Source organism: Oceanithermus desulfurans, from assembly GCF_014201675.1.
Classification (GTDB): Bacteria; Deinococcota; Deinococci; order Deinococcales; family Marinithermaceae; genus Oceanithermus; species Oceanithermus desulfurans.
This window is the reverse complement of record NZ_JACHEZ010000004.1, coordinates 222899-305053: the sequence shown is the minus strand read 5'-3', so window position 1 is coordinate 305053 and position 82155 is coordinate 222899. Positions and strand designations below refer to the sequence as shown.

The 82155-nt window shown below is 68.9% G+C and carries 78 protein-coding genes, 4 tRNA genes and 1 pseudogene (1 of these 83 running past the window's edge); 20 read left to right on the top strand and 63 right to left on the bottom strand.

Translation table 11 applies throughout. From position 1 onward, the window contains the following. Window positions 1–151: 151 nt before the first annotated feature. The 10 genes and pseudogenes from HNQ05_RS07155 to HNQ05_RS12410 form a co-directional block, all read right to left on the bottom strand. Window positions 152–227: transfer RNA gene (locus HNQ05_RS07155), tRNA-Thr, on the bottom strand. Window positions 228–232: 5 nt separating this feature from the next. Then, window positions 233–308 (bottom strand) — tRNA-Gly (locus tag HNQ05_RS07150). Between the two features lie 3 nt (window positions 309–311). Continuing rightward, window positions 312–397: transfer RNA gene (locus HNQ05_RS07145), tRNA-Tyr, on the bottom strand. A 13-nt stretch (window positions 398–410) separates the two neighbouring features. Beyond that, window positions 411–486: transfer RNA gene (locus HNQ05_RS07140), tRNA-Thr, on the bottom strand. 404 nt (window positions 487–890) lie between these two features. Next, window positions 891–3740 (bottom strand): N-acetylmuramoyl-L-alanine amidase, encoded by a 2850-nt coding sequence (locus tag HNQ05_RS07135; RefSeq protein ID WP_183677699.1) that lies wholly within the window; start codon window positions 3738–3740, stop codon window positions 891–893. Further along, window positions 3737–4507 carry a hypothetical protein gene (locus HNQ05_RS07130; protein WP_183677697.1) on the bottom strand — a complete coding sequence of 257 codons (771 nt, stop codon included), beginning with the start codon at window positions 4505–4507 and terminating at the stop codon, window positions 3737–3739. Before HNQ05_RS07130 ends, HNQ05_RS07135 begins: the two co-directional genes overlap by 4 nt. Before the next feature lie 394 nt (window positions 4508–4901). Continuing rightward, window positions 4902–5222: a hypothetical protein gene (locus tag HNQ05_RS07125; protein WP_147148720.1), complete on the bottom strand. Its 321-nt coding sequence runs from the start codon at window positions 5220–5222 to the stop codon at window positions 4902–4904. Further along, window positions 5219–5830: a hypothetical protein gene (locus HNQ05_RS07120; RefSeq protein WP_147148719.1), complete on the bottom strand. Its 612-nt coding sequence runs from the start codon at window positions 5828–5830 to the stop codon at window positions 5219–5221. Before HNQ05_RS07120 ends, HNQ05_RS07125 begins: the two co-directional genes overlap by 4 nt. Window positions 5831–5945: 115 nt before the next feature. Beyond that, window positions 5946–6587, bottom strand: coding sequence for a DUF4388 domain-containing protein (locus tag HNQ05_RS07115; protein ID WP_183677695.1), 642 nt, complete (start codon window positions 6585–6587; stop codon window positions 5946–5948). A 226-nt stretch (window positions 6588–6813) separates the two neighbouring features. Beyond that, window positions 6814–7044 (bottom strand): annotated as a pseudogene (locus HNQ05_RS12410) (hypothetical protein); the annotation flags it as partial. A 525-nt stretch (window positions 7045–7569) separates the two neighbouring features. On the opposite strand from HNQ05_RS12410, the gene HNQ05_RS07105 reads away from it, so the two are divergent. Beyond that, window positions 7570–10992 (top strand): P-loop NTPase fold protein, encoded by a 3423-nt coding sequence (locus HNQ05_RS07105; RefSeq protein WP_183677693.1) that lies wholly within the window; start codon window positions 7570–7572, stop codon window positions 10990–10992. 801 nt (window positions 10993–11793) lie between these two features. Here the strand turns inward: HNQ05_RS07105 and lon are convergent. Beyond that, a complete protein-coding gene (gene lon / locus HNQ05_RS07100) occupies window positions 11794–14220 on the bottom strand; it encodes an endopeptidase La (protein WP_147148712.1) in 2427 nt (808 codons plus the stop codon). Window positions 14221–14367: 147 nt separating this feature from the next. Next, window positions 14368–16995: a sensor domain-containing protein gene (locus HNQ05_RS07095; RefSeq protein ID WP_183677691.1), complete on the bottom strand. Its 2628-nt coding sequence runs from the start codon at window positions 16993–16995 to the stop codon at window positions 14368–14370. Window positions 16996–17206: 211 nt separating this feature from the next. Here HNQ05_RS07095 and HNQ05_RS07090 point away from each other — a divergent pair, with 211 nt between their 5' ends. The 3 genes from HNQ05_RS07090 to HNQ05_RS07080 are packed head-to-tail and all read left to right on the top strand — an operon-like array spanning window position 17207 to window position 19457. Further along, window positions 17207–18148 (top strand): ribose-phosphate diphosphokinase, encoded by a 942-nt coding sequence (locus HNQ05_RS07090; protein ID WP_147148708.1) that lies wholly within the window; start codon window positions 17207–17209, stop codon window positions 18146–18148. 2 nt (window positions 18149–18150) lie between these two features. Next, a complete protein-coding gene (locus HNQ05_RS07085) occupies window positions 18151–18885 on the top strand; it encodes an alpha/beta hydrolase (protein ID WP_147148706.1) in 735 nt (244 codons plus the stop codon). Beyond that, a complete protein-coding gene (locus tag HNQ05_RS07080) occupies window positions 18885–19457 on the top strand; it encodes a DUF72 domain-containing protein (RefSeq protein ID WP_147148704.1) in 573 nt (190 codons plus the stop codon). The genes HNQ05_RS07085 and HNQ05_RS07080 overlap by 1 nt, the downstream gene beginning before the upstream one ends. Here HNQ05_RS07080 and HNQ05_RS07075 read toward each other — a convergent pair. Together HNQ05_RS07075 and HNQ05_RS07070 are read right to left on the bottom strand one after the other, a co-directional pair. Beyond that, window positions 19404–19919, bottom strand: coding sequence for an inosine/xanthosine triphosphatase (locus HNQ05_RS07075; protein WP_147148702.1), 516 nt, complete (start codon window positions 19917–19919; stop codon window positions 19404–19406). The two genes, HNQ05_RS07080 and HNQ05_RS07075, sit on opposite strands and share 54 nt — an antisense overlap. A gap of 1115 nt (window positions 19920–21034) precedes the next feature. Continuing rightward, on the bottom strand, window positions 21035–21967 hold the full coding sequence (locus tag HNQ05_RS07070; protein ID WP_147148701.1) for a tRNA dihydrouridine synthase: 933 nt from the start codon (window positions 21965–21967) through the stop codon (window positions 21035–21037). Window positions 21968–22048: 81 nt separating this feature from the next. On the opposite strand from HNQ05_RS07070, the gene HNQ05_RS07065 reads away from it, so the two are divergent. Beyond that, entirely contained in the window at window positions 22049–23062 is a 1014-nt protein-coding gene (locus HNQ05_RS07065) for a YeiH family protein (RefSeq protein WP_147148699.1), read from the top strand. 63 nt (window positions 23063–23125) lie between these two features. On the opposite strand, the gene HNQ05_RS07060 is transcribed toward HNQ05_RS07065, so the two are convergent. From HNQ05_RS07060 to HNQ05_RS07035, 6 genes are all read right to left on the bottom strand, one after another. Continuing rightward, complete coding sequence (locus tag HNQ05_RS07060) at window positions 23126–25258, bottom strand: alpha-amylase family glycosyl hydrolase (protein ID WP_147148698.1); 2133 nt, start codon at window positions 25256–25258, stop codon at window positions 23126–23128. Next, the gene (locus HNQ05_RS07055; protein ID WP_147148696.1) at window positions 25251–26993 is read right to left on the bottom strand and encodes a glycoside hydrolase family 13 protein; all 1743 of its coding nucleotides are present in this window, start codon (window positions 26991–26993) and stop codon (window positions 25251–25253) included. Before HNQ05_RS07055 ends, HNQ05_RS07060 begins: the two co-directional genes overlap by 8 nt. Next, on the bottom strand, window positions 26990–28294 hold the full coding sequence (locus HNQ05_RS07050; RefSeq protein WP_183677705.1) for a sugar ABC transporter permease: 1305 nt from the start codon (window positions 28292–28294) through the stop codon (window positions 26990–26992). The genes HNQ05_RS07055 and HNQ05_RS07050 overlap by 4 nt, the downstream gene beginning before the upstream one ends. A gap of 206 nt (window positions 28295–28500) precedes the next feature. After that, window positions 28501–29799: a carbohydrate ABC transporter permease gene (locus tag HNQ05_RS07045; RefSeq protein ID WP_147148692.1), complete on the bottom strand. Its 1299-nt coding sequence runs from the start codon at window positions 29797–29799 to the stop codon at window positions 28501–28503. A gap of 109 nt (window positions 29800–29908) precedes the next feature. Further along, on the bottom strand, window positions 29909–31105 hold the full coding sequence (locus HNQ05_RS07040) for a sugar ABC transporter substrate-binding protein (RefSeq protein ID WP_147148690.1): 1197 nt from the start codon (window positions 31103–31105) through the stop codon (window positions 29909–29911). 129 nt (window positions 31106–31234) lie between these two features. Then, window positions 31235–32842, bottom strand: coding sequence for an acyl-CoA dehydrogenase family protein (locus tag HNQ05_RS07035; protein ID WP_147148688.1), 1608 nt, complete (start codon window positions 32840–32842; stop codon window positions 31235–31237). 60 nt (window positions 32843–32902) lie between these two features. Here HNQ05_RS07035 and HNQ05_RS07030 point away from each other — a divergent pair, with 60 nt between their 5' ends. Beyond that, the gene (locus HNQ05_RS07030; RefSeq protein ID WP_147148686.1) at window positions 32903–33217 is read left to right on the top strand and encodes an FUN14 domain-containing protein; all 315 of its coding nucleotides are present in this window, start codon (window positions 32903–32905) and stop codon (window positions 33215–33217) included. Here the strand turns inward: HNQ05_RS07030 and cysK are convergent. After that, window positions 33214–34125, bottom strand: coding sequence for a cysteine synthase A (gene cysK / locus HNQ05_RS07025; protein WP_147148684.1), 912 nt, complete (start codon window positions 34123–34125; stop codon window positions 33214–33216). The genes HNQ05_RS07030 and cysK overlap by 4 nt on opposite strands. A gap of 108 nt (window positions 34126–34233) precedes the next feature. Between cysK and HNQ05_RS07020 the strand changes: the two genes are divergently transcribed. Next, window positions 34234–34704 (top strand): FKBP-type peptidyl-prolyl cis-trans isomerase, encoded by a 471-nt coding sequence (locus tag HNQ05_RS07020; protein ID WP_147148682.1) that lies wholly within the window; start codon window positions 34234–34236, stop codon window positions 34702–34704. Window positions 34705–34770: 66 nt separating this feature from the next. On the opposite strand, the gene HNQ05_RS07015 is transcribed toward HNQ05_RS07020, so the two are convergent. Then, the gene (locus HNQ05_RS07015) at window positions 34771–35235 is read right to left on the bottom strand and encodes a cytochrome P460 family protein (RefSeq protein WP_147148680.1); all 465 of its coding nucleotides are present in this window, start codon (window positions 35233–35235) and stop codon (window positions 34771–34773) included. A gap of 65 nt (window positions 35236–35300) precedes the next feature. After that, window positions 35301–35762: a cytochrome P460 family protein gene (locus HNQ05_RS07010; RefSeq protein WP_147148679.1), complete on the bottom strand. Its 462-nt coding sequence runs from the start codon at window positions 35760–35762 to the stop codon at window positions 35301–35303. A 73-nt stretch (window positions 35763–35835) separates the two neighbouring features. Here HNQ05_RS07010 and HNQ05_RS07005 point away from each other — a divergent pair, with 73 nt between their 5' ends. Together HNQ05_RS07005 and HNQ05_RS07000 are read left to right on the top strand one after the other, a co-directional pair. Beyond that, entirely contained in the window at window positions 35836–36705 is an 870-nt protein-coding gene (locus HNQ05_RS07005; RefSeq protein ID WP_147148677.1) for a DUF1028 domain-containing protein, read from the top strand. Continuing rightward, window positions 36692–37081 (top strand): NUDIX hydrolase, encoded by a 390-nt coding sequence (locus HNQ05_RS07000; RefSeq protein WP_147148675.1) that lies wholly within the window; start codon window positions 36692–36694, stop codon window positions 37079–37081. Before HNQ05_RS07005 ends, HNQ05_RS07000 begins: the two co-directional genes overlap by 14 nt. On the opposite strand, the gene HNQ05_RS06995 is transcribed toward HNQ05_RS07000, so the two are convergent. From HNQ05_RS06995 to HNQ05_RS06975, 5 genes are read right to left on the bottom strand one after another with little or no spacing between them, the layout of a single operon-like run. Further along, entirely contained in the window at window positions 37078–37416 is a 339-nt protein-coding gene (locus HNQ05_RS06995) for a NifB/NifX family molybdenum-iron cluster-binding protein (protein WP_147148673.1), read from the bottom strand. The genes HNQ05_RS07000 and HNQ05_RS06995 overlap by 4 nt on opposite strands. A 45-nt stretch (window positions 37417–37461) precedes the next feature. Further along, entirely contained in the window at window positions 37462–38931 is a 1470-nt protein-coding gene (locus tag HNQ05_RS06990) for a sulfite oxidase (protein ID WP_147148671.1), read from the bottom strand. A gap of 34 nt (window positions 38932–38965) precedes the next feature. Then, window positions 38966–40066 carry a DUF58 domain-containing protein gene (locus tag HNQ05_RS06985; RefSeq protein ID WP_147148669.1) on the bottom strand — a complete coding sequence of 367 codons (1101 nt, stop codon included), beginning with the start codon at window positions 40064–40066 and terminating at the stop codon, window positions 38966–38968. Continuing rightward, on the bottom strand, window positions 40063–40998 hold the full coding sequence (locus HNQ05_RS06980; protein ID WP_147148667.1) for an AAA family ATPase: 936 nt from the start codon (window positions 40996–40998) through the stop codon (window positions 40063–40065). Before HNQ05_RS06980 ends, HNQ05_RS06985 begins: the two co-directional genes overlap by 4 nt. After that, a complete protein-coding gene (locus HNQ05_RS06975) occupies window positions 40995–42377 on the bottom strand; it encodes a DUF4129 domain-containing protein (RefSeq protein WP_183677687.1) in 1383 nt (460 codons plus the stop codon). Before HNQ05_RS06975 ends, HNQ05_RS06980 begins: the two co-directional genes overlap by 4 nt. Before the next feature lie 49 nt (window positions 42378–42426). On the opposite strand from HNQ05_RS06975, the gene HNQ05_RS06970 reads away from it, so the two are divergent. Next, complete coding sequence (locus tag HNQ05_RS06970) at window positions 42427–43002, top strand: carbonic anhydrase (protein WP_147148177.1); 576 nt, start codon at window positions 42427–42429, stop codon at window positions 43000–43002. Between the two features lie 4 nt (window positions 43003–43006). Here the strand turns inward: HNQ05_RS06970 and HNQ05_RS06965 are convergent, their stop codons facing one another. The 7 genes from HNQ05_RS06965 to napA all read right to left on the bottom strand — a co-directional run bounded on the left by HNQ05_RS06965 (window position 43007) and on the right by napA (window position 49744). Continuing rightward, on the bottom strand, window positions 43007–43375 hold the full coding sequence (locus tag HNQ05_RS06965) for a chaperone NapD (protein ID WP_147148175.1): 369 nt from the start codon (window positions 43373–43375) through the stop codon (window positions 43007–43009). Next, the gene (locus HNQ05_RS06960; protein WP_147148173.1) at window positions 43372–44298 is read right to left on the bottom strand and encodes a WD40 repeat domain-containing protein; all 927 of its coding nucleotides are present in this window, start codon (window positions 44296–44298) and stop codon (window positions 43372–43374) included. Before HNQ05_RS06960 ends, HNQ05_RS06965 begins: the two co-directional genes overlap by 4 nt. Beyond that, a complete protein-coding gene (locus HNQ05_RS12340; protein ID WP_246104126.1) occupies window positions 44286–44603 on the bottom strand; it encodes a 4Fe-4S binding protein in 318 nt (105 codons plus the stop codon). Before HNQ05_RS12340 ends, HNQ05_RS06960 begins: the two co-directional genes overlap by 13 nt. A gap of 145 nt (window positions 44604–44748) precedes the next feature. Next, window positions 44749–45396, bottom strand: a complete 648-nt coding sequence (locus tag HNQ05_RS06950; RefSeq protein ID WP_147148169.1) for a nitrate reductase cytochrome c-type subunit — start codon at window positions 45394–45396, stop codon at window positions 44749–44751. Then, window positions 45393–46211, bottom strand: coding sequence for a quinol dehydrogenase ferredoxin subunit NapH (gene napH / locus HNQ05_RS06945; RefSeq protein ID WP_147148167.1), 819 nt, complete (start codon window positions 46209–46211; stop codon window positions 45393–45395). Before napH ends, HNQ05_RS06950 begins: the two co-directional genes overlap by 4 nt. Continuing rightward, window positions 46201–46917 carry a ferredoxin-type protein NapG gene (gene napG / locus HNQ05_RS06940; RefSeq protein WP_147148165.1) on the bottom strand — a complete coding sequence of 239 codons (717 nt, stop codon included), beginning with the start codon at window positions 46915–46917 and terminating at the stop codon, window positions 46201–46203. The genes napH and napG overlap by 11 nt, the downstream gene beginning before the upstream one ends. A 10-nt stretch (window positions 46918–46927) precedes the next feature. Beyond that, a complete protein-coding gene (gene napA / locus HNQ05_RS06935; RefSeq protein WP_147148163.1) occupies window positions 46928–49744 on the bottom strand; it encodes a nitrate reductase catalytic subunit NapA in 2817 nt (938 codons plus the stop codon). 236 nt (window positions 49745–49980) lie between these two features. Between napA and HNQ05_RS06930 the strand changes: the two genes are divergently transcribed. Next, complete coding sequence (locus tag HNQ05_RS06930; protein ID WP_147148161.1) at window positions 49981–50907, top strand: carbohydrate kinase family protein; 927 nt, start codon at window positions 49981–49983, stop codon at window positions 50905–50907. On the opposite strand, the gene hisH is transcribed toward HNQ05_RS06930, so the two are convergent. From hisH to HNQ05_RS06910, 4 genes are read right to left on the bottom strand one after another with little or no spacing between them, the layout of a single operon-like run. Continuing rightward, window positions 50859–51488, bottom strand: a complete 630-nt coding sequence (gene hisH / locus HNQ05_RS06925) for an imidazole glycerol phosphate synthase subunit HisH (RefSeq protein ID WP_147148160.1) — start codon at window positions 51486–51488, stop codon at window positions 50859–50861. The two genes, HNQ05_RS06930 and hisH, sit on opposite strands and share 49 nt — an antisense overlap. 11 nt (window positions 51489–51499) lie before the next feature. Next, entirely contained in the window at window positions 51500–52084 is a 585-nt protein-coding gene (gene hisB / locus HNQ05_RS06920) for an imidazoleglycerol-phosphate dehydratase HisB (protein ID WP_147148158.1), read from the bottom strand. Continuing rightward, window positions 52065–53153 carry a pyridoxal phosphate-dependent aminotransferase gene (locus HNQ05_RS06915; RefSeq protein ID WP_147148156.1) on the bottom strand — a complete coding sequence of 363 codons (1089 nt, stop codon included), beginning with the start codon at window positions 53151–53153 and terminating at the stop codon, window positions 52065–52067. The genes hisB and HNQ05_RS06915 overlap by 20 nt, the downstream gene beginning before the upstream one ends. Before the next feature lie 55 nt (window positions 53154–53208). Further along, on the bottom strand, window positions 53209–54417 hold the full coding sequence (locus HNQ05_RS06910) for an MgtC/SapB family protein (RefSeq protein ID WP_147148154.1): 1209 nt from the start codon (window positions 54415–54417) through the stop codon (window positions 53209–53211). 78 nt (window positions 54418–54495) lie between these two features. On the opposite strand from HNQ05_RS06910, the gene bshA reads away from it, so the two are divergent. After that, window positions 54496–55578 (top strand): N-acetyl-alpha-D-glucosaminyl L-malate synthase BshA, encoded by a 1083-nt coding sequence (bshA, locus tag HNQ05_RS06905; RefSeq protein WP_147148152.1) that lies wholly within the window; start codon window positions 54496–54498, stop codon window positions 55576–55578. On the opposite strand, the gene HNQ05_RS06900 is transcribed toward bshA, so the two are convergent. Beyond that, on the bottom strand, window positions 55575–56522 hold the full coding sequence (locus HNQ05_RS06900; protein ID WP_147148151.1) for a diacylglycerol/lipid kinase family protein: 948 nt from the start codon (window positions 56520–56522) through the stop codon (window positions 55575–55577). The genes bshA and HNQ05_RS06900 overlap by 4 nt on opposite strands. 34 nt (window positions 56523–56556) lie before the next feature. Here HNQ05_RS06900 and HNQ05_RS06895 point away from each other — a divergent pair, with 34 nt between their 5' ends. Then, complete coding sequence (locus HNQ05_RS06895) at window positions 56557–57183, top strand: histidine phosphatase family protein (protein ID WP_147148149.1); 627 nt, start codon at window positions 56557–56559, stop codon at window positions 57181–57183. A 25-nt stretch (window positions 57184–57208) separates the two neighbouring features. Then, on the top strand, window positions 57209–58054 hold the full coding sequence (locus HNQ05_RS06890) for a GNAT family N-acetyltransferase (RefSeq protein WP_147148147.1): 846 nt from the start codon (window positions 57209–57211) through the stop codon (window positions 58052–58054). On the opposite strand, the gene HNQ05_RS06885 is transcribed toward HNQ05_RS06890, so the two are convergent. Continuing rightward, window positions 58008–58652, bottom strand: coding sequence for a DUF3153 domain-containing protein (locus tag HNQ05_RS06885; protein WP_147148145.1), 645 nt, complete (start codon window positions 58650–58652; stop codon window positions 58008–58010). The two genes, HNQ05_RS06890 and HNQ05_RS06885, sit on opposite strands and share 47 nt — an antisense overlap. Before the next feature lie 261 nt (window positions 58653–58913). Here HNQ05_RS06885 and HNQ05_RS12210 point away from each other — a divergent pair, with 261 nt between their 5' ends. From HNQ05_RS12210 to HNQ05_RS06860, 6 genes are all read left to right on the top strand, one after another. Then, entirely contained in the window at window positions 58914–59042 is a 129-nt protein-coding gene (locus tag HNQ05_RS12210; protein ID WP_260147625.1) for a hypothetical protein, read from the top strand. Between the two features lie 74 nt (window positions 59043–59116). Continuing rightward, window positions 59117–59869 (top strand): hypothetical protein, encoded by a 753-nt coding sequence (locus HNQ05_RS06880; protein ID WP_147148143.1) that lies wholly within the window; start codon window positions 59117–59119, stop codon window positions 59867–59869. A gap of 29 nt (window positions 59870–59898) precedes the next feature. Next, window positions 59899–60786 carry an SIS domain-containing protein gene (locus HNQ05_RS06875; RefSeq protein WP_147148141.1) on the top strand — a complete coding sequence of 296 codons (888 nt, stop codon included), beginning with the start codon at window positions 59899–59901 and terminating at the stop codon, window positions 60784–60786. Continuing rightward, window positions 60783–61514 carry an endonuclease V gene (locus HNQ05_RS06870; protein ID WP_147148139.1) on the top strand — a complete coding sequence of 244 codons (732 nt, stop codon included), beginning with the start codon at window positions 60783–60785 and terminating at the stop codon, window positions 61512–61514. The genes HNQ05_RS06875 and HNQ05_RS06870 overlap by 4 nt, the downstream gene beginning before the upstream one ends. 8 nt (window positions 61515–61522) lie before the next feature. Beyond that, window positions 61523–62221 (top strand): lysophospholipid acyltransferase family protein, encoded by a 699-nt coding sequence (locus HNQ05_RS06865; RefSeq protein ID WP_147148137.1) that lies wholly within the window; start codon window positions 61523–61525, stop codon window positions 62219–62221. A 60-nt stretch (window positions 62222–62281) separates the two neighbouring features. Next, window positions 62282–62578, top strand: a complete 297-nt coding sequence (locus HNQ05_RS06860) for an HU family DNA-binding protein (protein ID WP_013457196.1) — start codon at window positions 62282–62284, stop codon at window positions 62576–62578. Window positions 62579–62635: 57 nt separating this feature from the next. On the opposite strand, the gene HNQ05_RS06855 is transcribed toward HNQ05_RS06860, so the two are convergent. The 22 genes from HNQ05_RS06855 to HNQ05_RS06750 all read right to left on the bottom strand — a co-directional run. Then, window positions 62636–65374: a heavy metal translocating P-type ATPase gene (locus HNQ05_RS06855; protein WP_147148135.1), complete on the bottom strand. Its 2739-nt coding sequence runs from the start codon at window positions 65372–65374 to the stop codon at window positions 62636–62638. An 82-nt stretch (window positions 65375–65456) separates the two neighbouring features. Then, entirely contained in the window at window positions 65457–66161 is a 705-nt protein-coding gene (locus HNQ05_RS06850) for a peptidase M4 (RefSeq protein WP_147148133.1), read from the bottom strand. 60 nt (window positions 66162–66221) lie between these two features. Beyond that, window positions 66222–66992 carry a hypothetical protein gene (locus tag HNQ05_RS06845; protein ID WP_147148131.1) on the bottom strand — a complete coding sequence of 257 codons (771 nt, stop codon included), beginning with the start codon at window positions 66990–66992 and terminating at the stop codon, window positions 66222–66224. Next, window positions 66985–68241, bottom strand: a complete 1257-nt coding sequence (locus HNQ05_RS06840; protein ID WP_147148129.1) for a sensor histidine kinase — start codon at window positions 68239–68241, stop codon at window positions 66985–66987. Before HNQ05_RS06840 ends, HNQ05_RS06845 begins: the two co-directional genes overlap by 8 nt. Further along, window positions 68238–68900, bottom strand: coding sequence for a response regulator transcription factor (locus HNQ05_RS06835; RefSeq protein WP_147148127.1), 663 nt, complete (start codon window positions 68898–68900; stop codon window positions 68238–68240). Before HNQ05_RS06835 ends, HNQ05_RS06840 begins: the two co-directional genes overlap by 4 nt. Next, a complete protein-coding gene (locus HNQ05_RS06830) occupies window positions 68897–69328 on the bottom strand; it encodes a hypothetical protein (RefSeq protein ID WP_147148124.1) in 432 nt (143 codons plus the stop codon). Before HNQ05_RS06830 ends, HNQ05_RS06835 begins: the two co-directional genes overlap by 4 nt. A 2-nt stretch (window positions 69329–69330) precedes the next feature. Beyond that, entirely contained in the window at window positions 69331–70155 is an 825-nt protein-coding gene (locus HNQ05_RS06825; RefSeq protein ID WP_147148122.1) for a cytochrome c3 family protein, read from the bottom strand. Further along, the gene (locus HNQ05_RS06820; RefSeq protein ID WP_147148120.1) at window positions 70152–70691 is read right to left on the bottom strand and encodes a YceI family protein; all 540 of its coding nucleotides are present in this window, start codon (window positions 70689–70691) and stop codon (window positions 70152–70154) included. The genes HNQ05_RS06825 and HNQ05_RS06820 overlap by 4 nt, the downstream gene beginning before the upstream one ends. A 135-nt stretch (window positions 70692–70826) precedes the next feature. Further along, a complete protein-coding gene (locus tag HNQ05_RS06815) occupies window positions 70827–72296 on the bottom strand; it encodes a DUF5666 domain-containing protein (protein WP_147148118.1) in 1470 nt (489 codons plus the stop codon). Window positions 72297–72399: 103 nt separating this feature from the next. Next, complete coding sequence (locus tag HNQ05_RS12335; protein ID WP_147148117.1) at window positions 72400–72843, bottom strand: rhodanese-like domain-containing protein; 444 nt, start codon at window positions 72841–72843, stop codon at window positions 72400–72402. Continuing rightward, window positions 72840–73505 carry a PspA/IM30 family protein gene (locus HNQ05_RS06805; protein WP_147148115.1) on the bottom strand — a complete coding sequence of 222 codons (666 nt, stop codon included), beginning with the start codon at window positions 73503–73505 and terminating at the stop codon, window positions 72840–72842. Before HNQ05_RS06805 ends, HNQ05_RS12335 begins: the two co-directional genes overlap by 4 nt. Continuing rightward, a complete protein-coding gene (locus HNQ05_RS06800; protein WP_147148113.1) occupies window positions 73502–74101 on the bottom strand; it encodes a DOMON domain-containing protein in 600 nt (199 codons plus the stop codon). Before HNQ05_RS06800 ends, HNQ05_RS06805 begins: the two co-directional genes overlap by 4 nt. Further along, complete coding sequence (locus HNQ05_RS06795; RefSeq protein WP_147148111.1) at window positions 74098–74679, bottom strand: hypothetical protein; 582 nt, start codon at window positions 74677–74679, stop codon at window positions 74098–74100. The genes HNQ05_RS06800 and HNQ05_RS06795 overlap by 4 nt, the downstream gene beginning before the upstream one ends. Window positions 74680–74681: 2 nt before the next feature. Next, the gene (locus HNQ05_RS06790) at window positions 74682–74873 is read right to left on the bottom strand and encodes an SHOCT domain-containing protein (RefSeq protein WP_147148109.1); all 192 of its coding nucleotides are present in this window, start codon (window positions 74871–74873) and stop codon (window positions 74682–74684) included. Next, on the bottom strand, window positions 74870–75274 hold the full coding sequence (locus HNQ05_RS06785) for a DUF302 domain-containing protein (RefSeq protein WP_183677685.1): 405 nt from the start codon (window positions 75272–75274) through the stop codon (window positions 74870–74872). Before HNQ05_RS06785 ends, HNQ05_RS06790 begins: the two co-directional genes overlap by 4 nt. Before the next feature lie 74 nt (window positions 75275–75348). Continuing rightward, complete coding sequence (locus HNQ05_RS06780) at window positions 75349–77508, bottom strand: copper-translocating P-type ATPase (RefSeq protein ID WP_147148107.1); 2160 nt, start codon at window positions 77506–77508, stop codon at window positions 75349–75351. 83 nt (window positions 77509–77591) lie between these two features. Beyond that, a complete protein-coding gene (locus HNQ05_RS06775) occupies window positions 77592–78215 on the bottom strand; it encodes a thioredoxin-like domain-containing protein (RefSeq protein WP_147148106.1) in 624 nt (207 codons plus the stop codon). Then, on the bottom strand, window positions 78215–79657 hold the full coding sequence (locus HNQ05_RS06770; RefSeq protein WP_147148105.1) for a multicopper oxidase family protein: 1443 nt from the start codon (window positions 79655–79657) through the stop codon (window positions 78215–78217). Before HNQ05_RS06770 ends, HNQ05_RS06775 begins: the two co-directional genes overlap by 1 nt. Further along, window positions 79644–80207 (bottom strand): CueP family metal-binding protein, encoded by a 564-nt coding sequence (locus HNQ05_RS06765; RefSeq protein ID WP_147148104.1) that lies wholly within the window; start codon window positions 80205–80207, stop codon window positions 79644–79646. The genes HNQ05_RS06770 and HNQ05_RS06765 overlap by 14 nt, the downstream gene beginning before the upstream one ends. 24 nt (window positions 80208–80231) lie before the next feature. Next, entirely contained in the window at window positions 80232–81341 is a 1110-nt protein-coding gene (locus HNQ05_RS06760) for a sensor histidine kinase (RefSeq protein ID WP_147148103.1), read from the bottom strand. Beyond that, entirely contained in the window at window positions 81338–82006 is a 669-nt protein-coding gene (locus tag HNQ05_RS06755; protein WP_147148102.1) for a response regulator transcription factor, read from the bottom strand. The genes HNQ05_RS06760 and HNQ05_RS06755 overlap by 4 nt, the downstream gene beginning before the upstream one ends. Window positions 82007–82009: 3 nt before the next feature. Next, window positions 82010–82155: the 3' portion of an SHOCT domain-containing protein gene (locus tag HNQ05_RS06750; RefSeq protein WP_147148101.1), read on the bottom strand. It continues 97 nt past the right edge of the window; 146 of the gene's 243 nt are visible here — the last part of the coding sequence; the start codon falls outside the window, past its right edge — the gene reads right to left on this strand; the stop codon is at window positions 82010–82012.

Sequence of the window (82155 nt, the reverse complement as noted above, 5' to 3'; positions counted from 1 at the left end):
GGTGGTCTTGCCGTGGTCGACGTGACCGATGGTGCCCACGTTGACGTGGGGCTTGGTTCGTTCGAATACACCTTTGGCCATGGTTTCCTCCTTGCAGTCGGAACCGGCCCGTTTGCGCCGAGGCCCAAACGGGCGCGGTCCGAACCTCCTTTGGAGCTCGCGGCCGGACTTGAACCGGCGACCTCACCCTTACCAAGGGTGTGCTCTACCTGCTGAGCTACGCGAGCGCGCCTGGAGCGGGAGACGGGACTCGAACCCGCGACCCTCGGCTTGGGAAGCCGATGCTCTACCAACTGAGCTACTCCCGCAGGTGGTGGGCAGGGCTGGATTCGAACCAGCGAAGGCATACGCCAACGGTTTTACAGACCGTCCCCTTTGGCCACTTGGGTACCTGCCCACGGACGTTTTGCTGGAGCCACCCAGGGGAGTCGAACCCCCAACCGCCCGATTACAAGTCGGGTGCTCTGCCAGTTGAGCTAGGGTGGCACCCTGGGCGCTCTGGGCGGGGAATGGAACCCCGTCCGAGGGACTAGGCTATCACACCCCCAAAGGGGTGTCAAGCCGCGTGGGAGCGGGAAAAACGCTCAGCAACAACGCATCCTGGTACACGCTGCTTGTGGTCAGGCGAACACCTGAAAAGCTAGTAGCTCCAATCTACGGGCCCTTCTTCCACAGGAGTCTCCCCCCGATACCAAGGAGGTTCGTAATAGGCGTAGTCTGAAAGCATGAGAGAAGGGTAGCACGATCTACGTACGATATGGAAAGGCCCCCCCGCGGTTGGGATTTCATGATACCAATACAGCTCTTTGTCATCGGTAACGTCGGGGTAAAAGCGGCAACCCCATAAATCCGCCCAGGACAGAATCTGCCTCGTACCAGGAGTGTAGAAGCTAGCAACTTCTCGTCCTTTGTCGTCGTAATACTTTATCTTCTCCCCGTGGATGCCGAAGGAGAACCGTGCCCAAATTGGCCCCCGTTGGTGGTAGAGAGTAACTCTGCCTCGGATGGTTGCCTATCGAGAACGTCCCAACCGCCGTGTAGGAAGTGATGTTTATTATCTTTCCCGGAAAGGGTACAGGCGTGTAGAACACCGACGGAGATTTCAAACCGGCAACGAACGGGGGCAATAATTGTTGGTTCGAATCGTTTCGGCGAGGGTGCAGCAGGTAAAATTCCTCGACCACATGCTCCGGATCGCCAAGAGCAGCATAGCCGCAAGAATTCATCCATGAAGTAAAGGGGATATGCGGGTATTGCGGCCATGACCATTCGCTATCCTCGCCTTGGTCTCCGTGAAGAATAGGCCAGCGCTTGAGTCGATACTTCGGTGTATTCTGTGGATAGTAAATAAACAGCGGTTCCCGATACTGAACATCCAGGATTGAACCCTCGGCGTCACTGGTTACATCCGTGTACAGCTCTATCAAGTGGGGGGTGTTCTGTACCTCGATAGACCCCGATAACGGAGGGCATTCCCAGCCGTCGTAAGTTTCCGGTGAAAATGTTACCTCCAATTCGGGGCAAAGCAATCTGACCGGTACTTGCACAACTGGATTTACCGGATCGCTTGAGCGAATGACGACTTCACCTTCCTGCTCCCCAGCTTCACCGCAATACACCTTGGATGTGTATCTGGCGGCATAGGACGAATAGCTTTCTCCAGGCTCTAACCGACCTTGTTCAGGCTTTAGCTCTAACCACGAAGGGGTCTCTAGCTGGAAGTCTAATGGAGCCACTCCGCCCACCTCAGAAAAATCAAAGGTGTCCGGCAGGACCCAGCTGTCCCGATTAGGCATCCCGATGTAATTTATTGCCGTAATGTACGGAACTGGTAATACGGGAACCGAGATTTCGGGAGCGATGCACTTTACCAACATCGGGATGGTAACCTCTCGCTCGTCAGGGTCGTTGCTGCGTATTTCGATTGAACCGGTGTGGTCCCCCACCTCGGTGCACTGGAAGCCCACCTCGACCCGGGCCCGTTCGCCGGGTGGCACCCTAACGCTCTGGCTGCCGCCCAAGGGGACGGCGGTGCTCGCCGGATAGACGTCAGGTGGTCCTATGTTGGCGACGGGGGAATCGGTGCTGATCGTGGCGAGCAGGTCGGCCGCACCGACGTTGCTAAAGCTCACTTCTACGGGCGGGTTCGCTGCCCCGTCGGTCATCCACATGTCAACCTCGATGCTGGCCGGACGAACATCGTCAATATCCGGGACGTCCGCACCGCCGCCACCGCCGCTTGTGCACCAATCGGGTATATGGTCTTTCCAGTCGCTGTTCCTAAGGTTATCGCAGGCCTTCTGCTTAAACCCGGGAACGTACGACTCGTAGTACTCCACCAACCCGTGGGCGATGTCCTCGGCGGCGACGTCGATGGGGTCGGTGGGGTCGAGGGGCGGGCACGCGGTGCCCGGAGGGGGGTTGTTGTAGCATTTCTGCACACTCGCGCGGTCGAGGCTTCTGCGCAAGGCACGAGCGTTCTCGCAATCGACGTAGCTCCCGACTTCGATGAGCGTCGTGTTGGGAATGGTGATCGCGGTACTGTCTGTCGCGATACTCTTTATCTGATCGTTTTCATCATAGCTTGGATTGAGTCCCGAGGCCACCGTTACAGGACCGGCATACTTGGGCGGTTTCTGGTACTTTCCCTTCATGTGTTCATTTCCGATAAAAACCGCCCCCGGGCGTCCGTGAAGGTCGAATTCCTGCGCATGGGCCCCATTGCGGACGATGCCCGCATCCCAGTAGTAAAGATCGTGCTTGTTCACGGCTTCGGACAAGGCCTGGCTGTCTTTGAGCGAGCGGAGCATGTACTCCAGGGTCGAGGTAACCAAATTCCGGCTTACCGCGGCCGCGGGATTCGAACCTTTACTAATCGCTTGGTTCGAGGCCAGGATCGAGCTGCCGCCACCACCTATCCCGCGAATCACGCTCGCAAATATCGCCCCGGCATCGGTGGCATCATTGAAGTGGAGCGAAATCAGGGCCACCCGTGGCGAGCCGACCAGGTTGGCACCGTCGGGGTTGAAGGGCACGTTGATCAGCCCCGCGTCCCTGAACTTGCGCACGATCTGGCCGTAACGGGAGATGCTTTGAGGTTTATTCCTCTTATGGTCAAAATAGGTCGCACGCTCGACGCAGGCCCGGGCTTCGGCCGCAGTGGGGAAGTGCTTATTGCATAGCTTTTCGATGGTAGGTACGTAGAACTTGGCGTTCCGCCCGCGCCGATTTAGCTCGACCCCAGGGCCTTCGCAAACATCCTTATCATGCACGCCGAGCAGCGCTTCGGTGACGCAGCCGTTGGCGTTTATATTATTTCCGTGTTTGTCATCGAAGGGTCCGTAGTCGCCATAGCGAGAAAGGTCTACGAGGAACCCGGCCCGGTCGAGGAGGCTTTGCATGCGGAGGGCCAGTGAGAGGTTGACCCAGTCTTCGTCAATCTCTACCTTCTTGTTACCACTACAAACCATAAACGTGCCGCGCCCACTGTAATGCCCGCCGTGCCCGGGGTCGAGGATCACGAGCACCTGCGAAGGGTCGTCGGGCAGGGCGCTCGGGTCGGACCACTCCAGCGGCGCCGCGGCGAGGGAGGAGCTGTTGCAGTAATACGACTTGGCTTGCGCGGCCCGCTCAAAGCTTACGTCACCCTCCCCCCACCGCGGCGGCTGGGTCGGCGGGGGCTTTCCAGGGCTGCAGGCGGCCGCTAAAAGGAGAATTAAAAGCAGCAGGGCCCGCCTCACGGCACCACCTCCAGCACCACAAGGCGGTGGGTGGCCTTGTTCCAGGCGTCGTCGCGGTCGGTGGTGATCAGCACCAGGCGATCGCGGTGGCCCAGGAGAGGGTGGAGCCAGCTCGCGGTGGTCACCGGGCGGGCGTGCGCCGAACGCCAGAGCGCGGGAAAGGTCTCGAGGGGGTTGGTGGAAAGCCAGTTATTGATTACATCAAACCAGACATCTTCATCGTTGGACACCCGGAGTATGGCCACGTCGGCGGCCACGCCGGTGCTGTCGGGGTCCTCGGGAAACGAGCGCACGCGGTAGAGCACGTATCGGCCGGAGGCGGCCACGTGGTGCTCGATGGGCGTGGCGGCAATGCCCCAGCCGTTCCACCCAATCTGCTTCTCTGCGTAGATCTTTGCGTCCAGGCGACACTCCGGCTCCTCGACCGAAGCCTTTAGGTAGCGGCCGGCGACCGAGACCAAAAAGGGGCACTCGGCGTCAACGCATACGTAGGGGCCTTCCCCCAGCCCCTCGCGGTGCCCGGCCTCGACGGTCACCGGGCGCCAGCGCTTCTTCTCCACGTCGTAGACCACGAAGCGGCGGTAGTTGCCGTACTCCCCATCCCGGGCGACGAGCAGTAGGTAACGGCCGCCGGGGAACCAGAAGACGTTCTCGGCGTAGGGTGCGGGGACGTCCAGGAGCACCTTCACTTCCTCGGCCAGGGCGGGGGCTAGGAGGGAGAGGAAGAGGGAAAGGGTGAGGGTGAGTTTGAGCAGGTTACGTTTCATGCAAGTCACCTTTCGTGGTGAGATGGTTCAGACGAAGGAAAGGTGGAAGCTAAAGTAGATTAGATATATTATAGTAGTTCGTTTTGCTTAATACAACTGTTGCGGGATTGGTTATATTCTCGTGCTCCGCACGGGGAAAGGCACGGCTCGGATATCTCATGTGATCTCCCGTTGATTGTCGCTTGCGACGCGCGGGCCGGGTGTCGGGTCGCGATGCGAATATCAGCCGCAAGTGTTATGCAAAAACCATCTAAGCTTAGCTACCGAGTCTTACGAAAGCCTCAGCGCTTTTCTTGGGGGTAGGCGCTCAGGTCGCAACAAAGGGGCGGGAGCTGGTGGCGACCTGTGTTTGAAAGAGACCGCGTTAGAGAGTGCTCAGGTTTGACTGCTCTTACTATGGCGCTTCTTCGTTGTTGTAGCAATAGTACGCGACTACCTTTTGCGCCTGGGAGAAGTCGATGGGGCCGGAGCGCCAGGGGGTGGGGCGTTGCACCACCGCGGTCGTCGTGGGGTGGGCGGACGGCTGGCGCACCACCTCGACGACCAACAAACGCCACGTTGAGCTGTCGTCGGGTTCGCGGCGGGCGGCGGTGACGAGGGCCAGCCAGTCGGGAAGGCCCGCCTGGTCGTAGGCCCAACCGCCGCCGAGAATGGCGCGGTCGTCGGGCAGGCTCCACACCGCGGGGAAACCGGATTCGCCGCGAATTGCGTTCATCCGTCGGAAACGTCGTTACCGGTGCGCACGATCTGTACGTCAAAGTAGTCGTAGCCACGGTGCCCGTCGGGGTCCGGCGGATAGCCCTGCCCGGTAACGAGCACGTATTCGCCCGAGTGGGACACTTTCAAGGCCGGGGGCCACACGTTTTCGAAAAACAGTATCTCTTTCACTTTGTGTCCTCTGCTCCTCGCCCAAGCAGGGGAGCACTCCTGGTCGTCCCGTCCGACCTTCACGAAACGTCCCGAAACCGTTACGAGCACAGTGCAGTCGTCCGAGCCAAGGCAGGTCCAGGGTCGGTCGCCGAACTCGTCTTTCGAATCCACCTGGACCACGGGCCGCCAGCTGCCGGTTTCGAGGTCCACCACGGCGAAACGAAGATCGTTGCCAAAGGTGTCGACCGCTCCCGGCGGGTCTCGTTGGGCGTCGAACCAGTCGGCCACGACCAGGTAACGCCCCCCGGGGAACCAGCGCACCTCCTCGGCGCCGGGGGTGGGCAGGTCCATAAGCACCTTGACCTCCTCCGCCAGGGCGGGTATGGGGAGGAGGGCAAGGGCGGCGGGGAGGAGGGCAAGGGAAAGGGTGAGTTTAAGCAAGATTCGTTTCATGCAAGTCACCTTTCGTGGCGAGATGGTTTGGACGAAGGTAGGGCGGGGCGGAGGCGAGGGGCGGGAACCTTGAGAGCGCCGGGCAAGCGGAGGCGCTGGTTGCGCATCTGCACGCTCAGCCCCCACGGCCAAAACGCCTGCGCAACGCCCCGAGCAGGCGCTGGGCCAAGCCCTTGCGCACCGGGGGAAGGGCTTCGGTGCGGGCGCGCACCGGCAAGACCATCCCGAGCTGACGCAGCTTGTGGAGGCAGAGCCGCACGTCGTCCAGCGCTATCCCGACGCGCTCGGCGATCTCGCGCGCCGAGGCGCCGGTAACGAGCAGCATACGGGCGCGGTCAAGGAACTGGGCGATGCGCCGGTCCTCCACCGGCTCCATGCGAACCAGGCGAAAGAGGGTGTCGGGGTGGGCCAGAACGTGACGGGCCTCGCTGAGCTCGTCGTGGAAGGCTGCGGCCGCCACCAGCAGGCTCTGGATGGGTACCCCGACGACGAGGGAGGAACCCCGGGGGCGGACTCCCGGATGGAACTCGAACGCCCCCTTGCGCGCCTGCATCAGCTTGGCTACGGCACTGCGCAACTGCAAGGCGTCCACCGGCCGGCCGGCCACGTGCATGCAGCAGAGGGTGCCCTTGCGGACATACAAGGTGGCGTTGGGCTGCCCGGGAACGTTGAAGATTTCCAGCGCACCCTCCTGCGTCGCCAACAGCGGCAGCAGGTCGGCGAGCGCGATGTGTTCGAGGTTGCCAAAGACGGCCAAGCGCTTACCTCCGGGGCAGCTGCATTTTACAAGATTTCCGTTCGTGTGTATGGCTATAGTTGCTTTGTTTGGGATCATGCGGTCCATACCCCGGCAGCGAAGGGCTTCTTTCCTAGACTCACAGGACAAGTAAGTCCAGAAGAGTTGGGCCCAAGCTGGAGGTGAGCAGGGATCGTCGTTCCAACCCGGCGTCGAACGCCCTTCCAGCTCCGTTACTTCGGCACCGCTAGCGCCCGGGTGCGAGTTTCCACTCCACCAGCCGAAGGGTGCGCAGGCCGAGCCCCAGGGGACGGTGGCTGATCCAGATCGCGGTCTTGCCCTCGAGGTGGGGGCCGAACGTGGCGAGCACCTCGCGCTCGGTCTCGGCGTCGAGTCCCTCGGTGGGCTCGTCGAGGATCCAGACGTCCCCGCCCTTGAGGAGGGCGCGGGCCAGGTTCAGCCGGCGTACCTCCCCACCCGAGAGATGGCGCGCGCCGGGTCCGAGTCAGTTCGCAAGCAGCTTGCCTTCGAGCAGGTGACCAAAATGGGATGCTTTTAGAGCGCGCTCCAGCGCCCCGTCGCTGTTGTAATCGAATCACGGAAGGTCCTACACGAGCACATGAATGTAGAGAGGCTTCCTCCGACCATCAGACGGGTGACGCCAATAAGGAGAAGGTGCCCATCGTCCAGGAAGGCCGCTTCAGCGAGCACAGCGTCCACACCAGCAGCCTTGATGAGTCAGAACCCACGAGTAAGACTACTGTCCGAGTTTCGAATGAACAGATAACTGCATGTCGAGACTCAGGTCGTAGCCCATATCGCGGATCGCCGGGGAAAGGTGCACTTCCTTGTCTGGATTACAGTCTCAGGAGGTCTTTATGAGATATTTGGCTGGTTCCCAAGCTACTCCTAGCTATATATATTCTAATAATATATAAAGAATAATATTAAACAATATGTTAAGGGATGTATACTTGAAAAACGTGGTACCTGGGTAATGAAAATGGAAAAGAACAAGAAAGTAACTACGAAGCAAGAACGCTGCCCCACCCAGCTTCTGGAGGACAACCCGAGCCAGGAAGACACTCTAGGCGGCGGTCATGCGCGAACCGCGCAGGCGCTAGCAGACCTAGTGCTTAGCACGACCGGAGGGAAGGCCGTGGCCCTCTTCGGGAACTGGGGCAGCGGCAAGTCTACTGTAGTTAGGCTGTTCCAAAAAGAGGTAGAAGAGAACCCAGATACCAAAGTATTCGTCTTTGACGCATGGGCCCACGAGGGTGACCCTCTCCGCCGATCGTTCTTGGAGCGACTCAAGTCCTTTCTTGAGACGAGTGGTTGGATCAAGGGCAAGGCTCTGGAAGAAATCAATAACCAGATCGACGAACTGACCGGCCGCAAGGAGGAGTCCCAATCTCGTACGGATACCGTTGTGACCTATGAGGGCAAATGGATCGGTGCCTCTCTCGCCTTAGGAGTCCCTCTAGGTGCGGCGTTACTCAGCAGCCAGCCTGTGTTCCTGGCTCCAACATGGTTTGCCGCCCTGAGCCTTGTGGCCATCTTTTCTCCGGTCCTTGTTGCTACCTACTTTGGGTTTAGGAGTCGCCCACGTAAGCGTACGTGGGAATTCCCGAGCCTAGTCAGCCAAAACATCCACACAACTCGGACTTCTACTGTGCGCAGCCCCGAGCCCACCTCTGTGGAGTTCGAGGCAAGGTTCAAAGACATGCTAGACCGGGCTTTAACTGGGGACCGGCGGCTTGTCATCGTCGTCGACAACTTGGATCGCCTTCCCAATGAGCAGGCTCGATCCGTCTGGGCGACAATGCGCACCTTCTTTGAGGTTCGGGACAAACCCTGGAGCCATAGACTATGGGTCATAGTTCCCGCCGACCCTTCGGCCGTGCCCCACCTTTGGCTGGGCGGCGGGGACGATGCCATCCAAGAAGCGAGCGAGGGAAATCCCGGTCGAGATGTGGCTGAGGTTTTTGTCTCCAAGTTTTTTCAGGCGAGGTTTTACGTTCCTCCGCCCGTGCTTTCGGACTGGAAGCCCTTTTTCTTCGACATGCTTGGCAAGGCTTTCCCTTCGCACGACGAAGAAGATTTTTACCCTATCTATCGGGTTTATAGGGACCTTGTTCTAAAGCAGGATCGCCCGCCTACCCCTCGGAGCCTCAAGCAGTTCGTAAACCTGATTGGAAGCCAACACCGGACCTGGCAGGATGAAATCCCCCTACCCCTACAAGCCCTCTACGTGGCCCTAAGGGAAGAACTCGCCAAGAATCCACGTCAGGCGCTGACCGACAAAGAGCCAGAGGTCAGGAAAATTTTCCCCGAAGCGGAGAACTGGAAGGCTCATGTGCTGTCGCAGCATTTCAACGTAGCACCAGAGAAGGCCCTCCAGGTCCTCTTCCTTGAAGATATCCGGAAGGGCTTGGACTCTGCAACTGATGTTGGCCTCAAGGAAGTTGCAGAGCTTCTTGAACCGAAGGCCCTGGCCACCCTGCTCGGCGAGGCATTGGCGGAAGCCGGGGAGTGGGTGAACAAGACCCCTGAGCGTCTTGCCAGATCGGCGCTAGCTATACACGAAATACGGGGCGCTTTGCCTGACGCAGAGCGCGAGCACCTCTTGAGCCAGCTCCGCGCAAGGGCGGCTCAGGCGAGCGAGTGGGCGGTCTGGGACAACGAGGTTGCACAGGGACTCCTGGTTCTAATCGCCTCAGCTTCAACCGACGACGAAAAACAGGACCTTGTGCGAGCCATCCTGAACGGGGTGGAAGTCCATTCCGGCAACGATGAGGACGGCGGAGCCAAAAAGATCGCGAACACAGCAACCTACCTCGCGGACTTCCTGAACCAGCTCAAGGACAGGCTCAACCTTGACGTGCCTGACGGCTTCCATTTTCCAGTCCAGGAACCTGCCGATTGGATTCCCGCCCTTAGTGCTATAGACCCCTGGGGATTTGACGAGGAGATTAAGAAGCCCTTCTTCCCAACGCCCTCTGATTTGCCGAAAGTGCTCAACGAGCTCGCTACGCGCGCTGGGCAGGGAACGTTCGGAATGATCGAGGCGCGGGCGGTTCGGGCCCTGTCCGATGGCGAACCCAGCAGCGAACTGAGCTGGCAGGGGTTGATAAACAACCTCGACATTAGGCTAGCTACCAGCGAACAATATCCCGATGGCCGGCTGCGAGCGATGATGTACGCCCTTCTCCAGTTGGAACCTATCGCACCGAGAGCCAAAGGAGTCCTCGACAAGTTGGTTTCCAACTGGTTTCTTTTCCACCACCTATCGGTAGTCGAGGACAAGCGGACTTTGGCCACTTTGCTTTTACCCCTCATCGCCCTCAATCCTGCTGGCCAATTCCGGTCACAGGGGGGGCAAGCGAATCAGGGGCTGCAAAAGTTCCGCTCACTATTGCAAAGTCCTGAACAAGTCGATCTCAAGGAGTTGGCAAGGATTCTTATTGAGCTCGCTAAACGGGGGAGCGAAACTTTCTCGATCGAAAACGTAGTTCAGGCTGCAGCGAGCAGCTCTGACGCCAAGAAGCTTGTGGTCGACCTTCTTGATATAGTCGAACAAGAATACCCCGGAGAGGATTTTTACCCGGATCTCCTGTTAGAGCATGGTGACTCCCTCAGTGAACTCCTAGAGAAAGATGCTCTTGGGGAAAAGTACCGCAAGTACCAGCGTCAAGTAATTGAGCGGATGCTGAATGAAGGCTTCGACCTCGACCGTTTGCCCCTTTACGAAAGGCTACTTCAAGTAGCCGAAGAGCCTCAGTTGGCAAGGTTTGGAGACTTGCTTCGTTCAGGCTTTGAAGGACAGACTAAGGACGTCTGGTTGGATTTTATAAGGCAGGGTGACACATCTGTTACAATGCACATCCTCCGCGCGCTAGATCAACGCGGTTTTCCGCCGCATCTAGATCATAAACTTGCGGACGCCATTGAAGACGCGGCGGCAAGCTTGCTTCACAACGAAGAAGGCGAATACGATCCGAGCATCGTTAAAGAATACTGGAAGTTTCTCGATGATGTCGCTCGGCGTATCCTAGCGGTACGATTGGCTGGTCGGATTTCTGAGCTTTTGATAGAGAACCGGGAAAAGTCGGCAGAGGAGTTTCTTGAAGCTGCAGGAGACGAGATCCTTTACGCTGTGGAAAAGGTAAAACCTGAGGACCTCAATAACCTGCTGCTGGCTTGGCTTCCGAAAGCGCTCCAGCGGCTTTCCAAAGATGAGCTAGAGTGGCTTGTTAAGCTGTTTTTGAAGCTTCGCGATCGCGTCCCCTCTTTGAATCAAGATGTGCTAAAGGAGGCTCTCGAACGAATTGAGGCAGCACACAAAGAGTTGGAGGACAAGGGGTCGGCGGACGAGGGGCTTCGAGAACTCCTAACTGAGCTGCGGAACCGATTCGGACAGCGATAGATGATTGAAAAAACCGATGAAATCGCCTCGGTTTTTGGTATTAATTGAGTAGTTAAAATTATCATTTTATTTTATATTATTTAATAATAAAATAAAATGTTTAAGTTTTAGTTTTTTTATTGTACGCTTTCCCATTGTTTGCAGCTGGTCTACATTTATAGGGCTTGAACACCCAGCCCTCACCTGCGATGAACATCACCACTGCGGCCAGGGTAGGCGGGCTCTGATCGTTAGCAAAAAACTTCCCTACCCTGGTCCTAATTTGACTTCTTAGACCTAGCAGTGCAGCGCGATTGTGCTCTTGATCTGCCTCTGGTATCTACCGGGAAGGTCATGGCCGGTCACGGCTACTTCTCGGCTTCGAGCGAACAGTTCCGGTGCCCGCACGAGGCGGCCACAGTGGCGCTGCTCAGAAAAGGTCTGAGCCAAGGCTCCATAGCCACACTGAGAAGACCTCCTTTAAGTCCTCAGATAGGGTCTACCTCACTGACTGCAACACGGAGCCAGAACCTCGTGCAGCGGACTGCTGCCATCGGCTCCGATAAGTTTGTCCATCACTGCCCAGTGAATGGACACGTGATTTTCCGTGATTTTCAAAGGGTAGCAGTCCTACACCGTAAAGTCTGGCTCAAATATCCTCTTTTACAGCCCAAGAGAAGCTAGCCTATTTACCCGGTGAATGTGGCATTTGCGCTTTTGGGCAATGTGCACCTCTGACCACGCCCCGCTTCTCGAGGCATTCCTAAACCCACCACAAAAAACAACCCCCTAAACGCAGGGGGTTGCTGGCACAAAAAGGGTTTACGCCTGGGCGGCGGGCTGGGCCTTCTTCCGGCGCGCGCGGGCGCGCTTGGCCCGCTTGGCACGGGCTTCCAGCTCGGCGAGCCCGCCCACCAGGGCCAGATCGAGCGCCTGGTCGAGGTTCTCGACGAAGTGGAAGGTCATGTCGCGCTGCAGGTTGCGCGGGATGTCGCGCAGGTCGGGCTCGTTGCGGCGCGGCAGGATGACCTCGCGGATCCCGGCGCGGCGCGCACCCAGCACCTTCTCCCGCACCCCACCGATGGGCAGCACCCGACCGGTGAGGGTGATCTCTCCGGTCATGGCCACGTCGTGGCGCACCGGCACCTCGGTGAGGGCGCTCACCAATGCGCTGCTGATGGCGATGCCGGCTGAGGGCCCTTCCTTGGGAATGGCGCCGGCAGGTACGTGGATGTGGATGTCGGACTTCTCGAACTTCTCGAGCTCGATCCCGAAGCGCTCGGCGTTCTTCTTGGCATAGCTGAGCGCCGCCCGGGCCGACTCCTTCATCACGTCCCCCAGCTGGCCGGTGAGGATGAGCTGGCCCTTGCCGGGCATGATGCTCACCTCGACGAACATGATGTCGCCGCCAACGGGGGTGTAGTACATGCCGGTAGCCACGCCCACCTGGGGCTCGCGGGCTTCGGTCTCGGGGGTGTAGCGCGGCGGACCCAGGTACTTCTCGAGGTCGCGCTCGGTGATGCGGACCCGCTTCTTGCCCTCCTCGAGGATGCGGCGGGCCGCCTTGCGCAGCAGGCTGCCGATCTCGCGCTCGAGGTTGCGCACGCCCGCCTCACGGGTGTAGTGGGTGATGAGCCGCATCAGCGCCGCCTCGGTGACGTGGACCTGGCCCTTGCTCAGGCCGTTCTCTTCGAGCTGCCGCGGCAGCAGGTAGCGCTTGGCAATCTCCAGCTTCTCCTGCTCGATGTAGGAGGTGAACTCGATCAGCTCCATGCGGTCCATCAGCGGCGCGGGGATGAGCTGCGGGAAGTTGGCGGTACCAATGAAGAGCACCTCGGAGAGGTCGAAGGGCACGCCCAGGTAGTGGTCGGTGAACTCCTTGTTCTGGGCGGGGTCGAGCACTTCGAGGAGCGCTGCGGCCGGGTCGCCCTGGAAGCTCTGCCCCATCTTGTCCACCTCGTCGAGGAGGAAGACGGGGTTCTTGCTCCCGGCCTGCCGCAGCCCCTGGATGATGCGGCCGGGCATGGCGCCAATGTAGGTGCGCCGGTGGCCGCGGATGTCGGACTCGTCGCGCACGCCGCCAAGGCTGACGCGCACGTACTTGCGCCCCAGCGCCCGGGCGATGGACTTGGCGATCGAGGTCTTGCCCACGCCCGGCGGACCGACGAAGAGCAGGATGGGCCCCTTGTTGACCTCCTCGGCGGGAATCTCGCCGCGCTTGGCGCGTTCGTAGCGGAGCTTGCGCACGGCCAGGTACTCGAGCACCCGGTCCTTGACCTTCTCCAGGCCGTAGTGGTCTTCCTCGAGAATCTGCTTGGCCCGCTCGATGTCGAGGTTGTCTTCGGTGCGGGTGTTCCAGGGCAGGTGAACGATCCAGTCGAGGTAGGTGCGGATCACCGCGGCCTCGGCCGAGTCGGGGTGCATCCGCGCCAGGCGGCCGAGCTCGCGGTCCACCTCCTTTTGTACGTTCTCAGGAAGGTTCAGCTCTTCAATGCGTTGGCGCAGCTCCTCGACCTCTTCTTCGCCTTCCTCGCCATGGAGCTCCTTCTGGATGACCTTCATCTGCTCGCGCAGGAAGTATTCGCGCTGGTTGCGGTCGATCTCTTCCTTGACCTGCTGCTGGATGCGGCGCTGGGTCTCGATGAGCTCGAGCTCGGCGTCGAGGAGCACCAGCACCCGCCGCAGGCGTTCGGACACACCCGCCATCTCGAGGATCTTCTGCTTGTCCTCGAGCTTGAAGTCCATATGGAAGGCGATGTAGTCCGCGAGCTGGCTCGGGTCCTCCAGCTTCTGGATGTACTGGGCCACGTCGGGGCTCAGGTACTTGCCCTCCTTGAGGATGGCGGCGAAGCGCTCCTGCACCTCGCGGAAAAGGGCGCGCACCTCGACCTCGTCACCGGGCACGTCCTGGATGGGCTCGACCTCGGCGGTCAGGTAGCCCTCGGCGCTCTCGTAGCGCCGCACGCGGGCGCGGGCAAAGGCCTGCACCAGCATCTGCACCGAGCCGTCGGGGTTCTTGCGCATGCGCAGGATGTTGGCGAGCGTGCCCACGGTGAAGAGGTCGTCGGCCTCGGGCGACTCCACCTCCTTGTCGCGCTGGCTGACGATCAACACGACCCGCTCGCCGTTCAAAGCGGCATCGATGGCGCGCACCGAGACGGGGCGGCCCGCATCGATGGGCATGACCATCGTCGGAAAGATGACGGAGCCGCGAACGGGGACGACGGGAACGCGTTCGGGTATCTGCATCTCGGACCTCCTTTCGTCCGTGGTTTCGCTGGTTTCTAGGTCCGATCCTTGCGGGTCGGCCTGTGGGGTTGAAGGCTGTTCGTGTTCAAAATCGCTCATAAGTTTAGTCTACCCTTGTCAAATTTTACCGCAATTTTATTCTCAGGTCTAGTGATTTCCGGCGCGGTTGCGGGCCAGGAAGTCGTCCAGCCAGCGGGTGAAGGCCTGCGCCTGCATGGGACGGGCGATTCCGAAACCCTGCACCCAGTCGCACTCCGTTTGGCGCAACCACTCCAGCTGGCGTACGTCCTCGACGCCTTCGATGGTGATCTGCAGACCCAGGTTGCCACCCAGGGCGAAGATGGAACGCAGCACCGCCTCGGTGCGCGGGTTCTTACCGATGTCGCGGGTGAAAGCACGGTCGACTTTGAGGATGTCGACGGCGAGGTAGGCCAGGTAGGCGAGCGAGGAGTACCCCGTCCCGAAGTCGTCGACCGCGATCCGCACGCCCAGCTCGCGCAGGTGGGTGAGGGGGCCGCGGGTGTGTTCGACGTCGGCAATGATGCGCTCGGTGATCTCCAGGGTCAGGCGCTCCGCAGGGTAGCCGGTCGCCTGCAGCAGCTCCTCGAGGCTGGCCGTGAAGGCGGGGTCGAGGATGCTCTCGGGCGAGACGTTGACCGAGAGCCGGGGAGCGGCCTCCCCCCAGCGCTCGAGCCAGCGCAACCCCTCGCCGAGGGCCATGCGCAGCACCCGGGCGTCGAGCTTTACGGCTAGGCCGTACTGCTCCGCCAGCGGTACGAACTCGGCGGGCGAAATCTGCTCGCCGCTGCGGGGGTCGCGCCAACGCAGCAACGCCTCGGCGGCGACCACGTAGCGCCCCTCGGGGTTGACGACGGGCTGGAAGTGCAGGTACAGTTCGCCGCCCTCCCCGTCCTCCATGGCCCGGCGCAGCGCCTCGACACGCGCGCGCCGCTCCGCGGCCTTTTCCTGCAGGCCGGCCTCGTACTCGTAGACCTCGCGCTTGCTTTCCTTGGCGACGGCCAGCGCCATGTCGGCCCGGCGCAGCAGCGTTTCGGCGTCGGAGCCGAAGGTGCGGAACCGCACCATGCCGGCGCGCGCCGAGAGCCGGATCCGGTGTTCCCCCAGCGGCGCGGAAGCGCTCAGGTGCTCGAGCGCCTGCTCCAGCAAGGCCCGTGGGTCGTCGCCCACCAGCACGACCACGAACTCGTCGCCGCCCCAGCGCGCGGCCCAGACCCCGATGGGCGCGAGCGCCTGGAGGCGCGAGGCCACGTAGCGCAGCAGGCGGTCGCCGGTCTCGTGCCCCCAGGTGTCGTTGACCTCGCCGAAGTCCACCAGGTCGAGGAAGGCCACGGCCCCCGAGACCTCGGCGCTCGAGAGCAGGTACGAAAGGTGCCGGTAGAGGGCCCGGCGGTTAGGCAGGCCGGTGAGGTCGTCGTGGTAGGCCTTGAACTCGAGGTCGTCCATCACCTTGCGGTAGCGCAGCACCTGCCCCATCAGCTGGGCGACCTGCTGTACGAAGCGGACGGTGTTCTCGTCCATCCGCCGGGGGTCCCGGAAGCCGATGCCGAGCACCCCGTACGGCGACCGGAGCCCCGGAATCGGCACGCTCAGGGTGCTGCGGATGCCCCATTCGAGCAGGCGTTCGGGCACCGGGAAGCGGCGCTCGCTGCGAAGGTCGTGCGCGACCACCACCTCGTTGAGCTTCTGCGTGAAACCCGCCTGGGAGCGGTCGACCTCGAAGGTGGTCCCCACGGGGACCCGCTTCCCGGCGCGCACCACCATCCTGCGGTTCTCCGAGTCGTGCTCCATGATGGAGACGTAGTCGGGCTCGAGGATGCGGTCGAGCACCTCGACGACCTTCTCGAAGAAGCGCTCGGGCTGGGTCGTCTCCCAGGCCTGGCGGCCTAGGTCGTAGAGCGCCCGCTGCCGCTCGGCGTTCATGCGCGTCCACTGCTCGTGCCGCGCCTTCTCCTCCACGTCCATCAGGTAGCCCAGGTAGACCTCGGGCTCGCCCGCCGCCCTGCGCCCGTGCAGCGCGATCCAGTGGTACTCGCCCGACTCCAGGCGGAAGCGCACGCGCGTCTGGTCGCCGCCCGCCTGGCGCAGCAGCGCGAAGTGGCGGCGGAAGAGGCCACGGTCCTCCGGGTGCACCCGCTCGACGAGGTGCTCGGGGGTCTGCCCCAGGACTTCTTCCGTTTCCAGGCCCAGGACGTTGCGGGCGTTGGGCGAAAGGTAGCCGATGCGCTGTGCGGGTCCTTCGAGGCGGTAGAGCACCCAGGGACCGGAGCGCAGCAGCTCGTCGAGGAAGACGGACGACTCCATCGTGGCCTGCTCGAGCTCCTTTTCGTGGGTAACGTCGGTCATCACCCCCAGGTAGTAGCGCCGCCCGGGCGCCGCCTCGAACAGGGTCACGGTGTCGCGGATCCAGCGCCAGTCCCCGGCCTTGTGCCGCATGCGGTAGCTGATCTCGACCGAAGCGCCGGGGGTCAGCCGCGCCAGCGCCTGCATGACCTTGGCGCGGTCGTCGGGGTGGAGGCTGGCGTACCAGGCGTCGGGGCGGCCCACCCACTCGGCCGCGGTGTAGCCCAGCATGGACTCGATCGCGCCGGCGGCGAAGAGGGTGGTCCCCTGCTCGTCGGCCAGCGCCTGATAGACGACGACCGGGAGCCTGCGGGAAAGGATCGCCCACTCGCCCGGGGTCAGGTGAAAGGGGGGCAGCAACCGTCTGCGGAAGCGCCACCAGAGGTTACGAAAGAACTCCCAGCTCCTGCCCACCACACCTCCCATCCGATCATGGCCGCACGGTGGATTTACGCCTATTGTAGTCCATAATTACGACCACATCGTGCATGTTCCAAACAATGTGACCCAAGGAACACGGCAGGGAACCCTTACGCTAACCCAAATCTACCCCTGCTTCACGTCAGCGAAGGGTCATATTCCGCCGCCGGACGCCGCACCCGGGTGTGATATGCTACCTGCCGGCATGAACCGTCCCCTGAAAGTCTTTACCGGGAAGTCGAACCCTGCGCTCGCGCGCGAGATCGCCCACCACCTGGAACTGCCGCTGGGCCGCAGCAGCACCGAAAAGTTCGCCAACGACAACCTCTTCGTCCGCTTCGAGGAGTCGCTGCGCGAGGCCGACGTCTTCATCGTGCAGTCGCTCACGCCGCCGGTGCAGGACCATCTCTTCGAGCTGCTGATGATGATCGACGCCGCCAAAGGGGCGAGCGCGCACCGGGTGACCGCGGTGATCCCCTACTTCTCCTACGCCCGCAGCGACAAGAAAGACGAGCCCCGCATCTCGGTGGCCGCGCGGCTGGTGGCCGACCTGCTGCAGACCGCCGGAGCCGACCGGGTGCTCACCATGACGCTGCACTCGCCGCAGGTGCACGGCTTTTTCAAGGTGCCCATGGACCACCTCTCGGCCGAGATGGTGATCGCCAACCACTTCGTGACCCGGATCGAGGACCTGGAGCACGCCGTGGTGGTGGCCCCCGACGCCGGCGACATCAAGCGCGCCAGCGCGCTGGCGCGGCGGCTGGGCACGCCGCTCGCCTTCATCGACAAACAGCGCCTCTCCGACACCGAGGTGGAGGCGCGGGGCCTGGTGGGCGACGTGAAGGGGAAGATCGCCCTGGTGATCGACGACGAGGTCTCGACCGCGGGCTCGCTCGTCAAGGCCGCCGAAACCGTGCTCGAAGCGGGGGCGCGCGAGGTCTACGCCGCGGTGACCCACGGGGTCTACGTGGGTCCGGCGCTCGAGCGCATCGCCAAGAGCCCCATCCGCACCGTGGCCGCCACCGACACCTGCGCCCCGCCCCGTCCCCTCCCCGAAAAGCTGCGGGTGATGAACGTGGCCCCCCTCTTCGCCGAGGCCATCGACCGCATCCACCGGGGCGAGTCCATCTCGGCGCTGTTCAACTGACCATGACGACGAAGGAACGGCTCTACCTCGAGGGCGTGCCGCTCGTCCTGGCCCGGCCCGAGCGGCCGCGGGGCTGGGTGCTCTTCCTGCACGGCGCGGGCGGCTCCAAGGAGCGCACCGCCCGCCTGGCCGCCCCCTTCCACGAACGCGGCCTGGCCACCGTCCACCCCGACGCCCCCCTGCACGGCGAGCGGGCCGAGGCGCGCTGGCGCTTCGACCCGCGTGACCGCGCGAACTACCTCGAGGGCGTGGTGCGCGCCATCGCCGCCCAGGTGGCCGAGCTGCCAGCGCTCGCTGAGGCGCTGGCCGCTCGCGACGAACTCGCGGGCCTGCCCCTGCTGGCCGCGGGCGCGAGCATGGGCGGCTACGTCTGGCACGAGCTGATCTCGCGCGGGCTGCTGCGGCCGCAGGCGGCGGCGATCCTGATTTCCAGCGGCTTTCCGCTCGACGCTCCGCCGAGCTTCGTCGAGGCCCACCCCGAGTGGGCCGAGGCCTACCAAAACCCGCCGGTCACCCGCGCCGCCGCCTACCCGCCCACGCCGATTCTGCACCTGCACGGCGCCCGCGACCCGGTGGTGCCGCTCGCGCGCATGCAGGAGACCGTGAAGGCCCTGCGGAGCGCCTACAAGGAACGGGACGGACGCCTGGCCCACGCCGTCTTCGAGGGCGTGGGGCACGAGCTGCCCGAGGTGATGCTGGAGCAGGCCGCGGGCTGGCTCGCGCACTGGAGCCGCTGATGCTCTACCTGGGCACCTCGGGCTGGCCGAGCGGAGGCGAGTGGTCGGGGCTCTCGCCCCGGCAGCGCCGCCGCCGCTACTTCGGGCTCTTCAACTCGATCGAGCTGGTCCAGACCCACCGCCGCGTGCCCGACTGGGACGTGGTCGGCCGCTGGCGCGCCTACGCGCCCGCGGGCTTCGTCTACTCCTGGGTCGCGCCCCGCTACCTGACCTACCGCCCCGGCGGCGAGGAGCGCCGCGGCCTGCGCCGCTTTCTGCGCCGCCACAAGCGGCTGGGCCGCGCCCGCGGCGGGGTGCGCTTCGTGGTGCCGGACCGCGCCGACCCGGTCGCCTTCGCCGAGTGGCTGGCTATGCTCGCGGAGCTCGAGCTCCCCGGCGATTACGCTTTCGAGGTGAAAGAAGAGCTCAGCGGGCTGCTGGAGCCCTACGGATGGGTGGCCGTGAACCGCCCCGCCGCCTGGCAGTACGTCCTCGACCGCCCCCCGCTGCCAGACCTTCCCGGCTACGCCTACTACGGCTCACTCAGCGCCGCCCTCCGCCACCAGCACGAAGTAGCGTCCGAGCGCGGCTAGCGCCGCCTGGGCGCTGGCCTCCTGGCGGGTGAGCGCTCCGCCGGTGAAGACGCCCATCGCCCCCAGCGCCCGCGCCTCGGGGCCGTAACGGGCCTCGATGAGCTCGCCCAGCGTCTCCCCCGCCCGCAGCGCCGCCAGCCAGCCGGCCGGCAGCTGCACCCCGGGGCTGCGCCCCAACGCGTAGCGTTCGCCGTCGTCCACCGCCGCCACGTTGACGACCCAGCCGCCCTCCAGGTCCACCCCGCCCTCGATGCCCACGCCCAGCGCGGCACCGGCGCGCTCGCGCGCCGCCCGCGCCCGCGCCAGCGCCCCGGCCGCGGTCTCGGCCTCGCTCAAGGGCTGCGCGGCCACGCCGCTGGGCACCTCCAGCGGGCGCGGCTCGACGTCGAGCCCCAGGCGCTCGAGCGCCCACCTGAGCGCCAGCAGCTTGACCGCGTTCGTGCTCCCCAGGGCGATTTCCACGCCCTCCAGTCTACCGGGGGGACGCAGGAGCGGAGGCAAGATCCGCGGTAGCGGGCGGAACCGGGCCGGCGCCCGGTCTGCCTCTACTTCCGGAACGTCGCCCCGGCGTTTCGGCGGAATCGGCTTGCTCCGAAGTCGAAGGCACAAGGCGGCCCCGCGCCTCTTGGCCACCCTCGCCCCGCCCCTCCTTCCGTCATCCCCGACGAGGTGCGAAGCGCCGAGGTCGGGGATCTTGTCGTGGTCGTTTAGCGAACCGACCGGGCGGTCGATCCTCTTATTCGCGCCCAGCAAAGATTCCGGCTCTCACGGGCCGGGTGGCCCGCTCGTCCGGAATGACGAGAGGCAGTACGCAGCGGGTGGCAGGCGGTAAATGGTGGGTGGTACACAGTGCGCAGTGCGCGGTACATGGCACATGGCGCGAGACTGGGGGATCGTTAGAGGGGGAGGGCGTAGCGGGTAGCGGCCGTGAGCCTGCCCGCCTTTTCTTTGCAAGCCCAAAACCGTGCAGACTCGGCGCCTCGACGTCCACACGATTGCTGCGACACTGCCATCCCAGCCCCTTCCACTCCCCGCTCTTCTTACGTCATCCTCGACGAGGCGCGGAGCGCCGGGATCGGGGATCTTGTCGTTTCTGCCTCATCCCAGCCTACGTCTACGTTGCCCAGGCCAAGGGAGCGCAACAACCTCTAACCGGGGCATACTGCTGCCGAGCATAGCGAGTTCATCGACGCGCCGTCGTCGCCGTTAGTGCTTCGATCGCCGACTCCTGATCGGCGTTAAGATTCCGGCTCTCGCGGGCCACATGGCCCGCTCGTCCGGAATGACGAGAACGGTGGTACGTGGTAGGTGGTGGACGGTGGTACGTAGAAAACGGGAAGAGCCCCGCGTGCGCATCGTCTGCCTAACACGCACGCCTGTGGGCGGACGTTGATCCTTCAGTGGGTTACCCACATCCCACTCCTTACGCTCCACGCCCCCTTCCGTCATCCCCGACGAGGCGCAAAAGCGCCTAAACAGGGATCTTATCGCTGCTGGCAGCCCGCCCATACTATGGGCCTCAAGCCGCAGGTTCCTACGTTGGCCGCCTGCCTGCACCACGCACCACGCACCGCGCACTACACACCCGTCCACGCCCCCAACACCTCGGCCACCTCGTCCGCCCGCTCCAGCGCCAGCGCCCGGGCGCGTACCGGTGCCGGAGCCGCGCCCAGGTAGGCCTTCAGGTGCCCGCGGAAGGCGCGCAGCGCCCAGGCCTCGCCGCGCCGGGCGTACCAGTCCAGGTGGAGCCGCAGGTGCTGCTGCGCCGCCTCCCGCCGGAGGCGCGCCGGCACCGGCTCCCCCCGCACCTCGGCGAAGAACCACGGCCGCCCCGCCGCCCCCCGCGCCACGGCCACGCCCAGCCCCATGGCGCGGCGCGCGCGGTAATCCTCCACGGTGCGCACGTCCCCCGTGCCCACTACCGGGATCCGCACCGCCCGGGCCACCTCGCGGATCCGGTCCCAGTCGGCCCGGCCGCCGTAACGCTGAGCCGCCGTGCGCCCGTGCACGCGTAAGAGCGCCGCCCCGGCCTGCTCGAGCCTCCGGGCCATCTCCACTGCGTTCACCTGCGCGAACCCCAGCCGCAGCTTCACGCTCACCGGCAGGCCGGTCGCCTCGCGCACCCCGGCCACCATGCGCGCCGCCCGCTCGGGGTCGTCCAGGAGCGCCGCCCCCGCGCCCCGCACCGTCACCTTGGGCATGGGGCAGCCCATGTTCAGGTCGATCGCGCGCGGGCGGACCCGCCCGTACGCCAGCGCAGCCGCCCGGGCGACCTCGTCCGGGTCCGCCCCCGCGAGCTGCACCACCCGCGAACGCTCCTCGGGGTGCGGCTGCAAAAGCGCCCGCGCCTCCGCCGAGCCCCGCAGCAGCGAGCCCGCCATCACCATCTCCCCCACCGTCCACAGCGCCCCGAAGCGCTCGGCCACGACGCGGAAGGCTGCGTCGGTAAAGCCGGCCATGGGCGCCAGCACCGCCCCTTCGCCGTCCAAGGACCCCAACCCACCGTGCACCCGTCGATTCTACGGGCTGGGTTGAACCTTCGTTGATGCGTAAGGCGTTATGCTTTGCGGGTATGCAGGAGGATCCGTACCATGCCCTTTAGCCGACCAAACGCGCCCCACACCATCCACGGCCTTCTCTTCGTCGCCCTCTTTTCGCTCGCCGCCTTCCAGATCAGCGCCTGGCCCCCGGTCGCCGCGCTGCGGCTCAGTCCGCTGATCGTCGGCATCGTCCTGGGGATGTTCTACGCCAACACCCTGCGCGGCCATCTTCCCGCTACCTGGGTGCCCGGCATTCAGTTCTCCGCCAAGACGCTGCTGCGCCTCGCCGTGGTGCTCTACGGCTTTCGCATCACCTTCCAGCAGATCGCCCAGGTAGGCGCGCCGGGCCTGATCGCCTCGACTTTCATGCTCGCCACCACCTTCCTGATCGGAGCCTTCGTGGGGGTGCGCCTGCTGCGCATGGACCGCGACACCAGCCTGCTCACCGCTTCGGGCTCCTCGGTCTGCGGCGCGGCGGCGGTGCTGGCCACCGAGGCCACCCTCGACGCCAAGCCCTACAAGAGCGCGGTGGCCGTGGGCACCGTGGTGCTCTTCGGCACCCTGTCGATGTTCCTCTACCCGGTGCTCTTCCGCTCCGGTCTGCTGCACCTGGACCCCGCCGCCTACGGGCTCTACGTGGGCGCCACCGTCCACGAGGTGGCCCAGGTGGTGGGCGCCGGCAGCGCGGTCGGCCAGGCTGCGACCGACAGTGCGGTGATCGTCAAGATGACCCGGGTGATGCTGCTGGTGCCGCTGCTCTTGCTGTTGGGTTTGGCGGTCAGGAGCCGCGGCAAGGTAAGCGTCCCCTGGTTCGCGGTCTACTTCGTCGGGGTGGCGGCGTTCAACTCGCTGCACTGGCTGCCGGGCGCCTGGGTGCACGAGATCAACGTTCTCGACACCTTCCTGCTCACCATGGCCATGACCGCGCTGGGGATGGAGACGGGGATCGAGAAGTTCCGCCAGGCGGGGGTGAAGCCTCTCCTGCTGGCGGGCGCGATGTACGTTTGGCTGCTGGGCGGAGGCTACCTGCTGGTGCGCTGGCTGGCGGGCCGTTTCGCGATCTAGCGCTCACAACGGAAAACCTCAGGGGCGGCCACAGGCCGCCCCCTCGTTTCGATCGGCTCCGCGTCAGGGCCGGTGGCGCAGGTAACGCCATCCCAACGCCTCGAGCGGCACCTCCCCCCGGTACGTCCGCCGGGTCTGCACGTCCTGCCAGGCCCCCGGAGGAAGCGGTGCGGTCTGGGGCTCTGTGGCGTTGTTGAAGAGCGCCAGCACCTCGCCGGGGCCCGGCTGGCCGCGGAAGAAACCGAGCAGCGGCCCCTCGCCCAGGTAGGCGCGCCAGATCGCGGTATCGAAGGCCGGAAGCGAGGTCTTGATCCGCGCCAGATCGCGGTAGAAGGTCTGCATCCCTGCGTCGCACCGCTCCCACTGCAAGGGGTAGCGCTGCTTGTCGTAGGGGTCCTTCTCGCCCAGGAAGGCGCACTCGTCGCCCTGGAAGTGCACCGGCACGCCCGGCAGGGCGTAGAGGATCGCGCTGGCCAGGCGCTGGCGCGCCAACCCCTCGGGCGTCGGCTCCTGACCGAACTTGCCCCCGCCCACGTCGGTGAGCAGGCGGCTGGTGTCGTGCGAGTCGATGAGGTTGAACCCCATGTCGGCGGCGGCCTCGGGCAGCACCGCGTAGACCTGGCTCATCTCGCGCAGGGCGCGCTTGCCGTTGGCGAACGCGGCCGGCTTCCCTTTGGCGTACTTGAGGATCGCGCCGCGGCCGAGGGCGTAGTTCATCAGGCTGTCGAACTCGTCGCCCGCCAGCCAGCTGGCGTCGGCCTGCCAGATCTCGGCGACCAGGTAGGCCTCGGGGTTGATCTTCTTGAGCTCGCGGCGCATCTCGGCGAAGAAGGCGTGGGCGTCGATGAGGTCACCGGGGACGTCAACGCGCACGCCGTCAAAGCCGAAGCGGATCCAGTACCCCGCCACCTCCAGCAGGTAGCGACGCACGCCGGGGTTGCCGGTGTTCAGCTTGGGCAGGCTGCCGATGTTCCACCAGGCCTCGTAGGCGTTCTCGTCGCCCGGTTCGAAGGGCCACTTCTTGATGAAGTACCAGTTCCAGTAGGGCGAGTTGGGGCCCCGCTTCACCACGTCGCGAAAGGCCCAGAAGCCCAGCCCGGTGTGGTTGGGCACGAAGTCGAAGAGCACCTTGATGCCGCGCTCGTGGGCCTCGTCCAGCAGCCGGCGCAGGGTCTCCTTGTCGCCGAACTTGGGCGAGACCTTCAGGTAGTCGTGGGTGTCGTAGCCGTGGGCCGAGCCCGAGTCGAAGACGGGGTTCAGGTAGACGAGCCCCACCCCCTGGCGCGCCAGGTAGTCGAGCTTGGCGATCACCCCGGCCAGGTCGCCGCCAAAGTACTGGTGGCAGCACAGCTGCGGCGTAACCGGGCCGTCCCAGGGCGAGAGGAAGGGCTTGTTGCCTTGGTCAAGCCGCCGCCACTTGGCGTTGAAGTTGTACTCGTCGCTGGCCAGCGCCAGCTCGTCGTTGCCGGGGTTGCCGTTCAGAAAGCGCTCGGGGAAGATCTGATAGCCCACGCGCTCGCCCACCCAGTCGAGGCCGCGGAAGGCGTTCCCGCTGTACTCGAAGGGGCCGAACGTGGCCTCGCGTCCGTCGGTCTGCACCACGTGGATGCGGTAGCGGGTGGGCCGGTCGGGCAGGCTCACGCGCCAGTAGGCCCGGCCGCGCGCCTCGAGCTGGGGGTACATCTTGTAGCGCGTGCCCTCGGCGAGCAGCTCGGCCTTGGCTACGCTGCCGGCCCCCGCCGAAAAGCGAACGGCCAGCCGACCGTCGGCCACCGAGAGGTAGCGCGCCTGGGCCGGGTCGTGCTCGAAGGCGAGCTCCACCGGGCCGCTGGCCTTCTGGACCGGGGCCTCGACGACGCGCACCGCGTTCTGGCCTCCGAAGCCGTCGTCGGTGCAGCCGTCGGCCTGGGGGTCCACCATCGGGTTGCCGAAGGTGGGGTCGTCGCACATGTCTTTGGGCCACTGGCCGTTAATGAAAAACTTGTAGCTGTACTCGCCCGGTTCGAGGTCGAGGGTGACCGTCCAGGAGCCGTCGGGCTGCTGGGTCATGGGGGTTTCGCCCCAGCCGTTGAAGCTGCCGCGCAGGCTGACCGAGTTCACCTCGAGCCCCGGCGGCGGTGTGTAGCGGAAGGTCACCTTGACGGCCAGGGCCAGACCCAAAACCAGCACCAGCAAGAACGTGATGAGTTTACGCATCCCCTCCTCCTTCCAGCGGCTCGAGCACCAGCGTGCCCTGCCACTCCAGCTCGCCTTCCACTTCCCGGTCCGCGACGAGTTCACGCGCCCGCGGCAGGCGCCAGCGCACCGGCTCGGGCGCAGCCAGCACCCACAGCTCGCGCCCGCGATAGCGCCGCCGGTAGGCGAGCGCCCCCGCCGGCCCCGCGAGCGGCAACAGCCCCCCGCGGCTCAGCTCGGCGCGCTCGCGCCGCAGCCGCACCAGCCGCCGCACCCAGCCGCGGACGTCCTGGTTCCAGCGCTCCGGCTCCCAGGGGAAGGTGCCGCGGTTCATCGGATCGCCGCGCCACTCGTCGTAGGGGTTGGCCTGATCGAGGCCGATCTCGTCGCCGTAGTAGAGGCCGGGCGCACCGGGGAACGTCAGCAGCACCCCGAAGAGCAGCTTCAGCTTCTCCACGTCGCCCCGAAGCCGCCACAGCGGCCGCGGTACGTCGTGGGAGCCGATCAGGGTGTACATCGCCTGCCGCACCCCCAGCGGCAGGGCGGCGTAGTGGTCCCACAGCGTCCGCCAGACCTCGGCCGCGCTGGTGCGCACCGGGTGGCCGTACCCGTCGCGGCCGCCCAGCCACTCGAGCAACGGGTTCGCGAACCCCGCGTAGTGCATCGCCCCGTCGAGGGTGCGGGCGCGCAGGTAGGGCACGGTGTCGAAGGCCAGCTCCCCGAAGACGTAAGCGGCGGGGTCCTCGGCGCGGGCCGCTTCCTTGATGGCCCGCAGCACCCGGGCGTTGCCCCGGTCCGTGCCTCCCTCGCCGATCTGCTGGGCCACGTCGAGCCGCCAGCCGTCGGCGCCGGCGCGGATCCAGCGCCGCACCACGGCCCCGGGCCCGGTGACGAAGTAGCGCCAGACCAGCTCGCTGGCGTAGTTCAGCTTGGGCAGCGTCGGCACCCCAAAGAAGGCGGCGTACTGCCCGCCGGGCAGGAAGGTGAAGGCCTCGCGCCAGGGCGAGTGGGGGTTTTCGAGCGCCTCCCGAAAACCGAAGAAACGGTCTCCGGTGTGGTTGAAGACGCCGTCGAGCACCAGCTTCATGCCGCGCCGGCGCAGCCCCCCCACCAGCGCGTCGAAGGCCTCGCGGCCGCCCAGGTGGGGGTCGATCCGGTGGTAGTCCTCGGTGTCGTAGCGGTGGCTCGAGGGGCTCTTGAAGATGGGCGTCAGGTAGAGGCCACCGGCGCCCAGGTCGTCCAGGTAGTCGAGCGCCTCCAGCACCCCCCAAAGGTCACCGCCGTAGAACTCGCGCGCCCCCTGCTGCGGGTCGGGCGGCGCGTCCCAGGACTTGGCCACGATGGGCCGGCCCTGGTAGCTCCACTCGCCGCTGCGCGGGCTCAGCTCGGGTCGGCCGTTCCTGAACCGGTCGGGGAAGATTTGATAGAAGACCCGCCCCACCGCCCAGTCGGGCACCCCCGGGGCGGTGAGCAGGTGAAAGAAGCGGTCGTAGCGCGGCAGCGAGCCCTCGCCGCCGCGGCTGCCGAAGAAGCGCCCCTCCAGGAAGAAGGCGTAGCGCAGCACCGGCTCCACCACCGGCACCCGCGCCTCCAGGCCGCCGGCGACCGCGGTCAGCTCGAGGCGCACCAGCTCGCCGTGGTGCAGGTAGACGAGCTGCCCCTCTCGCGCCGCGGTGCGCACCAAGAGGCGCACCTCGCCCCCCAGCTCGGGCACCAGGGGGTCGATGCAGTCGGGGTCGTAGTCGTGGTAGTTCATTCCTTGACCGCGCCGGCGGTGTAGCCGGAGACAAAGTACTGCTGGAAGCCGTAGAAGATGAGCAGGATGGGCAGCGAACCGAGCACGCTGGCGGCGGCGAAGAGACCCCACTTGGTGGAGAACTGGCCGGTGGTGAAGCTGTAGAGGCCGAGGCCGACGGTCCACTTGTCCACGCCGGTGAGCACCAGGTTGGCCATGATGAACTCGGAGTAGGTGCCCACGAACTGGAGCAGGAAGATGAAGACGAACATCGGCGCCGAGAGCGGCAGCACGATGCGGGTGAAGGCCTGCCAGCGGGTGGCGCCGTCGATGTAGGCCGCCTCCTCGAGGCTGCGTCCCAGGCTCTCGACGTAGCCCTTGTAGACCCAGCTGCCAAAGCTGATGATCCCGCCCGAGTAGGCGAGCAGCAGGCCGGTGAAGGTGTTGAGCAGGTCGAGCCAGCTGAGCAGGTAGTAGATGGCCACCAGCGCCAAAAAGCCGGGAAACATCTGGATGAAGATGAAGGTGAGCAGCGTCGGGTAGCGCCCCGGGAAGTCGAAGCGGGCGAAGGCGTAGCCGGCGGTGGCCGTCAGGGCGATGGCCAGCAGGCCGCTCGAGCCCGAGACCAGCAGGGTGTTGCGCACCCAGAGCAGGAACTTGCTCTCGGTGCCGGCGCCGGTGAACTGGTCGGGGCTGAGGAAGACGACGAGCACGAAGAGCACCGCGGCGAAGCCGAAGAGGGCGCGGCCGTGCCACACCTTGAGTTGCTCGCCGCCGCGCCGCCGCGCCAGCGCGGCGAGCCCCAACGCCGCCAGCAAGAGGCCCAGCGCCAGCGCCAGCAGCCCCCACTGCCAGGGGTAGACGACCACCCCGTCCACCAGCTTGGCGTAGTTCGCCCAGCTGACCTGGTCGAGCGCCGGCAGTACCTTGGCCCGCACCAGCAGCCAGCTGCTCTCCACCTTGCGGAAGCTGAAGAGGTTGTTGCGCGGGTCCAGCGAGGCGCTGACCACCTGCAGCACCGGGTAGTAGACGAGGACGACCAGGGTCCATAGGAAGAGGTGGGTGAGGGCCTGCCCGAAGAGCGGCCCGACCGGCCGCCGCCGGCCGCTGAGGCGGTTGCCCAGCTTGATGACGGCCCAGCTGTAGACGAAGAGGGCCAGGGTCGCCACGGCGTAACCCGCCAGCACGTAGCGCCAGCCGCCGGGGACGAAGACCGCGCCGAAGGCGGGCTTGGGCTGCACCCGCCCCGCGAGCTCGATGCCCAGGCCCCAGGTGTAGGCCCCCAGCTCGGCGAGGCCCAGGGTCCAGAGCACGAGCCGCAGGCCGTCCACCGGGCCGAGCCGCCTCCGAAGCCCCAGCCCCAGCAGCAGCACGACGAGGACGAAGCCCAGGGCCAGCCCCCAGTCGCCGCGCTCCAGGCCGTAGATCAGGAAGCTGTCGGGGCGCAGGCCGCGGGCGGTGAAGAACGTCCACTGCGCCGCCAGGTAGGCGAGCAGCAGGACCGCGAAGGCCGCCCAGGCGCGCCGGTTCACCGCCGCCCCTCCTCACGCAGCGCCCCGCTCACGCGGAAGTTGACCAGGCTGATGCCCACGGTGAGTACGAAGATGACCAGGCTGATCGCCGCGCCCAGGCCGTAGGCCGACTGGCCCTCGGAACGGAAGGCCGTCTTGTAGGCCCAGGAGATGAGGATGTCCGTCGCCTGAGCCGTGGAAAGCTGGCCCTCGGTGGCGGGCCCGCCGCCGGTGAGCAGGTAGATGACGTTGAAGTTGTTGAAGTTGAAGGCGAAGGAAGCCAGCAGGATGGGAACGAAGGCGGTGCGCAAAAGCGGCAGGGTGATGTACTGGAAGGCGTCGAGCGCGTTCGCCCCGTCGACCTTGGCCGCCTCGTAGAGCTCGTCGGGAATCGTCGAGAGCGCCCCCAGCGTGGCCGTCATCATGTAGGGGAAACCCAGCCAGAGGTTGACGAGCAGCACCGAGACCTTGGCCCAGAGCGGGTCGAGCAGCCAGGGAATCGGGTAGACGCCCAAGAGCCCCAGCAGCCGGTTGATGGCGCCGAACTGTTTGTTGAGCAGCGCCACCCACATCTGAATGGTGATCACGCCCGGAAGCGCCCAGGAAATGATGAGCAGCGTCCGGTAGAGGTTGCGCAGTTTGAGGTCCTTGTTGTTCAGCAGCACGCCCAGCAGCAGGCCCACCAGCGCGGTCGAGAGCACCGTGAACGCGGCGAAGACCACGTTCCAGACGAAGACCGGCCAGAGCGCCTTGGAGGCGTTTTGGAAAATGAAAACGAAGTTCTTGAAACCGATGAAGTGGTAGGCGTTGACCCGGTAGGCGTACCGGGGCGCGAACGCCGGCGCGCGGTCGAGGGTGAGCTCGGCGCCCGCCTCGGCGGTCACCACGAAGCGCCCCCGGTGGCCGTCGCCGACGAGCTCGAGCCGCTCGCCCACGCAGCTCTCGCCGCAGCCGAGCGCGCGGTGCGGGTCGGCGGCGAGGGTGAGGCGCGGCCCCTCCACCCCGACGACCGCCGTCTCGGTGGCGCGGTCGGGAAAGCCGTTGCGGGCCCCCGAGTAGTCGGTGAAGGCCAGGTAGACGGTCAGCACGATGGGGTAGACGGTGAAGACGAGCAGGAAGACGATCGCCGGCAGCAGGTAGTACCAGTCGGTGAGGAAGGGGAAGGTGCGGCCCAGCAGGAAGAGGACGGGAAGAAAAAAGGCCACCGAGGTGACCAGGATCCACCAGTTGGGTACGCCTTCGGGGCGACCGGCGGCCGTCGCGGCGGATTCGAGCGCGAAAAAGGTCGCCGCGCCCGCGGCGAAGGCGATCACCATCGCACCCCCCAAGAGGGCGACGGCGATCAGGAAACCACGAAGTCCCGGAGGATGACGGTACAAGGAAGACCCCAGAGGGGGGCGGCCCGAAGGCCGCCCCCGCGTCCGCTTACTGGCCCTTGATGGCCTTTTCGATCTCGGCGACCATGTCGTCGATGATCTTCTTCACGTCCGAGTCGGGCTTCTGGGTGATGAGCGCGAGCGCGTTCCCCCAGGGGCCCCAAACCTTGCCCATCGCCGGGATGTTGGGCATGGGGTCGCCCATGGCGATCGTCGTCGAGAAGCCCTTGACGACGGGGTCGTCCTTCAGCTGCTCGAGCGCGCCCAGCGAGACCGGGATGCGGCCGCCGGCCTTGTTGAAGGCCACCTGGTTGGCGGGACTGACCAGCGCCTTGGCGAAGTTCACCGCGGCGATCTTGTTCTTCGAGTAGGCGTTCACGACCACGCCCTGCACGCCCACGAAGGGACCCCAGGCGTCGCCGCCGGGAGGCGCGGGCAGCGGGGCGATGCCGAAGTTGAGCCCGGCCTTCTTGTAGTCGCCCAGCGCCCAGGGGCCATTGAGGATCATGGCCAGCACGCCGTCCTTGAAGGCACCGTCGGCCACGCCGTAGTCCACGCCCTCGGGGATCAGCTCGTACTTGTAGCGCAGGTCCTTGATGAACTGGCCCGCCTTGTAGCCCGGCTCGCCACCGAGGCCCAGGTCGGCCGGGTTGAGGCTGCCGTCGGGGTTCTTACCGAAGACGTAGGCGCCGTAGGCCTTGAACCAGCCGTAGTTGAAGTAGGGGTTGCCGAGGTCGTAGAGGAAGCCGAAGGTGTCGCCGGTGGTGTACTTCTTGGCGAGCGCCAGGAACTCGTCCCAGGTCGCCGGAGGAGTCTGGACCAGGTCCTTGTTGTAGATGAGCGCCACCGACTCGGCGTTCATCGGCAGGCCGAAGAGCTTGCCGCCGTAGCTGAAGGCGTCCACGGCCACCGGCATCAGCCCCGAGAGGTAGTCCTGGGTGGCGTACTTGCCCACGGGCTCGAGCACCCCGGCCGCGGCCATCTCGCCCACCCAGTCGTGGGGAACGGTGACGACCAGGTCGGCGGCCTCGCCCTGGGGGGCGCCCAGGATGAATTTCTGCTTGATGTCGCCGAAGGGCACCTCGACGACCTGGACCCCCACGCCGGTCGCCTTCTCGTAGCGCTGGGCCTGATCCTTCAGGAACTCGAGCTCGGGCCCTCCGAAGTGCGTCCAGACGGTGATCTGTCCCGCAGCCATGGCCACGCCCATCAGCAGCACCAGGGCTGCCATCCAGAGTTTCTTCATACGACCACCTCCTTACGCTCCACCTGACGATGGTAGCGCTACCACTCAGCGCGAACGGGGGAGGTACGAACTTCGTTTCCACCGTTTCCCGCGCCTGGTTCTATCTTACCGGTTTGAACCGAGTCCACGTCAAGACGGCCCCTTCCCCGGCAGGAAAACCTCGGGGCGCCGCGCCGCCGCGGCCGGGAAGGGCTCGCCCCGCAGGAAGCGGCCCGCGTAGAGCTCCGCGAGCTCGCGGTAGCGCCCTCCCGACCCGTCCGCGAGCCCGTACAGGGCGGCCACCGCCGCCGCGTCGGCCAGCCGCGCGAGCGCCGCCTTGGCCGTCCAGACGGCGGCCTCGGGCTCCGCCCCGGCCAGCCCGGCGAGGGTGCGGCGCGCCGCGTCCAGCGCCGCCCCGGCGCCGGCCTCGTCCCGCGGGGCCAGCCGCTCTTCGAGCCAGGCGAGGAAGGGCTCGTGGGCCCGTTTCTTCTGCATAGCCTCGAGCAGGTCGAGGGCCTGGACGTTGCTCGGCCCTTCCCAGATCGGGGTGATCAGCGCCTCGCGGTGCCAGCGCGCCACCGCGTACTCCTCCAGGAAGCCCAGGCCGCCGAAGAGCTCCATGGCCAGGCGGGTGATCTCGGCGGCATGGTCGGCGGTGCGGTTCTTGGCCAGGTGCGAGAGGAAGCGGGCGAAGTGGTAGCGCTCGCTGTAGGGCGGGCGGTCCGCCCAGGCGCGGTCGAAGGCGTCGATGGCGGCGAAGGCGAGGGCCAGCCCGCCGGCGTGACGCACCGCCAGCTCGAGCAGGTCGTGGCGCACGAGCGGCCAGTCCGCGAGCGGCCGGCCGAAGGCCTCGCGCCGTCGCACCCGCTCGCGCACCTCCAGGATCGCCTTGGCGGCGATCCCCATGGCGGCGACGGCGTTGGCCAGGCGCGAGACCGTGAGGGTCTCGAGGGTGTAGTAGATGCCCTCCTCGGCGCGGCCGATCAACCAGGCCTCGCTGCCCTCGAGCTCGACCTCGCCGGAAGGCACCGCCCGGGTGCCGCTCTTGGCCTTGAGCCGCCGCACCTTGAAGTTGAGTTCGCCGCGGGCGTCGAGGCGCGGCACAAGGAAGAGCGCCAGCCCCTTGGGGCCCGCGGGTGCCCCTTCGGGCCGGGCGGTGGCCACGGCTACGTCCGCGAGCCCGGCGCCCGAGGCGAAGTACTTGTCGCCGGCGGAAAGCCGCCAGACGTCCCCTTCGCGCCGCGCGGTGGTGCGGTTCGCCCCCAGGTCGCTGCCGCCCTGGATCTCGGTCATCCAGGTGGCGCCCCAGGCGTCCCCGTAGAGGACGCGCTCCTTCCAGGCGCTCAGGTCGGGGGCGTACTTGTGGAGCGGGTAGGCCACCTGGTGGGTGATCGTGAGGATGCAGTAGAGGCCGGGGTCGGCCAGCAGGTAGCCGAGGGCGAAGTGGTGGTGCCAGCTCCCGCCCTCGTAGGGCGGATGCATGATCGGCCGCAGGCGCTCGAGCAGCTGCCGCTGGACCGGGGCCAGCCGCACCCGGTCGACGCGCCGGCCGTCGAGGTCGTGCATCACCAGCACCGGCTCCGCCTCCTGGTCGACGTGGTAGGCCGCCTCGTAGACCTCGCGCCCCATGAACGCGCCCCAGTCGGCCAGCTCCGCCTCCCGCTCCCGGGCTTCGGGCCAGAAGTGGGCCAGCACCGCGCGCAGGTCGGGGTCTTCGAGGTAGTGGTTCTTGCCGTAGGCGTACGAGAGGTGTTCCATGCGCCTCCTCCCAAGATGCTTTGGTTCCTTCTCAGTTTACGGCCGCGGTATGATGCGCACGTGGAAGCCCTGCAGCCCTACATCGGCCAGATCACCTTCGGCGGCCTGGCCGGCTTCGTGGCCGGCTACGCCCTCAAGAAGGTGGGCAAGCTCGCCGCGCTGGTGCTCGGCCTCTTCTTCATCGGTCTGCAGGTGATGGCCTACTACGGCTTCGTGGAGATCGACTGGACCCGCATCCAGGCGAGCGTGGACCCGCTCCTGGGCCAGGAGCAGCTGCGCACCCTGTGGCAACGGCTCCTCGACGTGCTTACCTACAACGCCCCCTTCGCCGGAGGCTTCGCCGCCGGCATGGTCTGGGGGCTGAAACGCGGTTAGGCGCCGGCGTAGGGTTCGGCGCTCAGGTACTTGAAGCCCGAATCGGCCGAGAGCGTGACGATGCGGCGCCCCGGCCCCAGCCGGCGCGCCAGCTCGAGCGCCCCCCAGAGGTTGGCCATCGAGCTGAGGCCGAGGAGCAGCCCTTCCTCGCGCCAGGCGCGCCGCCCGATCGCGAAGGCGGCGTCCTTGGGTACCGGCCAGACCTCGTCGAGCAGGTCGAGGTCCAGGTTCTCGGGGACGAAGCCCGGACCCATGCCCTGGAAGGCGTGCCCTTCGAGCGGCCCCCCGGCGATGGCCTGGTGGGTGGCGGGCTCGAGCGCGATCACCCGCAGCTGCGGGTTGCGCGACTTGAGGTAGCGCCCCACGCCCGAGATCGTGCCGCCGGTCCCCGTACCCCAGACGAGGGCGTCCACGCGGCCCTCGAGCTGCTGCCAGATCTCCGGGCCGGTGGTGCGCTCGTGGGCGCGGGGGTTGTCGGGGTTGGCGAACTGGTCGGCCCACCAGGCCCCGCTCTCCTCCGCGATCCGCCGCGCCCGCTCGCGGGCGCCGCGCATGCCTTCGGAGGAGGGCACGAACTCCAGCTCGGCGCCGTAGGCCCGCAGGATGGCCCGCCGCTCGGGCGAGAGGCCCTCGGTGGAGACGTTGAGGTAGCGGTAGCCCCGCGCCGCGGCGATCATGGCGAGGCCGATGCCGGTGTTCCCGGAGGTGGCCTCGACGATCCACTGGCCGCTGCCGGGGCGCAGCTCGCCGCGATCCTCGGCGCCGCGCACCATTCCCCAGGCGGCGCGGTCCTTGATCGAGCCCCCGGGGTTCGCCCCTTCCAGCTTGACCCAGACCTCGGCCGCGTCCGCGGCGAGCCGCCGCAACCGCACCACCGGTGTGTTCCCGATCGTCTGCTCGAGCTCCATGACCCTACCCTGGCAGATGTGGCCCCGGCAATAGTAAGCGCATTTACGATTCCCTCACCGACCTCGGTTAGGCTGAGAAGACTTCGGTAAAACCGAAGGGAGGAACGCATGAACGCAAGCAAAGACAAAGTGGTCACGATCGCCTACACCCTCACCGTCGAAGGCGAGACGGTGGACCAGGGCGAGCTGGCCTACATCCACGGACACCAGCAGATCATCCCCGGCCTCGAGAAGGAGATCGAGGGCCGCGCAGCAGGCGAGTCGTTCGAGGTGACCGTAGCCCCCGAGGAGGCCTACGGCGAGCGCAACGAAGAGGGCGTGCAGGTCGTGCCCCGCTCGGCCTTCCCCGACGACGCCAAGGTCGAGGTGGGCGAGCAGTTCTACGCCCAGGACGACCAGGGCAACCCCCTGCCCCTCACCGTCACCAAGGTTGAGGGCGAGGACGTCACCGTCGACTTCAACCACCCCCTCGCCGGCAAGACCCTGAACTTCGCGGTCGAGATCAAGGAAGTGCGCGACGCCACCCCCGAGGAGTTGGCCCACGGCCACGTCCACGGCCCCGGCGGCCACCACCACTAAGCCCCTACGCACGCAGGAACCCCCGGCCTGGGCCGGGGGTTCCTGGTTCCTGGGTCGGGGGCGCGGCTACTCGCTGCCGCTGAAGATCCAGTCCGAGGCCTTCTTCTGGGCGTGGCAGCCGATGCAGCCGCCCACCTTGCCGCTCGCCTGCACGCTGCCGTCGGGCGCGTACTTGGCCCAGAACCAGTCGCCGCCCTCGGGGTTGAAGCCGGCGATCTTCTGCATCACCGTGACCGCCGCGAGCTCGCCGCCCGGCGTGTAGTTCTCCTTGACGATGATCGCGCCCTCGGGCAGCGGGAACGTCTTCTTGGAAAGCGCGTCGAAGGCGATGTCGTTGGTGAAGGTGCGCAGGATCGCCCCGTGGGGCGCGCCGCCCGGGTACTTGCCCGCCGGCTCGCCGGGGATGTAGTGCCAGCCCAGCTGGTACCCCTGGCTCTGCAGGAACTTCCAAAGCGTCTCGGCGGTGCCGCCCATCTGCGCCGCCGCGCCCAACGTCAATGCCGCTATGACCACCAGCCACCATCGTTTCATTGGATCCCTCCGCCTCCGAGCCTAGGGGAGGCGGCCGCCTCGCGGTGTAGCGCAGGCGACACGGCTCATTCCTGGCCGCTGAAGATCCAGTCCGAGGCTTTCTTCTGGGCGTGGCAGCCGATGCAGAGCGCCGGCTTTCCCTCGAAGAGCACCCCGCCTTCGGGCGTGAAGTAGCCCCAGAACCAGTCGCCGCCCTCGGGGTTGTACCCCTTGACCTTGCGCATCACCGCGAGGTTGTAAAGCCGCCCGTTCGCGTCGTAGTTCTCCTTGACGATCACCGCCCCGTCGGGCAGCGGAAAGCGCTTTTTCGCCAGCGCCATGAAAGCGGCGTCGTTGACGAAGATCTGCTGGATCGCGCCGTGGGGCGGTCCGCCCTGGTGCGGGCCCGCAGGCTCGCCGGGAACGTAGCGCCAGCGTTCGGCGAAGTTCTGGCCCGCGAGCCAGTTCCAAAGCTCCCCGGCCGTGGGCTGCGGCTGCGCCGCGGCCAGCGCCGCGGCCACGGCCAGCGCCGTCGTCCATCGCTTCATGGTGACCTCCCGGCCCCATCCTGGCCGACAACCCTCACGAATCCGTCACGGCGGCGCGGCGTAGAATGCGGGCATGCCACCCGTCAGCACCTTCTCCCTGGTCGCCCGCGACCCCGAGACCGGCGACCTCGGCGTCGCCGTCGCCAGCAAGTTTCTGGCCGTGGGCGCGGTCGTGCCCTTCGCCCGCGCCGGCGTCGGCGCCGTGGCCACCCAGTCCTACGCCAACACCAGCTACGGCCCCCGGGGCCTCGCGGTGCTCGAGGTCGGGGGGTCGCCCGAAGACGCCCACCGCATCTTCGCGGCCAGCGACCCGGGCCACGCCCGGCGCCAGTACGGCCTCGTCGCCGCCAGCGGGGCCGCGTTCAGCTTCACCGGCGACGCCTGCCACCCTTGGGCGGGCGGGCGCGCGGGCGCGAACTACGCCGCCCAGGGCAACCTGCTTACCGGTCCCGAGGTGGTGGACGCGCTGGTCGAGGTCTTCCTGGAACGCACCGACCTCCCCTTCCCCGAGCGGCTGGTCACCGCCCTGTTGGCCGCCGACCGCGCCGGCGGCGACCAGCGCGGCCGCCAGTCGGCGGCGCTGCTGGTCGTGGGCGAGGGCAAGGGGTACGGCGGCTTCAACGACCGCTGGATCGACCTGCGCGTCGACGACCACCCCGACCCGGTACCCGAGCTGGAGCGGCTGCTTGGCATCCACCGGCTGCTCTTCAACCCTGCGCGGAACGCCCGGCCGCTTACCGACGAGGAGATCCGCTGGGTCCAGGCCACGGCGGCCCGCCTGGGCCTCTACGCCGGACCCGCGGACGGCGCGTGGGGCGAGACCGTCGAAGCGGCGCTCAAGGCCCTGCTGGGACGCGAGAACCTGGAGGAGCGCTACGCGGGCGGGCCCCAGCTCGAAGAAGAGGTGTTCGCCGCGCTGCGCGAGGCCTATGGCGAAGCCTGAGCCCGTCCCCGGGGCCGGCGGCCTCGTCTTCAACGCCGCGGGCGAGGTGCTGCTGATCCGCGACCGCATGGGGTTCTGGGTCTTCCCCAAGGGGCACGTGGAGAAGGGGGAGACGCTCGAGGCCGCGGCCGTGCGCGAGGTACGGGAGGAGGCCGGGGTCGAGGCCCGGGTGGAGGCCGCCCTGGGCGTGACCCGCTACACCAACGACCGCGGCGTGACGCGCGAGGTTCACTGGTTCCGGATGCGGGGCGAGGGCCCGGTGCGGCTCGAGCCGGGGCTCACCGGGGCGGGCTTCTTCGACCCCGAGGAGGCGGCGCTGCGGCTGGCCTTCGCCGAAGACGCGGCGCTGCTGCGGCGGGCGCTCGGGCGCGGCTAGGCGTCCTGCTCGAGCAGCGCCAGCACCTCGCGCACGCTCAGCCCCCGGGGCACCTCGCGACGGTGCGCCGGCGGCTCGTGCCCCGGGCCGTGGCGGTGGCCGTGGCCCGGTCCGTGACCGAACTGGGCGCCCACCCAGAGGTCGCAGTCGGCGAGGAGTTGCTTCATCAGCCGGGGCTTGCCCCCGCCTTCGAGGGCCTTGTAGGGGTTGTCGCGCAGTTCGATGCGCTGCCAGGCCCCGTCCTTGCGGTCGTAGATCGCAAAGAACGGCGCGTGGCCGTAGGGGCCGGGAAAGGTGTCGGTGGCGTTGGGCAGAACGGCAATCGCAATGCGCATGGCTTCACCTCCCCGGCAGTATAGACCGGGTAGGTGAGCCGCGCCTCAGACCACGCGCACCTTGCGGCGGTGGTAGCCCGTCGCGCCGTCGGGGAGCGGCGGCCTCGGGTTCGGGTCCTGGGTGCGCCCTTCGCCGTCGACGGCGCGCACGGTCACCGTGTAGCGTCCCGGTTCGGCCTTCCACAGGTAGCGCCACAGCGTCCAGGTGATGCGGCTGGAGCCGGGCTTCAGCTCCGCGGCCCGCCAGCTGCGGCCATCGTCGAAGGAGACCTCCACGGCGCGGATGCCACGCCGCCCCGCGAAGGCGACGCCGCCGATGGCCACCCGGCCGTCGCCGGTGGGCGTGGCCACGCCGGTGTCGATGCGGCTCATCGTGCGCACCACGGCGCGGTCGCTCCAGCCGCGCTTCTGCCAGTAGCCCCGGTAGTCCTCGTCCACGAGCTCGATCCGGGTGAGCCACTTGACGTTCTTCATGCCGTAGATGCCCGGAACCAAGAGCCGCGCGGGGTAGCCGTGGTCGGCCGTGAGCGGCTCGCCGTTTTGCAGGTAGGCGAGGATCGTTTCCTCGTAGAGCGCGGCGTCGAGGGGGAAGGAGTCGCTGTAGTTGTCGGCGGCCCGCAGCACCAGCTCACTGGCCTCGGGACGCACCCCGGCACGCTCCAGCAGGTCGCGCAGCCGCACCCCGGTCCAGACGCTGTTGCCCACCAGCCGCCCCCCGACGGGGTTGGAGATGCAGATCAGGGTGCTGGGCCGCTCCACCGCGGGCAGGGCCTTCAGATCCTCGAGGGTGAGCGCCAGCGGGGTTTCGACGAGGCCCCCGATCTCGAAGCGCCAGCGGTCCGCGCGCAGCTTCGGGTTCACGACGTTCTTGGAGACCTGGTAGTGGTCCTTCGTGGGGGTGATCTCGGGGGCGAGGCCGCGGATCCGCCCCCAGAGGTCACCGGCGGCGCGCGCCAGCTGCAGGGGCCAGGCGGCCGCCGCGGCCAGCAGCGCCAGCCCCTTGAGGCTGCGGCGGCGGCCCTCGTCGGCGGCTGTCGCCCGCCGGGGCGCGCCGTCGAGCAGAAGAGCGAAGAGTGCCGCGAGGCCCGCTGCCGCCAGCAGCGCGGGCCGCGGCGGGTAGGCGTAGTTGTCGGGCGCCAGCCCGAAGAAACCCGCACCGGCGAGGGGCAGCAACACCCCGCCGGTGCCAGCGGGGGCGAGGCCCAGCGCCGCCGCCAGACGCACGGGCCACGGACGCGCCGCGGCCCAAAGGGCGAAGAAGGCACCGAAGCCGGCAACGATCAGGTAGCTGACGGCCAGCAGGGCGTGCTTGGCGTAGGCGTCCATCCCCCAGGGCAGCGTGTGCACCAGGTTGAAGATCCAGGGCACGCCCAGGAGGTGGCTCAGCCAGGCAAAGAGCAGCTGGGGCGGGGCGGCCTGCCCCAGGCGGAACTGCAGGATCGCGGCGGCGAGCGCCACCGCGGCCAGCGCCAGGTAGAAACGCGGCGTGCGTAGGGGGTTCGGGGTTCCCGTCATGCGCCCAGCCTAGCCGCCAGGGGTCACGAAACCTTCACGCCCGTGAAAAGCGCACCGCTTCGTCGCCGCGGAAGACGTGCACGTAGACGCCCGCGGCGTGGAGCAGGCCGCGCCGCTCCTGGAGGCGGGCCATGCCGTCGGTGCGCCCCCAGATGGGGCGGCCCTTCTCGCCCGGGCGCAGGAAAAAGCCCTCGGGGAAGGCAAGCAGGTGCACCCGCGCGGCCCGCGCACGTGCGGCCAGGGCCCCCTCGATCAGCTCGAGCGGGGCGTCCTGGGTGAAGACGACGAGGTTCACCCCCGGCGGCGGCAGCGGCGGCGCGCCCCCCGCTTCGGCGGGCTCGAGCCGGGCCAGGGCGGCGAGCATCCCCCGCAGGGCCTCGAGGCCGCGCGCAGGGGGGCGCTCGAACCCCGGCCAGGCCAGGCCCACGGCGAGGCCCAGGTCCATCAGCCGCACGGCCAGGCTGGCGGCCAGCTCCGCCATGTGGTCGATGTAGACCTCGCCACCGCGCACGTCGATGTAGATCCAGACGCCCGTGGCCCGCACCCAGGCGAACTCGCGCACCATCGGGTGGCCCTGGCGGGCCGTCGCCTTCCAGTGCATCCGCCGCAGGGCGTCGCCGGGGCGGTACTCGCGGGTGCCGCGGTAGCGGCTCGCGTCCTCAAGACCGAGCTCGGGCGCCTCGGGCCCCTCGGCGAGCAGCGTCAGCGCCAGCTGCGGCGGCAGCTGCTCCCAGATGCGCGGGTAGACGAGGAGGCGGTCCCGCGGGCCCTCGAGGCGCACCTCGCGTTCGTAGAACCCCAGGAAGTCGCGCACGAAGAGGCGCGCGCCGGGGAGCTCGTACTCGCCGCGGCGCCGCGGCTCGACGGCGGCCTCGAGGCGCAGCCGCACCCGCCCCCAGCCGAGGCCCGCGGCCTGCTCCCCGCGGAAACCCAGCCGCGTCGCCGGCGTCCACTCGATCCGCCAGAACGCCGGCAGGGGCAGGACGAACTCCGCCTCCAGCACGAGCGGGCGCTCCCGGCCGGCCGCGCCGTAGGGACGGGCGGTGTGCACCCGCTGCCGGCCCGGGGCCAGGCCGGGCAGCGCCACCCAGAGCGCCAGGGCGGCGAGCGTCAAGAGCAGCAGGGCCAGGCTCAACCCAGCTCCTCGGTGGGAACGGCCACAGCGGCGAGGGCCCGCGTGACCACCTCGGCCGCGGTCACCCCCTCGATGCGCACCTCGGGGCGCACGATGATCCGGTGCTCGAGCACCGGACCCGCGGCCCGCTTGACGTCGTCGGGCAGGACGTAGTCCCGGCCTGCCAGCGCCGCCAGCGCCATCGCGGTGCGCTGCAGCGCCAGCGCCGCCCGCGGGCTCGCCCCCAGGGCGACGTCGGGGTCGCTGCGGGTCGCGCGCACCAGGTCGACGACGTAGCGGACCAGCTCGGGCTCCATCCGCAGCCCGGCCAGCGCCTGCTGCATCGAGCGTACCTCGGCCGCGTCGGAAACGGGCTCCAGCGCCTCGATGGGGTGGCGCGCGCGCAGCCGTTCGAGCATCCGCACCTCTTCCTCGGCGGCCGGATAGCCGAGCCGCAGCCGCAGCAGGAAGCGGTCGAGCTGGGCCTCGGGGAGCGGGAAGGTGCCGTCCATCTCGATGGGGTTCTGGGTGGCGACGACGAAGAAAGGGGCCTCGAGCGGGCGGGTCTCGCCGTCCACGGTCACCTGGCCCTCGGCCATCGCCTCCAGAAGCGCCGACTGCGTCTTGGGGGTGGCGCGGTTGATCTCGTCGGCGAGCAGCACCTGGGTAAAGACGGGGCCGGGAACAAAGCGGAAGGTCCCGTCCTGCCAGACGTTGACCCCGGTCAGGTCGCTGGGCAGCAGGTCGGGGGTGAACTGCACCCGCTTGAAGCCGAGGCCCAGGCTGACCGCCAGCGCCCGCGCCAGCGTGGTCTTGCCGGTCCCGGGAACGTCCTCGAGCAGCACGTGCCCCCCGGCCAGGACGCCGGCCAGCATCAGCCGCAGCGCCTCCTCCTGCCCCACCATCACCCGTTCGACGTTCTGCGCGACGCGCGCGTACCAGGCTTCGATCACGTTTCCTCCCCTTTCTCCAGCTCCTTCTCGATCCGACGCAGCCAGGCCTCCGCCGCGGCCGCCTCGGCCTCGTCGGCCAGGCCGCCGTAACGCACCGGTTCGTAGAGCCGCGTCAGCCCCCAGACCGCCTCCGCCAGCGCCGGCTCGCGGGCGGCGATCCGGTGCGCGTACTCGTGCGGGGTCTCGCTTGCCTGCCGCGGCAGCCACGGACGCACGGCGAGCAGGAAGGCCCGGTAGGCGGCGCGTACCCGGCCGGCCTGCCGCTCGGTTCGCCGCCCCGTCGCTCCGCCGCCCTCCGCCGACTCCTCCGCCGCGGGCGCGCGGCCCCGCAGGAGCCGCCGCAACGCGAAGGCGAGCGCCGCGATCAGCGCCGCGAGCGCGAGCGTGCCCACAAGCAGCACCCCGCCGATCACCCGGCCCGGCCAGCGAAGCGCCGGAGCCGGGGCCGGCCCCGGCTCCGCGCCCCCGGGCGCGGACGGCGCCGTCGCGGGGGCGGGGGGCGGGGCAAAGGCGCCCGCGCCGCCCCCCTCGCCCCCGTAGAGGAAGCCGTACCAGGCCATCCAGAAGAGCAGCGAAACCAGGACCAACGCGGCCAGTACGAGCATCCGCGGCGCGAACCCAGGGCGCCGGTCGGCTGGACGCAGCAGGATCCAGACGACCCGGGCGAGGACGAGCAGCAGCAGGAACGAGGCCACCGCCGCGAGCGCCGCGGCGTAGCGGCTCAGCGTCTCCACCCACGCGGGCAGCCGCGCCCCGGCGGCGGGGGCGGGCGCGCTGCGGGCGGCGGGGGCGACCGCGCCCGGCGGCGGCTGCGCCGGAGCTTCCAGCGTCACCGCCGGCTCCGCGCGGGCCGCGGCGCGGGGCAGGGCGAGCGGCGTCCACCCGGAAAAGCCCGCCAGCACCGCCAGCGCCAGGGTGGCCAGGGCCGCGGCCGCCAGCGCCCGCGGCGCGACCCTGAAGGCGGCGCCGCGTTCGAGGTACTGGGCGCGGCTGTACCAGAAGTTCCAGTAGCCCCAGGCCGCCAGCCCCAGGCCCACCACCCCCGCCTCGGGCCGCAGCAGCAGCGCCCAGGCCAGGAGCGGGACCACCGCCCAGCGGCTGCGGCGCTCCGCCAGCGCGGAGGCGTAAGCCCAGACCAGCAGCCCCGAGGTCAGCCGCCCCGCGAGCTGCAGCCGCAGCGTCAGGTCGCCGAAGGCCTCGGGACGCAGCTCGAGCCCCCAGAACAGGTAGAGGGCAAAGAGCGGCGCGCCCCACGCCAGCTCCCCCCGCCAGCGCGCCAGCAGCAGCCACGCCAGCAGGTAGGCGAACGCCCCGGGCCAGAGACGCGGCTCGAGCGCGACGAGCCAGAAGACGGCGGCGACCGGGAGCAGGGCCTTCACCCCGTCAGTATAAGAAGATTCCCAATTAGAACGAGCTAAACTGGGGGTCATGACCGACCCGACCCACCGCCCCTCCGCGGGCGCTGCCCTCGCCCGTCTGCGTGAAGGGCACCGGCGCTTCCTGCAGCGGCTGCGCGACGAGGCGCCGTCCGCCCCGCTGGCGCTGCCGCGGTCGCACCAGCCCTTCGCCGCGGTGGTGGGCTGCGCCGACGCCCGCGTGGCCCCCGAGACCGTCTTCGACGCGCCCCTCGGCGAGCTCTTCGTGGTTCGCAGCGCCGGCCAGATGGCGGGCGCGGCCGGGGTCGCCAGTCTCGAGTTCGCCGTCGCCGGCCTGAGAGTGCCGTTGATCGTGGTGCTGGGGCACACCCAGTGCGGCGCCCTCCAGGCCGCCGTCGCCGGCGGCGCCGGGCTGCCCGAGCAGCTGGGGCGGCTGGTGCTGGAGCTGCGCGCCGGCCTCCCCCCCGACGTGGAAAACGCCGACGCCGCGGCCCCCCTGCAGGTGCGGCGGGTCCTGGACGACCTCCAGGCCGCCTCCCCGCTGCTGGCGCGGGAAGCCGCAGCCGGCCGGCTGCGGCTGGCGGGCGCCGTCTACGACGTCAGCAACGGCGACCTGCGCTGGCTTTGAGGCGTCAGTCCTGCAGCTTCTCCAGGTGCTCCTTGAGCAGGGTGCGCACGTCGCCGCCGTAGCGCACCTTGTCGGCCGGAACCTCGTCCGCGAGCACCTCGGGCACCCCGTCCTGGACTTCCAGCTCGTCGCGGGCGTCTTCCAGCTCTTCGCTGTAGCTGTAGGCCAGCTCCACCGAGAGCACGCCCTCCACGCCCTCGATGGTGCGGTAGACGGCCATCTCGGCGGCGGTGTCCTCGGCCTCGACGACCACCACCAGCTTGCTCTCCCCGTCGTGGGTGTAGACCTCGGCCCAGGGAGCGGCCTCGAGCACCTCCAACACCTGCGCGAACCGCTCCGGGTTCACGCGCACCACCAGTCCGGAAACGTTCATTCTCGCCACCTCCAGCACCACACCCGTCCTTGCTCGCTGGCCAGGATCAGGCAGTCTTCGTTCCAGAACATCAACCGGTCCACGCCTTCGAAACCGCCCTTGCGCAAAAGCTCGCGGCGCGCTTCGAGGTCGACGATCCGCAGGGTGCCGCGTTCGTCGTAGGTGTAGGCGGCCAGGCGTTCCTGGCGGTCCAGCGCGACGCCGTAGACGAAGAAGTCGGCCCGCAGCGTCAGCGCCTCGCCGCTGTCCAGGTCCAGCGCCGCCCCCCGGCGGTCGCGCCCGCCCGAGAGCAGCCAGCGGCCGCCCAGGTCCAGGGTCAGCACCTTGTCGCGGTGCTGGGCGCTTTGCAGCACGATCCTGGCCCCGTCGAGGTCCACGACGGTCACCAGCCCGCCCTCGTCGCCGATCGCCAGCCGCCGGCCGTGCTTGTCGGCCGCGCCCACGGCGCTCTGGGTCACCTGCATCCTGCGCCGGATCCGGCCCGCGGCGTCCACCCAGACCACCTCGCCGTCGAGCAGCACCAGCACGTAGCCCGCGTCGCCGTCGAACCAGGCCGCCACGATCGGCAGCTCCAGCGACTCGGGAACGACGACGCGCGGGGAGCCGCCGGGGGTGAAGGCCTCGACCACCCGGAAGCCGCTCGGCCCCTCGCGCACCCACAGCAGGGTCGCGCCGCGGACGTCCAGCGCGTAGACCTTGCCCGCCTCCGTCCCCGTCACCCGCCGGACCGGCGCCAGCTGCCACAGCGGCTCGAGCGCGTCCTCCCCGGGCAGGTAGCGCAGCACCCGGCCGTCCTCGGTGGCCAGGTAGACGACGTCCGGACCGGCCGCCCAGGCGCTCACGGCGGCGCCCAGCTCCGCCGCCAGGCCGGGGCCCCCCAGCGCCAGCCCCAGCACCAGCACCAGCAAGGCTACCCGGACCACGCCACCGCCTCCACGGGGCAGGCGGGCACGCACAACCCGCATCCGGTGCAGGCCTCGTTGATCCGCGGACGCATCATCCCTTCAAAGATTACCGCGTTCTCGGGGCAGGCCTGCTTGCAGGCCACGCAGACCACCCCCTGGTGCGCCAGGCAGGCGCCGGTCTCGATCCACACCTCGGCCAGCGGCGACCGCCCCGGCTCGGCCAGCACCCCTTCCGGACAGGCGTCCAGACAGGCGCGGCAGAAGGTGCAGCCGGCCCGCAGAAAGTCGAGGAACGGGCGGCCCTGCGCGTCGCGCGCGAGCACGCCCGTCTCCTCCTCGCAGGCCGTCACGCAGGGCCCGTGGCAACTCAGGCAGGGGGAAAAGTCGGTCCCTGCTCCGGTGTAGGGCGGGAGGACGCGCCTCCCCGACTTGGGCGCGAGCCGGGTCAGCAAGGCGCGCCGCTTCACGCTACTGGGTCCCCCCGTTCTGCACGCCCTCGTTCCACTGCTGGTCGAGGTTCGACTTGTTCTTCAGCTCGGGGTTGCGGAACTCGGGCTGGAACTCGTTGGACACCGGGGGCTGCACGTCGGCCTGGGGCACGTGACACTGGGTGCAGTAGTAGCGGGCCGGGTCCACCGGAACCTTCTTGTTCTCGCTGGCGGTGAAGAGGTCCATCTGGATGTGCGTGGGCGGAATGGGGGTCGCCCCCACGTTCTCCGCGACGCCGGGCAGGTGACAGGAGAGGCAGGCGTTGTTGCTCAGGGTAATGGGCAGCAGCCCTTCGACGGAGTGCGGAATCTGCGGCGGCGCGTTCTCGTAGGCGCGCGGCAGACGTTCGGCGCTGCCCGGGGCGGGCGCGTTGGTGGTGGGCACCGGCAGCTCCTCGCTCCCCGACGTCAGCAGGTCGCTGCTGCGAATGCCGGCCCCCGTCGATTCGGCGGACGGGGTCGCGGCTTCCGCCGGCGCGTTCGCCGTGGAAGCCGGCTGTTCCACGGCGGTCGTGGCCGCGGGCGGCGTGGGCGCGGCTTTCTTGGCGGTGGTCTCGTAGACCAGGAAGCCCAGCACCGCCACCACGAAGAGACCCAGCAACAAGACCAAAGCTTTCATTTCCTTCATTTCGACCATCCTCCACTCAGGCTCACGAACAGGGCGTCGTCGTCGCAGACTTCGACGCACCGGAAGCAGTTGGTGCACTCGGGGTTGTTGACCGTGCCGTCGTGCTTGCCGACCAGTCCCAGAACGTGGGGCTCCGGGCAGGCGTTGAAGCAAAGCCCGCAGAGGGTGCAGCTGTCCTTGACGTGCCGCACGCGCACCCTGCGGAAGCGGGTGGTGAGGCTGTAGAACGCGCCCAGCGGGCAGATGTGGCCGCAATAGCCGTGGCGCACCACGAAAAGATCGAACAGGAAGATCGCCAGCAGCAGCGCCCAGCCCATGCCCATGCCGAAGGCCACGCCGCGCGCGGCCGCGTTGATGGGGCTCACGAACTCGAAGACGGGCAGCGAGAGCAGCAGGCTCAGCACCAGCACCATCACGAGCACGACGTAGCGCAGGTTGCGGTTGAGGTACATCAGCGGCGGTTCGCGGAAGCCCAGGCGCCGGCGCACCCACTCGGCCAGGTCGGTAATCAGGTTGACCGGGCAGACCCAGGAGCAGAAGGCGCGCCCGATCAGCGCGTAGGCCACGAGCACGATCAGGGCGCCCACGAGCACCTGCCCCGCCAGCGCGCCCCCCGCGAGCAGCAGCTGCAGCACCGCGAAGGGGTCGGCGAGCGGCACGGTGTTGAGGATGCGCGAGCTGCTCAGGTCGCCCACGAGCAGGCTCCATCCCCAGGCGTTGGCGCCGAAGAAGAGCAGCAAGATGCCGAGCTGCAGCGTCCGCCGGAGGATGAGGAAGCGGTAGTGGTCGTAGACGTAGCGCAGCCTAGATTTCATTCTCGGGCACCTCCGGCGTGAAGTTGGGGGCGGGCAGGTCGTAGTGCTCGCCGGCCCGGCCCAGCGCCACGTCGCGCGGCAGCACGAAGATCGAGGCCTTCTCGGTGACGCAGGCGTGCTCGCACAACCCGCAGCCGGTGCAGTAGTCGGCGTCGACGATCGGCACCAGCATGGCGTGCTTGCCGGTGCGCGGGTTGCGGCGGGTGTCGACGAAGATCGCGTCGCCCATGTAAGGGCAGGCGCGTACGCAGGCGTCGCAGCGCAGGCCGCGCGCGGCGATGCAGTTGTTGTAGTCCACCACCGCCACGCCCATGCGCGAGCGCGCCACGTCGAGCTCGCCCCCCTCGTCGGTGAGGCTCAGCAGGTCGAGCGCCCCCGTGGGGCAGGCCGCCGCACAGGGGATGTCCTCGCACAGGTAGCAGGGAACCTTGCGCGGCTCGAAGAAGGGGGTGCCTACGGGCACGTCGTCGCCGTAGGCCCCCAGCTTGAGCGTGTCGTAGGGGCAGTCGGCCACGCAGAGGCCGCAACGGATGCAGGTCGCCAGGAAGTCGTCCTCGGCGAGCGCGCCGGGAGGCCGCAGCACCAGCTCCGCCTGCGCGTTCTCGTGCACGAAACCCGCCCAGAACGCTCCGCCCACCGCGGTAAGGGTGACCCCTTGCAGCGTGCGGAAGATCATGCGGCGGCGGGTTTGGTCGACCTCGGACACGGACGCCTCCCTAGGCGGGGTAGACCTTCACCGCCGCCTTCTTGTAGTCGGTCTGCTTGGAGATGGGGCAGCGCTGGTCGTTGGTGACCTTGTTGATGAGCACGCGCTCGTCGAACCAGGGCACGAAGATCAGTCCCTTGGGCGGGCGGTTGCGGCCGCGGGTAGAGGCGCGCGCCTTGACCTTGCCGCGGCGGCTCTCCACCCAGACGAACTGGCCGTCCTTCACCCCGATCTTCTTGGCGTCCTCGGGGTTCATGTACACCAGCGCCTCGGGGACCGCGCGGTAGAGCTCAGGCACGCGCATGGTCATCGTTCCGGAATGCCAGTGCTCGAGCACGCGCCCGGTAACCAGCCAGAAGGGGTAGCGGTCATCGGGCATCTCCGGGGGATCCATGTAGGGGCGGAAGAAGATCTTGGCGCGGTTGGTCAGGTCGACCGAAGTGCCCGCCTCGGGTCCGAAGAGGTTGCCCTTGGGGATCTTCTTCTTGGCCTTGCCGTAGAAGGCGAACTCGCCGCCGGGGTTGGCCTTGCGGGCGTAGGGGTCGTACTTGGCGTTGAAGCGCCAGGGGGTCTCCTTGCCGTCCACCACAGGCCAGCGCAGGCCACGCACCCGGTGGTAGGTGTCGAAGTCGGCGAGGTCGTGACCGGTGCCGAGGCCAAACTGGCGGTACTCTTCCCAAAGCGCCTTCTGCACGAAGTAACCGTAGCCCTTGAAGGGCTTGCCCTCGGCGTCCTGAATGGGGCGGCCGTCGCCCGCGGCCTCGGTGTTGAGGAAGCCCTCGCCGATGGGGTCGGGCCAGGCGAACTTGCGCATCTCGGGATGGTTGAAGAGGACGTCGAAGAGGGTCTGCTCGGGGTCGTACCCCATCGCCTTGGCCTTCTCCAGCACGTCGGGCAGCACGGTGCCGTCGGGCAGCTTGTGCTCCTTCCAGACCTCACGCAGCTTGAAGAACTTGGAGAACTCCATGTACTGCCAGATGTCGGGCATGGCCATGCCCGGGGCGGTGACCTGCTGGCGCCAGTGCTGGGTGCGACGCTCGGAGTTGCCGTAGGCGCCCCACTTCTCGTAGATCATCGCCGTGGGCAGGATCAGGTCGGCCACTTTGGTGGAGATGCCCGGGTAGACCTCGGAGACGACGATGAAGTTGTCCATCTCGCGCGCGGCCTTGACCCAGTGGTTGGCGTTGGCGGTGTTCTGCCAGGGGTTGTTGACGTGCACCCAGGCCCACTTGATCTTGCCGTCCTCGAGGTCGCGCATGATCTGCACGAAGTTGGCCCCCACCTTGGGGTTGATCGTGCCCTCGGGAACACGCCAGAGCTTCTCGGAGATCTCGCGGTGCTTGGGGTTGGCCACGACCATATCGGCGGGCAGGCGGTGGGCGAAGGTGCCAACCTCGCGCGCGGTGCCGCAGGCGGAGGGCTGGCCGGTGAGGCTGAAGGCGCCCGAACCCGGCTTGGCGTGCTTGCCGAGGAGCAGGTGGATGGCGTAGACCTGCTCGTTGACCCAGGTGCCGCGGGTGTGCTGGTTGAAGCCCATCGTCCAGAAACTGACCACCTTGCGACCCTGTTCGACGAAGATCTGCACCAGGTCTTGGAGCTTCTTCTTGAAGCTTTCGAGCGGCTCGTCGGGGTCGCCCTTGGCCAGCTCGGCGACGAAGTCGAGGGTGTAGGGCTCGAGCGCCTTCTTGAGGTCCTCGAAGGCGATCTGCCAGTGCGCCCCCGCCGCCGCGCGGTGCTTCATCTCCATCTTGTCGCCCGGCTTCAGCCCCAGGAAGGCCAGGGCCTTGGCCTCGGCCTCGGAGACCGTCTTGGCCAGCTCTTTCTGCATCGTCTCGCGCTCTTTGTCCGAGTACTTCGGGTGGTTCGGATCCGAGCGCATGCCGTAGCCGATGTCCACGTAGCCGGTGGCGTAGGTGGTGTACTTGTCGACGAACTCGCGGTCGATGGCATCGGGATAGTTGTACAGAATTTCCCGCAGGATGTAGTTCTGAATAGCCAGATCGGTGTGCGGCTTGAAAATGATCGCGGTGTCCGCCATGTCGGCGTTCATGTGCTGATAGGTCGAGAGCACCACGACCTTCACCCGGTCGGGATCCGAGAGCTTGCGGTCGATCACGCGCGCCCAGAGAACCGGGTGGTTTTCCGCCATGTTCGAGCCCCAAAGCACGAAGCTGTCGGTGAGCTCGATGTCGTCGTAGCAGCCGGCGGGCTCGTCGATGCCGAAGGTCTGGATGAAGGCGGCTACGGCGCTGGCCATGCAGTGGCGGGCGTTGGGGTCGATGTTGTTGGAACGGAACCCCGCCTTGATGAGCTTGCTGGCGGCGAAGCCCTCCTGAATGGTGTACTGGCCCGACCCGAAGAAGGCGATCCCGGTGGGACCCAGCTCGCCGTAGGCCTTCTTGAACTGGTCGGCCATCACCTCGAAGGCCTTCTTCCAGGAGACCGGCTTGAACTCGCCCTTCTTGTCGAACTCGCCCTTCTTGTTGACGCGCAGCAGGGGGCGGGTGAGGCGGTCCTTGCCGTACATGATCTTGGCCAGGAAGTAGCCCTTGATGCAGTTGAGGCCGCGGTTCACCGGGGCCAGCGGGTCCCCCTTGACGGCCACGATGCGGTCGTTCTTGGTGGCCACCATCACCCCGCAGCCGGTCCCGCAGAAGCGGCAGACGGCCTTGTCCCAGCGCCAGTCCTTCTCGGCTTCGCTCGTTCCTCCCTGCGCGACCGAGAGCCCCGCCGCGGCCGCTGCGGCGCTGGCCGCCGCGGCCTTGAGCAGGCTGCGTCGGTCGGTGGAGAGGGCTTCGTGTTTCTTCTTCGGCTTCGACGATTCCATACCCTTGCCTCCCTTGGTGTCAAGTGTTCCACCCTGACGATGCCATGAGGTCGGGGGGCCATATAGGGACATTTAACCTAGGGGCTCAGCCTAAGCCTTGACGCTACGTCGATGGCCCGCGCGATCCTTCCCCTCCAGCTTAAGCGGCCGGACCGGGACCAAAGACCGTACGCGCGGGACGTTCCAGGAAGCGCAGGATGTACTATGGTATAAAACAATCCGCCTGAGGAGGCACGATGCGGTTTTTTGTGATCGGGGACGTCTCGGTAGACCTAATGTATTTCGTGGACGCGATGCCCGGCCCCGGAGAGGAAACGCCCGCCCAGCGGGCGCTGATCAAGCCGGGGGGCGCCGCGGCCACCGTGGCCGCCAACCTGGCGAGCCTGGGCCACAAGGTCGCGCTGGCTGCGCGCGTGGGAACGGGCCCCTTTCGCGAAGCCGCACTCGCCAACCTCAAACGGGTGGGGGTGGACCTGAGCCATCTTCAGGAAGACGAGGAGCGGCCGACCTCGAGCATCCTCGTCTTCGTCATCGCCGGGGGCGAGCGCACCATGGTCTCGAGCGCCAGCGCCAGCCGTCACCTCGACGCCGCCGCCTTCAAAGCGCGCGCCCTCGACCAGGTGGACGCGGTGGTCGTCTCCGCCTACGCGCTGGCGGGCGGCCCCAGCCGCGAATACACCCTCAAGGTGCTGGCCGCGGCGGCGAAACGGCGGCTGCCCGTCTTCGCCGACCTGGGCACCGGAGCCATCCGCGCCGCGGGCGAGCACCTGCTCGAGGACCTGCGCGGCGTGGACTACCTGCTCATGAACCAGCACGAACTCGCCGCCCTCACCGGCGAGGCCTCGATCAGCGGCGGCGTGGAGCGGCTGCGCACCTACGGCATCGAACGCGCCGTCGTCAAGCTGGGCGCCCTGGGTTCGATGGTCGTTACCCCGGAAACCGAAGCCCTCGTGGAACCCTACGCGGTGGACGACGTCATCGACTCCACCGGGGCCGGCGACGCCTACACCGCCGCCTTCGCCGCCACGGTAATGGAGGGGCGCGACCTGCTCGAGGCCGCCCGCCGCGCCAACGTCGCCGGGGCGCTGGTGGCCACCCACGTAGGGGCGCAGGGCTACCTGGTGAAACCCGAGGACCTGGAGCTCGCGGCTTCTTCGAAGTAACGCTTCAGCGTGCGCAGGAAGGCCAGCCCCGCGCGGCTGCTCTTTTCGGGGTGGAACTGCGGCGCCACCACGTTCCCCTTCAGGTAGAGCGCGGTGAAGGGCGTCCCCTCGTAACGGGTGACCCCGACGCTGCCCTCGGTGAGCGGCGCGTAGTAGGAGTGAACGAAGTAGAAGTGGCGGCCGTCGAAGTCCGCGAAGGGCCCCGCGTCCACCTCGAGCGTGTTCCAGCCCATCTGGGGCACCTTGCGCGCGCGGAAGCGGCGCACCGTGCCGGGAACGAGGCCGAGCCCGGGAACGCCCGGGGCCTCCTCGGACCCCTCGAAGAGGAGCTGCAACCCCACGCAGATGCCCAGGAAGGGCCGGCCGGCGGCGAGGTGCTCGCGCACCGCCGCCTCGAAACCCGAGGCGCGGAAGTTGCCGGCGACCTGGGCGAAGTGCCCCTGCCCCGGCAGCACCAGCAGCTCGGCGGTGGCGGCGGCGCGGGGGTCGTCGTCGACGCGAACGTCGTAACCCGCAGCCTCCAGCGCCTTGGCGGCGCTGCGTAGGTTTCCGGAGCCGTAGTCGATGACCAGGGTACGCATAAAACGGCCGGCTAGAGCACGCCCTTGCTGCTGGGCAGGTCGTCGCGGGTCACGCGGGTGGCGGCGAAGAGGGCCCGGGCCAGCGCCTTGAAGGCCGCCTCGATGACGTGGTGGGCCTCGCGGCCGGCCAGGACCCGCAGGTGCAGCGTCAGCCCCGCGTGGTTGACCAGCCCGCGGAGGAACTCGCGCAGGTGGTAGACGTTGACCCCGCCGGCCTCGCCCACGACGTCGAGCGACTCGGGCGCAAAGGCCAGGTAGGGGCGGCCCGAGAAGTCGAGGACGACGTGCACCAGCGTCTCGTCCATGGGGGCGAAGGCGCTGGCGTAGCGCTCGAGGCCGACGCGGTCGCCGAGAGCGCGTTCCAGGGCCATGCCGAGGGCGATACCGACGTCCTCGACGAGGTGGTGCACGTCCACCTCGAGGTCGCCGCGGGCGTCGAGGTCGAGCCGGAAACGTCCGTGACGCACCAGCTGCTCGAGCATGTGGTCGAGGAAGGGCAGGCCGCTGGCGATCTTCCCGCCCGTGGGCCCGTCGAGGTCCAGGGTCAGCCGCACCTCGGTCTCGCGCGTGATCCGCTCAATCTTCGCTTGCCGCATCCGCGATCTCCTTCTCCTCCTTGGCCAGTTCGAAGGCCGCCTGCAGGAAGGCGTCGTTCTCGACGGGGGTGCCGATCGTCACCCGGATCGCCCCTTCGAGACCGGGAACATGATCCTGACGCCGCACCAGGATGCCGCGCTTCAGCAGCCCCTCGTAGGCGGCCTGGGCGTCGGGGGTGCGCACCAGCAGGAAGTTGGTGTGGCTGGGGTAGGCCGTCCAGGTGGGGTGGGCCTTCAGCTCCAGGTAGACGCGCTCGCGTTCGCGCCGCACCTTCTCCACGGCCTCGGTCACGTAGCCCGGGTGCTCCAGGGCCAGCTCGACGGCGAGCGCGGTGGGGGCGGGGATGCCGAAGGGCGGCAGCAGGTGGCGCACCACCCGGGCCGCCTCCTCGGAGGCGAGCAGGTAACCCGCGCGTGCACCGGCCAGCCCCCACGCCTTGGAGAAGGTGCGCAGCACCCCCAGGTGCGGCTGGCCCAGGGCCTGCCGCTTGAGGTCGGCGGGGGCGAACTGGTAGTAGGCCTCGTCGATGACCATCAGCCAATCGTGCTGCGCCGCGGCCTCGCAAAGAATCTGGACCCGCTCCTGCATGAAGAAGTGCCCGGTGGGGGTGTGGGGGTTGGGAAGGAAGAAGACCCCCGGGGACTCCTCTTCGGCCAGGGCCGCGAGCAACGCCTCGAGGGGCAGCTGGAACCCCTCCTCGAGGGGGACGGCGCGGTAGGGGACGCCGAGCAGCTCGGCGGCGTGCTGGTAGAGGGCGAACGAGGGTTGTACGTCCAGGACGCGCTGGGCGGCGGCGACGAGGGCGGTGATGATCGTGTTGGAGCCGGGCCCCACCACCACCCCGGTCTCGGGCCAGCCCTCGAAGTCGGCGATGCGCTCGGCCAGGCTCTCGGCGTGCATCTCCGGGTAGCGGTTCAGGGGCAGGGCCTCGAGCCGCGCCGCCAGCTCGGCCTTCAGCTCGGGCGGCAGGCCGTAGGGACTCTCGTTCTGGTCCAGCTTGATCAGGGCCTGCCGGGCGGTGTAGGGGTAGTCGGGCAGGGCGAGCAGGCGGGGCTTGAAGGCCTTCACGTCCCCGATTGTACCCCAGGGCCGCAGGCGGGTCGAACCGGCGCCGGCGGCCGCGTCAGGCGAAGTAGGCCATCCACGCCCAGGCGGCGAGGGCGCCGGGGAGGAGCGCCAGCGCCAGCGCCAGCCCCATCCGCGGGTGCCCCAGGTAGCCCAGCGTCGCCTTCACGGCGTTGTTGACCAGGGTGGCGAGCAGGACCGCCCGCACCGCCAGCGCCGCCTCGAGCCCGCCCTGGCTGAAGAGGCGCGCCATGCTGAGGGTGATCGCGTCCAGGTCCTGCAACCCCGAGAGCGCGGCCACCGCGTAGACCCCGGCGGCGCCCAGCCAGACCCCGGCGGCGTAGGCCGCGAGCTTGATCAGGGCGTAAAGCCCCCCAAAGAGCAGCGCCGCCCCCAAACCCAGCGGGTTCTTCAGTTCGAAGTCCCCGCCGCCCCCGCCGCCGCGCGCCAGCAGCAGGCAGACGACCAGGTTCACCAGCGCCCACAGCGCCAGCGCCGGCGCCAGCAGTGCGAGCAGCGCCGGGGCGAACAGCGCCACCCAGACGAGCACGCGCAGGTACATCAGCACCGTTGCCAGCCCCGCCGCGACGGCCCAGCTGCGCCAGGACGCCGGGTGCTCGCGCGCCCGGGCCGCCATGGAGACGGTCACCGCGGTCGAGGAGACCAGCCCCCCGGCGAGGGCCGCGGCGTAGAGGCCGCGCTCGCGCCACAGGCGTGTGAGCACGAAGCCCGCGAAGTTCGCCGCGGCGACGAGCAGCACCATCAGCCACACCTCGCGCGGCCGCAGCACCCCACCGGGGCCGTAGCCGGCCTCGGGCAGAAGCGGCCAGACCACCCCCCACAGGAGCGCCAGCAGCACCGCGGCTTCCAGCGTCTCCTCGCCGATCTGCGCCGACCAGCGGTGCAGCCGCTCGCGGTAGGTGAGCAGCCCCAGCGTCACCAGCCCCCCGAAGAGCGCCGCGGTGGCCTGCCCCTCGCCCGCGAGCAGGCCCAGCAGGTAGACGACGAGCGCCGCCACCTCGCTGGTGGCTCCGGGAGCGCGGGTGAGCGACCACAGCGCCAGCGCCCCGACCACCAGGAAGCCCGCCAGCGCCAGCGCCCCGGAGCCCAGCACCCCCACGAGCCCCCCGAGGAGGCCGATCAGCGCGAAGGTGCGCACCCCGCCCAGCGCGCCGGTCTCGCGCTCGCGCTTGGCGCGTTCGCGCTCGAGCCCCACGGCGAACCCGACCAGCGTGGCCAGGGCCAGCCCCGTCAAAGAGCTTTCCATTGACCTCAGTCTGCACCCGCGCCGCCCCCTGCGGCAACGGGCGTCCGCCCCTGCCGCCGGGTGGGTAGACTGGGGGCGATGCGCATCGGACTGCTCGCCTACGGCGGCCTCGGCGGCAGCGGCACGGTCGCCGCGGAACTGGCCATGCGCCTGGCCGCGCGCGGGCACACCGTCGTGCTCGTCTCCAGCCGCCGCCCCTTTCGCCTCGACGCGGCCAGCGGCGTGCGCTTCTTCCCGGTGCGCGCCCCGGACCACGCCGTGCTCCCGGGCTCGCTCTACGGTCTGGCCGCCGCCGGGGCGCTGCGCACGGCGGCGCGCGAGCACGCCCTCGAGGTCGTGCACACCCACTACGCCGTCCCCCACGCCGCCAGCGCCCGCCTGGCGGAGCTCGAGCTGCCGGTGCTGCACACGCTGCACGGCACCGACGTGAACCAGCTGGGCCTCGACCCCGCCTTCCGCGAGGTGACCGCTCGGGCGCTGGCCCGCGGACGCGTCACCGCGGTCTCGCGCTCGCTCGCCGAGCAGGCGCGCGTCGTCTTCGGGGTCGCGGCCGAGGTGGTGCCCAACTTCGTCGACGCCGCCCGCTTCCGGCCCCGCCCCGACCGCAAGGCGCGCTACGTGGAGACCGGAGAGGTCATGATCGTGCACGCCTCCAACTTCCGCCCCATCAAGCGCACCCCCGACCTGGTGCGCGCCTTCGCCCACCTGCTGCGGTTGGGGGTGCGGGCGCGGCTGGTCTTCCTCGGCGAGGGGCCCGAGCGGCCGGAGGCCGCCCGGGTGGCGCGCGAGCTGGGGGTGCGCGAGCGGGTCCGCTTCCTGCCGCCCACGCCCCACCCCGAGGAGGTGGTCGGGGCGGCCGACCTGTTCTGGCTGCACTCCCAGGAAGAGTCCTTCGGCCTCGCCGCGCTCGAGGCGCTGGCGTCGGGGGTGCCCGTGGTGGCCGCGCGCGTGGGCGGCCTCAGCGAGGTCGTGCGCCACGGCGAGACCGGCTGGCTCGTCGAGCTGGGCGACGTCTACGGCCAGGCGGGCGCCAGCGCCGAGCTGCTGGCCGACCCCGACCGCCTGGCCGCGATGCGACGGGCGGCGCGCGCTGACGCCCGGGAGCGCTTCGACCCCGAGGCCGTCGTCGACCGCTACCTGGAGCTGTACCGCGGCGGCTAGACGGTGGGCTCGGGCATGGCCGTGACCGGCCGCGCCTCCTCCAGCGCCGGGGTGCCCTCGCGGGCGCCGGGGTCGGCGGCGATCGGCAGGGCCGCAGGCTCGATCACGACCTCGATCTCGGCCCGTTCCGGGAGGACCTCGCCGTCCGCCTGAATCGGCACCGGCCGGTCGAAGCTCAGGCGAAATTGCACCCCGGAGCGGTGGCCGATCCGGGGGTGGCCGAGGTGGCGGCCGGCGAGCAGCCGCGGCAGGATGCCCAGGACCCCGAGGCGGGTGAAGGCTCCCGCCCAGACGAGCTCGAGCCGCCCGTCGTCGGGCCGCGCCATCGGCGCGATGGGAAAGCCCCCGCCGTAGGTCGCGCTGTTCATCACCGCGGCGAGCAGCATGGGCCCGGCGTAAACCTCCTCGCGGTCAACCTCGATGCGCGTTTCGGGCAGCGCCAGTCCCCGCAGCTCCGCGACCAGCGCCCACAGGTAACGCGGCAGGCCGCGCAGGTAACGGGGCGCGGCGAAGGCGCGCCGCGCCACGGCGGCGTCAAGGCCGGCGGTGGCGCTGGAGGCGAAGGGCTCCCCATCGACGATCCCGCGGTCGTAGCGCACGATCCCGCCCCAGAGCGCGGTGGCGAGCGCGCGCTCGAGCCCGACGCGGCGCAGCCCCGCCATGCGCGCGATGTCGTTGCCCGAGCCCACCGGCACCAGCCCCAGCACCTGGCCGGGACCGAGCGCCCGCACCACCTCGTGGGCGGTACCGTCGCCGCCCACGGCCACCACCCGCGCGTCCGGCGGGGCCCGCCGGGTCAGCTCGCTGGCGTGGCCGGGGCCTTCGGTGACCCAGACGGGCACCTCGGGCGCCCAGCTGCGCACCCAGGCCTGGATGCGCGCGAGCTGCCCCCCGACCCGGCCGCGGCCGGCCGCCGGGTTCACGATGATGACCGCGGGGTCCATTCGCCCATTTTATACGCCGTGGGATAATGCCCTCATGGGTATGCTCGCGCGCTTCCTGGACGGCGCCCCGCCGCCGACGCGGCTCTGGCTCACGCGCGCGGGACCGGTGGAAAACCCGCGCGGCGTGCTCTACAGCCACCCCGGCCGGCCGCTGACGCCCGCCGGCCGGGACGCGCTCGCGGGCCTGGCCGCCCGGCTGGAGGCGGCGGTAACCCACGTCTACGCCCCCGACAGCCTCGCCGAAACCGAGGCGGCGCGGCTCCTCGCCGAGCGGCTGGGCGCACCCTACACCCTCGAGCCGGGGCTGCGGGAACGCGCCTGGGGCGACTGGGAGGGGCTGGACTTCGCGACGGTGCGCCGGCGCTGGCCCGCCGACGTGGAGCGCTGGAAGCACGACGAGGCAGGTTTCGCGCCCCCGGGGGGCGAAAGCCTGGTCGACGTGGAGCGGCGGACCCGCCCGCTGCTGGAACGGCTCCTCGAGCGGCACCCGGGCGGGGACGTGGTCCTGGTGGGCAACTGCACGGTGAACCGGGTGGCGCTGCGCCTCGCCCTCCCCTTCCTGCCGCTCGCGGAAGGGCTGCGGCTGGAGCAGGACTACGCCGCCTGGACCGAGCTGCGCTTCTACGGCGCGGACGGCGTGCTGGCGCGTCTGAACGGCTGAGGGCGGTGCTACAATCAAGGCAACCATGGTACGGCCGGTGCGCCCCGAAGACCTTGGCGGTCTGCTCGCGCTGCTGCGCTGGATGGACGCCGACCCCGCCCGCCGGGTGCTCGCGCCCGAAGCCCGCAGCGAGGACGAGCTCTGGTGGGCCGCCGACGAGGGGTGGGTCCTGGAGCTGGGCGAGCGCCTCGCCGGCTACGCCGCCCTCTACCCCTTCCGCCAGGGCGGCGCCCTCGAGGGGCCGCTGGTGCGCGAGGCCGACCCCGCGCCCCTCCTCGAACACGCCGACCGCGAGGCGGCGGCCCGCGGCTGGCACACCCTCTACGCCTTCCCGCACGAGGCCAACCGCAGCCTGCGCGCGGCGCTGCAGACGTGGGGCTACGCGCCCGTGCACACCTCCTACTTCTTCACCACGCCCCCGCGCGACCTCGCCTACCCCCCGCCCGCAGGGGTGCGCCTCGAGCGGGTGGAGAACCTGGACCCCGAGGTCTACTGCGAGCTCTACCGCAGCAGCGAGGACACCTGGAGCCTGCGCCTGGGCTGGTCGGCGCTCGAGCTGATCGAGCACTTCCAGCGCCCCGACGTGCACCTGTGGTACGCCTTCGAAGGGGAGCGGCCGGTGGGGCTGGTGGAGCTGGAAACCACCCCCGACGCCGCCGAGATCGCCTACCTGGGCGTCGTCCCCGAGGCCAGGGGCCGCGGCGTGGGCCGGGCGCTGCTGGCCGCGGCGGCGGACTACGCCTTCGGCGGCGGCGCCCGCGAGCTCAAGGTGCGCGCCCACGACCACGAAAAGGCGGCCATCGCCCTCTACGAACGCCTGGGGTTCAAACTCGCCGACGCCGTCGTGACCTACGCCAAAGAACTAGGCTGACCGCCCCCAGGGCCAGGACGAGGGCCAGGGCCCGCTCCGGGTACCAGCGGCGGTAGACGATACGCACCGGAAAGGGCTGGCCCAGCCGCGCCCGCCAGACGTAGGTGCGCCCCTCCACCCGGCTGGCGTTGCTGCTCAGGGCGGGCCAGGGGGCCTCGACCTTGAAGACGAAGGGGAGCCCCAGCGCGCGCACGAACGACGGCAGCTCGGTGATCCGGCCCACGTCGAGGGTCCCGACGAGGGCGTAGTCCTCGAAGACGACCCAGCTCGTGCGCGAGAGGACCAGGCCGCTGCGGTCGGCGTAAGCGAAGCGCCCCGGCAACCAGCCGCTGAAGCGGTCCCAGCCCGCCAGCTTGAGCGGCTGCACCGCGCTGAGGCGCGTGGCCGAGAAGCTCACGTCACGGAACCCGCTCAGGCGCAGCCGGTCCGCGATCTGCTGCGCCTGCCCCGAGAGCGCGTCGCCCTCGAGCCGCACCTTGAGGTCGATCGATCCGTCGGGATGCCAGGTCAGCTTGGCCTCGGTCTCGAGGCAGCCGGACAAACCCAGTACAAACCCGACCAGGATCAGAGCGAAAGCGGTCCTACGGGTCGCACGCATATGAACTGCTTATACCGCCAGACCATGAGGAGACCTTGGCGAATGCGGATTGGCTGGCGTACTGTACATCGTTTGGCTATATTCGTCGCGCCCGCCGCGGAGCTGGTCACCTCCCTGGGTTTTCGGGCAAGCATCGCGCTCCGTGTTGCTGCCCTTTCTTCCCCTGGCCGCGTGGCTAGTGTAGACGGTTCTTGTGGCCGGTTCCGCGGGCCCAAGATTAAACGAGAAGGCACCTCCCGGTTTCGCTGCTAAGCTAGGCCTATGCGCAACCTCGACGCCCACGAGGACTACAAGGTCGACGAACAACAGCTGCACCGCGACCTGACCCGGCTCCTCGAGAACGTAAACCCGTATGTCGGGGCCGCTACCGCAGGCTGCGAGCAATCCTAGACCGGATCCGCAACGTCAAGAAGCAGATACCGCCAGGTCACCTTGACTACTGATTGTAAGTTATTATGTAGGCAATGGAAAACAAGTTTACTTATGTTTTGTTAGCCGCGCTGCTCTTCCTTGCCACGGCTGCAACGGTGTTCTATTCCACCGGTGGCATTGCTTACATGTACGAACCGAACCTTAAACTCACGGGTACGGTCATCAGGTTCACGCTCACGGGGCTGATCTGGGTGGTAGCCACATGGTTTTCACTCCGCTCGATGGGAGCCTCGATTTCTTATCTGTTGGTGGCCAGCGTGGTTCTGATCGGGGCCGTCGCGGCGGCCATCGGAACCGCCTCGTGTTACCTTGACGCCTGTCCGCCCATGAGCGAACTGTTGGCGTTTACAACGCTGGGTTTGCCGTTGCTAATCTTGTTGCTGGCCCCAACTCTCTCAGGCCCGACGGCGACCAAGCTCCCCTTCGGGCTTCTGCTCCTCTCACTGGCTTACGCAGTGCCCCTGCTCTTCGTTAACCCACTGGCTGCAGCCCTACCGTATGCGGCCGCGTACTTAGTGGTTTTGGCGCTGTCACGGCTCGCCCCGTTGGACAATGGCGGCCATTGGCTCTTTTTATTACCAGCCCTTAGTCTCAGTTTGCTGGGTGGCGGTGGTGTGTTGCTCGCAGCACTGGTAGCTTTCGTGTGGCCCACGGGATTTGCTCAGGCCTGGAACGCCCCCCTCGCGACCGCTTGGGTCACCCTCGCCCTTCTGGGTCCAAGCTTGCTGGCGATGGGCATCGGTCTGGTAATGCTCGAGCTCCGAACACGGGGGGAAGGCAGCTAATTCAAGCCCGCACCTGCTAGGCTTAACCTATGCGCAACCTCGACGCCCACGAGGACTACAAGGTCGACGAACAACAGCTGCACCGCGACCTGACCCGGCTCCCCGGCGACTTCCCCCGCCCCGAGGAGGCCTACCCCGCCCCCTACGGGGTGGTGGGCTTCGGCGAGGCCTGGTGGCCCGCGGAGCTGGCCCATCTCTGGATCCCCCGGCTGATGACCGAGGGCGGCACCCAGTTCGTCCTGCAGGGCGGGCTCGACCTGGGGGCCGCCGGCGGCGCGGTGGCCGCCGCCGAGGCCAGCGGCGCGCGGGTGGTGCGCGTGGGCTTCGGCGAGGCGGTGGACGTGCCGGTGGCGCCCCACCCGCTCAGCCCCTACCGCTACCTGCGCTTCCTGCAGGAGGCCACGGGCGAGGCCGAGGCGGGAGCCCGGGTGGACCGCGCCCTCGAGGCCCTGGCCGCGGGGCTTGGGCCCGAGGTGCCCACCGAGGACAACCCCGCCAAGTTCTTTGCCTGGAACCTGATCGAGCGCATCCCCGTCTGGGTGGTGTCGGAGCGCTACCGCGGCCTGGCGGCCGCGCTGCAGCAGACCTTCGCCCGCATCGGCGGCAGCCTCTCCATTGCGCCGCCGCCCGGCAGCCTCGAGTTCTTCATCACCGCGCTGGAGGCGCGGCACGAGCAAGGCGACCCGCTGGCGGCGGTGGTGGTGGGCGAGGACGAGCGCACCCGCCTGGCCGTCGAAATTCTGGAAACGCGGGTGGACACCGTGCTCGAGCTCCCCGAACCGCCGGCCGAGGGGCTGATCCCCGAGATGATGGCCGCCTGGTACTTCGTCGCCTGGGCCTCGTACTACCTGGCCATCCTCTACGGCCAGAACCCCGCCGACGCCGAGGTGCTGGCGCGGTTGCGCGAAGAAGCGTGAAGCCGCCGCCCTTTCCCCGCCCTTTGGACCTGGCGGCGGCGGGGGCGCTGCAGCGGGAGCTGGCCGCCCGCGTCGAACTGGCCGGCAGCTGGGCGGGGGTGCGGCGGCTGGCCGCGCTCGACGCCTCGATCCGCCGGGGCGGCGCCCTCGTGGCCGCGGCGGTGCTGTGGGACGTGGTGGCCGCGCGGGCGCTGGCCGTCGGGATCGCCCGCGTGCCGGCGGACGAGGTCTTCCCCTACGTGCCCGGCTACCTCTCCTTCCGCGAGGCTCCGGTCTACCTCGCCGCGCTCGAGGCCCTGGGGGCCGATCCCGACGCGCTGCTGGTGGACGGCCAGGGCATCGCCCACCCCCGTGGTCTGGGCATCGCCGCCCACCTGGGGGTGCACACCGGGCTCTCCAGTCTGGGCGTCGCCAAGAGCCGCCTCTTCGGCGAGGCCGTGGGCGCGCTCGCCGAGGCCGCCGGCTCCGCCGTGCCCCTCTGCGCCGAGGACGCCCCGGTCGGCACCCCCTGCGCCAGGGGGCGGCAGGTGGGCTGGGTGGTGCGCACACGGGCGCGGGTGAAGCCCGTCTACGTCTCTCCGGGGCACCGCATCGGGATGAACGAGGCACTCGAGGCGGTGCTCGCCCTGCCGCGGACGACGAAGCTGCCCGAGCCGCTGCGCCAGGCCCACCTCTGGGCGGGGCGGGCGCGGCGGCTGGGCTTGGTAGGCCGCCAGGATATCGGGTAAAACGAGTTGTGGCCCGGTCGCGTCCGAACCTCGTCTACCGCACGGTCAAACGCATCGTGCGCGGCTTGCTGCGCCTCCTCTACCGAATCGAGGTGGAGGGGGCGGACCGCGTCCCCCCCGAGGGGCCCGTCGTCATCGCCGCCAACCACCACTCCTTCATCGACCCGCTGGTGATCGGGGTGGTGCTGCCCCGGCCCATCGCCTTCATCGCCCGCGGCGACCTCTTCCGCATCCCCGGCCTGGGCTGGCTGCTGCGCAAGCTCTACGCCATCCCGGTGGAGCGCGGCTCCGGCGACCTGGCCGCCGTCAAGGCCGCCATCCGGGCGCTGCGCGCCGGCATGGCCTTCGGAATCTTTCCCGAAGGTCGCCGCAGCCGCAGCGGCCACCTGGAACCCTTCAAGACGGGCGCCGCGGCGATCGCGCTGCGCACCGGAGCCCGCGTCCTGCCGGTGGCCATCGTCGGCACCCGCGAGGTCTGGCCTCCGGGGAGCCGGCCGCGCCTGGGAGGCAGAATACGCGTCGTCATCGGCGATCCCATCGATCTGGGCGGAGCCGCGGAGCGGCTCGACAAGGCCCATTTGGAAGAAGCAACGCGCCGGATCGAGGCCGCCGTGGCCCGGTTGCTGCCTGAGGATTACTTACCGGAAGGATACTTGAAAAAAACAACCTTACAGCAAGAAACGCCAGAAAACGCGGACCAGGCTTGAATTTTGGGGGCAAGGCGTGGTATAGTCCGTAAGGAAAGCAATATTCAAGGAGGTGTACGTATGGCAAACAAGAAGAAGACGGTTACGAAATCGGATCTGGTCAACCACGTCGCCGAGATCACCGGGCTGAAGAAGAAGGACGCGAAGGCCTGCATCGATACCTTCCTCGACGAGATCGCCACCTTCCTCGACCGCGACTACAAGGTGCAGCTCACCGGCTTCGGGACCTTCGAGGTGCGCAAGCGCAAGGCCCGCACCGGCGTGAAGCCCGGCACCACCGAAAAGATCAAGATCCCCGCCTCCAAGTACCCGGCCTTCAAACCCGGCAAGGCGCTGAAGGAAAAAGTCCGCGTATAAAGACCGTACGCGAAAAAGCAGGCCCGCGGGCCTGCTTTTTCTTTGGTCGGGGTGGGCTCAGCCCGCCGCTTCGGCGGGCACACCGGCGCCCAGACGCTGCTCCAGCACCCGTCGCTGCTCGGCGAAGGTGCCCCAGTGGGCCTGGCCGTCGATCACGGTGATCGGGGCCACCCGCACGCCGTAGTTCCGCACCGCCTCGTCGGCGGTCTCGGGGCGGCTCAGGTCCCGCTCTTCGTAGGCCACGCCACGCGCCTCGAGCCAGGCCTTCACCGCGGCGCAGTCGGGGCAGCCGGGGCTGGTGTAGAGCAGCACCCGGGCCCCGCTGCGCGGCGCGGGGACCTGCGGGGCCGCCTCGCCCGCGAACTGCGGCGGCTGGAAGTAGCGGAGGCGCAGCGAGTTCGTGAGCACCAGGATGCTCGAGAGGCTCATCGCGCCCGCGGCCAGCGCCGGCTGCAGCAGCAGGCCGGTGAAGGGGTAGAAGACCCCCGCGGCGACCGGGATCAGCGCGGTGTTGTAACCGAAGGCCCAGAAGAAGTTCCAGTAGATCGTGGACAGCGTCTTTTTCGCGAGCGCCCTCGCGCGCACCACGGCGCGCAGGTCGCCCTGCATCAGCACCACGTCGCCGGCCTCGACGGCGATGTCGGTGCCGGTGCCGATGGCCACGCCCACGTCGGCCCCCGCCAGCGCCGGGGCGTCGTTGATCCCGTCGCCCACGAAGGCTACGCGCCGCCCCTTCGCCTGCAGGTCGCGCACCACCTGGGCCTTGTCGGCGGGCAGCACCTCGCTGATCACCTCGTCGATGCCGACCTCGCGGGCCACCGCGCGGGCGGTGCGCTCCGAGTCCCCGGTCAGCATCACCACGTGCAGACCCTCGCCGCGCAGGGCCGCGACGGCCTCCTGACTGCCCGCCTTGACCGGGTCGCTAACCGCGATCAGGCCGGCGACCTCGCCATCCACCGCGACGTAGATCACGGTGCGGCCGGCGTCCTCGAGCCGGGCCTGCTCCGCCGCGAAGGACGCGGTGTCCAACCCCAGGCGCTCCATGTACCGGGCCGCGCCCACGGCGACCTCACGCCCGGCCACGCGGGCGCGGGCTCCGAAGCCGGGAACGGCCTCGAAGTCGCCAACCTCGGGCAGCGTCAGGCCTTCGGCGCGCTCGCGGACCGCCTGGGCGATGGGGTGTTCGCTCAACTGCTCCACCGCGGCCGCCAGGGTGAGCAGCTCGTCCTCGCGCCACCCCGGGGCGGTGCGCAGGTCGGTCAGCTCCGGACGGCCCTTGGTGATCGTTCCCGTCTTGTCCAGCACCACCGTATCGATGCGCGCCAGCCCCTCGATGGCCACGCCCTTGCGGAAGAGCACGCCCATCTGCGCGCCGCGGCCGCTGGCCACCATGATGGCCGTGGGCGTCGCCAGCCCCATGGCGCAGGGGCAGGCGATGAGCAGCACGCTCACCGAAGCGATGAAGGCGTAGTTGAGCCGGGGTTCGGGCCCCACCAGCATCCAGACCGCGAAGGTGACGACCGAGACGACGAGGACGATGGGCACGAAGACCGCGGCGATGCGGTCGGCGAGCTCCTGCACCGGCGGCTTGGACTGCTGGGCCTCCTCGACCATGCGGATGATCTGCGAGAGCACGGTGTCCGCGCCGACCCGGGTCGCCCGGAAGAGGAGGCTGCCGTTCTGGTTGACGGTTCCGCCCACCACCGCGTCGCCGGCGCGTTTGAGCACCGGCACCGGCTCGCCGGTGAGCATCGACTCGTCCACGTACCCCTCACCCTCGACCACTTCACCGTCGGTGGGGATGCGCTCGCCCGGCCGCACCCGGATCAGGTCGCCGGGCACCACGGCCTCGATGGGCAGCTCGACCTCTCGGCCGTCGCGAACCACCCGGGCCTTCTTGGCCCCCAGCTCCATCAGCTTGCGGATGGCCTCCGAGGTACGCCCCTTGGCCACCGCCTCCAGGTACTTGCCCAGGAGGATCAGCGTGACGATCACGCCCGCGGCTTCGAAGTAGGTGTGCGCGGTGCCCTCGGGGAACAACCCCGGGGCGACCAGCGCCAGCACCGAGTAGAGGTAGGCCGCCGAGGTACCGAACATCACCAGGGTGTTCATGCCCGGGCTCTTGTGGCGCAGCTCGGCGACGCCGCCGCGGAAGAAGCGCCGGCCGGCGTAGAAGATGACCGGCGTCGCCAGCACGAACTCCAGCCAGCGCCAGAGCTGCCCCGCCGCGATCGACTCCATCCAGTCACCCAAGGCGGGGACGACGAAGGGGCCCATGCTGATGATGACCAGCGGAATGGTCAGCAACGTGGCCAGCCGCAGGTCGCGCACGAAACCGGTCAGGGTCGCGTCCGTGGTCGGGGCCGCCTCGTCCTCCTCCTGGCTCACCGGGGTGTACCCCGCTTCGCGGATCTCGGCCTCGATGCGCGCGAGGGTGACGGTGTCGGGCAGGTAGCGCACGGTGGCCTTCTCGGTGGCCAGGTTGACCGTGGCCTCGAGCACGCCGTCGAGCTTCGAAAGGGCGCGCTCCACCCGCGAGACGCAGCTCGCGCAGGTCATGCCCTCAATGCCGATCGTCACGGTTTCCACGCGCGGGGTGTACCCCGCCTCGCGCACCGCCTCGAGCAGCGGCTCGAGCTCGGCCCCCGCCTCCAGGACCAGCGTCGCCTTCTCGGTGGCCAGGTTGACGCTGGCCTTGCGCACGCCGGGCTGCTGCGCCAGGGTCCGTTCCACGCGGGTCACGCAACTCGCGCAGGTCATGCCCTCGATGCCAATGGTTATGCTTCGTTCACTCATGCCTCACCCCTCCTGGTAAGTATACACCCACCCCTCCCGGGGTGGGGTTGTACGGTTGCGAGCTTCGGGCCGTTTCGCAAGGTTACTCGTCTTCCCCGAGGAAGGGGCCGTGCCAGCTGTGCACCCAGACCTCGCCCGTGTAGGCGTTGATCGAGAGCATCCCCTCGATGCCGTCGCGACCGAAGTCGAAGGTGTAGTAGCCCGAGAAGGCCTGCTCCTCCATGATCCGCGCGCCCGGCAGGAAGCCGTTCAGGAAGTCCGCGGCCAGCTGCTTCGCCGCTTCCAGGTCGTAGCGCGCCGGAGCGCTCCAGCCCGCGGGCCCGCGGTTCCACATCATGTTGGGGCCGGGTTCGGGATAGACCGCGCCGGTGTAGCGGTCGACCAGCACCTCGCCCAGGCCGCGGCCGCTCTCGTCAACGATCTGAGCGTAGTAGTTCTGCGAGAAGGCCATGAGGTCGCGGACCTTCGCCCCCGGGGCGAAGCGGTCGACGAAGGACTGCAGCCGCGCCTTGGCCTCGTCCTCTGCCAGCGGGCGCGCGTCGGGCAGGTAGACGCCGCCCATCATGCCGCCCATGCCGTAGCCGCCCATCATGCCGCCCATGCCGTAGCCGGGTCCGCCCCAGGGTGAGGCGTCGCCGTAGCCGCCCATCATGCCGTAACCGCCGCTGCCGTAGCCATAGCCCGAACCCTGGGGGTAGCCGTAGCCGCCCATCATGCCCTGCGCGAAGACCAGAGCCAGCGCCGTGAGTCCGAGTACCGCCGTGAGGATGTAGGTCGTTTTTTTCATCTCATCCACCTCCACGGGCATTGTGAAGGCGGCTTGTAAAGCTTGGGTAAAGCGCAGGCGTCAGTCGCAGTCGCCCGGCAGGCGGCCGGCGAGCGTCCAGGCGACCCCGGAGCCGCTGAGGCTTCCGGTAAGCCGCCACCAGCCGTCTTCCGGGGGGCGGGCGTCGGGGCGCAGGCCGAGCGGCACCGAGCGCCAGCTGCCGCGCTCGTAGCAGGCCACCAGCAGCGGCGTGGTCTCGCCGGCTGCGGGCAGCAGCTTGAAGAGGTCGCGTCCCGCGGAGCCCGAGAGCCAGGCGCGGATCCAGCCGCCCTCGAGGCCGATCACCTGGGCCGGGCCCAGGTAGTAAGCCCAGACCGTGGGGTACTTGATCTCGATCCTGCTCACACGGATGCGGCTGCCCTGCACCTCGCCCTTGACCTCGAGCCGCATGCCCGGCGCCAGGTAGGGCAGCCAGGGGTCGTCCCCGACGAGCTCGCGGCTCCCCACGATGGTGCGCTCGCCCGACCAGCGGACCTGACCGTAGAAGCTGTACTGGCGGTCGTAGGTCTCGTGCCCGTCGTCCTCGTGTCCGTCGTCGCTCCCCGATCCGCCTTCGTGGCCGTCGTCGGAACCGTTGTCGTGGCCGCCGCCGCGATCGCCACCGTCGTCGTCGCCGTCGTCTCCGCCGTCGTCATCGTCGTGGAGAGCGGGCCCCGACGCGTCCGCCAGCGGAGCGGCATCACCCGCAAACGCGGGCGCCGCCGCGGCGGGGTCGCCGACGGCCAGCGCCCAGCCGGGCAGCAGGCGCGCCAGCAGCAGCACGGCGAAAAGGGTGCGCATCCACCTAGGCATCGGCGTCCTCCACCAGCGGCAGGCGCAGCGAGGCGCAAAGCCCCGGCCGCGCCGGCTCGAAGCCGAGGCGGCCGCGCATGGCCTGCACCGCCTGCTTGGCGAGCGAAAGGCCCAGGCCGGTCCCCGCGACGCGGGTGTGAAAGCGCACGAAGGGGTCGGCCAGCCGCTCGAGCTGCTCCTCGGTGACGCCGTCGCCGTGATCGCGCACGCTGAGGACGGCCTCGTCCCCCTCGGCGGTCAGGCGCACCTCCACCGGCCCTTCGCTGTACTTGAGCGCGTTGTCGATCAGGTTCCCCAGCGCGCGCTTGAGGAGCTCTTCGTCGCCCACCACCCAGACCTCCTCGTCGGGCAGCTCCAGGCGCACGCGCTCCGCGGCCTTTCCCAGGCCCGCGACGAGTGAGCGCAGCAGCGCGCCCGCGGGCAGGGGCTCGAGCGTCACCTGGGGCTCGCGGCTGAGCGTCAGCAGGCCCTCCAGGATGCCGCGCATCCGCTCGATGGCCTTGCGCGTCTCCGGAAGCGCCCGCTCCTGGGGGGTGAGTCCCGCTTCCAGGGCCTCGAGCTGCGCCTGCATCGTGGCCAGCGGGGTGCGCAGCTCGTGCGAGGCGTAGCGGGTGAAGGCGCGTTCGCGCTCGAGCGCCCCCTGCACCGCGAAGACCATGCGGTTGAAGCTGCGGGCCAGCCGCGAGAGTTCGTCGTCGCCCGGCGGAGGCGGCACGGGGTCGGGGAAGCGCATCTGCGAGAGGGCGTCGGCCGCTTCGGAAAGCTGGCCGATGGGGCGGGCGATCCGCCCCGCGAGCCACCAGCCCAGGCCGCTGGCTAGCAGGACGACGAGCGGCAGGCTCACCAGGCCCGCCCGCAGCTGCCCCGCCAGCGCCTTGCGGTACTCGCCCACGTAGGCCACCAGCTCGAGTACGTAGCCGTCCTGCAGGGGCTTCTCCGTCCAGACCCAGTTCGGGTCGGCCGCCTCGGGCAGCACCCCGCCCTCGATGTAGATGACGTTGCCCTTGCGCACCCGGAACCCCAGCGAGCCGCCGGCGCTCACCCAGGGCCAGTCGGAGCCCGCGAGCGCCGGCCGCCCCTGCTGGAAGACCAGGGTGCCGGCCACGGCCCCCGACCAGACCTCGAGGTCGCGCTGAATGTCCTCGCGCAGCAGCTCCGAAAAGCTGAGGTAACCGACCACGAAGTGCAGCCCCGCGGCCACCGCGGCGATGGCCGCGGTGCCCAGGGCGATGCGCAACCTCAGGCTCACGGTTCCAACCCCAGCCGGTAGCCGCCGGCCACGGTCTGCACCACTTCGGGGCCCAGCTTGGTGCGCAACCGGTGCACGTAGACGCGCACGATCTTGAGCCCCGAGTCGGTGCCCGGGAAGAGGCGCTCGAGCAGCTCCTCGGCGCTGTAGACCCGGTCCGGGTGGAGCGTGAAGAGCTCGATGAGCGCGAACTCGCGGCCCGAGAGGGCGACCTCGCGGCCCTGCCAGTGCACCTTGCGCGCCGCGTAGTCCACCCGCAGGGGCCCGCGCTCGAAGAAGCTGCGCCGCACCGGCCCCTGCCGCCGCAGCAGCGCCCGCACCCGCGCGGCCAGCTCCTCGAGGCTGAAGGGCTTGGTCAGGTAGTCGTCGCCGCCCAGGTCGAGGCCGCGCACCCGGTCCTCCACCGCGTCCCGCGCGGTGATGAAGAGCACCGGACCGTCGAACCCGGCCTCGCGCAGCTCGCTGGCGAACTCGAACCCGGCGTCCACGCCCTCCGGCAGCATCACGTCGAGGATCACCAGGTCGGGCTCGGCGTCGTAGAGCGCCTCGCGGGCCGCCTCGATGGAGTCGGCCTCGTCGACGTCGTACCCCATGCTGCGCACGTAGGCCGCCATCGGCTCACGCAGCGACGCCTCGTCCTCGACCAGCAGGATCCTCATTCGACCTCCCCGGCCTCCTCGTCCCGCGCGTAGAGCGCCAGCCCTCCCAGCGCCGCCAGCCCCGTCAGGCCCAGCGGCGCCAGCGGCGGCGCGGCCTCTTCGCCCTCGCCCTCCTCGCCTTCGTCGTCATCGTACCGCGCGGCCGCGTAGGCCGCCCCGTCCGACTCGCCGGCCTCCCCCCAGTGCAGGGCGGTGCCCACGAGTCCGAAGAGGCCCACGACCAGGAAGCCCACCAGCCAGCCCACCCGCAGCCGGGGCACGAAGACCGCCAGCAGGGCGATCAGCGCCCCGGCCGCGCTGGCGAGCACGCCCAGGATCTGGGTCTCTTCGGTGTGCCCGGTCATCAGCAGCTCGAGCGCAAGCATCCCGAAGCTGCCGGCGATCCAGAGCATCACCAGTACGGGAAAGCGCTTGCGAATCCAGCTCACGGCTAGTCCCCCCTCCAGGCCTTGAGGTCGAGGCCGTGGCAGTAGGCGCAGAAGTTGTTGGGCAGCGTCGTGTTGAACGCCTGCGCGTTCTCGGGGTCGCGCAGCAGCTTCATCTGATCATGATAGAACGCCTGTGCCTGCCGGGTCTCCTCCGGCGTGATCGCGTCGGCGCCGCGGTGGCAGTCGGTGCAGTTCGCGGCGGCGCGGCCGTCCTCGGCCTCCTCGCCGTGCCAGGGCACGAAGTCCTGGCCGTGGTCCGCCGGCGCGTGGCAGCGGTTGCAGCTCGCGTCGCCGTCGCGCCCGAAGGCGGTGAAGATGCGCGCGTCTACCGGCGGCCGGGCCCCTTCCATCTTAGCGGTCGCGTCGAGCACGGTCCGCTCCCCGTCGTGGCAGCTGGAACAGAAGCGCCCCTGGGAGGTCTCGGCGTGGGGCTCGAGCGCCGGATCCGGAGCCCGGCTGGGCCAGCTCACGGCCTCGTCCAGGCTGGCGTGGCAGCTCTCGCAAGCCGCCCCCTTGGCCCCCAGCGCCGCGAAGTGGCGCTCGTGGCTGAAGACGACGCGGCGCGCGTCCTTGGGGGCGAAGGTCTTTTCGATGTCCAGCGGCGGCCGCCAGTCCTTCTTGATCTCGAAGCGGCCGTTCTTCACCTCGACGAACTGCCCGGGCACGACGCGGCCCTCGAGCCCCGCCGGCAGGGGCGAGCCGTCCGAGAGGCCCAGCGCCTGCGTCTCGGGATCCACGGTCACCCAGAGGTAGCGCCCGCCCTCGGCCAGCACCAGGCCGAGCAGCAGCAGCAGCAGCGCGACCCAGCCCAGGCGCGAAAGCCTCATCTGGGCACCCCCTCACCGTAGACCCACACCTTGACCAGGTCCCGCACCTTGAAGCCCATCATGCTGGGCCGCTTCATTCCCCAGTCGCTGATCCGCGTCTCGAAGTAGCCCGCAAAGTAGAGCCGGCCGTCCGGCTTTTGCACCAGCTTTCCGGGGATCTCCAGCGGCAGCGTAACGCCGTGCATCGTGAGCCGGCCCTCCAGGACGATCTCGTCCGCCGCGGCGGCCGGGCGCACGCCCTCGAGCTCGAAACAGGCCTCGGGGTAGACGTCGGTCTCGAACATGCTGCGGGTGTGCTTGTCGCGCAGCGGTTCGCCCGAGTCCCAGGCCGTCAGGTCCACGCAGACGCGGCCCGAGGCGGCCTGCTGCCCGGGGTCCCAGCTCAGCGCGCCGCTCACCGCGGTGTTTTCCCCCTTGAAGGCGCCGATCGGGCCCTTCGCTTCGTAAACGATGCGGCCGCTGACGTCGTAGGCGTTCGCCGCCAGCACCGGCGCGAAGGCCATGATCAGCAGGAGCCACCATCCTTTCGTTCGCATCCACACTCCCTCCCCCACACAAACGTTCCTTCCCTTACAAATCCTAGGAGGGCGGCGTTAACGCCAGGTAAACACCGCCGCGGGGTCCAGTGGACCCCGCGGCGGTGCGGAAAGCAGGTGCACGATGGTGTCGGCTCAGTTGCTGCGCTCGATCTTGGCGGCCAGGAAGTTGCCGCTCTCGTTGACGTTCCCCTTCACCTCGACCCGGTCGCCCTCGCTGAGCTGGGCCCAGAAGTCGGCGGCGGAGACGTAGGCGTCGAAAACCTCGTAGACGGTGGCGTCGCTGACGACCACGGTGTAACTACCGAGCTGGAAGGTCATCAGAGCGGCGTCCACGCCGGTGGCCGGACCTTCGAGTTCGTGGTAGGCGTCGTGGCCCTCGCCGTCCATGCCGCCCCCCACCTCGATCTTGGTGGCGTAGTTGTTACCGTCGGCGTCGGTGGCGTCACTGTACTTCACCTCGACCCAGTCGCCGGTCTGAATCTGGTCGAAGCTGAGCGGGCCGTCGGGGTCGTCCTGCTTGACGATGGTGTTCGCGTCGGCCCAGAAGGTCTGGCCCGCCACGGTGATCTGCATCGCGGCCGTGTCGATGGTCTCGACCGGACCCTTGACCTCGCCGTAGCTGGAACCTTCGCCACCGTGTTCGTACTTCACCTCCACCTTGACCGCGTGCACCAGGGTGGCGTCGCTGGCGTCGAAGGTGCCCTTCACCTCGACGTAGGCCCCCTCCACGAGGGTGCCCTCGACGGTGGCGCCGCTGTAGTCGACGGTGAAGCCGGCCAGCTCGAAGGTCATCGCGGCCTCGTCGAGGTTCACCACCGGGCCGTAGAACTCGGCCTGCTCCCCGTCGTGATCGGAGCCGTGGTCGGCCGTCTTGAACTCGACCTTGCTGGCGGCGATCGTCATCGTCGCGGCATCGATCTGGCCCTTGACCTCAACGAAGGCGCCCTCGGCCGGGGTGCCCTCGACGGTGGCGCCGCTGTAGTCCACGGTGTAGCCCCCGAGGTCGAAGGTCATCGCGGTCGTATCCAGGTTGGTCGCGGTGCCCTTAACCTCCACCTGGCCGTACTCGGGATCGCCGGAGGTCACCAGCTTGCGCTCGATGCGGGTGGCCAGCACCGAGCCGTCGGCCTGGCGGGTGCCCGAAACCTCGACGTAGTCGCCGGCCTGCAGGTCGGCGAGGGCCAGCGTGGTGTAGGTGTCGTCGGGGTTTTCTTCGTAGATGCGGGTGAGCGCGTCCACGCTAACGGTCTGCCCCACCAGGGTGAGCTGGGAAGCGGCGACGTCGACGCTCTCGATCGGACCCTTGACCTCGATCTGGACGTCCACCGACTGCACCGCTACGGTGCTGCCCTGGCTCACGCCCTGGGCGTAGATGAACATGCCGGGCCGCACGCTCGTCTGGGCGGCGTCGCCGTTGACGGTCACGCTGGCCGACGACAGGTCGAGCGCCTGGCCCGAGAGCGTGGGGTTCGTGTCCGTGCCGCCCACCACACCCGCGAGCGTGACCGACGTGGCGGTGTTCGCGCCGGGCTGGGTGCCGCAGGCGGCGAGCACCAACAACGTGGTGAGTGCGAGTAAACCTTGTACTCCTTTGATCCTCATCTTGAACCTCCAGGTTACAGCCTGGGGCGGCGAGGTTAACAGGAGGTAAACGGAGCCCGACCCGGCGGCCGCCGGGTCGGGTGCGCACGGGAGGGTGCGGGGTTCAGCGCTTTTTGAAGACGAGGTTGCCGCCGCTGGTGCGCCAGGCGTTCATGCCCCCGGGCACGTCGTAGACGCGCGTGTACCCCATCTGTACCAGGGTCTTCGCGGCCATCCGGCTCATCGCCCCGCTGCGGCAGTAGAGCACGATGGGCGTCGTCTTGTCCTGGGGGAGCCGGTCCGCGAACTCGGGCAGACGGTTGTAGGGCAGGAGCAGGTCGGTGCCCGGAATCTCGCCCGCGTAGGGGACGTGCACGTTGAGAAGCACGAAGCCGCGTTCCTCCTTGGGCGTCTCCAGCAGCTTGCCGAGGGTGCTCACACTGATCTCGGCGTAGCCGCCCGCCGGCACCTCGGGAAGGGCCGCCGCGCCGGTGTTCCGGCCCGCCACCACCCAGACGGCGAGGGCGAGGACGCCGAGGACGAGCGCGGCCACCGCCCAGCGGTTCACGACGACGCCTCCAGCTCACGCTTCAGTTCCTCGAGCTCGGCCTCGACCGCGGGGTCGGCCAGCGCCTCCAGCTGCGAGGCCAGCTCGTCCTCGCCGTCCAGCTCGAGCAGGGCCTGGTGGCGGTCCTCCATCTGGGCCACCCGCTCGGCCATCTCGGCGAAGGCCTCGGCCGCGGGGTGGGCCTCCAGGTTCGCGCTCACCCGGCGCACCGACTCGGCCGCCTGCACGCTCTTCTGACGGGCGCTGAGCTGCTTCAGCTGGGCGCGCGCCTCGGTGATCTTGGCCTCCAGCGCCGCCAGCCGCTGCCGCAGGCGCGCCACGATCTGCTCCTGTTCCTGCGCCTGGGCGTTCAGGTCGTCGGCGAGGGCCCGCGCCTGGCGCGCCCGCTTGAGCGCCTCGCGCGCCAGCTCCTCCTGCCCCTCGGCCAGGGCGCGCTTGGCCTTGTCGCGCCAGACCGTCTCCATCTCCAGGTAGCCGGCGGCCTCGCGCTGCATCCCGCGCACCTCGGCCATCACCCCGGCGACCTCGCTCTTGGCGGAGCGGTAGGCCGACTTCATGTCTTCGAGCGCCTGGCGCAGCACCTTCTCCGGGTCTTCGGCCCGGCGCAGCAGGTCGTTCAGGTTGGCGCGGATCAACCGGCTCATACGGTCCAACAGGCTCATCGCATACCTCCTTCGTTCAGTTCGATCTCCAGCTCGTCGCGGCTCTTCATGCCGTGGTATTCCGTAAAGTCGTCGCTCATGGGGTTGTAGGCGAGCATGATTCCGATCTCGTGGCCCAGCCCCTTGGCCAGGTCGACGTCGAAGCGGTCGCCCGTCGTCAGCTTGCGGCTCCACTCGACGTAGGTCACCCCGCCCACCTCGCGGCCGGCGGCGCTCAGGAAGTCGCTCGTACCCCCCAGTGCGGTGTCGGCGGCGGGCTTGCCGGGTTCGGGAACGTAGCCGTCTTCGACCACGACCTTGCCGTCCACCACGGCCAGCATCCAGAGGTCGGACTCGAGCATGGCGGGGTGGGCGTGCCCCGGTTCACCGGCGCCCGGGCCTTCGATGCTCTCGAAGCCGAGCCCCAGCCAGCCGGTGCTGGGCGCGCTCAGCGCGGCGTAGAAGACGCCGTCCACCACCGACCAGTACAGCCGCATGCCGGTGTCGGTCTGCAGGAACTGCGCGTACTCCCCGTCGGCCACGATGCCGTCGACCTTGGGGGCGGAGGCCGCCGAGACCAGGCCCAGCAGCAGAACGATCCCCAGCAGGCGCTTCATGACCGGCCTCCCGTCGTGCCGCGCTCGAGCCGCTCCAGCGTCTGCGCGATGCGCGCCTCCGCCTTGCGGGCCTCGAGCTCGCTGCGGGCCGCCTCCAGCCGTTCGAGCAACCCTTCGAGCCGTTCCCGCTCGCTTCGGATCGCCTCCAGCCGCTCCCGGATCTCCTGCTTCTCGGTGAAGAGCTCGTGGGCGTCCATGCCCTGCTCGTCGAGCGCCTCCTCGGCGCGGCTCCCGAGCTTGTCGAGGCGCGCCTGCAGCCGCGCCCCCTCCCCGGCAAGGCCGGAGATGCGGTTCTTCAGCGCCACCACTTCGTCATCGAGCGCCCGCAGCTCGGCGACCAGGCCCGGTTCGGAGCGCGTCTCTGCGCGCTCGCCCCGGGCCAGCCGCTCGATCGCGGCGGCGTCCAGGATGCCCCGTTCGAGTCCGTCCTTGTAGTCGAGGTAGGTGTCGCGGTCGATCTGCCCCGCCGCGTAGAGCTCCGCCAGCCGGGCCGCCGGGTCCGCGCCCCGCGGCCGCGGGCCGGGCTCAGCGGGCAGGGAGACCCCGTGGTGCCTGCGTTTGCTGGATCCGCATCCCATAGTCAAACCTCCAGGTCGCGCGCCTGCTGACGGTAGGTCGCGCTGTCGATCTCGCCGGCCGCGTAGCGGCGGCGCAGGACGTCCAGGGCGTCTTCGCTGGGCGCCTTGCGGCCCTCCAGAATAGGCCCGCCGGAACTGATGCGCCACAACGCCCACAGCGCCACCAGCATCAGGAGAAAGAAGAAGATCATCACGACGCCACCTCCAGTTCCTCCACGACTTCGCGGAGCGCGGCCTCCACGGTCTGCGCCAGCCGCTCGAGCGTCGGGCTCGACGCCCCGGTGGCGAGCACGAAGGCCTCCTCGGGTCGCAGGAAGGCGACCTCGACGGCGCCCTCCGGGAGCTCGCGCAGGGCGACGGCGCAGGGAAGCACCGCCCCCACCCCGCGCTCGGCCTCGAGGGCCTCGTAGGCCAGCTTGGGGTTGCAAACCCCCAGCCGGACGTAGGGTTCGATCTTCTTGCCGATCTTCTGCTCGAGCACCTCGTGGAACGCGATGCGGCTGAGCACGCCGAAGCCGCGCTGCGCCAGCCGGCGCACCAGTTCGGTCTCGACGTCCTCGAAGCGGCCTTGAATGTTTTTTCTAAACGCTGCCATGTCGTCTACCTCCGAGTGCATTGAACGCGCCGCGTGTAAAGCTTCGGTAAAGGTACCCCGCACCGGTAGTGGGGTCAGGCCAGCTTGGCCCGGCGCAGGGCGATGGCGTTGAGCGAAACGACGACGGTCGAGAGGCTCATGAAGATCGCCCCCACGGCCGGGTTGAGCAGGAGGCCCCAGCCGTAGGCCACGCCGGCCGCCAGCGGGATGGCCACCACGTTGTAGCCGGTGGCCCAGACGAGGTTCTCGACCATCTTGCGGTAGGTGGCGCGGGCCAGCTTGAGGGCGAGCACCACGTCGAGCGGGTCGTTCTCGACCAGGACCAGGTCCGCCGACTCGATGGCCACGTTGGTGCCGGCGCCGATGGCGACGCCCAGGTCGGCCTCGACCAGCGCGGGGGCGTCGTTGATGCCGTCCCCCACGAAGGCGACGTGGCCCATCTGCTTGAGCTCGCGCACGATGCGCGCCTTGTCCTGGGGCATGACCCGGGCGTAGTAGCGCCGGATTCCCAGGTCGCCGGCCACCGCCTGCGCCACCGCTTCGGCGTCGCCGGTGATCATCACCGGCTCCACGCCCATCTCCTGCAGGCGGGCCACCGCGGTGCGGGCGCTGTCGCGCACCCGGTCCGCGAGCGCCAAGGCCCCGAGGACGCGCCCCTCTTCGAAGACGACGATCAGGCTCTCGCCGCGCTCCTCGGCGGTGGCCACGGCCGCGCGCACCGGATCCAGCTCGAGCCCGAACTCGCCGGTCCACTCGGGCCGGCCCACGTAGACCTTGCGGCCGTCGATCGTGCCCACGACCCCCTGGCCGGGCACCGCCTGAACCTCATCGGCGGCGGGCAGCTGGACGCCGCGCCCCTCGGCGGCCTCGACGATCGCGTCGGCGAGCGGGTGGGAGCTCTGACGTTCGATCGCCGCCGCCAGGGCCAGCAGCTCGTCTTCCGTTACCGCAGCCGCGGCCACCCGGCTCACCGCGAAGCGGCCCTCGGTGAGGGTGCCGGTCTTGTCGAAGGCCACGACGCGGATGTCGCGGGCGCGCTCGAAGGCCTCGCGGTTGCGCACCAGCACCCCGTTCTTTGCGGCCAGCGCGGTGGCGTTGACGTTCACCAGCGGGATGGCCAGCCCCAGCGCGTGGGGGCAGGCGATGACCAGCGTGGTCACGGCGACGCCCAGCGCGAAGTCGAAAGGCTGCCCCAGCGCCAGCCAGACCCCGAAGGCTCCGCCGCCCACCACCACGGCGACGTAGAACAGCCAGGAGGCGGCGCGGTCGGCGAGGGCCTGGAAGCGGCTGCGCGCCTGCTGCGCCTCCTTGACGAGGCGCATGATCTGCGAAAGGGTGGTGGCCTCGCCGGTGCGGGTCACCTTCACCTGGATCACGCCGTCGTTGTTGATGGCGGCCGCGACCACCTCGTCGCCCGCCTGCTTTTCGACCGGCTTCGACTCGCCGGTTAGGAAGGCCTCGTTCAGCGTCGTGCGCCCCGAGACGATGACGCCGTCGGCGGGCACCTGCTCCCCGGGCAGCACCATGATGACGTCGCCCTCACGCAGCTCGCCGACCGGCACGTCCTCGACCTTCTTCCCCACCACGCGGTGCGCGGTGGTGGGCATCAGCTTGGCCAGCGCCTCGAGCGCCCCCTGGGCCTGCTGCACGCTCTTCATCTCGATCCAGTGGCCGAGCAGCATCACGTCGATCAGCGTCGCCAGCTCCCAGTAGAAGGGCTTGCCGGGAAAGCCAAAGGAGACGGCCAGGCTGTAGGCGTAGGCCACGCTGATGGCCAGGGCGATCAGGCTCATCATCCCCGGGACGCGGTGGCGCAGCTCGCGCACCGCCCCCTCGAGGAAGGGCCCGCCGCCGTAGAAGTAGAGGATCGAGCCCAGCACCGGGCCGACCCAGCGCCCCCAGGCCACGTCCCAGGCGGTGTATCCCAACCAGGCCTGCAGCTGCGGGGAGAAGTAGAGGATGGGAACGGTAAGCACGAGGCTCAGCCAGAAGCGGCGGCGGAACATCTCGGGGTCGTGCCCCGCGTGCTTGTCGTGACCGCCGTGATCGCCGTGTTCGCCGTGACCGGCGTGGTCGGCCTGGGCGCCGTGCCCCTCGTGGCCTTCATGCCCGGTGTGGTCCGCGTGGTCGGCGGGCGCCGCCGCGTCGTGATCCTTGTGCCCGGCGTGCTCGCCGGTGGGTTGTGCGTGCGCGTGCTCCTTGTGCGCCGCGTCGTCGTGTTGGTGGTCCTTCATGCGGTCTCCTTTGCCGATACCCACCCCTGGGGGGGTGGGGTATCCCTGCCGTCCATAGCTTAAACCAGGCCTCTGAGAAACCTCTAACGTACCTTGGCTTCGGGGCCGCGGCCGCGGTACGCGTCGATGAAGACGGCGGCCGCTGCGGGGTCGAAGGGGTCGAGAACCAGCTTCTTCTGCCAGGCGGTCAGCACCACCTTACCGCCCAGGCCTTCCATGGGTGCGACGACGATGCCGTCCATCGGCCCGGCAAAGGTGCGCGCCCACGCCTTCAGCAGCTTGAGGGTTCCGGGGTCGGCGGCGTCGTAGTAGACGACGACGTTGCCGTGCTCGAGGTTGTGCACCAGCCGCTCCGTGGACTGGGGCTTGGTGTAGAAGCCCGGCTTGAGGTCGTAGGGGCTGTGCGGCCCCGAGGTGGGGGCGGGCTCGCCGTAGCGGAAAGCGGCCCCCGGCTGCAGGTGCGCCGAGCCCAGCGAGGGCTGTTCCTCCACCGCCAGCTCGAGCCCCTGCCCCTCGGCGAGGTAACGGTCGAAGCTCGAAGCCGCGGCGCGGCCCTGCCAGAGGGTGTACCCGCCCCAGACCGCCAGGGCCACCAGGGCGATCGGAAACCAGGGCAGGCCGCGCCGGCGCGGCGGTTCGAACCCGCCGGCCCGGCGCGCCTTGCGGCTGCGGTCCTTCTTGGCTTTTTTGCTGGCTTTCTTACCCATCAGCCCTCCTCCTCGAAACGAACGATACCCATCATCCCCAGGTCCTCGTGCTCGAGGATGTGGCAGTGGTAGACGGCGTTGCCGGCGAAGTCTTCGAAGCGCACCCGGAAGCGCACCGAGCGGTTCACCGGGACCAGGACGGTGTCCTTCCAGGCGCGCAGCCGTTCCGGGCGGCCGCCGCGCGAGACGATCTGGAAGGGGTTGGTGTGCAGGTGGAAGGGGTGGTCGAGCACGCCCATGTTGGCGATCTCCCACTCCTCGACGGTGCCCAGGCGCACGCGGGTGTCGATCCGGCCGGGGTTGAAGACCTGGCCGTTGATGGTGAAGACCATCCCCCGCCCCGGCCGCATGCTGTGGCCCAGCACAAAGCGGCGGCGGCGTACCGGCACGCCCAGTTCGGGCACCCGGCCGGTGCGTTCGGGCAAGGGGAGCGCGGTCTTGCGCTTTCCCCGGTAGACCAGGTGGGCGAGCGGCCGCGGGCGGGTGTCGCCCCGCGCGCCGCCCATCATGCCCCCGCCCATCCCCATACCGCCGTTTCCGCGGTTGTAGGGCAGGGTCCAGAGGGTGTAGCGCCCGGGCTTGCGGTCCCCGCGCACGAGCACCTCGGCTCGCTCGCCCGGGGCGAGCAGCAGCTCGTCGAGCTCGTAGGGTTCTTCGAGCGCGCCGCCGTCGGTGGCGATCAGGTAGAGCGGGTGGTCGTCGAGCTTCAGGCGGTAGAAGCGCGCGGTCGAGGCGTTGAGCAGCCGCAGGCGCAGCAGGCCGCCCTGCTCGAGGCTCCACTCGGGCTCCACCTCGCCGTTCACCGTCACCAGCGAGCCCTCGCGGCCGCGCACGAACTCCATGGGGCTGGGCGGCGGCACCCGGCCGCCGGCGACCTCGAAGTCCTTGAGGACGGCGAACTGCTCGCGCGCCGCGGCCACTTCGGGCACCTCGTCGAGCTCGCCCCGCACCACGAAGAGGCCGGCCATCCCCAGGAAGACCTGCTTGGCCACCAGCCCGTGCAGGTGCGGGTGGTACCAGAAGGTGCCCGCCGGATGGTTCTCGGGAATCTTGAAACGGTAGGTCAGCCGCTCCCCTTCGGGAATCTCCAGGAAGATGTTGTCGGCGTTCCCGGTCGGCGGCACGTGCAACCCGTGAAAGTGCAGGTTCGTGGGCTCCGGCAGGTTGTTGCGGAACCGGAGCGTGACCTCGTCCCCCGGCCGCACCTCGATGCGCGGCCCCGGCACCCGGCCGCCGTAGCTGAAAAGGCGGGCGCTGCGGCCCGCGAGGCGGGTGGGCCCGAACCGGGCCTCGAGGTCCACCTCGATCGCCCCGCCCCGGCTCACCAGCACGTCGGCGTCGGGGGCCCGGGTCTGGGCCCGGGCCGGGAAGCCCAGGCCCAGGCCGACCAGGCCGGCGCTCATGGCCAAAAAGGTTCTGCGGTCGTGCTTAGCTGTCGTCACGTGGGGTCTCCGTAAGCGGAACGTCGGTCACGCAGGTGGGGCTGTTGGCGAAGGTCGTCAGGGTCTTGCGGGCCTCCAGGCCGTTGTAGCGGGCGGTGAAGCTGTACCGCTTGCCGCGCGGCAGCCAGAGCTCGACGAAGCCGTTGGGCAGCAGGGTGACCTCGCCCTCCTGAACGACCTGGCCGCCTTCGTCTTCTACGCGGATCCAGACCTTCTCCCCCGCCAGCTCCCCCTGGCAGCTCGACATGAAGTGAACCTCGCAACGGTGGGTGAAGCTGACGTAGGGCGCCACGGCCACGACCATGCGGTCCTTCGGCAGCGGCACCTTCACCTCGCGGCTCTCGCTGAGGCGGAAGACGACCGCCTCGGGGGTGACGTAGCTCTGCACCCCCTTGCCTTCCGCCTTCCAGGTGTTGGCGAGCGCCATCGCCTCCTCGGCGTCCGCGCCTGCGAGCGCGCTTGCGAAGGGGTCTTGATCCTTGGGGCCGAACGTCCACCAGACCAGCACCAGGCCGGCCAGCAGCAACGCGACTGCCGTATATCGTTTCATGTCTGGCAGGTTAGGGAAGGAGTGTTAAGCTTTTGCAAAGGGCAGGGTGAAGCAGAACTCGGCCCCCTCGCCGGGGCGGGAGCGCAGCTCGATCTGCCCGCCCATGGCCTCGACCAACCCCTTGGAGACCGTGAGCCCGACCCCGCTGCCGCCCGAACCGCGGCTGCGGGCGGCGTCGAGCCGGAAGAAGCGCTCGAAGATACGCTGCTGGTAGGCCTCGGGGATGCCCGGTCCGGTGTCGCGCACGCAGATGCGCGCGAACTCCCCGGCAGACGCGAGCCGGATCTCGACCCGGCCGCCCTTGGGGGTGTGGCGCAGCGCGTTGGAGAGCAGGTTGGCGAGCACCTGGTCCACCCGGCCGGCGTCGGCCCGCACCGGCGGCAACCCCTCGGGGGGAAGCTCGAGCCGCAGCTCCACCCCCGCGGAGGCGAAGACACTGGCGAAGCGGTCGTGCGCGGCGCGTACCAGTTCGGCGGGGTCGTGGGAGGCCAGCTCCAGCTCGACCGAGCCCGCCTCGACCCGGGAAACCAGCGAGAGGTCCTCGACGAGGCGGCGCATCGCCGCCACCTCGCGGCTGATCGCCTTGGCCACCGCCTCGGGCGGCATCACCCCGTCGGCCGCCGCCTCGGCGTAGCCCAAGAGCGCCGCCAGCGGCGTGCGCAGCTCGTGGGCCACGTTGCCGATCAGCTCGACCCGGGTCTGCTCCACCCGCTCCAGCGCCTCGGCCAGGTTGTTGAAGTGCACCGCCAGCTCGGCGAGCTCGTCGCGCCCCTCGACGGGGAGGCGCAGCCGGTAGTCGCCGCTCGCCATACGGCGGCTGCCCGAGGCCAGCAGGTTGGCCGTGCGGGCCAGCCGGCGGCTGACCCAGTAGGCCGTCACCGCCGCCAGCAGCGCCGAAAGCGGCAGCGAGACCAGCAGCGCCGAGGTGAGGGTGGCCGAGAGCCCGTTCTCCAGGTCGACCCGCAGGCTCTCGACCATCGGACCCATCCCCATCATCTGCACCACGTGCACCATGCGGGCCACGTGCTCGGCGAAGAAGCGGGGCGCGAAGAACTCGACCAGCACGAAGACCGCCGCCTCGGCGATGACCACGACGAGCAGGTGGCTGAGGAACAGCTTGGGGAAGAGCTTCATTCCGTCTCTTTGAAACGATACCCCACGCCGCGCACCGTTTCGATGAAGCGGGGCCGGTCGGGCTCGTCGCCCAGGCGCTTGCGCAGCGAGGCGACGTGCACGTCCACCACCCGCTCGACCCCGAAGAAGTCGCTGCCCCAGACGCGCTCGAGCAGGCGCTCGCGGCTGAAGACCATGCCCGGGTGCTGCGCCAGCGTGAGCAGCAGGTCGAACTCCAGCTTGGAAAGCTCCACCGGCCGCCCCGCCAGGTAGACCTCGCGACTCCCCGGCACGATCTCGAGCTCGCCGTAGACGAGGCGGTCGTGCAGGCCGGAGCGGCGCAGCAACGCGCGCACCCGCGCCACCAGCTCGCGGGGGCTGAAGGGTTTGGTAACGTAGTCGTCCGCGCCCTCCTCGAAGCCGCGCACCCGTTCCTCCTCCTCGCCCCGGGCGGTGAGCATCAGAATGGGCAGGTCGGGGAGGTCGCGCCGCAGGTGCCGCGCCACCTCCAGCCCGTCCATCTCGGGCAGCATCAGGTCGAGGACCACCAGGTCGGCGGCGGGGGCGAGCGCCAGCGCGCTCACCCCGTCGGCCGCCTCGCTGAGCTCGTAGCCCTCGTGGCTCAGGTAGGCCCGGAGGATCTCCCGGATCGCCGGGTCGTCGTCCACGATCAGGATCTTGGCCAAACCCTACTCCTCCAGGTCGCGCTTCATGCGTTCGTAAGTCTCCTTGTCGATCTCACCGCGCGCGTAGCGCTTGCGCAACAGCTCGAGGGCCGCGTCTTGCTTGCTGGAGCTTCCGCCCTGGAAGCCTCCCTGGCTGGCGATCTTCACCA

Excerpts from the sequence above, each read along its gene's own strand:
- HNQ05_RS07130 (WP_183677697.1), bottom strand. The coding sequence starts at position 4,507 with ATGAAACGTAACCTGCTCAAACTCACCCTCACCCTTTCCCTCTTCCTC.
- HNQ05_RS07125 (WP_147148720.1), bottom strand. The coding sequence starts at position 5,222 with ATGAACGCAATTCGCGGCGAATCCGGTTTCCCCGCGGTGTGGAGCCTG.
- HNQ05_RS07120 (WP_147148719.1), bottom strand. The coding sequence starts at position 5,830 with ATGAAACGAATCTTGCTTAAACTCACCCTTTCCCTTGCCCTCCTCCCC.
- HNQ05_RS07105 (WP_183677693.1), top strand. The coding sequence starts at position 7,570 with ATGGAAAAGAACAAGAAAGTAACTACGAAGCAAGAACGCTGCCCCACC.
- lon (WP_147148712.1), bottom strand. The coding sequence starts at position 14,220 with ATGCAGATACCCGAACGCGTTCCCGTCGTCCCCGTTCGCGGCTCCGTC.
- HNQ05_RS07090 (WP_147148708.1), top strand. The coding sequence starts at position 17,207 with ATGAACCGTCCCCTGAAAGTCTTTACCGGGAAGTCGAACCCTGCGCTC.
- HNQ05_RS07085 (WP_147148706.1), top strand. The coding sequence starts at position 18,151 with ATGACGACGAAGGAACGGCTCTACCTCGAGGGCGTGCCGCTCGTCCTG.
- HNQ05_RS07080 (WP_147148704.1), top strand. The coding sequence starts at position 18,885 with ATGCTCTACCTGGGCACCTCGGGCTGGCCGAGCGGAGGCGAGTGGTCG.
- HNQ05_RS07065 (WP_147148699.1), top strand. The coding sequence starts at position 22,049 with ATGCCCTTTAGCCGACCAAACGCGCCCCACACCATCCACGGCCTTCTC.
- HNQ05_RS07060 (WP_147148698.1), bottom strand. The coding sequence starts at position 25,258 with ATGCGTAAACTCATCACGTTCTTGCTGGTGCTGGTTTTGGGTCTGGCC.
- HNQ05_RS07055 (WP_147148696.1), bottom strand. The coding sequence starts at position 26,993 with ATGAACTACCACGACTACGACCCCGACTGCATCGACCCCCTGGTGCCC.
- HNQ05_RS07045 (WP_147148692.1), bottom strand. The coding sequence starts at position 29,799 with ATGGTGATCGCCTTCGCCGCGGGCGCGGCGACCTTTTTCGCGCTCGAA.
- HNQ05_RS07040 (WP_147148690.1), bottom strand. The coding sequence starts at position 31,105 with ATGAAGAAACTCTGGATGGCAGCCCTGGTGCTGCTGATGGGCGTGGCC.
- HNQ05_RS07035 (WP_147148688.1), bottom strand. The coding sequence starts at position 32,842 with ATGGAACACCTCTCGTACGCCTACGGCAAGAACCACTACCTCGAAGAC.
- cysK (WP_147148684.1), bottom strand. The coding sequence starts at position 34,125 with ATGGAGCTCGAGCAGACGATCGGGAACACACCGGTGGTGCGGTTGCGG.
- HNQ05_RS07020 (WP_147148682.1), top strand. The coding sequence starts at position 34,234 with ATGAACGCAAGCAAAGACAAAGTGGTCACGATCGCCTACACCCTCACC.
- HNQ05_RS07015 (WP_147148680.1), bottom strand. The coding sequence starts at position 35,235 with ATGAAACGATGGTGGCTGGTGGTCATAGCGGCATTGACGTTGGGCGCG.
- HNQ05_RS07010 (WP_147148679.1), bottom strand. The coding sequence starts at position 35,762 with ATGAAGCGATGGACGACGGCGCTGGCCGTGGCCGCGGCGCTGGCCGCG.
- HNQ05_RS07005 (WP_147148677.1), top strand. The coding sequence starts at position 35,836 with ATGCCACCCGTCAGCACCTTCTCCCTGGTCGCCCGCGACCCCGAGACC.
- HNQ05_RS07000 (WP_147148675.1), top strand. The coding sequence starts at position 36,692 with ATGGCGAAGCCTGAGCCCGTCCCCGGGGCCGGCGGCCTCGTCTTCAAC.
- HNQ05_RS06995 (WP_147148673.1), bottom strand. The coding sequence starts at position 37,416 with ATGCGCATTGCGATTGCCGTTCTGCCCAACGCCACCGACACCTTTCCC.
- HNQ05_RS06990 (WP_147148671.1), bottom strand. The coding sequence starts at position 38,931 with ATGACGGGAACCCCGAACCCCCTACGCACGCCGCGTTTCTACCTGGCG.
- HNQ05_RS06970 (WP_147148177.1), top strand. The coding sequence starts at position 42,427 with ATGACCGACCCGACCCACCGCCCCTCCGCGGGCGCTGCCCTCGCCCGT.
- HNQ05_RS06965 (WP_147148175.1), bottom strand. The coding sequence starts at position 43,375 with ATGAACGTTTCCGGACTGGTGGTGCGCGTGAACCCGGAGCGGTTCGCG.
- HNQ05_RS06950 (WP_147148169.1), bottom strand. The coding sequence starts at position 45,396 with ATGAAGGAAATGAAAGCTTTGGTCTTGTTGCTGGGTCTCTTCGTGGTG.
- napH (WP_147148167.1), bottom strand. The coding sequence starts at position 46,211 with ATGAAATCTAGGCTGCGCTACGTCTACGACCACTACCGCTTCCTCATC.
- napA (WP_147148163.1), bottom strand. The coding sequence starts at position 49,744 with ATGGAATCGTCGAAGCCGAAGAAGAAACACGAAGCCCTCTCCACCGAC.
- HNQ05_RS06930 (WP_147148161.1), top strand. The coding sequence starts at position 49,981 with ATGCGGTTTTTTGTGATCGGGGACGTCTCGGTAGACCTAATGTATTTC.
- hisH (WP_147148160.1), bottom strand. The coding sequence starts at position 51,488 with ATGCGTACCCTGGTCATCGACTACGGCTCCGGAAACCTACGCAGCGCC.
- hisB (WP_147148158.1), bottom strand. The coding sequence starts at position 52,084 with ATGCGGCAAGCGAAGATTGAGCGGATCACGCGCGAGACCGAGGTGCGG.
- HNQ05_RS06910 (WP_147148154.1), bottom strand. The coding sequence starts at position 54,417 with ATGGAAAGCTCTTTGACGGGGCTGGCCCTGGCCACGCTGGTCGGGTTC.
- bshA (WP_147148152.1), top strand. The coding sequence starts at position 54,496 with ATGCGCATCGGACTGCTCGCCTACGGCGGCCTCGGCGGCAGCGGCACG.
- HNQ05_RS06900 (WP_147148151.1), bottom strand. The coding sequence starts at position 56,522 with ATGGACCCCGCGGTCATCATCGTGAACCCGGCGGCCGGCCGCGGCCGG.
- HNQ05_RS06895 (WP_147148149.1), top strand. The coding sequence starts at position 56,557 with ATGGGTATGCTCGCGCGCTTCCTGGACGGCGCCCCGCCGCCGACGCGG.
- HNQ05_RS06890 (WP_147148147.1), top strand. The coding sequence starts at position 57,209 with ATGGTACGGCCGGTGCGCCCCGAAGACCTTGGCGGTCTGCTCGCGCTG.
- HNQ05_RS06885 (WP_147148145.1), bottom strand. The coding sequence starts at position 58,652 with ATGCGTGCGACCCGTAGGACCGCTTTCGCTCTGATCCTGGTCGGGTTT.
- HNQ05_RS12210 (WP_260147625.1), top strand. The coding sequence starts at position 58,914 with ATGCGCAACCTCGACGCCCACGAGGACTACAAGGTCGACGAACAACAG.
- HNQ05_RS06880 (WP_147148143.1), top strand. The coding sequence starts at position 59,117 with ATGGAAAACAAGTTTACTTATGTTTTGTTAGCCGCGCTGCTCTTCCTT.
- HNQ05_RS06875 (WP_147148141.1), top strand. The coding sequence starts at position 59,899 with ATGCGCAACCTCGACGCCCACGAGGACTACAAGGTCGACGAACAACAG.
- HNQ05_RS06860 (WP_013457196.1), top strand. The coding sequence starts at position 62,282 with ATGGCAAACAAGAAGAAGACGGTTACGAAATCGGATCTGGTCAACCAC.
- HNQ05_RS06855 (WP_147148135.1), bottom strand. The coding sequence starts at position 65,374 with ATGAGTGAACGAAGCATAACCATTGGCATCGAGGGCATGACCTGCGCG.
- HNQ05_RS06850 (WP_147148133.1), bottom strand. The coding sequence starts at position 66,161 with ATGAAAAAAACGACCTACATCCTCACGGCGGTACTCGGACTCACGGCG.
- HNQ05_RS06845 (WP_147148131.1), bottom strand. The coding sequence starts at position 66,992 with ATGCCTAGGTGGATGCGCACCCTTTTCGCCGTGCTGCTGCTGGCGCGC.
- HNQ05_RS06835 (WP_147148127.1), bottom strand. The coding sequence starts at position 68,900 with ATGAGGATCCTGCTGGTCGAGGACGAGGCGTCGCTGCGTGAGCCGATG.
- HNQ05_RS06825 (WP_147148122.1), bottom strand. The coding sequence starts at position 70,155 with ATGAGGCTTTCGCGCCTGGGCTGGGTCGCGCTGCTGCTGCTGCTGCTC.
- HNQ05_RS06820 (WP_147148120.1), bottom strand. The coding sequence starts at position 70,691 with ATGCGAACGAAAGGATGGTGGCTCCTGCTGATCATGGCCTTCGCGCCG.
- HNQ05_RS06815 (WP_147148118.1), bottom strand. The coding sequence starts at position 72,296 with ATGAGGATCAAAGGAGTACAAGGTTTACTCGCACTCACCACGTTGTTG.
- HNQ05_RS06805 (WP_147148115.1), bottom strand. The coding sequence starts at position 73,505 with ATGAGCCTGTTGGACCGTATGAGCCGGTTGATCCGCGCCAACCTGAAC.
- HNQ05_RS06800 (WP_147148113.1), bottom strand. The coding sequence starts at position 74,101 with ATGAAGCGCCTGCTGGGGATCGTTCTGCTGCTGGGCCTGGTCTCGGCG.
- HNQ05_RS06795 (WP_147148111.1), bottom strand. The coding sequence starts at position 74,679 with ATGGGATGCGGATCCAGCAAACGCAGGCACCACGGGGTCTCCCTGCCC.
- HNQ05_RS06785 (WP_183677685.1), bottom strand. The coding sequence starts at position 75,274 with ATGGCAGCGTTTAGAAAAAACATTCAAGGCCGCTTCGAGGACGTCGAG.
- HNQ05_RS06780 (WP_147148107.1), bottom strand. The coding sequence starts at position 77,508 with ATGAAGGACCACCAACACGACGACGCGGCGCACAAGGAGCACGCGCAC.
- HNQ05_RS06775 (WP_147148106.1), bottom strand. The coding sequence starts at position 78,215 with ATGGGTAAGAAAGCCAGCAAAAAAGCCAAGAAGGACCGCAGCCGCAAG.
- HNQ05_RS06765 (WP_147148104.1), bottom strand. The coding sequence starts at position 80,207 with ATGAAACGATATACGGCAGTCGCGTTGCTGCTGGCCGGCCTGGTGCTG.
- HNQ05_RS06760 (WP_147148103.1), bottom strand. The coding sequence starts at position 81,341 with ATGAAGCTCTTCCCCAAGCTGTTCCTCAGCCACCTGCTCGTCGTGGTC.